Origin of the sequence: Hymenobacter sp. 15J16-1T3B (genome assembly GCF_020711235.1) — a bacterium.
Lineage (GTDB): Bacteria > Bacteroidota > Bacteroidia > Cytophagales > Hymenobacteraceae > Solirubrum.
Map to the genome: position 1 here is coordinate 1 of NZ_JAJFAV010000014.1, position 106,245 is coordinate 106,245.

The window sequence follows — 106,245 nt, forward strand, 5'->3', positions numbered from 1 at the left end:
GCCCAGCTCCAGCCCCCGCGGCCGCGCCGGCCGCTCCCGACGCCGCGGCCGTGGCGCCGCCCGGAGGGGCCAATGCCCCGGCCCCCGCAACGGCCACTGCAACGGACTCGCCCGCTGCGGTGGCCGTTCAAGCATCCGAGCCCAACGAAGCCACCGCAGCACCCGAGCACGACCCGGCCCCCACGCGCCCCGTCGAGGTGGCGGCTGCGCCGGTGGTGCCGGCCCGGCCGCGGCGCGAGCCGGCCGCCGAGGTGACGGCGGGGCAGCAGGTGTGGGCCAAGCTCGGCAACGGCCCGGCCCCAGTGAAGTACATCAACGCCGACGGCAACATCCTCATCCTGAAGGCCAATTTCGTGATGAGTCTGGCCAAGAACACCGGTAAGCAGCTATGGCTGACCAAGGTGGAGCGCACCAAGTCGGCGCACCTAATTGGCAACGGCCCGCTGATTGAGGTGGTGGCGGCCTCGGCCAACAACGAGTACCGGCAGTCCTACATCCTGAACTCGGAAACCGGCAAGGCCATCTACAGCCCACCGGCCGCCCGGCAGGTGGAAAACCGCATCGTGGACGCGGCCAACCTGGTGGTGTGGGAGGCCACCGATGCGGGCACCCGGGCCCTGCTGCTCGACAAAGCGACCGGCACGCGCCTGCACGAGCTGCCGGTGGCACCCGGTTGGGCCCGCGCCGCCCGCATTCTGCCCCTGCCCGAGGGCAAGGTGTGCGTGGTATCGGGGGCGGGCGTGACGGCGCTGGACCCGGCCGCCGGCAAGCTGCTCTACCACCTGCCGCTCAAGCGTTCGGCCAAGGTCGATGAGCTGCTGCCGCCCACCGAACCCACCTTCGACGTGCTTGAGACGGGTACGCCCGGGCAGGTGTGCGTGCTCAAGGATGGCTACCTGAGCGGGGTGAACATCCGCACCGGGCAGCTGACCGGGGAGCGGGAGCTGCCCGGGGCCTTCGTGCTCTACCGCGAAGCCGGCGCCGAGCAGCTGGTCGTGGGCAAGTCGGGCAAAAAGGACAAGGACCTGCTGCTGGCCGTGTACGACAAGCGCAGCTGCCAGGAAGTGCGCGCCGCCACGCTCGACATCAGCAACGCCGGGGCTCTGCAGCCCCACGGCAACGACCTGTTCGTGGTAGGCGGCTCAGCAGTGAAATTGGTGGACCTGGCCACGCTCAAGCTCAAGGCTGATAAAACCTTCAAGACCAGCCTCGACAACGTGCAGCTGTTTGCCAATGACCAGGGCATCGGGCTGCTCAGCGCCGGCGGGGTGGAGTACTTTAATCCGCAGACCTACGCGGCCACCGGCAAAACCCGCTATTACGACCCGGCCGGGCGCGTGAAGCACAAGGCCGGCGACGACACGTACTTCTGGGCCAACGGCTACCTGGGCCGCGTGAACTTGAAAAAAGGCGAAGAAACCCTGCTGCTTAAGGACAAGCTGCCGCTGAAGCTGCTGGACAACGAGGCTCCGCAACTGGAGCTGCTGCCCGACGGGCTGGCGGTGGTTACGGCGCAGTCGGTAACCAAGGTGGATTTCAGCGGGCGCATCGTCTACAACCACTATTTCACGCCGCCGGTGGTGGTAGCCGGCGCCATTGCCGGGCACGCGGCCGCGCAGGTGGCCGATGCCGCCGCCAAGGCCAAAGCCTCGGCCGCGAAGCAGTCGTGGGTGGCGGCCCAGCACGCGTTTGAGGCCGGCAGCAGCGAAGCCGTGTACAGCGGGCCGCGCACTTTTCACACCGAGCTGCAGCACCACATCGTGCTGACCAAGGCCGACAAAGACGAAGTCGGCCGCTTCAAGCTGCTCAAGATCAACAAGGCTACCGGCAAGGTGGAAGGGCAGGTAGAAGTGGAAAACCGCACCCCCGACTACATTTTCGACCCTGTCGACAGCGTGGTGTACTTGTTCGACGTGGATTCGGTGCGGGCGTACAAAATCTAGCGCCCGGGCCGGCGGCACTTGAACTGCCGCCGGGGCTGCAGGGCCGCGGCGGCTACTGACGCCACGCCGGCCATACTAAAACCTGGCGGCCAGCAGTTGTGCTGCTGCCGCGGGATAGGCCGGCGGCACTGGCAGTTGGCGTTATGAGCACCGGTTTCTTATCCATTATTCTGCTGATGGCCGGCCTGCGCAGCTGCGCGGCCCAGCCCGCGGCGCCGAAAGCCCCCGCCGCTTTTTCCGCGCCGGCGTACCAGGCCACGCTGCGCTCCTTTGCCGCGCGCCGCGCCCGGCTGGCCGCCGAGTACCGCCGCGCCGCCGCGGCACCCGAGCGCGCCCAGTGCCTGCAGCGGGCGCGGGAGTTGTTCCTTACCTCCCTCGACAGCGCCATCTTTCCGGCCTGGGAAGGCACGCCCTGGGCATTTTACGGGCAGAGCTGGGCGCCCCAGCGCGGCACCATTGCCTGCGGCTACTTCGTGACGACCACCCTGCACGACGCGGGCCTGCGCCTGCAGCGCAGCCTGCTGGCCAAGCAGGCCTCGGAGGTCATCATCAAGAACCTCACCGATGAAGGCCACATCCACCGGTACCGCGGGCTGGACCAGCGCGAGTTCGTGCGGCAGGTACAAGGGCTGGGGCCTGGCCTCTACGTGCTCGGGCTCGATTTCCACGCGGGCTTTCTGCGCGTGCACGACAACGGCAGCGTGCAAATGGTGCATTCCTCGTACCTGGGCCCGGCCACCGTGGTGCGCGAAGCTGCCGACGCCGCCGAGGCCTTGGCGTCGGAGTACCGGGTGGTGGGCAAGGTGTCGGCCGACGACCGGCTGCTGCGGGCCTGGCTGCTGCAGCAGCCACTGGCGGTGCGCGGGGCCACGGTGCGAAAGTAGGCACGCCGGCAGGGTACGAGCCACTTACGAGGGCGAGAGTAGCCGAGGCTTGTGCAAAAAGGGGGGAACAAACGCGGTACGTAGCTTTTTTGGGCGAAGGGCAGTGCAAGCAGCGGGGCCAGCCAGTACATTGGCGGCAAATAAGTTGTACACCCCTTTTTTCAATCAGCCTCCGTTTGATGAAGCAACTTTACCCGTTTACCCGGCTGGTAGCACCCACTACCGGCCGCGCCTGGCGCCGCCGCGCCGCCGCCCTGCTCACCGGCTGCCTGCTGCTGGGCGCCCCCCGGGCCGAGGCCCAGATCGAGCCGGCCGCGCAGTACACCAAGCTGACCATGGCCCAGTTTATGGCCTGGACGCCCACCGGCCCCACGGCCGTGCCGGCCAACGTGAGCCAGGTGCCGCTGGTGCCGCGTCAAAACTCACTGCCCGCCCAGCTCAACCCCGCGCAGAGCTTCAGCCAGAAGGTGAACTACATCCCCGACGGCATGGCCAACTTCGCCGGCTACCTGAACGAGCAGAATCACTTCAACCTCTACAACTTCACCCATTGGCAGTACATCGACGTGCTGACTTGGTTTGACGGGACGGTGGGCATTCCGACGCGGCCCTGGGTGGAAACCGCCCACCGCAACGGGGTGAAAGTTATCGGCACGGTGTTTACCAACGCCGCCGACGTGGCCGCCCTCATCCAGAAAGACGCTAGCGGCAACTACCTCGGGGCGCAGAAGCTGGTAGCCATGGCCAACTACTACGGTTTCGACGGCTGGTTTTTCAACCAGGAAAACACCGTGCCGGCCGCCACGGCCCTGGAGTTGCGCGCCCTGCTGCAGCAACTGCAGGCCATCAAGCCCGCCGGCATGGAAATTCACTGGTACGACGCCATGCGCCCCAACGGGGTGCTCAGCTACCAGAACGCGCTGAACGCCAATAACGCGGCCATGCTGCAGGACGGCACCGCGCGCGTGAGCGACGCCATGTTCACGAACTACTTCTGGTCGGGCGCCACCAACATCAACACCTCGGTGACGACGGCCAATGCCCTCGGCCGCAGCCCCTTCGACGTGTACATGGGCGCCGACATCTGGCCCGGGCGCAACCCGCAGGGCCTGTTTGCGCGCACCACCTGGCTCGACAACTACTTCACCAACGGCGACCTGACCCAGCCGAAGGTGTCGCTGGGCCTGTTTGCCACCAACCTGACCTACAACGGCGGCTTCAACAACTTCAACAATACCCCGAGCGACTACGCCAACTTCTACCGCACCGAGCAGCGCATCTTCGCCGGCGACGACTACGACGTGACCACCGCCGACGCCAGCGGCTGGAAGGGCCTGGGCTACTACCTGCCGGTGCGCAGCGTCATCAACACCCTGCCTTTCGAAACCAACTTCTCGGTGGGGCAGGGCAAGATTTTCGCCAACAACGGCGCCGTGGTGCAGCGCGAGTGGACCGACATGGGCAAGCAAAGCCTGCTGCCCTCGTGGCAGTGGGCCAAAACCGGCGCCGCACCGGTCACCGTGGGCTTCGACTTCGACGACGCTTACTACGGGGGCAACTCCCTGAAGCTGGCCGGCAGCCTGAGCGGCAGCGACGAGGCCACCGTGAAGCTGTACCAAACCAAGCTGCCCATCACCGCCACCACCAGCTTCGAGCTGACTTACAAGGCCGGCGCCGCCGGGGCCACCAACACCAACCTGCTGCTCTACTTCAGCGACAACCTCGCCGCCCCGGTGGCCCTGAGCCTGGGCACGGCCAGCACCGCGCAGTGGACCACTCGCACCTTCCCGCTGGCGGCTTACGCCGGGCGCGAGCTGGCCATCATCGGGGTGCAGGCCACGGCTACGGCCGCCGTACCCGCTTACCGCCTGAACCTGGGCAAGTTCAGCCTCTACAACGGCACGCTGGTGACGCGCCCGGTGGCCGGCTTTGCCGCCAGCGCCACCCGGGTGGTAACCGGAGAGCCGGTGACCTTTGCCAACTCTTCCACCAACGCCACAGCCTACCGCTGGACGCTGCCGGGCGCCACGCCCGCCAGCAGCACCGCCATTCACCCGGTGGTGAGCTACGCCGCGCCCGGCACCTACTCAGTGAAGCTGCGCGCCGAAAGCGGCGCCACCCGCGACTCGCTCACCCGCACCGACTACGTGACCGTGGTGCCCGCCGCCACGCCCGGCGGCAACACCGCCCTGCTCTACGACGGAGTGGGCAAGTTCGTCGACGCGGGCACCATCAACCTCAGCGGCTCGGCTCTGAGCCTGGAGTGCTGGGTGAAAGTCAACGCCTTTAAGACCGGCGCACCCTACATTTCCAGCCTGATGGGCACCGAGGACGGCGGCAGCGCGGCCATGCTGCGCCTGGGCGACGCCGGCTTGGCAGCCAACCGGGTGCAGTTCGTGCTGAACGGCACCAACCTGGCATCCGCCACCGCCCTGGCGGCCAACACTTGGTACCACATTGCCGGTGTGTACGACGGGGCAACGATGAAAATCTACCTCAACGGGGTGCTGGATGCGTCGGGTGCGGCGCCGGCTTCCATCACCTCGAATGCAGCCTTCGTGCTCGGCCGCAACTACGCTAACTCGCGCTGCCTCGACGGCTCCTTGGACGAGCTGCGGGTATGGAAGCGCGCCCTCTCGGCCGCCGAAGTGGCCGCCAACGCCTGCCAGGTGAGCAGCAGCGCCCCCGGCCTCGAAGCCTACTGGCCCTGCAACGAAGCCACTGGCGCGGTGGCCAACGACGTGAGCGGCCACGGCCACACCGGCACGCTTACCGGCATGGTGCTCAGCGACTGGACCAACACCGTGCCCACCCAGTGCGCCGGCGTAACGGCCACGGCCAGCCCGCGCAACGCGTCGGGGCTGCAGGTGCAGGTGCTCGGCAACCCGGCCAGCGGCAATCAGGCCGAGCTGGAAATCCGCGGGGCGCAGGGGCAAGCCGCGGTGGTGGAACTCGTCAACTCCCTGGGCGCGGTGGTGCGCACGTTCCGCGTGAGCCCGGCCGCCGGCGCCACCCAGCGCGTGGCCCTGACGGTGCCCGAGGCCGCCGGCGTGTACGTGGTGCGCGTGCGCACCGCCGGCGCCACGGCCGCCACGAAGTTGCTGAAACAGTAGCCGTCCGCTACCACGTTTATGAGCCCTACCCCAAGCCCGCTGGTGCACAACCGGCGGGCTTTTGGCGGTTGAACTGTGTAAGATGGGAAAATGAGTGGAGGTGGGCTGAAAAGCAGGGGGTAAAAATAAAATTCATGCTCTTTTTGCCCTGCAATGGGTGCGGCGAATAGGCTAAGCGTGTACATTAAGGCCAACATTTTTTTACCACCCCTTCTTTTCATCAACCCCGTTTCATTCATGCAACACGTGTACTCTTCTCTTGTGGCCACTTCCTTTGCCGGCACCACCCGCCGGGCTGTCACAGGAGCGCTGCTGGCTGGTTTGTTGGGCCTTAGCCTGGGCGCGGCTGCCCAAACGCCCGCTGCCCTGACGCTGAACGGTTCGTCGACCTACGTGCAGGCCAACTCCATCACCCTGAACGGCCCGCTGACCATCGAGGCCTGGGTGAAGGTCACCGCATTTAAGACCACTTCGCCGTTTATCTCCAGCGTGGCGGGCGTGGAAGACGGCAACAACGCGGCCATGCTCCGCTTCGGCGACGCCGGCATTGCCGCCAACAAGCTGCAGTTTGTGCTGACCATCGGCACGGCCCAGCAGAAGGTGACTTCGGTGGCCACGTTCAACACCAATACCTGGTACCACATTGCGGGCACCTACGACGGAACGAACATGCGCATCTACGTCAACGGGGTGCTCGACAACACGCTGAACGCCCCGAGCTCGGCCACGCTGCCGGTGGCGGGCACGGGCGTGTTCTACCTCGGCCGCAACTACGAAAACCTGCGCGTGCTCAACGGCGCCCTCGACGAGGTGCGGGTGTGGACGCGCGCCCTCTCGGCCGCCGAGCTGCTGGCCAGCCCCTGCTCGGTTAGCGCCACGGCCACCGGCCTGGAAGCCAACTGGAAGCTGAACGAAGGCAGCGGCGCCACCGCCGCCGACGCCACCTCGCACGCGCACACCGGTACGCTGGTGGGCACCACCACCACCATGTGGTCGACCACCGTGCCCGCTTCCTGCGCCACCACGGCCGCCCGCCCGGCCGCCGACGCTTCGGGCCTGCAGGTGCAGGTGCTCGGCAACCCGGCCAGCGGCAGCCAGGCCGAGCTGGAAATCCGCGGGGCGCAGGCCCAGCCAACCGTGGTGGAGGTGCTCAACACCCTCGGCGCCGTGGTGTCGCGGCAACAGCTGAAGCCCACCGCCGAGGCCCAGCGCAGCTCCCTGAACCTGCCCACCGCCGCCGGCCTCTACGTGGTGCGCGTGAGCACGCCCGCCGGTTCGGCCAGCGCCAAGCTGCTGAAGCAGTAAACGGCCCCCACTGCGGCCTCGGCTACCACGCGGCCCCGTCAGCTTCTGGCGGGGCCGCGTGCGTTACGGGCCTGCCTCAAAAAAATGTGCTTCGGCGTCTTGACTCGGCCCTTATGTCAGGGTCTACCTTCGCTGCGTCAACTCGTCCGCTCATGCCCAACGCCCTCAGCTGTCGACAACTAGCCACCCTGGCCGGGGTCAGCGTGCGCACGCTGCACCACTACGACCGGCTGGGGCTGCTGCGGCCCGCCGGCCGCACCGAGGCCCGCTACCGGCACTACGGCCCGGCCGAGCTGCTGCGACTGCAGCAGATCCTGTTCTACAAGGAGCTGGATTTCTCGCTGGCCGATATCCGCCGCATCCTCGAAGACCCGGACTACGACCTCGGGCAGGCGCTGCGCGGGCAGCGCCGCGCCCTGCAGGCCCGCCGCGACCGGCTCACGGTGCTGCTGAGCACGATTGACCGCACGCTTTCCCACCTCAACGGCCCCCCCGCCATGCTCACCAACGAAGAACTTTACGCCGGCTTCCCCAAAGACGAGGCCGAAGCCTACCGCCGCGAAGTCGTGGCCAAGTATGGCGCCGCCACCGTCGAGGCCTCAGACCGACACCTGCGCGAGCTGGGCCGGCCGGGCTTCGACGCGCTCATTGCCGAGCAGAAAGACCTGAACCGCCTGCTGGCGGCCCACGCCCAGGCCGACCCCCGCGGCCCGGTCGTGCAGGCGCTGGTGGCTCGGCACTTCGCCAACATCGTCGGGTTCTGGGGCCCCGCCGTGCCGGCCGAGCAGCGCCTGCCCACTTACCGTGGCTTGGCTCAGCTCTACCTCGACGACCCGCGCTACACGGCCGGGCAGCCGGCCTACGCCGCCCTGCTCAGCGAGGCCATGCGCTATTTCGTAGACCAGCAGCTGGCTGCGTAGGCAGCCCCGCGCCGCCACCGCCAACCGGCCGTAGTGGGCACGCCGTCGGTGGCGCTTTGACCAGCTATATTTCGCAATCTGCGGCCCGCCACGGCGGCCGGCCGCAGTAGTTATCTGCCATTATCGATGAAGAGAATTATCCTTCTCGCCGGGCTGCTCGCCGCCGCGCAGGCGGCCTCGGCCCAAACCCTGCGCTGGCGCCTTAAGGTTGGGGCAGGCGTTACGGTAGCTACCACCTCCGAACTAGCTCCCCGCGTGTTCTACCCGAGCACCAGCCCGTACCCGGTGTTCGACCTGGCTGATCCGTACGCTTACAAGGCGGTGCTGCAGCCGGGCGGCAGCGCGGGGCTGGCGGCCCACTGGCAATCGGCCACGCACTGGGGGCTGGGCGCCGAACTGCTGGCCTGCCACGAGCCGCTCCGGCTGGAGCGGCGGACGCTGCCCCTGCCGAACGAGCTAAACCACAACGACGACCCGCGCACCTACCGCTACCGCCTGCCCAAGCTGGCGCTGCCCGTGTACGTGAGCTACCGCGCCGGCCGGGCCTGGCAGCTGCGGGCCGGGGCGTCCCCCGCAGTGCCGCTGGGCCGGCAGGTACGCATTACCGGCGGGCAAGAGCCCCCCTTGGTCAACGGGCAGGTAGTGGCTACCCCGTTGGATATCAAGACGACGGATACCAACCTGCGTACCCTGAATTGGCGCCTGCTGCTGGGCGTACAGTACGAATTGACCCCGGTCGCGGCGCTGGAACTGAGCGTGCTGCCTGCCGTAACGGAGCTGACCGATACCGAGCAGCGGGCGGGGCTGCTGGTGCGCCGCCACCTGCGCCAGCACGCGCTGAGCCTGGGCGTGAGCTACGCGCTCGGCCGGCGGTAGCCGCCGTTAGCCGGCCGAGGCATCGGGCGCTTTGTCGGCGGCCCGGGCGGCCTGCTGCTCCCGCCACTCGTCTTCCAGAATGCCCATTTCCACCAAGCTCCAGTAGGCGTCGCCGTGGCGCACCACGTCGCGCAGCACGCCTTCCTGCTTGAAGCCCGCTTTCAGGTAGCATTTGAGGGCCGCTTCGTTGAAGTCGTACACGCCGAGGCTGATGCGGTGCAGCTGCAGCTCCTCGAAGCCGATGCGCAGCAGGGCCTGCACCATGCGCCGGCACACGCCCTTGCCGCGGGCGCACTCGCTGCCCACCAGCACCCGCGTCACTCGCGCCGACCGGTCGCGCTGGCTGATGCTGCCCAGGGAAATGTGGCCCACGGCCTCGCCGGTCTTGCTGTCGACGGCTTTGTAGACAAACACGTCGGGGTTCTGCAGGTCGTTGGCGCCTTCGATGTACCAGGCCAGGCTTTCTTGCGTCAGCGGGTAGGAAAACAGGGAGCCGGACCACTCCTGCATCAGCCGCTCGCTGTTGATCCACTCGATGAGCTGGTTGAAATCGGCCGGGGTGAAGCGTTCTAGGCGAATCATAGGAAAGGAGAGCAAAGCGCCAAAGGTACTACCTGTGCCTACGGCAAGCTGCGGCCGGTGTTCGGAGCAGGAACGCAGCCGGCCGGGCCGGCGCCCGGGCGCCACGGCGTTACTTTGCCGCATGCAAGCTGCCCACACCGTCCTGCTCGTTCGCCCTGCCCGCTTCGGCTACAACGCCGAAACGGCCCTGACCAACCATTTTCAACAGACGCTGACCGGCCTCGACGCGGGCGCGGCCCAGCGGCAGGCCCTGGCCGAGTTCGACGCCGCCGTGGCCGCGCTGCGGGCCGGCGGCATCGAGGTGCTGGTGTTCGACGACACGGCCGCGCCGGCCAAACCCGACGCGGTGTTTCCCAACAACTGGCTGAGCCTGCACGCCGACGGCCGCGCGCTGCTCTACCCCATGTGCGCCCCCAGCCGCCGCGCCGAGCGCCGCCCCGACATCCTGGCCGCGTTGGGCCGGCGGTTTCAGCTGCGCGACATCATCGACCTCTCGCACCACGAGGCCGCCGGCCGCTACCTGGAAGGCACCGGCAGCATCATCTTCGACCACGAGCAGCGCGTGGCCTACGCCGCCCTCTCGCCCCGCACCGACGCCGGGCTGTTCGCCGAAGTGTGCGCCTTGCTCGGCTACCGTCCCGTGGCCTTTCACGCCGTCGACGCGCAGGGCCAGGCCATTTACCACACCAACGTGATGATGTGCCTGGCCCCGGGCGTGGCCGTCGTGTGCCTAGCCAGCCTGCGCGAGGCGGCGGAGCGGGCGGCCGTGGTGGCCGCGCTCGAAGCCGGCGGCCGCAGCATTCTGGACATTACCCCGGCGCAGGTGGCGTGCTTTGCCGGCAACATGCTCGCCCTGCAGCCCGCCGAGGGGCGGCCGGTGATGGTGCTGTCGCAAAGCGCCCACGACGCGCTGATGCCGGCGCAGCACGCGCAGCTGGCGCGGCACTGCACGCTACTGCCCTTGCGCATTCCCACCATCGAAACACTCGGGGGCGGCAGCGCGCGTTGCATGCTGGCGGAGGTGTGGCTGCCGCTGGCCTGAGCCACAAGGACGCAAAAAAACCCGCCCGGCTGGTGAGCCGGGCGGGTTGGCATTGCCGCGCAGCCGGGGCCGCGGGCCAAGATTGGGGCTTACATGGAGAAGAACAGGGCGCTGGCCGCAGCCAGGCCCATGAGCAGGTACACCACCACGTTGTTGCGGCGAACTGCCCGGTTGTATTGGCCGTGCGAAAGCATGAGGGTAAGGGGTTGGGAGTCGCCGCAAGAAAAGCCGGAAGCTGACCGTCGGGGGCGCTGCGGCGGCGGTGAGGCCGGCGGCGGGCAGTATTGCTAGAACGGGAAACACGGGCCGCACGGCTACTTCCGGGCGTTACCAAAACGTTATCATTCTGACCATCAACCCCGCCACCGCGCTACTTGTTTGCCGGCGGCGGCGTGGGCGAGGACGCCGGGCGGCAACGCCCCGCAAAAAAGCACGCCCGGGGCGTACCCGGGCGTGCTGCGCAGAAGCGAATACCAAGCGGCCTAGCTGCTCACGGAAGCATTCAGCCCCAGCACCTCCCCGGTGTGGGTGCGGATGTCCTCCACCAGCTGCGGGTCGTCGTTGAGCGACTTGCCGAAGGAGGGAATCATCTGCCGGAATTTGGCCTGCCAGGCCGGCGTGGCCGACTGCTGCGGAAAGCACTTCTGAATCAGGCCCAGCATGATGCTCACGGCCGTGGAAGCGCCCGGCGAAGCGCCCAGCAGGGCCGCAATGGAGCCGTCGGCGGCGCTGACGACCTCGGTGCCGAACTCGAGCACGCCGCCTTCCTTCTTGTCCTTTTTGATGACCTGCACGCGCTGCCCGGCCAGTTCCAGCTCCCAGTCCTCGGCGCGGGCTGCGGGCAGGTATTCGCGCAGGGCCGCCAGCCGGTCTTCCGGCGACTGCCGCACCTGGTTGATGAGGTAACGGGTGAGCGGAATGTTTTTGAGGCCCGCAATAATCATCGGGCGCATGTTGCTGAGCTTGATGCTCAGCGGCAGGTCGAGGAAGGAGCCCTTTTTCAGGAATTTGGTGCTGAAGCCCGCATAAGGCCCGAACAGCAATTCCTTCTTGCCGTTGATGACGCGCGAATCGAGGTGGGGCACCGACATGGGCGGCGAGCCGACCGAGGCCTTGCCGTACACCTTGGCGTCGTGGCGGGCAATGACGTCGGGGTTCAGGCACTTGAGCCATTGCCCGCTGACGGGGAAGCCGCCGAAGCCCTGGCCCTCGGGTATACCCGAGGCAATGAGCAGGGGCAGGGAGCCGCCGCCCGCGCCGATGAACACGAAGGGCGCTTTGACTTTCAGCTTCTGGCCCGTGGCTCGCTCTTCGGCGCGTACTAGCCAGCGGCCGTCCTCCTTGCGCTTGATTTTCTCCACCTCGTGGTTGAAGTAGAACGACACGCCCGGCTTTTGCTGCAGCAGGTTGAACATGCCCCGGGTGAGGGAGCCGAAGTTCACGTCGGTGCCCAGGTCCATGCGGGTGGCGGCCACCGGCTGGCTGGGGTCGCGGCCTTCCATCACCAGCGGCATCCACTGCTGCAGTTCGGCCTTGTCGGTGCTGAACTGCATGCCCTGGAACAGCGGCGACTGGGTGAGAGCCGCGTGGCGTTTGCGCAGGTACTCCACATTGTCCTCGCCCCACACGAAGCTCAGGTGTGGCACGTGGTTGATGAAGCGGCTGAGCTCCTTCACCTGGTATTGCTCGGCCAGGAAGGTCCAGAACTGCTTCGATTGCTCGAATTGCTCGGCAATTTTGATGGCTTTGCTCGTGTCGATGCTGCCGTCGGGGCGCTCGGGGGTGTAGTTCAGCTCGCAGAACGCGGAGTGGCCAGTGCCGGCGTTGTTCCAGGCGTCGGAGCTTTCGGCGGCGGCCACGTCGAGGCGTTCCACCACGGCAATGCGCAGGTCGGGCTGCAATTCCTTGAGCATCATGCCCAGGGTGGCGCTCATGATGCCCGCCCCAATGAGGATGACGTCGGGCTGCAGCTCGGTATCGACCGAAGGATTGGGTGTAGTCATAAAGTCGGAAAAAGACTTTGGCAGTACGGGAAAGCGAAAAAAAGGTGGCTACCGCCCAGGTTAGCGGGCCGGCGGGCCGGGGCACATGACAACCGCGGGCGGCAGTGGTTCGCGGTGGCGCCGGGGTCGACCGGGCCGGGTGCCGACGCCGAATCAGCGCTGGTTCAGGCCGCGGGCTGGCCGGGCGGCGCGTGCTGGCAGTGGAGCCCGGCGCAGGCCGGGGGCGGCAGGAAGACACGCCGATTCAGGCCGGCGGAGCATGCTCCGGGCCGGGTGAACGGCAGCAAGTCGAGTAAAAAGCACACTTCGCCAAGGCTGAGCGCGGAAAATCAACAAAGCAACGCGGCGGTGGGAGGGGAGGCCGTCGTCTTGGCGCGGGTAGGGGCAGGGCTCAGCCGGGCAAAGATATCGGGAAACCGAATCTTGAGGCCACTATATTTAAGCAACGCACGGCCTTTCCCGCCCATGAACTCCCCCGTACTCGTCCCCGCCGCCCGTCGTGGGCTGGTGCCCAGCTTCGTACCAGCGGCCCTGAGGGCCGGGCTGGTGGCCGGCACCCTCGACATTCTCGCCGCCATTATCGTCTTCAGCGGGCTGCGCGGCAAGGCCACCGCCCTGCAGATTCTGCAATCGGTGGCCAGCGGGCTGCTGGGGCCGGCCGCGTACCAGGGCGGCTGGCCGGCGGGGTTGCTAGGCCTGGGGCTGCACTACTTCATTGCGCTGAGCTGGGCCACGTTGTTCGTGGCGCTGGCCCGCACCCGGCCCGCGCTGCGGCGGCACTGGGTGCTCAGCGGCGCGGTCTACGGCGCAGTGGTCTGGGCCCTGATGAACCTGGTGGTGGTGCCGCTGTCGCGGGTGCCACCGCGGCCGCTCACGCCGGTCAGCATTGCCCTAAACCTCACGATTCTGGTGCTGATGGTCGGCCTGCCCGTTGCCGGCCTGACGCGCCGCCTCCTCGGCAGCCGGTAAGCAACAAACCCGGCCGCCGGGCCGGGTTTAGGGAATATTGTTCGTAACTGGTCGTTCCGGAGGGTGGTTGTCGTGGCACGTCTGAGGCCATTTGTGAAGCCAAAAGCAACCCGCAGGGCGCCAGCTCAGCCGCAGGTCGGCGCTGCCAAGCCCGCGTTGGGGTGGGCTAATACCCCAGCGGCGTACCCAGGCCGGGCGCGTAGCCCGGCGCCGTGGCGCTCTGCGACACGCGCACCCCGCCCGACACGGAAAAATGCTCGGTGATGTGGTAATCGGCGCGCAGGTTCACGCCCTGGCCCAGGTTGCCGCCGAAGCCCGCGTAGGGATTTACCAGGTAGCCCGGCGTTTGGGGCGTGAGGTCCTTCCAGGCGCTGCCCGTGAGCGAGAGACGCGGGCTCAGGGCGTAGGTGCCGCCGCCGTAGAGCAGGTAGTGGTTGGTGCCCGCCCAGGCGCCGGGGCGCAGGCCCGCATCGGCGCTGGGGCGGTAGGCGGCGCCGGGCAGCGCGCGCAGGTAGGTCAGGCCGCCGAACAGCTGCAGGCGGTTGGTCAGCTGGTAGTTGGCCTGCGGGCTGAGGTAGGTGGCCGCGCCGTAGCGGCCCGCAAACATGGCGCCCGCGTTCAGGCTGTAGCTGACGCGCGCGGCCGGGCGCAGGCCCGGCGTCGGCGCCTCGGCCGGCGGGGCGGTTTGGGCCGAAACGGCGGTGGCGGACAGCACAAGCAGGGCGGCGGGGAGGAGCAGGCGCATGGGTCGGCGGGTGAAAAGGACCTTCGAGCAAGGTACGAAGACCGGGCCGGAAAGCTGCCTGGCTAACGGCAAGCGCGGCGGCATTGGTGCCAAGGCGCCGACAAATATTCGCCCGGGCGCTAACCAAACGGGCGGCTTGCCGGTATTACCGCCGTTTCGTCTTCCACTTATTCCCCTGCGCCTATGAACTTGTCCGGCAACACCATTCTCATCACCGGCGGCGCCTCGGGCATTGGCTTGGCCTTGGCCCAGCGCTTCGTGCAGGCCGGCAGCACCGTCATCGTGTGCGGCCGCCGCCTCGACAAGCTCCGCGAAGCCCAGGCCCAGCTGCCCGGCCTGCAGATCCGCGAGTGTGACCTGGCTTCGCCCGCCGAGCGCGTGGCCCTGCGCGACTGGGCCACCGCGCAGTTTCCGCAGCTGAACGTGCTCATCAACAACGCCGGGGTGCAGCGCCGCCTGCAGGTGGCTGACGAAGAGGAGTGGTTTGAGCGGCAGCAGGAAATTGCCATCAACTTCGACGCGCCGGTGCACCTCTCGGGCTTGTTCATTCCGCACCTGCGCCAGCAGGCCACGGCGGCCATTATCAACGTCACCTCGGGCCTGGCCTTCACGCCGCCCACGTTTGCCCCGATCTACGGCGCTACCAAGGCGGCGCTGCACTCCTTCACCGTTTCCCTGCGCCACCAGTTGCGCGCCACCAGCATTCAGGTGCTGGAAATCGTGCCGCCGGCCGTCAACACCGACTTAGGCGGCACGGGCCTGCACAACTTCGGCGTGCCCGTGGACGAATTCGCCGACTCGGTGCTGGCGCGCCTGGCCGCCGGCGAGCTGGAAGTCGGCTACGGCACCTCGGAGGAACGTCGCCTGGCCTCGCGCAGCGAGCTGGACGCGGCCACCGAAGCCATGAACGCCCGCTTCAGCTAGCAAGTAGCGCCAGTCGGGCCGTGTGGCTTTGTTGCGGCGGCCGCGCAGCCGGAACAGCTACACTGAAAGCTTTCACAGAAATGAAGAGGACGTAAGAGCCGGTTTGGGCAGGCGGTTCAAAAAACGTCTGTCATCCTGAGCTCGCGAAGGACCTTATCACGCCAGAACAAGTCGTTGTAACGATGGCCGTTCTGCGGTGGTAAGGTCCTTTGCATTAGGGCCAAAACAACTTCAATCAGCCCCAACCGGTCTTCCCAAAACGCACACCGCGCCGCCAGCCTTACTCCGCGGCGGCCGGGCCGGCCACCAGCCCGGCCTGGGGCTCGTCGACGACGGTGCGCGTGCGGGGCAGGCACTCGGGGTAGTGCTGCTGAATGAAGCCGACCAGCCGTTCGCGCACGTCGCAGCGCAGGTCGAAGGCGTGGCTGGAATTGGCGGCGCTGACCAGGATGCGCAGCTCCAGGGTGCGCTCCTTGGAATCGGTGACCTGCAGCACGCACGTGCGCTTGTCCCAGAGCGGATGAGCGGCCACCACGCGCTCCAGCTCCCGGCGCACCGCCTCGATGGGCAGGGTGTAATCGGCGTGGATGAACACGGAGCCCAGCAACTGCGAGGTGGTGCGCGTCCAGTTCTGGAAGGGCTTCTCGATGAAATAGTTGAGCGGCAGCACCAGGCGCCGCTCGTCCCAGATGCGCAGCACCACGTAGGTGAAGGTAATTTCCTCGACGCGGCCCCACTCGCCCTCCACCACCAGCACGTCGTCGAGGCGAATGGGTTGGGTGAAGGCAATCTGGAAGCCGGCCAGCAGGTTGCTGATGGAGCGCTGCGCCGCGAAGCCCACGATAACCGACACGATGCCGGCCGAGGTGAGCAGCCCGGTGCCGATTTTGCGCACCGTGGCGAAGCTCATCAGAATCAGCGCCACGGCCAGGAAGATGATGAGCGACACGGCCAGCTTGCGCACGAACTGCAGCTGGGTGAAGAGCTTGCGCACCCGTAGGTTGTCGGCCTCGCCCAGGCGGTAGTGCTGCTGCACCAGGTCCTCGACCACGTTGACGGTGCGCACCAGCCCCCAGGCAAAGGTGCTGATGAGCAGGGCCTCCACGATGCGCCGCAGCACCTCGAAGGGCTTGGGGCCCAGCGGCGCCAGCGGCAGCATAAACGACAGCGCCAGCACCGGCAAAAACCACGCGCTGGGCGCGCTCAGCCACCGCACCACCGACTGCGTGAGCAGGGGCGCGTCGTGGCGGCGGTTGTAGGTGCGCAGCAGCCCGAACAGCAGCCATTTCAGCAGCAGGCCCAGGGCCAAGCCGCCGAGCACCACGGCCGCGGTATCGAGGGCAAGCGAGAGTTGGTAAGGCAGGTCCAGGCCGAGGTCCGACGACGACATAGGCGGGCAGCAAGGGGCGAGGCGGCACCGCCGGTGGTGCCTGCTGCGTCTACCCCGGGCCCGCGGCAAAGGTTATCCGGCGGCGCTTCGTGCGGGTGTTGGTGGCGGTGTATTATGCTCACATCATTATGTGAATCAGCAGGCTAGCCGCCGGCGCTACCTTTGTGCCGAACCCGGCGGGCCACCCGGCCGCGCCGCGTTTTGCCCCCTCTACCGCTTGTGTGTCGTCTTGCCGTGCCGGGCTGCGTGCCGCCGCGGCCCTCATCTTTCTTGCCCAATGGCTTACCAGGGACAAACTATCGAAAACCCCTTTACGGGGCAAAGCCTGCATTTTTTGACCACGGCCCGGCAAACCGGCGGCGCTGCGTTGGTGCTGCAGTCGAGCTGGCGCGGGCGCGGCGCCGAGCCGCCGGCCCACTGCCACCCCGCTCAGGAAGAGCTGTTTGAGGTGTTGCAGGGCCAGCTCACGGTGCGCCTCGACGGGGAGCTGCGCCGCCTGCGCGCCGGCGACCAACTGCGCATCGGCCCCGGGCAGGTGCACTCGATGTGGAACGAGGAAGCGGAGCGCGCCACCGCCCGCTGGGTTACCCGCCCCGCCCTGCGCACCGAGGAGTTGCTCGAAACCACGTTTTCGTTGGCGCAGGCCGGCCTGGTCGGCGCCAGCGGGGCGCCGGGGCTGCTGCAGGCTTCGGTGCTGCTGCCCGCCTACGACCGGGAATTTCGCCTGGCCCGCCCGCCGCGCTGGGTGCAGCGCCTGGTGTTCGGCCTGCTGCGGCCGGTGGCCCGCCTCATCGGGCTGAAAGCCACGTACAGCACCGGCCCGGCGCTGCCCGAAGCCGTGGCGGCCGCGGGCGCGTAGGCGCAGCAGGACCCCGTGGCTCAGGTTGTAGCGCCCAAAATCAACGGAATGCGGGCCTGGCGCGGGCTACCCCAGCACGTGCTGGCTCTGGATGACGCGCCCGCCCAGCTCGTGCAGCTCGACTTTGGCCTGCTCGAAACCGTCGGGCGAAATGGCGCGGGTGGCGTCTTCGATCAGGAAGGTGCTGAAGCCCTGGCCGCGGGCATCCTTAGCGGAAAAAAACACGCAGTAATCGGCGGCGAGGCCGGCCAGGTATACCTCCGTCACGCCGCGGCCGCGCAGGTAGTCGGCCAAGCCAGTGCTGCGGCGGTGGCCGTTGTCGAAAAAGCCGCTGTAGCTGTCGATTTCGCGGGCCATGCCCTTGCGGAAGATGGCCTCGATGCGGTGCTGGTCGAGGGCGGGGTGCAGCTCGGCGCCGGCCGTGCCCTGCACGCAGTGGTCGGGCCAGAGCACCTGGGCCAGGCCGTAGAGCTCGATGCGGTCGAAGGGCTGCTTGCCGGGGTGGCTGCTGGCGAAGCTCAGGTGCCCGGCCGGGTGCCAGTCCTGGGTAGCCACCACCAGGTCGAAGTGCGGTTGCAGGCGGTTGACGAGCGGGATGATGTCGGCCCCACCGGGCACCGCCAGGGCGCCGCCGGGCACGAAATCGTTCTGAATATCAATCAGTAGCAGAGCTTTCATGGGGAGTCGGGTGAAGTAAATAGCACTAGGGCCGGGCAGGCCAGCGCGGCCGGGCGAAAGTACGCGGCCCGGAGCAAACCGAATCGGTCGGGGAAACACCGCGCTAGGCGTTTTCGCCGAAGGGAAACGTGCGCAGCAGCTCCCAGGGGCCGCCGCGGTAGGCCCACAGCTGCAGGCCGGTGCCGGTGGCCGCGAAGGGTTGAAATGTAGCCGTCAGCTCGGCCAGCAGGTGGCGCGCCTGCTCGGGCGTCACTTTGTTTTGCACCGTCACGTGCGGGCGCCGGCGCTGCTGGTCCTGGGGCGTGAGCTGGGCCTGCCAGTGCGTCTGCAGCTCGCGGTGCAGGGCCTCGGTGGGCGGGCTGAAGAGGGTATAGGCCACGCCCCGGCCCAGGGACTGCAGCCCCGACACGTGCAGCTCGATGGGCGCCTGCGTGCGGCAGCGCACGGCCAAGTAGGCTTCGATGTTGTCCAGCTCGGCGCCGGACAAGTGGTGAAACAGCGTGAGGTGGGCCGCCAGGTAGTTGCGCGCGGGCGGGAAGTGCCGCTGGCGCAGCGCGTCGAAAAAGGCTTGGGCTTCGGCGTCGAGCTGCAGGGTCAGGATCAGCGGGGCATCAAGGGACGGCATAGGCGGCGGAACTTGGGGGCGAAGGGTGGCCCTTGCCTATGCCTACCCGGCCGCGGCCCGGAATGTTGCGCCGGCTGCGCCGTACCTTGGCCGCCCCGGGCCCGCAGCAGCGCGGGCGTATTCTTACCACGCTATGCTCTTCGGCCGTCCGCAACCGTTCCGTACCACCCTGCGCGCCGCTTGGGGGCAGCCCAAAGCCGGGCACCGCAACTTCGCCCTCATTGCCCGCTACCACCGCATCGTGGCCGAAGCGGAGCCGGCTGCTCCGCCGCTCGACGAGGCCACCTGGCAGGATTTGAATTTGGACGAGGTCTTCACCGCCCTCGACCACACCCAGAGCCGCGTGGGCCAGCAGGTGCTCTACCACCGCCTGCGCACGCCGCGGCAGGAAGCGGCCGAAGTAGCCGGCTTCCAGGCCAGCGTTGCGGCCCTGGCCGCCGACGCCCCGGCCCGGGAGGCGGCCCAGCTGGCCCTGCACCGCCTCGCCCACTACGACGCCTACCACCTGGCCGACCTCTTCGCGCCCGCGCCGCCGGTGGTGCCCGGCTGGACGCGCGCCGCGCCCTGGCTGGCGCTGGTTTCGGCCGGCTTGCTGCTGGCCAGCGCGGTGGAGCCGGCGTTGTTGTTCGGGGTCGGGTTGGTCTTTATCGTCAACCTGCTGCTGCACTACCGCGGGCAGTACACCATCAACGCCCAGCTCAAGTCGCTGGAGCAGCTCGGCAACCTGTACCGGGCCGGCCGGGCGCTGGCCGCCGTGGCCCTGCCCGGGCTGGATGCCGCCGCGCTGCGCACCGATCTGGCCGCGCTCCGGCCGCTGGTCGGGCGGCTCGGCTTCGTGGCGCAGTGGAGCCAGGTGCCGACGGTTGAGCTGCTGATGCCCGTGTGGCTGTTGGGCCAGTACGTCAAAATTACCTTCCTGCTCGATTTGCTTTTGTTTCGGCGCAACGCGGCGGTGTTGCAGGCCCGCAAGGCCCCGCTGCGACGCCTCTACGAGGCCCTGGGCTACGTCGACAGCGCCCTGGCCGTGGCCTCCTGGCAGCAGACCGTGCCCTACCACTGCGCGCCCGACTTCGGGGCCCGGCCGCAGCAATTGGAGCTGCGCGAAGTGTACCACCCGCTGGTGCCCGGCTGCGTGCCCAACAGCCTCGCCGTGGACGGCCGCAGCGTGCTGCTGACGGGCTCGAATATGTCGGGCAAAACCACCTTCATGCGCACCGTGGGCGTGAATGTGGTGCTGGCCCAGGCCGTGGGCTGCAGCCTGGCCCGGGCCTACCGGGCGCCCTTGCTGCGGGTGCGCAGCAGCATAGCCGTGGCCGACAGCCTCACCGAAGGCAAAAGCTACTACTACCAAGAAGTGGAGGCCGTGCGCGCCCTGGTGCAGGCCGCCGACGCGCCCGGGCAGCTGTTTATCCTCGACGAACTGTTCAAGGGCACCAACACCGTGGAGCGCATTGCCGTGGCCTACGCCGTGCTCCAGCATCTAGGCCGCCACGCCACCGTGCTGGCCGCCACCCACGACGGGGAGCTGGCCCCGCTCTTGCGCAGCCGCTACGACCTCTACCACTTCACCGAAGCCGTAGCCGCCCACGACCTGGTCTTTGACTTCAAGCTCAAGCCCGGCCCGCTCACCACCCGCAACGCCATCCGGGTGCTGGCCCTGGCCGGCTACCCGCCCGACGTGGTGGCCGCCGCCCAGGCTACTGCCGCCCGCCTCGACCAACAGCAGGCTGCCCGGCCGCCGCTGACGCCAGCGTAAGGCGCTATTTGTTTTGGGGAGCTTCGTTGAGGACTTCCGCCAGCAGCTGCCAGCCGCCCGGGCCGTGCTGCCAGAGGTGCACGTAGCTGCCGCGGGCCGCCGCGCCGCCGCTGGTCTGAAAAGTGCCGTAGGTGTAGGCCAGCTCGCCCGAACGGGCCACCCGACCCCCGGCCGGCTGCAGCTGCCGCGGCGCCTCGGTGCCAAGCTGCTGCTGGATGGCCGCCGGCGTGAGCAGGGGCAATACGTTTTCGCGCAGCAGGCGGGCCTGCGGGTGCAGCCGCGCGGCGTAGGCGGCGGCCAGGCCCTGCGCGGCCACCGCAGCGGTCAGCTGCTCGTCGAGCTGGGCGGGGCGGGTGAGCACGGCCGCGCTGCCGCGCTTGGGCGCCTGCCCGGCGGCGGGGTAGAGCAGCGTGGCGGGCGGCTCGGGGCTGCCGACGGGGGCGGGGTGGCTGATGCCGTTGTCGAGCAGCCAGCGGTAGCGGCCGTCGGGCTGCCGGGCCCAGATGGTGAAAAACTGCCCGTAGGCCACGCGCTGGCCATCTGGCTGGGTGAGAAACCAAGGGCCGGTGCTGTAGCCCAACTCGCCCGAGGCGGCGGCGCCGGCGCAGGCCGGGCCCCAGTGCAGGGTTGGGTCGGTGGGGGTGGGGGCGGGGCGGCCGCCCCACACGCCGCGGGCCAGGGCGGGCTCGGCGCGGCTAAACACCACCGCCGAATCGGTCATGAAAGCCAGGAAAGCGGGCTTGGTACCCTCGGCCAGGGCCTGGGCGGCAAAAGCTCGCTCAGCGGCCACCACGGCCTTGGTCGCGGGCGACTGGGCCCGGGCGGAGGCGGCGGTAAGTCCGAAGGCGAGGAGGCCGACCAGCGTGCGGCGGGAAGCGGAGACGTGAAGCATAGCGGGGAGGTAAGACACCGGCAAGCTGGGCCCGGAAAGCCCGCCGCGCAACAACATGATGATGTGAACCGACGCGGAAAAAGGGGCACCGTTGCGCGCTGATTTCACGCTGAAATACTTGGTTTTAGCTGGTTTTGCGGGACCTTCCCCGGCCCGCTGGGTGTTGTGCTACAGATGACCGACCCGCTGCTATTGCCCGTGCTCAATACGCCGGCCTTCCCGGCCGAAACCCCGCGTACCCACGCCGCCAAGCTCTGGCTGCCCAAGCGCGTGCTCTTCACCCCCGACGCCCTCGACGAGCCCTTCGGCCAGCAAATCCTGGCGCGCGTGACGGCCCACGACCTGGAAGTGGAAATCCTGAAAAGCAACCGCCTCACCGGCCTGCGCGGCGTGGACGAGCGCGACACCTACCGCCGCGCCAAGAGCACCCTGGCCGTGGTGAAAGCCCCGCCGAGCGCCCTGCGCCTGCAGCCCACCCCGCCCTCGGCCGACTGGCAGATGAACCTGGCCGAAGGCTGCCCCGCCCATTGCCAGTACTGCTACCTGGCCGGCTCGCTCAGCGGCCCGCCGGTGGTCAAGGTCTTCGCCAACCTGCCCGCGCTGCTGCACAACACCGCTGCCTACGAGCAGCCCGGCCGCCTCACCTCCTTCGAAGTCAGCTGCTACACCGATGTGCTCGGGCTGGAGCACCTCACCGGCAGCTTGGCCGAGTGCATCCGCCACTTCGGCGCACGGGAAGGCGCGCGGCTGCGCTTCGTGTCGAAGTACGACCACGTCGGCAGCCTGCTCGCGCTGCCCCACCACGGCCGTACGCGCGCCCGCATCAGCCTCAATGCCGAGCCGGTGGCCCGCCGCCTCGAAGCCGGCACGGCTTCCGTGGAAGCGCGGCTGCAGGCGCTGCGGCAGCTGGCCCTGCCGCGCGAGCGGGGTGGGGGCGGCTACCCCGTTGGCGTGGTGCTGGCGCCCATCATGCCCTTTCCCGGCTGGCGCGAGGAGTACGGCCGCCTGCTCGACCGCCTGCAGGCCACCCTGGACTTCGACTGCGACCTGACCGTAGAGCTGATCAGCCACCGCTTCACGCCCGGCTCCAAGGAGCAGCTACTTGAGTGGTACCCCAACACTTCCCTGGACCTGGACGAGGCCACCCGCGCCGTGAAGCGCAACAAGTTCGGCGGCCTCAAATACGTGTACCAGCCCGCCGACATGCGCGAATTGAAGGAGTTCTTCTACCAGCAGTGGCAGCGCCGCTTCCCGCAGGCGCCGGTGCTTTACTGGACCTAACACCGAAAGCCACCCCGGCGGGGTGGCTTTTTCGTTACTTGGCCCCGATCATGCAAGCCATTATTTTCTGCGGTATCCAGGCCACCGGCAAGTCCACCTTTTACAAAGAGCGGCTGTTCAATTCTCACATCCGTATCAGCTTGGATTTGCTTCGGACCCGTAACCGCGAGCAGCGCCTGCTCGCGCTTTGCCTCGACACCCAGGCCCGTTTCGCCGTCGACAACACCAACCCCACGGCGGCCGAGCGGGCGCGCTACATCGAACCGGCCAAGGCGGCGGGCTACGAAATTGTGGGCTATTACTTTCAGTCGGTGCCCCGCGAGGCGCTGCTGCGCAACGCGCAGCGGCCGGCAGCCGAGCAAGTGCCCGCGGTGGGCATTTTCGGGGCGGCCGGGCGGCTAGAGCGGCCCCACCTGGCCGAGGGCTTCGACGCGCTCTACTACGTGCGCATCGGGCCGGAGGGCAGCTTCGTGGTGGAGCCTTGGCAGGCCGAGCCCCGGTAGCGGCCGCTACGTGGCGGTCCGCTATTTTGCGGTATGAAATCCGTCGTCGACAAACTGCAAATCAAGTCCGGTGCTGTGGTCGGCCTGCTGGGCCTGCCCGCCGACCTGCAACCCGCCCTGGCCGAGCTCTGGGAGCGGGCCACCGTGGAAGCCGCCCTGGCCCCGACGGTACCGGTCACCACCGTGCTGGCCTTCGTCACCAAGCTGCCGGAGGTGGAGGAGCTGGCCGCTCAACTGGGACACGCCCCCGGCGACGCAGCCGTGTGGGTGGCCTATCCCAAGGGCACGTCGAAAAAGTACCGCTGCGAGTTCAACCGCGACAATGGCTGGGCCGCGCTGGGGCAGGCTGGCTTCGAGCCCGTAAGCCAGGTGGCCATCGACGAGGATTGGTCGGCGCTGCGCTTCCGGCGGGTGGAGTTCATCAAGAGCATGACCCGCAAGGGCGCCATTTCGGCCGGTGGGCAAGCCCGAATTGCCCCGGAATAGCGGCTCGATAAAAGCCAATTGCTTGAATAGCGGCGGAGCGGGTCTCGAACCCAAATGCTGGGCTTTTCAGCAAAAAGTGGTGCGCTGGACTGCGGACGGCACGCATCCGGCGCTGCGCACAGTGCCTTGCCTCTGCCGAAATCCCAGCTTCGGGGGCTACAATGCCCGGAAGACGGGTTGGGCGCAGGTGTTCGGGCAGGGAAGCAAGCCGCGCGTGCTTCGGGCGTTGGGCCCAGGCGTGCTAGCCAAGCCGGAGCCCTAGTGGCGCGGCTGCCGGTTAGTGCCGAGGCCGGCGGAGCGTGTATTTTCGGCCCACCAACCGCCCACTTGCCCCGCTATGCTCCAGCCGTATTCCCTGCTTTTCTGCCACGCCGCTCAAGTGCTCACCCTCGCCGGCGGCCCCACCGATAAGCCGCTCACCGGCGCCGCCCACGCCGACTGGCGGATCATCGAGCACGGCTACGTGGCCTGCCTGGGCGACACCATTGCCGCCGTCGGGCCGATGGACGAGCTGGACGCGGCCCGCATCGGGCCCGACACGCGGGTCGTCGATGCCTCGGGTCGGGTGCTGATGCCCGGGCTGGTGGAGTGCCACACCCACCTCGTGTTCGGCGGCAACCGCGCCGATGAATTTCAGCGCAAGCTGCAGGGCGAGTCGTACCTCGACATCCTGGCCTCGGGCGGCGGCATTCTGAGCACCGTGCGCAAAACCCGCGCGGCCGCCGAGGAGGAGCTGCTGCAGAGCGCTCTGCACCACCTCGACGGCTTCCGGCGCTACGGCATCACCACCCTGGAAGCCAAAAGCGGCTACGGCCTCGACGCCGAAACCGAGCTGCGCCTGCTGCGCGTGGCCCAGCAGGCCGGCGCCCAACAGCCCGTGCGGGTGGTGCCCACCTTCCTCGGCGCCCACGTGCCCGGTCCCGAGTACAAGGGCCGCCCCGCCGACTACCTCGCCATGCTGGCCGCCGACGTGCTGCCCCAACTGGACCCGGCCGCGGTGCCCTTCGTGGACATTTTCTGCGAGGAAGGCGCCTTTTCGGTCGACGATTCGCGGCACTACCTGCAGCGGGCGCGGGAGCTGGGCTTTGGACTGAAAATCCACGCCGAGCAGCTCCACGACCTCGGCGGCTGCCTGATGGCGGCCGAGCTGGGCGCCGTCAGCGTCGACCACTGCGACTACCTCACGCCCGAAGGCGCCGCCCAAGTGGCCGCGGCCTCGCAGGGCCGCACCGTGGCCGTGCTGCTGCCGCTGGTGCCCTTGTATCTGCGCCAGGAAAAGTACGCCCCCGGCCGGCAGTTCATCGAGGCGGGCCTACCCGTAGCATTGAGCACTGACTTCAACCCCGGCTCCTGCCCGAGCAAAAACCTCTGGCTGGCCCTGCAGGTGGCCTGCCTGAAAATGGGCCTCACGCCCCGCGAGGCCCTGGCCGCCGTCACGCTGAACGCCGCCTGGGCCATCGGCCAGCAGGCGAACTGCGGCTCCCTGGCGCCCGGCAAGCGCGCCGACCTGCTTCTCCTGGGCGTGCCCGATTACCGGGAGCTGCCCTACTGGCTGGGCGAAAACCCCGTGGAGCAAGTCGTCATCGGCGGGCAGTTTGTGTAAACGCCCGCCGCGGGGCAGGAAAATCACTCGGTAATAAAAAGGCCGCCCGAAGCTCGGGCGGCCTTTCCGATAAGCACAATCATCTCGGATACAACGAGTCGGATAGAATAGGTAAAGGCTATTGAAGGCGAATGAGGGCGGCGGCTTGCTCGGGCGCGACGACTTCCAGGGTGGGGCGCAGCACGAGGCCCCGGCGCACGGTGGCCCGCTGCACGCCCAGCAGCAACTGCCCGTTCTGGCTGCGCAGCGTGAGCACGTTGAGCTCGGTGGAGGGCGGCACGCCGTACAGCTCCATCAGGCGGGTCTGGGTGTTCCACTTCATCAGGAAGGCGCCGCTGCGCTGCGTGGGCAGCAGAAACACCCGCGCGCTGGCGTCGCCGCCCACGTCGGCGCGCAACAGGGTGGTGTCGGCCGGGTTGCTGGTCCACAGCCGCCCCACGCTAAACCAGCCCAGCGAATCCGTCCACACCCGCCGCTGAAAATACCGCTCCCCGCTGGCGGTGCTGATGGTCCGCACCGGAACCGTGTCCTGGGACCAGGCAACGGTGACGCCGCCGCTGGCCGTGCCCACTCCCCGCCAAGCCAGTTGGTCGGAGGCGGAGCTGTTGGCGGGCGACAACGTGTTGACCGTCAGGAAACGGCCGGTGCGGAGTCGCAGCGCGCTGGAGCCCTGCCGGGCCGTGATGCGGATGTGCCCCCCCGCTTCCAGCGGACGAAAGAAGGAGGAACTGGGCAGGCTGTTGAGTACCATTTGCGGCGTGGTGCCCAGCACCTGCACGCGCAGCTCCACGGTGCCAGCTGCGGGCGTGCCCGAAGGCAGCACGAACGACCCGGCCGGCACCACGATGCTGGAGCCGTCGAGCAGCTTCACGGTTTGCGTCTGGTTGCTGTTGACTTCCACCACCTGCACCGGCGCGGCAAACAGCTTGTAGAACGCCGCCAGCGACGCCACGCCCGGTTCCACCGGGTCGCAAACGAGCAGGCCGTCCTCGGCTTTGTCGCAGCCCGCGAGCAAGGCCGCCCCCAGCAGCAGTGAAATCAGGAATGAGCGTTTCATATCAAGGCACGAAGCAGAGGTCGGGGAATCAGGGGCGGTGCACGTCGAACAGCCAGCCCACCTGCAGGCCGGCCGACAGCGTGCCGCGGGCGCCGTTGCGGGTCGGCGACGTGAGCAGGTACGTGGCGGCGGGGCGCACGAGCAGCACGGAGCGCAGGCCCAGGGCGTAATCGAGGCCGAGGCTGGCCGTGAAGGCCACGCTCACCGGGGCAAACGGGCCGGCGCCGGCGCGGCGCTGGGTTTTCTGCTGGCAGTTGCAGCCGTCGTCGGTGGTGATGTAGCTGCCGCGCAGCAGCCAGCTGGTCGTGGCGCCCAGCCCGAGCACGGGCTGCCAGCGCACAAAGGGCGTGCGCGGGTGCCACTCGGCCGCCAGTGGCAGCGTCAGGTACTGCTGGGCCAGCTGGTAGCGCTGCCGCTGCCGGCTCACCACCGAATCGAGCAGGCCGTAGCTGACTAGTTGCAGCGTGTCGGGGCCGGTGGGGTTGTCGCGCACAATCAGCTGCGTGGTGCGGCCCCAGTAAGCCTGGCGTTTCTCCACCGTCACGTTGGCCTCCTGGCGCTGCTGGGCGTAGCCCACGCCCCCGCGCAGGGCCAGGGTGCGGCTGAGCCGGTACCGGGCCGCTAGCTCCGCCGACACCCCGGGTAAATGGCGCAGCGGCAGTCGATTCGAGCTGTCCAAGCGGGGAGATTGGGCGGAAGGCAGCGCGGTGCCCAGTAGCAAGCCTAGGCTCAGGCGCGCGGGCCGCAGGCGCCGCAAGGAGTCGCGCGGACCGGCGGGCGGCGGTAGGGGCGTTGGCAAGCCTGCACCCGGCGCCAGCAGCAAGGACGAAGTCAGGCTGCCCAGCCCCGCCTCGTCTGCGCGCCAACGCGTTAGGCTCTGGGCTTGGCCAGCCGCAGTAGTTGCTAACTCCGGAGTAGCCCGCGTGGCCGTGCCTGCCGCGTCCGGCTCGGCGCTGGGCGCGGCAGGTGCAGTGGCGTTCATAGCGGGTTTAGCCGCTTTCTTTTTAACCGAACCTGCCCCCAGCGCGCCAAGCCCGGCGGTCTGGCCGCCGGGGCCCGGCAGGGCGGGGTTTACCGTCGAAGGCGTCGAAGGCTGCGCGGCATGGTCGGGGGGCGCTGAGTTCGACGCAGCAGTGGGAGGCGTATCCTGGCCCGCTGGCTGCGCCGCCGTCGGGGTGTTTAGACCGGTTGACGAGGCAGAACTGCCCGGCGGCCGGGCGGCCGCAGGTTGCGCGGTCGGGGCATCCGTAGCCGACGCTTTAGCCGGCACGCGAGGCGTCCGACGCCGGGCAGCCGCTACCACTACGAGGGCCGTCTTGCCCCGTTGCCGGCGCCGGGCGGCGGCTAGCCGGGGCCGCGCCGCTTCGCCCGACACCGCGGGGCTGGTGGTATCGGCGGGCGCGCTGCCGGCCAATCCCGGGTTTGCGTGTTGAATAGAGCCTCGGGGCGGAATGCGGGTGGGATGCCCCGAAGCTAGCCGCTCGGGCACGGCCGGGCCACCGCTGCGCGTCACGCCGGCCGCGGGAGTGGAGCCGGCAGCCGGGGAACTGGCTACGGTTGCAGCGGCCCCAGTCCGCGATGCTGTTGAAGAACCCAGTGCCGCGGTTTCGCCGGACTTACCGGCGGCCGCTGGGGCCGCCGGCCCCGCAGCGGGGCGGTTGGCTGAGGCAGCGGAGCCAGTAGCTGCTCGGCCCGGCCCTACGCGAGCAGTGGAGGGCGCTTCTGGACCGCGCTGGGCCTGCCACTGCCAAAGTAGGGCGGTCGGTACCAGCAGCAACAACAACGCCAGCAGCAACAAGCGGCGGCGCGGCGTGCGCCGCCACCACGGCTTGGGCGGTAGTGGGGGGAGCTTTTGCGCAATACCCGCCCACCCCCCGGCCGGGAGTGGCTCCTCGTAATCGTGCAGCCGATTACGCAGGGCGTCGTAGAACGGATCGGTTTCGGGCGCGCTCATGAGCATTGAATGCGTTGACGGGCCGTGAGGCGTGCTTCCAGCAGCTTGCGGGCCCGTGAGAGTTGGGATTTGCTGGTGCCTTCCGAGATGCCCAGCATTTCCGCTATTTCGGCGTGGGCGTAGCCCTCCACCGCGTACAGGTTCAGTACCATGCGGCAGCCCTCGGGGAGGGTGCCTACCAGGGCCAGCAGTTCCGTCATGGAAAGGTGGTCGAGGGCGTCGCCGTTGGTTTCCGCCACGGGCGGCGCATCGTCCCACGACACATGCAGGCCGGGTTCTTGGCGTTGCCGCCACGCGTGCAAGGCCGTGTTTACGGCGATGCGGCGGGCCCAGGCCTCGAAGGGACCTTGGCCGGTGAATTGATGAATTCGGGTGAAAATCTTGACAAACACGTTCTGCAGCACTTCCTCGGCTTCCTCGCGGTTCGGGCAGTAGCGCAGGCACACGCCGAACAAGCGGCCGCCCAGGCGCTCATACAGCGCCTGCTGGGCCGACGAGCGGCCCTGGCGGCACTGTTCCACTAGCTCGTCGATGGACACTGGGGGCATAGCAACGCGGAGCGGGGCAGTCCGTTCCGGTACGGAACTGCCGAGCCGGGCAGCTAAAAGTTCAGGGCCCGCGTGGGCTGATGACCCAAAAGCAGCGTTCGGGGTTGGAACGTGCGCTGAAAAAAATCGCATATCAGCGGCCCCGGGTAGCGCCGCCTGAGGCCGATGGCTGGGAATCAGGCAATTCGTGAAAAATAAAAAACAGTCAGGGGGCCGTTAGGGCGCCTGCCGCAGCAGGCGCACGGCTTGGGGAGCGTCGGGGAATCGGGCGAGGTAGAGGCCGGCGGGCAGGGCCGGGTCGGGGGTCCAGGTGAGCGAGGCGTCGGGGCCGGGGCCGGGGGGCACGGGCAGGCGGGCCACCACGCGGCCGAGGCGGTCGAGCACGAGCACGGCCGCGGCCGGCCGGGCCGGCCGCGCCAGCGTGAAGCGCACCGAGGCCCCGAACGGGTTCGGGTACGCCCACGCCGCCGCCGACTGCGCCCGGCTGCGGCTGGCCAGCGGCGAGCCGTACACCCGGAACACCAAGGTCTGCGTGTCGAAGCCCTTGATCGGGCAGGCGTTGTCGTCGGCTTGCACCGGCACGTAGTACAGCCCGTCGGGCAGCGTGGCGGGCGGCGCAAACGTCACCGTGAGGGCGCCGGGGCCGCTGGCTCGCTCGCTCAGCCCCGGGACGCTCTGCCGGTTAGCCGTCAGCGCAAGCACTTGCCCGGCGTTGTCGTCGGTTGCCGACACGGTAACGCTGACGGAACTGCCCGAGCGCACCGCCACGGCCTGAGTGGCCGGCTGCGGCGCCGGCTGGCCGGCCACCTGCACCGTGGCCGCAAAGCGCGGGTACACGTTCGGGCCGCAGTTGACCACCGTGAGCATCATCTCGCGGCGGGCCGTGCCAATGAGGCGGTAGCCGCTGCCGACGCGGCGGTATTCCTGCACCTGCACGGCCACCGCGTAGCGGTTGTCGCCGGTGCTGCGGGTGCCGTTCGGGTCGTACATGCCCGCGTTGAACGTCATGCCCCCGGTCGCTACGTTGAAGGCAAACGGCCGGGCCGTAGCCCGCAGCAGTGGGCAGGAATCGGCCGTGTCCAGGCGAGTGGCAATGGGGTAGGCGGGCGAAAATGCGGTGGGCTGCCCCGCGGCCGCCATCAGCACGCAGGCCGGCGTGCTGGATACGAGTAGCGGATTAGCCAGCGGCGTGGGCAGGTAAGTGGCCGCGACGCCGCAGCTGTTCAGCGGGGCCACCGACGAAAACACCAGCGAGTCGCCGTCGATGTCGAAAGCGCCGATGCTCACCCGGCTGTTCAGCTTCCAGCCGACGTAGTTGATGGGCAGCGAACCGAAATTGGGCGAGTTATTGGCGACGCCGTTGCGGTTGTCGAGCGTGGCCTCGAAGCGCATGTCGGTGTTGCCGACGATGTTGGCCAGTGGGCCGCGCACGTTTTGGTCCACGCTTAGCGTCCACTGGGCGGCGGGCAGGGTTAGCGTGCCCACGTAATTGTTTTCCTCGTAGTTGCCGGGATTGGGGCTGCCGCAAATGCTCGTGACGGCGCAATTCTGGGGCCCCGGAATGCCCTGGCCCTCGAGCACCAGCGTGGCGGTGCGGTCGAGCGGGTCGGGCGCCCCGGCGCAGCCGTTGACGCGGGCGTTGAGCGTGAAAGAGGCCGCCGCGGCAATGCCCGAACAGTCACGGAAGTGCCGCAGCGTGACGCGGTAGCGGTTGTTGCCCAGTGACTCGTAGCGCAGGTCGCCGCCCAGGTCGTGCGAGGCCCGGGCGGGTGCCGCCGACAGGCCCATCGCGGCCGCAAGCAGCAGGGCAGAAGGTAGAAAACGCGACATAACCAAGCGTTCTGAACGATGCTAACGGGTAAAGGCAGTTCGTAAGGGCGGTCCGGCCCGTCGGGGGCGGCCGGTAGGGAGCCGGCCGCCCGCCGCGGGGAACAGCGCACTAGCAATTAAAGAAAAGGGATAAGCGGGGTAATGGATTAATTCGTCAGGCGCAGCAGGCGCACGGCTTGGGGAGCGTCGGGGAATCGGGCGAGGTAGAGGCCGGCGGGCAGGGCCGGGTCGGGGGTCCAGGTGAGCGAGGCGTCGGGGCCGGGGCCGGGGGGCACGGGCAGGCGGGCCACCACGCGGCCGAGGCGGTCGAGCACGAGCACGGCCGCGGCCGGCCGGGCCGGCCGCGCCAGCGTGAAGCGCACCGAGGCCCCGAACGGGTTCGGGTACGCCGACACCACCGGCCGTTGCTGCGCGTTGGCGCTGCTCAGGGCGGTGTTCGTCACCCGAAAAGCCAGGGTCTGCACTTCAAAGCCTTTGATCGGGCAAGCGTCGTCGTCGGCGCGCACCGTCACGTAGTAAGTGCCTTCGGGCAGCGTAGCGGGCGGGGCAAACTCGATGGAAAGGGTCGTGGCGGAGTTCTGCACCACGCTCACGCCCGGCACACCCAGGTGGTTGGCGGAGAAGGTGATGTGCTGGCCGGCGTTGGCATCGGTGGCCGTCAGCACGACCGAGGTGGCCGCGCCGGCCCGCACCGAAATCGGCGTGGCAACCGCTACCGGCCCCGATTGGCCAAAGACCTGCATCGTGCTGGCGAAGCGCGGCAGCTGGTTTTGCCCGCAGTCGTACACGTTGACGAAAAGTTCGCGGCGGGCGCTGCCGACGTGTTGGTAGCTGCCGTTGAGGCGGCGAAACTCGTCTACCTTCACCGTCAGGGCGTACTTGTTGAGGCCCTGGCCCGGGGTGGTGTTAGCCGTGTAGGCAATCGGCGTAAAGCGCAGCCTGCCGGTGGCCGCGTCGAGCAGGAAATAGGGCGCGGCCGTGAACACCGGGCAGGCGCCCGTCAGCTGCGCCGAGGGCAGCGGGTACGTCGCCGACAGGGCCGTCGACGGCATGACGGCCGTGCAGCCCGGGCTGAGGGTGTAGGTGCCGCCGGCGGGCGTGCTGGTGTAGGGGCTGAGCATGTTGCAGCCTTCCAGCGGCGTGACCAGCGAAAACGCCAGCGAATCCCCGTCGGCGTCGTAGGCGCCCATGTTCAGCGAAATATCCCGCTGCCAAGCCACAAACACGGCCGGAGTGGAGCCAAAGTTGGGCGAGCTGTTGGTGAGCGTCGTGGTCGTGCCCCCGGCTTGCAGCTGGTTGTTGAGCACCGCCTCGAAGCGCAGCGTGCGGGTGATGACGTTGGAAAGGTTAGCCAGGGCTGGGCGGGCGTTTTCTTCCGCGCTCAGCACCCACTGCGCCGGCGCCAGCGTGACGGTGCCCGTGTAGGTATTCTCTTCGTAGTTATCGGGGCCGGCGCCGGTGCACACGCCGCTGGCGGTGGCGCAGTATTGGTTGCCGTAGATGGGCAAGCCCTGCTTGGTGAGCGTGGCGGTGAAGTTGCGCGAATCGGTGCTGGCGCAGGAGGTCGTGGCCGTGCCTATCCGGGCGTTAAGGGTCATCGACGACGGGGCGTCGACGCCGCTACAGTCGCGGAAAAAGCGGCAGGTGACCTTGTAGAGGTTGGGCCGCACCGGGCTGTACTGGTTGCCGATGTATTCGTAGCGCAGGTCGCCTCCCTGGGCGTGCGAGGCGCGGGCTTCGTAGCCGCCCAGGCCGAGCAAGGAGAGAACGGTCAGCGTCGTTTTGGGTAAAAAGTGCTTCATAGAGTGTTCGGTTGGGAAAGGGGAGGAAAGCACTAGTGGCCGCAAGGGCGAAGAATACACGGGGCGAAACTTTCCGGCGGACCCGGTCGGCTGGGGTTTCAGAGGGCATGACCCCGCGCACCGGAAACGGGTTGGAACTCCAGCAGAAAAAAATCAGCGGGCCGGCGCGTTTCGGCACCAGCAGCACGCTCAAGCCTGGGAACCAGCCCTGGAAATCGGCCCGTTGACTGCGTGTAAATAGTGTGTAAGCTATTGTAGTGCAGGTTTATAGCTGTGTGGGTAAAACAGAGGCGTCACGCCGAACGAAATTGTGTAGCTCCGCCTCGCCTGCTGCGGAAAAGCCAGCCTCGCCGCGGCGGCTGGTCACCGGCCGCCGGATTTTGTAGCTTCGTCCGCCGCCCCACCAGTCGTTGTTGCTTGCCATGCTGCTTTCCCTCTACCAAGTCGACGCGTTTACCGACCACGTGTTTGCCGGCAACCCCGCCGCCGTGTGCCCGCTGCACGAGTGGCTGCCCGCCGCGACTATGCAGGCCATTGCGGCCGAAAACAACCTGGCCGAAACGGCCTTTTTCGTGCCGCGCGCCGGCACCGACGCGGAGTACGAGCTGCGCTGGTTTACGCCGGCCGTCGAAGTGGACCTGTGCGGGCACGCCACGCTAGCCGCGGCCCACGTGCTGTTTCGCCACCTCGGCGCCACCGCCGCGGCCCTAACGTTTCACTCCCGCAGCGGCCCGCTGCACGTGGGCCAGCAGCCCGACGGCCGCCTCACCCTCGACTTTCCGGCCCAGCCCCCGCATCCGTTGCTGCAGCACCCCGACGGGCTCATCGACGGGCTGCGGGCTACGCCCCTGCGCATCCTCGGCGGCCCCGACCTGGTGGCTGTGTTCGATACCGAGGCCGAGGTGCGCGCCCTGCGCCCGAGCATGACGCACCTGGCCCGCGTCGAGTACCGCGGCGTGGTGGCCACCGCCCCGGCGACCCCGGGCAGCGGCCTCGACTTCGTCTCGCGCTGGTTTGGCCCCCGCGTGGGCGTGCCCGAAGACCCCGTCACCGGCTCGGCCCACACCCAGCTGGTGCCGTACTGGGCCGAGCGCCTGGGCAAAACCGAGTTGCGCGCCCGGCAGGTATCGGCGCGGGGCGGCGAGCTGTGGTGCGAGCTGCGCGGCGAGCGGGTGCTCATCAGCGGCTACGCCGTGACGTATCTGCGGGGGGAAATCGAGCTGCCGCTGTGAAAACCCGCCGGGACCCCATTCCGGGCCGCCGACGAGCCGGTTGCGCGCTACGCGGGGGTGCCGTAGCTTGCGAAGCTCGGTCCGTGCCGGCCGGGCGGCTCATTTCATCACTGGTGCGTTTATGATTACTCGCGTTGCCCGTCGCCTGTTCGGCGCTGCCCTGTGCCTCGCGCCGTTGCTGGGCCGGGCGCAGGCCCCGGAGCAGATACAAGCCCTGATCAAAGAAGGCATTGCCCTCTACGACGAGGGCCGGCTTAACCAAGCCGCGGCCAAGTACCAGGAGGCCCTCAAGCTCGACCCGGCCAGCACCTACGCCAAAACCGAGCTGGCCCTAACCTACGAAGGCCTCGACCGCCACGCCGACGCGGCCGCGCTCTGCAAAGAGGTGCTGGCGGCCCCGGGCTACCGGGCCGAGCCCAGCATCTACGTCACCTACGGCAACGCGCTCGACGGACTGAAGCAGCCCCGGGAAGCGGTGAAAACCTACGAGCAGGGGCTCAAGAAATTTCCCGCCAGCAACCAGCTCTACTTCAACCTGGGCATTGCGCTGTACGGGCAACACAAGGCCGCCGAGGCCGTGGAGGCGCTGCAGCAGGCCGTGCGCCTGAACCCGCGCCACGCCAGCGCCCACCTGTTTCTGGGCCTGGTGACGGCCGAAACCGGCAACCGCGTGCCGGCCATCCTGGAGCTGAGCCGCTACCTGGTGCTCGAGCCCCGGGGCGAGCGGGCCCGCCACTACCTGCCCCGCCTCGACCAGCTGCTGCGGGGCGGCGCCGAGAAAACCGGCGACAACAGCGTCACGCTCAACGTCAGCTCGCAGACGCTCAAAGCGGCCAACAGCGGCAAAGGGGCCGACAACTTCGCCCAAACCGACATGTTGCTCGCGATGATGGCCGCCCTGGACTACGACGACGACAACAAGGACAAGACCACCACGGAGCGCACCGCCGAAAAGCTCAACGATTTGATCGGCAATCTGTCGGCAAAGGGCAGCGGCAGCCACCGGGGCTTCGTGTGGGACTACTACGTGCCGTACTTCCAGGAAATGAAGCGCAAGGACTACGTGCCGGTGTTTGCGTACCTGATCCGCTCGGCCCAGAGCGAGGAGCCCGACGTGCAGCAGTGGCTGTTGGCGCACACGGTCCAGGTGGAGGTGTTTCAGGAGTGGTCGAAAACCTACCAGTGGCCTAAGTAACGCGGAGGGTCGTCGGCTTTGCGCGTTGGGGCCCCGCCGCGCTCCGGCCGCTTCCGAGCGGGGGAGAATGTTTGGGCTAATTCAGCGAGCCGAACCGGCCGGGGCCGCGGCACCAAGTAGCCAAATACCCCGCACAACCGGCCTGCCAGGCACGCGAAGCCGGTTTGGTACGTTACAGGGAGTGGCCGAAACGCAATGCCGGCCGCAAGAACCAATGGACATCATGAGCAAAGAAGCCGCGGCGCTGCCTCCCCGCCGCATCGTGCCGGCGCACCCCGCTGATTACCAGGCCGTGCACAACCTGCGGCGGGTCGACGACGACCGGATTCTGGCGGAACTCGACGGGCTGCTGGCTTGGACGCAGGACGGCACCTGGCCGGTGGCGCGGGGCGTGGGCGAGGTGCTGGCCCTGCATTTTCCCGTCATTCGGCCGGCCGTTTTGCAAATTTTGCGCGGAGCGGATGCGCGCTGGAAACACGCGTTTCTTGGTTTGGTCGTCGACCCCGTGCTGCGGGCGCAGGCCGATGCCGACGTGCTGCGCGAACTGCGCCGCTTGGCGCAGCACCCCACGCCGGCCGAACAAGCCGAGCACGTGGCGGAGCGGGCGCTAGCCCTGCTCGACGACCTGGGCCTCTAGCGGTGGAGTTAGGCGGCCGGTTTTTTGCGGGCGGCCACGGCCTTTTTGCCGGCTACCGGCGCCGCCAGCTTGTCGGGGTTGTCGGCCAGAAACTTGCCCCAGCTCTTGCCGCCGGCCTTCACGTTGTTGCCCTTCTGGTGGTGGTGGCACATGGCCACGGCCAGTGCGTCGGTGGCGTCGAAAAACTTCGGGGCATCCTCTGCGGGTAGCTTGAGCGTCTGGCGCAACATGCTGGCCACCTGTTCCTTGCTGGCAGCCCCCGAGCCCGTTACCGACTGCTTGACCTTCGTCGGGGCGTATTCCACGTACGGAATCTGGCGGGAGAGGCAGGCGGCAATGGCCACGCCCTGGGCCCGGCCCAGTTTGAGCATGCTTTGCACGTTGGCTCCGTAGAAGGGTGCTTCGATGGCCAGCTCATCGGGCAGGAACTCCTCGATGAGCTCGATCATGCGGTCGAAGATCTTCTTTAATTTTACTGCGTGATTGGACCCAAACGCCTTGAGATTGATGACGTCGTAGCGCAGCACCTGCACGCGTTGCCCGGTGACCTCAATCACGGCGTAGCCCATGATTTGGGTGCCCGGGTCGACGCCCATGATAATCTTGGGCAAATCGGGCAGGGAAGCGGAGGGGAGGAAAGCAGCCATTCACCCCAAAGTTACGCAACGAAACCCCGGCACGCTGCTAGTGCGGCCCGCCGGCGGCGCCTGCGCCCCTGGGTGGTGGCCGGCAAGCTGGCCGTTACGGCCCTCACACTCTGGCTGCTGTGGCAGTCGGTGGTGGCCGACCGGGCCACGGCCGCTGCCTGGCGCGGCCTGCTCACCGACGCGCAACGCGGCCCGGCCCTGGCGGCCCTGCTGCTGGTGCCCCTGAACTGGGCCCTCGAAGCGTGGAAGTGGTGGCGCCTGGCCCGGCACCTGGAGCCGGTGTCGTACGGGCGCAGCTTCCGGGCCGTGCTCACGGGCCTCACGCTGGGCTTCGTCACGCCCAACCGCGTGGGCGACTACGCCGGCCGCCTGCTTGAACTCAAAAACCGCCGCCCCGAAGCGCTGGGCGCCGTGTTTCTGGGCCGTTACTGCCAGCTGGTCATTACCCTGCTGGCCGGTTCGCTGGGCGTGCTCTACTTCGTGATGCGCTACCTGGGCGGGCAGTACCCGCTGGTGGCCGCCGGCCTGACGCTCACGGCCGCCGTGGGCAACGCCCTGGTGCTGCTGCCGCTCTACCGCAGCCGCCTGCTGCTGACGGCCGTGCTGCAATGGCGGCCCCTGCGGCGGTTTCAGCGCTACACGGCCAACCTGCCGCATTACCCCGCGCACGTGTTGCACCAGGTGCTGCTGCTCTCGGGCCTGCGCTACGCGGTGTTCACGGCGCAATTCGGACTGCTGCTCTGGGCCTACGGCGCCACGGCCCCGGTGGGGGCGGCGCTGGCCGCCATTGCGGGCACGTTTCTGCTCAAGTCCCTGGTGCCCTCGCTGAACGCGCTGACCGACGTGGGCGCCCGGGAGCTGTCGGCCACCCATTTGTTCGGGCTGCTCGGGCTGCCGGTGCTGCCGGTGTTGTCGGCCAGCCTGAGCTTGTGGGTGCTCAACATTGCCCTGCCCAGCGCCGCCGGCCTGCTGTTTGTGCTGCGGCTGAAGGTGCTGCGCCGCACCGGCCGCAAGCACCGCAACGCCGCCCGCGCATGAGCGGGGCCGCTTGGCTGGGCCTGCTGCTGACGCTGCCCGCGGTTCTCTACGCCGGGGTGTTTGCGCGCTACCGCCGGGCCTGGGGCCGGCTCCGGCTGGGCCAGCCGCTCGACGCCGCCCAACCGCTCCCGGCCGCCGGGCTGCAAGCGTCCGTTATCATTGCCGCCCGCAACGAAGCCTCCGCGCTGCCCGCGCTGCTGGCCGATTTGGGCCGCCAAACCTGGCTGGGCGCGGCGCCGCCCTTCGAAGTTATCGTGGTCGACGACCACAGTACCGACGCCACCGCCGATGTGGTGCGCGCCGCAACGGTGGGCAGCCCGTTTCCGCTCCGTCTGCTGACGCTGGCGGCGCTGCCGGGCCAGCCGACGGGCAAAAAAGCCGCCGTCGAAGCCGCCTTGGCCGTAGCGCAAGCTCCCTGGGTCATTTGCACCGATGCCGACTGTCGCGTATCGGAGGGCTGGCTGGCCCGCTACGCGCCTTACTTCGCCGCGCCCGGGGTGCAGCTGGTCAGCGGCCCGGTGCTGCTCACGGGCCGGGGGCTGCTGGCCGAATTGCAGGGCCTCGAGCTGGCGGCGCTGGTGGCTACCGGCGCGGCCAGCATAGCCCAGGCGGCGCCCACCATGTGCAACGGCGCCAACCTGGCTTACCGCCGCGCCGCCTTTGCCGAGGTGGGCGGCTTCCGCGGCAACGACCACCTGCCCAGCGGCGACGACGAGTTTCTGCTCCACAAGCTGGCGGCCCGCTACCCCCAGGGCATCCGCTTCGTGCACAGCCCGGACGCCACGGTGCGCACCGCGGCCCAGCCCACGCTCGGGGCTCTGCTGCAGCAACGGGTGCGCTGGGCCAGCAAGTGGCGGCACTACCAGCCCGGCGGCGCCTCGCGCGGGCTGGCCCTGCTCGTGCTCGGCGCCAACGTGAGCCTGTACCTGCTGGCGCTGCTGCTCGTCGCCCAGCCGGCAGCCTGGCCCTGGGCCGCGGCCGGCTGGGCGCTCAAGCTCGGCGCGGATGCGTGGTTTTTGACGCCGGTGCTCGGCTTTTTCGGGCGCCGCCGCTGGCTGCGGCTGGTGCCGCTGCTGCAGCTGCTGTACCCGCCTTACGCCCTGGCCGTGGGGCTACTGGGGCTGCGCGGCGGCTACCGCTGGAAGGGGCGGCAGGTGCGCGCCTAGTCGGGCCGCAGAAATCGACGAAAAAGCTTGGCTGACCACACGGCAGGGGCTACTTTTTGGCCGATTTCAACGTGCCCCAATTAGCCCCGTTTGCCATGTCCCGTAATGCCCTGACGCTGGTATTTCCAGTTGCCGTAGCGCTGCTCGTGTGCAGCCTTGTCGTCTTGTTTCTGACCGCCACCGGCCTGGAGCCGGGGCCTGCGGCCGAAGAACCCTACGCCGCGGCTACCGCCGATTCGGTGCGGGCCGCTACCACACCCGGCCAAGACTCGCTGTACCTGGCCTCATTAAATCTGTCGGCGGCTGACGCGGAGGCCGTGGCCGCTGGCGACGCCCTTTTCAAAGGCAACTGCGCCCAGTGCCACGCCATCAACGACGTGGTGGTCGGCCCGGCGCTGGCCGGCATCGACAAGCGCCGCCCGCTGCCGTGGATTATCAAGTGGGTGAAAAACTCCAGCCGGGTAATTGCCAGTGGCGACGAGTACGCCGTGAAAGTCTTCAACCAGTACCAGAAGCAGCAGATGCCCAGCTTCAACCTCACGGACGATGAAATCCGCAGCATCGTGAAGTACGTGAGCAGGCAGGAAGGGGCGCCCAACGTGGGTGTCGATGCGGTGGCGGTCAATTAGGCCCAGACTAGCCGCGGTTGCGCATTCCTGCCCCGCCGATGATACCTTTGTCCATCATCAGCCGAGCCCCCCGTGACCGACGCCGAATTCGATATCCTCGACGAGCTGTACTTCGTCGCTTCGTTTAACGACTTGCTGCAGCGCACCCAACTGCCCGCCGCCGAGCTGGAGCAGGGCCTGCGCAGCCTGCTGGAGCAGGGCTTGGTGCGCTGCTACTGGCCCGACCCCGACACCGAGCTGGCCTACGAGCCCACGTCCTTCGGCGCGCTGCGGCAGGACTGCTTTTTCCTCGCCTCCAAGGAAGGCCTGCTGCAGCACAACACGCGCTGATGGCGGCTCCCGTTCTACATCCGCCCGCCGCGGCGCCGGTGCGTACGCCCGGTTACTACGTGCGGCGGCGCCTGCTGCGCAACACGCCCGCCGTGGCCGGCGCTGCGTTCATCCTGCTCTGCAGCTTGGTAGCCGTGCTCGGCTACCTCATTCTGCCCGATCCTTCGCCCGACGCCAACAACAGCTTGGTGCAGCTGCAGAAGCAGCCGCCCGGCTTCCGCGCCACCATTCTGCACCTGCCGCTGGCCGATTCAGCCGGGGAGGCGCCGGGCCTGGGCGGGCGCTGGCTGGGCGGCGTGCCCGCCCGCACCGAGGAAGTGCCCATCGGCGGTTGGCAGGTGCAGGGCGACACGCTGGTGGTGCAGCCGTTTCAGGCCAAGGGCACCCTGCCCGAGCCCGCCCGCCGCTACGCCCTGAGCCGTGTGGCCGGCCACGCTGGACCTCCCGCCGCGCTGCGGGCCGAAATCGAGCGGGACCGAATCAGCCAGCGCACCTACTGGTTGGGCACCGACAAAGCCGGCCGCGACGAACTGAGCCGCCTGCTGCTGGGCACGCGCATTTCGCTGGGCATCGGGCTGGTGGCGGTGCTCATTTCGCTGGCCATCGGCGTGGCGGTGGGGGCAGTGGCTGGCTACACCGGCGGCTGGCTCGATTCACTTTTGCTGGGCGTAATGACCGTGGTGTGGAGCATTCCGGGTATCATGCTGGTAATTGCCATTTCGCTGGCCTTTGGCTCTAAAGGCGTGTGGACCAGCTTCGTCGCCGTGGGCCTGACCATGTGGGTGGACGTGGCGCGGGTGGTGCGCGGGCAACTGCTGAGCCTGCGCGAAAAAACCTTCGTGGAGGCCGGCCGCGTACTAGGCTTGCCGACGAGTCGCCTGCTGATCCGTCACCTGCTGCCCAACCTGCTCGGCCCGCTCATTGTCATTGCCACCAGCAACTTCGCCGCCGCCATCCTGCTCGAAGCCGGCCTGAGCTTCCTCGGGCTGGGCGTGCAGCCACCGGCCCCGTCCTGGGGCCTGATGGTCAACGAAGGGTTCCAACTGCTGGGCACCCAGGCCGGTTTGTGGCTTACGCTGCTGCCCGGTGCGGCCATTAGCCTGCTGGTGCTTAGCTTTAACCTGCTCGGCAACGGCCTGCGCGACGCTTACGACCCCAAAACTCCGCTACAGTAGGGTAGGAGGGCAAGAGGGTGTGGGAGTAGGAGGTGAAATTATTTCATCTCCCAACCCCCGACCCTTTTGCTACCTCACAAACTCTTGCCCTCCTACCCTCATACCCCGACCTCATGCCCGATACCCTGCGTCCCCTGTCCAAAGAGGAGTACCTGCTACTCAAGCTAAAGGAACGGGAACTAGCCGCGTTGCTGGAAATTACTCCGGTTATCAACGGCGAGCCGGATGACGATAACCTCTTCAAAATCTTTCAGTTCACCCTGCTGGGCCAGCTGGGCGTACGGCAGTTGGCCGTCTACACCGTGCAGGACGGCCAGTGGCGCTGCGCGGTTTCGTTCGGGCCGGGCATGCCCGACTTTCGCGGCGTGACGCTGCCCGAGCAGCTGCAGCGCTTCCCGCCGGAGCACCCTGTCGGCGTGGCCGATTTGGAGCTGGGGGCGCCCTGGCAGCACTTCGCCTCGGTGCTGCCCGTGCGGCAGAGCGAGCAAATGCTGGGCTTGGTGTTCATCGGGTTGGCCCACCAGAACTACACGGCCACCGTCGAGGCCCGGCGCGAGGCCGTATCGTTTATCGAGTCGCTGAGCCAGATGCTGCTCGGGGCCGTGTCGTCGCGGCGGCTGGTGCGCCAGCAGGTGCAGGCCGCGGCCGTGCGCAAGGAAATCGAAATTGCCCAGGAAGTGCAGGCTATGCTCTTCCCCAACAAGCTGCCCAACGACCAGCACGTGGCCGTGCACGCCACCTACGTGCCCCACACCGCCGTCGGCGGCGACTTCTACGACGTGGTGGCCATCGACCAGGAGCGGTTTCTCTTCTGCGTGGCCGACGTATCGGGCAAGGGCGTGGGCGCTTCGCTCTTGATGTCGAACTTCCAGGCCGGGCTGCGCACGCTGCTGCGCCAGCAGGCCGAACTCTCGACCGTCGTGAGCGAGCTGAACAACCTCATCTTCCGCAACTCCGGCGGCGACCGGTTTATCACGGCCTTCTTTGGGGTGTACAACCGCGCCACGCGCGAGCTGGAGTACGTCAATGCCGGCCATAACGACCCCTTGCTGCTGCCCGACGTGGGCCAGGGCCCCGCGCAGGTGCTCAAAACCGGCACCATCATGCTCGGGGTGATGGAGGAGCTGCCCATGCTGAAGGTGGGCCGCGTGCCCGTGCCCCCGCACAGCACCCTGCTCAACTACACCGACGGCCTGACTGAAGTGTTCAACGAAGCCGGCGACGAGTTCGGGGAAGAAGGCGTGCTGCAAACCATGCGGGAGCACCGCTACCTGCCCCTGCCCAAGCTGCACGACGAACTGCTGCGCCGCATCACCGCCTTCAACGTGAAGGGCACCCACTACGCCGACGACATTACCATCCTGACCTGCCGCTTCCGCTAAGCCGAAGCCGCGCTTCGCCGCCCGGGCGCCGCTGCCGCAGGAAAACCACTGCGCCGGCGGCGCCCGGGTGCATTAATACCATCTTCAGCCATGCAGGCCCCCGCCGATATTCAAGATGTTATTGCGCACATTCGCCACGCGCTGGACCACGCTTTTGCCCGCCTCGATGCCTGGTTTGACCACCCGGCGTCCGAACGGCAGTACCGGCCGCAAGCGGGCGGCTGGACCGTGGAAGAAGTGCTGGAGCACGTCGGGCTGACCAACCACTTCCTGCTCATTCTCATCGACAAGGGAGCCGCCAAAGCCCTGAAAAATCAGGCCGGCCTGGACCTGGCCACCGAGCTGCAGGGCTACCGGTTTGCCGATGCGCGCCTCGACGAAATCGGCCTGCACAAGTCGTTCGAGTGGATGCGGCCCGCCCACATGGAGCCCACGGGCGCCCAGCCGCTGGCCGCGGTGCGCCGGCAGCTGCACGAGCAGCTCCGGCATTGCCACCGGGTGCTCGATGCACTGCCCCACGGCGAAGGCGTGCGCTACCGCACCACCATGAGCGTGAACGGCTTAGGCAAAATCGACGTGTATCAGTACGTGTACTTTCTGGCCCGGCACGCCGAGCGCCACCTTGCGCAGCTGGCGCGCATCCGGGAAGAATACCGGGCGGCCACCCGGTAGCGCCGCCGCTTAAGCGGCGGGCTCCGCCGACGGTAGCGGCCGGTCGGGGGCAGCGGCCGGCTCGCCGAGCCACCGCTGGCACTTGATCAGCACGGCCAGGCTGATGAAGAAGAACGAACCGATTTTATCGACTTCGATCAACTCGTTGAGCGTGAGGTGAAAGATGATGACGATAAGCGACAAGGTGGCCGCCAGCACCACTCGGCGCAGGGCGGGCCAGCCGGCCGCGCGGTGGTAGAGGTTTTCGGCCGTAATCAGGGCCACGCAGAGCAGCACGGCAAACAGCACGAAGCCCGGCACGCCCTGCTCAGCCAGTTGCAGCAGGAAGTAGTTGTGGGTGGTGGAATGCTCCGGGTTGTCCGACACGTAGGTGCGGAAGCTCTTGACAGTGTAGCGCTTGTACTCCGGGTAGAACGTTGACGGGCCGCTGCCGGTGACGGGCTTGTCGGCCAGCATGCGGGCGGCGGCCACCCAGCGGTACACCCGCTCCATGCCCGATACGTCCTGCAGCTTGTAGGTCGCCTCCAGGTGCTTCTCGAAGTTGCCGCCGTTAAACACGGTTTTCTCGAAGTCCGGGGCGTAGAGCATGTAGTTGTTTTGCTGCACGAAGTAGGTCGCGCCGGCGCCTACCCCCAGCAGCGCGCCCAGCAGCACCCAGCGGGTAAAGCGCAGGCGCATAATCCAGTAGAAGCCGGCCGCAATCGGAATCGAGAGCATGGAGGCCCGGGTGTAGGAGAAAAACAAGCCGAACACCAGCACCCACACGGCCCACTGCCACCAGCGGCGCGCCCCGCTGCCGGGCGCCGCGTTTTGCCGGCCGTAAAAGGCGTAGGGCAGCAGCAGCGCCAGCACCGTGGCGTAGATAACGTGGTTGATGTAAAAAGGCTGAATGGCCCAGTTGATGCCGGCAAAGCTGAAGCCCACCGTGGCGTGGCGCACAGCCGTGTAGAGCACCGTGACGCAGGCCCCGCCCGCGTGGCAGGCGGCCACGCGCCACACGTCGGCCGGGCGGCGCAGCAGCATCAGGGTAATGAAGAGGAAGGGCCCCAGGTACCAGGTTTTGGCCAGCAGGTACTTCACCGATTTGGTGGTGTCCACCGAAAACAGCGTCGAGACGCCGGCCCAGAGCAGCATCAGGCCCAGGATGAGGACGATGGGGTGCAGCACCTCGCGGCGGGACAGCTCGATGCGCCCGCTGAGCAGGGCTATGCCCAGGCAGCCCAGCAGCAGCAGCATGAGCGGCTCCGAGGGCACGTCGAGGGTGAAGGTGCCAATTTTCAGCTCCTGCGAAAACGCCAGCGTGCTCAGCAGCAGGTAGTACAGCCAGCGCCAATCGATGATGAGCACGCCCACGCCGATGGCCACCAGCGCGGGCAGCACGCCCGCCAGCGGCGAGCGGGCCGCCACCCCGACCACCCCGCCCACCAGCAGCAGCAGCACGAAGGCCACGAACACCCGCTCCGGGGTGTCGCGGGGGCGCAGCCGGGTCAGCCAGGTATTCATAACAGCGGGAAGCGAAGAAAGCGGATAAAACGAACCGGGGCGACCCGCCGCACTAGGCGTGCTGCGGGGCTTGGGCCGGGGTGCGGAAGCGGCCCACGTTGCTGCGGTAAATTTCCAGCAGCGCAATGACCACCACCGAGAGGGCGAAGGTGATGACCATCGACGACACCACGATCAGCCAGCGGATGGGCTTGGATTTCTTGGCGGCCGGGTAGGCTTTCTGCACCACGTAGAGCGAAGAAATACGGCCTTTAATGGCCAGTTCGGCCGTTTCGTAGGCCGATTTGGCGCCCACCAAGCGGCTCTGCAGGTCGTTGAAGCGCGCGTACAGGGTGGTCATCGAATCCGTACCCTGCACGTAGTTCTCCAGGTTGATGACGTTGCCGCCGTCGGCATGGGTCAGCGCGTGCAGGGCCCGGCGCAGTTCGCGCACCTCGCCGGCGTTGCCAGCGGCTTCGGCCCGGCGCAGCGCCGTTTCGGTTTTGATGATTTCCATGCCCAGGTAGCGGGACTGTTGCTCCAGGCCGTAGATGCCGTAGCGGCGGCGGCCTTCGAGCAGGGCTTTGCGCGTGCGGTCGTACTCGCTCTGCAGGAAATCGTAACGGGTGCGGTAGAGCCCGAGCACGCGGCGGCGGTTTTCGAGCGTGAGTTGCTGGTTAAACGAGTCAATCACGCTCACCAGGGTGTTGGCCACGCGGGCGGCCAGCTGCTTGTCCTCGTCCTGAAACGTCAGCTCGATGGCGTCGCGGTCGGAGTGCATGATGGTCAGGTTGCCGCTGAACTCGTCCAGCGCAGCCTGTTCGGCCAGCTCCGCGTTGCCCGTCGTATCGATTTTGTAGTGCTGCTGCAGGCGAAATTTCTGGATGATGTGCTCGGCCACCGGCTGCGAGTTGCCGATGGTGATGACGCGGTCAATGTCCTCGGTGCGGCCGCTCAACTCCAGCTTGCCCCCTTCGATAACAATGCGGTCGGGGTCAGTGGTCTGCGGGTTGGTGGGATAAAAAACAGCCGTGGATTTGAAGATGTTGGGCAGCGTCAGGGCCACCACGATGCTGATGACGGCGGCCAGGCTTACGGCCCCGAGCACCAGGTATTTCCACCGGTTAACAATCGGCCAAAGGCCCAATAAAGAGTAAGGGCGTGCGGACATGTAGCGCAAAAAAGAAGAATCAGCCCGCCGCCGCGGCCAACTTGCCGGGGCGGACTTGGCAAAGCTACCACAAAAACCGGGTACGCGCCGCTTTTTGGTAGCTTTGCGGCCCACCTTCCTGCCTCGCCGCCATCAAACGCTTTTTCGGAAATATCAGCCTAGCCGTCCTGCTCAACCTGCTCGTGAAGCCGGGCTGGGTGCTGGCCGAGAACGTGGTGCAGGACCGCATCGGCAACGCGGCCTTCGGCACGTTTGCCGCCTTGCTGAACTTTACGCTGGTGCTGGCCTCGGTGTCGGACCTGGGCATTACTCAGCACACCACCAAGCGCGTGGCGGCCGAGCCGGGCTTTTTGCCGGAGTATTTTCCCACGGTGCTGCCCCTGCGCGGAGCGCTGAGCGTGGTGTTTCTGGTGGTGATGGTAGCCGGCGGCTGGCTGATGGGCTACCGCGGCCACACGCTCACGCTGCTGGCCCTGATCGGGGCGGGCCTGCTGCTGACGCAGTACGCGCAGTTTTTGCGCGGGGCCGTGCAGGCCCACCAGCACTTCCGCACCGATGCTTGGCTCTCGGTGCTCGAAAAAGCGCTGATGCTCGGGCTGGTGCTGGCCCTGCTGCCCGTCGGCATTACCCTGGACCGCTACGTGGGCATGCGCACGGCGGCGGCGGCCTTCACCTTCGTGCTGCTGTATGGGCTGGTCACGCGGTTGTTTGGGCGGGTGGCTTGGCGCCCGCGGCGCGCCCAGGCCGGCGAGCTGCTGCGCGGGTCGTTGCCCTTCGCGCTCATCACCCTGCTCTACGGCATGAACGAGCGCATCGACATGCTGATGATCGAGCGGCTGGCCTCGCCCCAGGAGGCGGGTTACTACGCCGGCGCCTACCGCTGGGTCGACGCGGTGATGATGTACCTCTGGACGGTGCTGCCGCTGTTCTTCGCCAAGTTTGCCCACTCCCTGCACAGCCGTGAGGAGCAGCGCGAGCTGCTCTGGTTCGGGCAGCGCGTGGCCACGGTGCCGCTGCTGTTCGTGGCCGCCTTCGTGCTGTTTCACGGCGAGCTGCTGTTTTTTCAGTTCAAGCACAGCACCCCCGCCGAGCTGGCCCGCATGACGCTGTGCGCCCAGCTGCTGTTCCTGAACGTGCTGGTGCACGCCTTTTTTGCCATTTACAGCACCTTGCTCACCAGCACCTCACACGAGCGGCCGGTAAGCTGGCTGGTGGCCCTGAGCATCGCCCTGAACATTGGGCTGAACGTGGTGCTGCTGCCGCGCTACGGGGCCGTGGCCGGGGCTCTGAACACGCTCGTCTGCGCCGTGGTGGTGTCGGGCGGCTACGTGTGGCTGGTGCGCCAGCGCGCCGGCGTGGCCGTGCCCTGGGGCCTGCTGGCCCGGCTAGGCCTGACCTTCGGCGGGCTCTGCGCCGCGTGGTACGGGCTGCAAACCTACGCCCAGCTGCCCTGGCTGGCCGAAAGCGTGGTGGCCGGGCTGCTCTTCGTGGGCCTGCTCTTCGGCACCGGCGTCGTCAGGGTAGGGGAGCTGCGCGCGGCCCTGAAGAGCAAGGGCTAAGCGGACCTGACCGCCAGCCTGGCCCGCCGGGCAACACGCAGACGCGGCTCCTGCGGCGCGCAATCAGCACATTAGCACATTCAAACCCATTAGCGAAGCGAAGCACATTTGGATATAGCCGTCAACACCCGCTTCCTGCTGCCCGGCGACCAGCTCGAGGGCATCGGGCGTTTCACCTACGAAACGCTGCGGCGCATGGTGCAGCAGCACCCCGAGCACACGTTTCACTTCTTGTTCGACCGGGCCTTCGACCCGCGCTACCTCTTTGCCCCAAACGTGGTGCCGCACGTGCTCAACCCGCCGGCCCGGCACCCGCTGCTGTTCGTGGCCTGGTTCGAGGGCGCGGTGGCCGCCTGGCTGCACCGCCACCGCCCGGCCGTGCTGCTGAGCACCGACGGCTTCACCACGCTCCGCACCGCGGTGCCGCGCGTGACGGTGGTACACGACCTGGCCTTCGAGCACTTTCCGCAGGACGTGAGCTGGCTGGTGCGCCAGTACTACCACTTCTTCTTCCCGCGCTTCGTGCGCGCCTCCCGCCGCTTGGTGGCCGTGTCGGAGGCCACCCGCCAGGACCTGGTGCAAACCTACGGCGTCGACCCCGGGCGCATCGACATCGTCTACAACGCGGCCGATGCGCACTTTCGGCCCCTGCCCGCCGCCGCGCAAACGGCCGTGCGCCGGCAATTCAGCGGCGGCCGGCCCTACATTTTGTTTGTGGGCGCCCTGCAGCCGCGCAAAAACCTGGTGAACCTGCTGCGGGCCTTCGACCAATTCAAAATCCAGACCGGCTCCGATACCCAGCTGCTCATCGTGGGCCGCAAGGCCTGGAAAGCCGGGCCCATTTTCGACGTGTACCAGCAGATGCAGCACCAAGGCGCGGTGCAGCTCACCGGCCGCGTCAGCGACGAAGACCTGGTGCGGCTCTACGCGGCGGCCCGGGCTTGCGCCTACGTGCCTTATTTCGAGGGCTTTGGCATTCCCATCGTGGAGGCGCAGCAAAGCGGCTGCCCGGTGCTCACCTCCGACCGCAGCTCCATGCCCGAGGTGGCCGGCCCCGGCGGCGCCCTGCTGGCCGACCCCTTTTCCGTCGACGAGCTGGCCGCCGCTCTCACCCAACTCGACACGGACGAGGCGTTGCGGACGCGGTTAATTGAGCAAGGTTTGGTAAACTCGCAACGCTTTGGCTGGGACGAAAGCGCCCGGCGGCTTTGGGCCAGCGTGGAAGCCGCGCTGCGGTAGGGGAGAAGTTAGCTTGTTAACGAGGTTTACTATTTAAGTAAGCGGGTTTAGCAATGGGCGTCAGAGGCTTTGCCAAGTCGGCCGCGGAAGGCAAGATGCGCCACTCCGGGCTGCGGCGTCAGTCTGACCGGGCGGGCTTACCTTCGCGCCGCCACCAATTTTCCCGCTCTTCATGCGCCTGCACCGCCTGCCCGACGTGATGCACCGCTGGCTGCCCGGCGCCGTCTGGCAGGGGCCGGCCGCTGCCGCGCCCACCGTCTACCTCACCTTCGACGACGGCCCCATTCCCGAAGAAACGCCCTGGGTGCTGGAGCAACTGGCCCGCTTCGACGCCAAGGCGCTGTTTTTCTGCGTGGGCGACAACGTGGAGCGTCACCCCGACGTGGCCCGGCAGGTGCTGGCCGCCGGCCAACAGCTCGGCAACCACACCCACCACCACCGCAGCGGCTGGAGCACCCCGCGCGCGGACTACCTGCAGGACGTGGCCCGCTGCCAGCAGGCCCTGGAGGCGCTGCAGCCCGGCGCCCCGCGCTTTTTCCGGCCGCCCTACGGCCGCATCACGCCCGGCCTGCACCGCACCCTGCAGCCCGAGTACCAAGTGGTGATGTGGGACCTGCTCACCTGCGACTACGACCGCGCCTACGCCCCCGAGCGCTGCCTGCGTGAAGCGCTGCACTACACCCGGCCCGGCGCGGTGGTCGTGTTTCACGACAGCCTCAAGGCCAGCCCCAACTTACGCTACGTGCTGCCACGCTACCTCGAAGCGCTGCGCGAACGGGGCTACCAATTTGGCGCGCTCTAGACCTATGCTGATCTGGGCATTGTGCGCGTTTTTTGCCGGCTGGTTTGCCGTGCTGCTGGGCTCCTGGCTGCTCTTTAGCCGGCGCCGGGTGCCGCGGGCCCGGCCGCTGCCCAGCTCGCCGCCCCGGGTGAGCATCCTCATTGCGGCCCGCAACGAAGAAGCCGCCATCGGCCGCTGCCTGCGCAGCGTGCGGGCCCTCGACTACCCGCCCGCGTGCCTGGAAGTGCTGCTCGGCGACGATGCCAGCACCGACCGCACCGCCGCCGTGGCCGCCGAGGTCATGCGGGGCTTTGCCGGCTCGTTTCGCATCCTGCCCATCACCGACACCCTGGGCCTGGCCCGCGGCAAGGCCAACGTACTAGCCCACCTGGCCCGGGCCGCCACCACGGACTTCTTCCTCATCACCGACGCCGACATCGAGCTGCCCCGCGGCTGGGTGCCGGGCCTGCTGGGCCACTGGCAGCCGGGCACGGGCACCGTCACCGGCCTGACCGTGGTGGGCGGCCCGCGCCTGTTCGACCGCCTGCAGGGCCTCGACTGGCTGATGTCGCTGGCGCTGGTGCAGATGGTGTCGGACCGCGGGCAGCCCGTGACGGCCATGGGCAACAACATGCTCATCAGCCGCGCCGCCTACGAGGCCGTGGGCGGCTACGAAACGCTGCCGTTTTCCGTCACGGAGGACTACGAGCTGTTTCGGGCCGTGCTGGCCCGGGGCTTCGGCTGGCGGAACGTGTTCGAGCCCGCGGTGCTGGCTGAGTCGCTGCCGATGGCCACCTGGCGCGGCTTGCTGCACCAGCGGCGGCGCTGGCTGCGCGGCGTGGAAGCCCTGCCGGCGCACATTCAGGCGGGCCTGATCTACTACGCCGGCTTCTACCCAGCCCTGGCCGTGGCCGGCTGGCACGGGGGCGCCGGGGCGGTGCTGGGCATTTGGGGCGCCAAAATGCTAGCCCAGGGCCTGCTGGCCGGCAGCGCCTTCCGCCACGCCGGCCGCCGCGCGCCCCTGCACCTGCTGCCGCTGTTCGAGCTCTACACCCTGGCCGTCACGGCTGGCCTGACGTGGTTTCGCCTGAGCGGCCGCGCCTTCGAGTGGAAAGGCCGGCGCTACCGGCAATGACGGTGGCATGGGTTGCGGGGCCGCGCGGCAATTCGCCGTGCAGCCCACTTTCGTAGCTTTGTCCCGTCCCCCATTGTCCCCAAACCCGTGAACCGGAGGAAAGCGTAAGCCAAATCCGGAAAACCTTCTACATCCGTGGTCCTGACCGATTCCCACGCCCACATCTACGCCGAGCAGTTCAAGCAGGACCGCGACGAAGCCCTGGACCGCGCCTACGCCGCCGGCGTGCGCACCATCCTGATGCCCAACATCGACCACACCAGCATCGACGTGATGCTGGAAACCGAGGCGCGCCACCCCCAGCACTGCTTTGCCATGATGGGCCTGCATCCCTGCCACGTGCTCAAGGACTTCGAGCAGGAGCTGTACCGCGTGGAAGACTGGCTCGCGAAGCGCCCGTTTGCGGCGGTGGGGGAGTGCGGCGTGGATCTGTACTGGGACAAAACCACCCTGGCCTGGCAGCAGGAGGCGCTGAAAGTGCAGCTCGACCTGGCCAAAAAGCACCAGCTGCCCATCGTGCTCCACACTCGCGACGCCTTCAACGAAACCGCCGAGCTGGTGGAAGCGGCTCAGGACGGCACGCTCACGGGCGTATTTCACTGCTTTTCGGGCAGCAAGGAGGAGGCCGAACGCGCCATCAAGCTGGGTTTTAAGCTCGGCATCGGCGGGGTGGCCACGTTCAAAAACGGCGGCCTCGACCAGGTGCTGCCCCACGTCGGGCTGGAGCACCTGCTGCTGGAAACCGACTGTCCGTATCTGGCCCCGGTGCCCCACCGCGGCAAGCGCAACGAGCCCAGCTTCCTGCCCCTGATTGCCCAGCGCGTGGCCGACCTGCTGCAGCGCGACGTGGCCGACATTGCCGAAGCCACCACCCGCAACGCGGCGGAGCTGTTCAAGTTGTGAAGGGTGAAATTGTGAAGAGCTCTTTGGCCTTCTTTTACTGAACTGTTTCGCTATCTGCTATTTCACAACTTCACCATTTTACAACCTCACCTTTTGGAGCCTCAGATCATCGTTGATTCTTCGGCCGCCGCGGCGCCGGGGCAGCAGCCGGCCTCGGTGCTGGTGATATACACCGGCGGCACGGTGGGCATGTCGGTGAACAAGCGCGGCGAGCTGGTGCCGATGGACTTCACCCAGATCCGCAAGCAGGTGCCCGAAATGCGTCACCTCGGCATGCAGGTCTCCGTGCTGAGCTTGCCCGAGCCCATCGACTCGAGCAACGTGACGCCCGCCGAGTGGCTGCTGCTGGCCGGCATCCTGCAGGAACACTACGCGCAGTACGACGGCTTTGTGGTGCTGCACGGCACCGACACCATGGCCTACTCGGCCGCCGCGCTGAGCTACCTACTCGAAAACCTGGGCAAGCCCGTCATCTTCACCGGGGCGCAGGTGCCCGTGGGCCGCATCCGCACCGATGCCCGCCGCAACCTCGTCACGGCCCTGGAAATTGCCGCCGCCCGCCACCCCCGCGCCGGCACCGTGCGCGTGCCCGAGGTGTGCGTGTTCTTCAACGACGTGCTCATCCGCGGCACCCGGGCCAAGAAGGTGGAAAGCCAGCGGTACTCGGCCTTCCGAAGCGAGAATTTTCCGCCCCTGGCCCACGCCGGCATCGAGCTGGAATTCCACGACAACCTGATGCGCCTGCTGCCCGGCGGGCCCCTGCGCGTGCACCCGCAGCTCGACGACCGCGTGGTGGTGCTCAAGCTCTTCCCGGGCATTACCGAGCGCACCGTGCGCGCCATCCTCGGCGCCGACGATTTGCGCGGCTGCGTGCTCGAAACCTACGGCTCGGGCAATGCGCCCACCAGCCCGTGGTTTCTCGCGTGCCTGCGCGAAGCCACCGCCCGCGGCGTGTTCGTGCTCAACGTCAGCCAGTGCGAGGAAGGCCGCGTCATTCAGGGCCGCTACGAAACCAGCGCCCACCTCACCGAACTCGGCGTCATTGGCGGCGAGGACATCACCACCGAAGCGGCCATCACCAAACTCATGTATGTGCTCGGCCTCGGCCACGACGCGGCCGCCACGCGCCGCCTGCTAATGAGTGACTTGCGCGGCGAAATCTCGCTGAACCCGGCCGCCGGCGCCGGCATCCGCTTGTAGCGGCTTGCGTATGTGCGAAATGCCGCGTTACTTTGCGCAGCTTTCCGCAACCTAGAGAGGTGTCCGAGTGGTCGAAGGAGCACGCCTGGAAAGTGTGTATGGCCCAAAAGGTCATCGTGGGTTCGAATCCCATCCTCTCTGCCCTTTGTTTAGCAGCCCCCGTCGATTCACCCGGCGGGGGTTTCTTTTTGCCCCTGAGCCCCCCTGAAAACGCGGTTTTTGCCCTGGTGGGGCACTGTGCGCGGCGGACCCGGCAGCGGCCCGGCAAAATAATTCGCGGCCCGGCACAATCCATTTCGGACTTCTTTCGTCTATTTGCTAACATCGTTAGTAAAATGCGAAAGCCATGAGACACTTTATGAAGGTACGCTTCGTGTACCGCCCTTCTGAGGGCAAAACCGCGGCCGGCTCCGGCGCCATCCTCTGCCGCATTACGGTGGACAAGCAGCGGCAGAAGTTCACCACGCCCGTCACCTGCCTGCGCCGCGACTGGGACGCCACCCGCCAAACGCTCAAGGGCAACGGCGTGAAGGCCCGGCAAGACAACGGGGTGCTTTCGAAGATCCGAACGGACATCGAGGGCATCTATTACCTGATGGAGCGCAACCACGAACTGGTGACGGCCGAGGGGTTGCTTGACGCCTACCTGAAACGCGACCAGCCCCGCGTCACCCTGGCGGCTGCAACCCTGCTCTGGCACGAACAGCGGCACCTACTCGTCGGCAAGACCATCACCAAGGCGTCCTACGACGGCTACCGCCGCAAGACCGCGTTGCTGCTGCAGTTCCTCGCGCACCACGGCATGCCCAAGGCCTTGCCCGACATGCTCACCGAGTCCGTGGCGGAACAGTTCGTCGTGTGGATGCGCAGCCACCAAGATCTGAGCCAGAACTACACCGGCAAAACCGTGCAGGTGGTCAAGCAGCTGCTCAAGTGGTGCAAGCGCTACAAGTACGCGGCCACCAACCCGCTCGAAGACTTCGCCCCCTCGTTTGAGCCCACCAAGGCCCCGCTGTTCCTAAGCCGGCAGGACGTGCAGCGCCTGCACACCCACGTCTTTGCGGCCGACGCGCTGCGCCGGGTGGCCGACGTGTTCCTGTTCCAGTGCTACACCGGCCTGGCGTACGCGGACCTCAAGCGCTTCGACGTGACCCGGGACGTGGGCCTGAACTTGAACGGGGAAGTCATGATCTACATGGGCCGGCAGAAGACCCAGCACAGCACCGGGCAGCAGGCCACCATCCCGTTGCTCAAGCCTGCCAAGGAACTGCTGCAGAAGTACGGCAACCAGTTGCCGGTGCCCACCAACCAGGTGTACAACCGGATGCTGAAGGAAGTCGCCACGGTGGCGGGGCTCGCCATCAAGCCCGAGCAGCTGACGACCCACATCGGCCGCAAGACCGCGGGCCGGCTCTGGTTGGATGCCGGGGTCAGCATTGCCGCCGTGTCGAAAGCCTTGGGCCACCGCACCATTGCCATGACCGAACAATACTACGTGCGCGCCGGGGAGGACCTGGTGTCGCGTGAATTCAACAAAGCCTTCGGCGACGCCGAAACCGACGCTGCCTAATACCACCCTAGCCTGCCTACACGCCTGTTCCGAACACCCTACTACCGCCGTTCCACACCGTTGACGCCCTGGCCCTGGCCGGGGTTTTCTGTGTTTGGGAGGTTCTGCGAGGGCTTATCTAGATCGATGACGCCCGCCTTGTCCAGTATGAACACCACGGCCAGCCCGAGCAAGAGCAGCACGCCGTACACCTTCAGTCGGGTAGCATCCCAATGGGCCATGTTAGCTCAGGAAATAATAAGAAAGGGATTATTATACTTTCACGACCTAAACTGCAATAAAAAGAAACGCCCCGCAACCAGGAAGGAAGCGGGGCGCGGCGGCTAGGCAGCTTCTAGGTAAGCAAGGTTCACCGACAGCTGAATAAACTGCGCCATGTCGAGCACGGCGGAGGTAAGCAGCGCGGGGTCGGTGATGTGTTTGAAGAAGACCGCCTGCCCGTCTGCCAAGTAGCAGCTTACGTCGTACTCTTCTTGCAGCCGGTGGCCGTGGTCGGCCGTGCTGGCTTCGTCGCCAACATAATAGGCGTCGGTTTCCAAGTAGTTGTTGTCATGCACCCACCACCCGCCTTCGTGGTGCGGCTTCACAAACACGCTGACGAACTTGCTGGTAAGCGTCGACAGCGGCAAGATCAGTTCGACCATCGGGCCATGCATCTTCACCTGGGACAACGCCGTGATGTCGGCCTGCCACATGGCTAGCAGGTGCTCGGGCAGATCGGCAACGGACTGGGCGGCACCGCGGGTATCGGGAGTAGTGGACATGGGGACTAGGCTATCGTTGCAAGTCGTCTTTGATGATGTGCCAGCCGGTGATCCAAAGCAGCGCCGGCCAGCCCAGTCCCGACAGCACGGCCTTCCATACGGGCAGGTCGCTAATGAGGCCCAACACAAGGATGGCCCCGGCAATGCCGCCGTACAACAGGCAGGCGAAAATCAGCAAGATCATATCACAGGGCCCGGTACGGGCGTTTGCGGTGAAGGCTTTTGAGGCGGCAATAGCTGGCGGAGTAGCCGAGGAAACGGAATTGCAGGAAGCCGGCACGGGAGTACACCGGCCACTCGCCGTAGAGGTCGAAGTATTCAAAGTCAGGCATGGACATGGGGACTAGGCGGGCTTTTCGGACACTTCGATTTTGCCAGTAAGCGGGCAGGTGAATATTTCCAGCGGGCGCTTGCACCCTTGGCACCTTACCGCTGTGAAAACGTTGCGGGCCGTGCGCCACCGCTTAAAGTCTGTGGCGTCCTGTGGGCAAGTGCAGGCCGGGCATTCGAAAGCGGAGCCCGACCCGGTGGTCAGCATGAAGCCACCGCCCTGTTTCAACTCGCCCGACTCGCTCACGGTGTCAGGGAACTTGCCCACCGCTACCGACTCCGTTACTTGATGCACTTCCGGCAGTTCGCGGCCATACTCATACACCGACTTGTAGCCAAAATAGTGGCACACCCGGGCGGCCTGCGCTTCGTAGTCGTTGCGGCGGGTACCCTTCTGCCAGAAGCCCATCTCCTTCAATTCATCGAAAGGAAAATGGTCAAGAATGAATGCTTTGAGGCGGTCTTTTTCGGCGGTATCCATGCTCTAATTACGCAATTAATTCACTGACAGTCAATATTTTGACTCATTATTTACCCACATTCTGCATGTGGATAAGTGCATAAAAACACCGCCCCCTCTCCGCCGCGTGCCGCGCTATGGGAGAGAGGGCGGGCCCGACCCGGTTGGTCAAGATCAGGGGAGCAGTTCCGCTTCGTCGTAGTGACGCCATGCCCGTACTACTGGACCGGCTAGGCAGAGCGTCCAGCACTCCCCCTCGGGCAAGTCCAGGAGCCGGTGAATACAGGTCGGCTCAATGACGTGGGACGACCCGGCCGGCCGCAGCACATCGGCAAACCCTCCGTTCTCATACACCCGCTCCCGGTAGGAGCCGGCTAGGACGTGGCTTTCAAACCGTACGGGGTGGTCATGGGCCCGCGGGTCGGGGTCCGGCCCGGTGAAGTGGTGCAGCATGGCCCATTGGTCGGTGCCCGGGATGGGGCCTAGCGTGTACTTGGTAAACACCGGGCTCAGGACGTCGATGCGGTAGATAGCATTGGGCACGAAGCCGAGTATCTGCCGAATGGTGGCCTCATGCCGGACAATGAGCTGACGGGCGGGGCCCTGTAGTTCCAGGAAGGTATTCATAGGAAATATCAGGACAGAAATCCGGGTTTAATCCGGGTTTTTTATGAGCACATAGACGCTCATAAGCGCTCATACAGTTTTAAAAAGGCCATTTGCGCAGTGCATAGGGCATTTGCCTATGAGAAATCCGGGTTTTATATGGGAATTATATGTGCGTCCTATTTTATCCCGAAAATTCCTGTATGGGCTAGCGGCGTTGGTGCTGGTACTGCCAGACGGGGCGGCGGCGTTTGGTCTTCATTTCCGGAGCCACAGGTAGAGGGGTTGAAACACCAGCCGGCGCAGCGCCACCGGCACCAGGGCCAGCCACCCGTAGGCAGGCCACGCGGCCACGAACAGCGCCGCATCGGCCGCCCACCAGCTCAGGGCGTTGGTGGCGTGCCAGGCGTCCGAAAAGCTCACCAGCCAGGACGTGGCGCCGAAGTAGGCCGGCCCTTGGTTGGGGTCTTCGTTCTTGTACTTGCGCTTCCAGCTGGTGGCGGAGTTCCACCAGGGCCCGAGTTTGGAGAGCTTGCCCACGCCGGGGGAGTGCGTCAGGGAGTCGTGGCAGGCGCGCAGGGCCCCGGCCAGTATCGACAAAGCAATCAGCAGCCCGAGCATCAGCCCCGCTTGTTCAGGTTGGGCTTGCGGCTGACGCTGTACACAATGCCCGCCAAAACGAGGGCGCCGGCAATAAAGGCGACTTCGTACCAGTCGGCTCCTTGGCCGATGAAGTGGTCATAGGCCGTGTAGAGGGCGGCCAGCAGGGCAATGCCCAGCAGGGCATAGACGGCGGCGCGGGCTTCGTTAGACAGATTGCTCATGGTGTTGGGGTTGGTAGTTAAAAGCTCACCCGGCTAAGCCAGCTGGCCATGAAGATTTCCTGGGTCGGGTTGCGCTCGGCAATGCGCACGTAGAACTCGCCTTGCAGCGCGTTGAGGACCTTCAGCACGTCCTGGGGGCGCTTGTGTTGGTTCAGGGCCGTGATGGTGGCCGCGCCTACCTTGCCGTCCGGCGTCACGTCCGGCGCGTACTGGCCCCGCTTGTTGGTCACGTTGATGGCCCGCTGCAGAAAGCCCGCCGCCCGGCCAACGCCCATGTTCACGGCCGTGTCGAACACCTCGTTGGCAATGGCTTGGTTGTTGGCCTGGTCGAGCTTGAAGGCGTCCCAGAACTGCTCTTTGTAGAAGTTGGCCGCCATGACCTTTAACTGCGCGCTGGCTTCGGCGGTGCCGGGGAACCCTGCCCGTTTCTTTAGGCCGTCGACTACGGCCCATCCAACCCACTTGGGGAAGTTGTTGCGGGACACGCCGAAGATGGTTTCTCCGCCGGTGTCGGCCGGGTTGTTGGCGTAGCCGCCCTCGTGTTGGGCGGTAATCTTGTAGGCGGTAGCGAAGTCGGCCATAGCTTATTTGAGAATGGTGTACAATCCGAGGGCCGCCGGCACCGCCACGCCCACGCCGATGATGAGGCCCCGCCGTTTGGCTTTGGCTTTCCACAGGGCCGCTTCGTTTAGGCTGACGAGCAAGGCGTTGTTGGCCTGCGCCGTTTGGGCCTGGGTGCGGGTCAGCTGCAGGGTCAGGGCCCGGGCTTCCTGCCGGCTCCCCGCCAGCATCTCCCGCACCAGGGGCAGGGCGCGCAGCGAGTCGAGGTTCTTAGCGGCCTGCGCGCGGGGCGTGCAAATCATCCCCGTAGGGGTTTGCGAGGCCGCGCTCAATGGCGCTATCAGGCCAAGCAGCAGCAGGGTCTTTCGCAATCTGTCCATACTTGAGTTGGGCTAGTTGTTGGCGGAATTGGCCGCGGCACAGCGCCAGCGAATCCCGGTAGGCGTCGCGCTGGGCAATCAGGTGGGCGGTGGGGTCGGGCTTGCGCTGGCAGCCAGGCAGCAGGTACAAGGCCAGCAGGCAGAGGCCGCAGACCACGGCCATAATCAGCAGGTTTCGGCGGGTGCGGGTCATGGCTGGGCAGATAGAGGCACGGTTTGCCCGGCCAGCGGGTGGGTACAATCACCCAAAAACTGTATATGTCCCTCACGCACGAATGAATGGCAGACGCCGCATGAAAACGGCGCGGGCTCGTCGGGATGCTCTCGGTTGTAATCACACCAGCACCGAGGGCTGCTGTATCCGGGTATATAATGGCCGCTTATGAATAGCAGGCTGGGGCTGAACGTTGGTTGCGTTAAGCTGCCATTCCAGCCCCAGGCCATACCATTGCCGTTAGGTTCCGCCGTGGTAACCAGGTGCGTTCCTCCGCAGCCGGGGCATTTGAAGGTGTAGCCACCGGGCTTTGCGGGGTGAGGTGTTAAGACAGGGGTCATTCGGTAGATTGCCCGGCGGGCGCGTTGGGGTTGGGGTTGACCGAAACCGGGCCGCCCGTTACGGTGGCTTGTTCGGCGGTGATCTGCGTATCGGCCGCGGGCGGCGGGCCTTCCAACTTGATCTTGGCCAGCGTGCCCAGCCCGAGCAGGGCGGCAATCAAGGCGCACAGCGTAGCCCAGATGTACTCGGGCGGCCACCCGGTCACGAGGATGCCGTTGATGACTTCGGGGCGCACCACGGCCCCGCGCCAGAGCAGCAGCAGGGCGGCCAGCACGAAGGAAAACGTGGTGAGCAGGCGGGGCGAAAACCGCTCGTTCTCCATCACGGAGCGCAAGAGCAGTTGCCAGAAGGTGCGGCGGGGCGGGGCGGGTTTGTGCATCAGCGGGTGCGGAAGAATTCCAAAAAGTTCTTGTTCAGGTCGCGCAGCTCCATCTTGACTTCCTCCAAGGCTTTGTTGGTGTTTTCCACCTGATTGCGCAGCAGGGCCACTTCTTGCAGGGCACGCTTGGCTTCCTGCACCTCGGCTTTGATGGCCTCTTGGTCGCGTGCGCAGCCTTCGGCAAACCGCTCGTGTTGTTGTTGAAAGCCCAGCATGCGGTCGTGGTACTTTTCAAGCGTGGCGTCTACCTTCTTTTTCCAATCCTCTTGCTCACGCTCGGATTTTTCCCGCGCTTGTTTCTGCTCTTTCGTTTCCGAGTACGAGCGGTTGAGGCGCGCCAGGAGGTAGCCGACACCCAGGGAGAGTAACGCCCCGATGAAGGGCACGATGTAAGACCAAATGCTCGACGTCTGCAGCAGCAGCGAAAGGGGAAAGATCACGGCGGGGCAATCATGGGGTGGAGAGAGGGGGATGATTGCAGGTAGGTGTGCGGAGGCAGGGAGGCGGGAGGCGGAGGCAGGTGTTAGACCGGGGATATTTGCACGAAATCAATGTCGGCCACAACGTTGCCGCCACCCACGGCCCGGATGCCGAAGCCCTGATCGGTGCCGCGGAAGACGAAATCGGCATAGCGGTAGCCGGGCGTGTCGTACACCTTGTCGAACATACCCGGCTCGTTGTCTGGGTTGATGAAGAAGTTCAGGCCGCTGCCGGCGTCCGCCGTCAGGCTCAACACGTTCATGTGCACCCGGTACGTCTGCCCTACTACCATCTGCGAGATGTATTGGTAGAAGAACCCGCCGCCTGTGTTGGCCATGTGCAGCACGCCACCCGACACCGTGAACCCCGTCGAGCCGTCTCCAAACCGGGTCCAGTTGGTTTCGCCGTTCGTGAAATCCGGGTTCAGCAGATAGCCGGTGGGCGCCGAGGTGGGGGCGCCGCCGAAGTCAGCTTTGACGAAATCGAACAGTCGTTCCCCGCCCAGCTTGCTGTACTGCGGGGCCGGGTGCACGCCGTCGCCCGCGGCAATTTCGGCCTGGGTCAGAATCGAATCGCCTGGAATCAGGCGCAGGCGCGGGTCTTGGGCCTTGATGTCGGCTAGAATTTGCCGCGTCTCCGCCACCTTGGTAGCGTCGCCCGGGAAGTCGAAGCAGGTAATCCAATAGAGCACCGACCCGGCCGGGAAGGTGTTGTAGAAGCGGGTCACGAAGTCGGCCGCGTACTCCTGGAAGGCGGCGGCCGACACGTTGCGCTGCCACCGGTCGTTGCGCTGGTGCTCCATAATCAGCGTAATCTTACCCGCGGAGGTGCTGCGCTTGTAGGCCAGCAGGCTTTCCATGATGGCCTGCCGCACGTTCATGTCGGTGGCCGCGCCGTACTCGATGTAGAGCGACATGCTGCCGCAAGTGCGCAGCGAAACGGCTACCGACGTGCCGAACTCGGCTAAGAAGCATTCGCGGAAGCGGCCCGCGAACCCGTCCAAGCCCGCGTTGGTGCTGTATTGCCCGGTGGTGATGCTGTCGCCGATGAGCAGTACATCGGCGTCCGGCACCGACGGCACCACGAATGTAACCGGGCTCGTGTCCTTCACGCCTACCCAAGTGGAAAACTGGTGCGTGCTCGGCTCCGAGTGAGCCGAATCGATCAGCTCGATCAGCGGTTTGCCACCGGGGCCGGCGCCTGTCAGGGGCAAACCCGGGAGCGTGACTTCCTGTAACCCGTTGCTGTCGGTAGGCGGCACGAAGCTGGCAAACGGCACGCCGTCGACCTTCACGTTCAGCACCCCGATGCTGTTGCCTTGCGCCGGGGCGGCGTCGGGCAGGTTTGACCAGTACTGCAGGGGGTAGCTGCTCTTGCCTCCGACGAAAGTGAAGGCGGCGAAGCTGTCGGTGCGCAGATGGTCTCCCTCGTCTTGGAAGAAGCCGGCGTAGTTGCGCTGTGCATTAGTGGGCTTATACAGCACCGGAATGGCGGCGGGGCCGTCGACCGCTGCCGTAGACGCCAGCCCCGCCGGCGTGCTGCCTGCGGCTTTGAGGCGAACAGACACCGAGCCGCCGGCCGTGCCGGGCAGCGTAAACGAAACCTTGCCGTTGGCGGTGACGGGGGAAGGAAGGGCGGAGTAGGCCATTACTGAGCAGTGAATTGGTATTCGTAATCCGCCGCGGCCTTCCCGCTGGCGAGGTCAAACGTGACGGTGCGGCCGCTGACGGCCAGTCCCGTAGGCGCCGCCGGCTGGGTGGGCGCGGGCGTGGTGGTGCCGCGCAGAATGTTCAAGGCATCGACCACCTCTTTGAGCTTGTCGCGCAAGCCGTTGATGATGGCCGGCGTGTAGATGGCGGCGTCGGGTTGGGCGTCGACAAAGGCTTGTAGCTCCGGTGTCAGCTCCGCCGGCACCCGGTCGGGGAAGTCGAAGTATTCGATGGGCTCCAACATGGCTTAGGGCGTCGGGGTGAATTGGTACTCGTAATCGGCCGCGCTCTTGCCCGCAGCCAGGTCGAATTCCGCCGTGCGCCCGGTCACGGTCAAGCCGGTCGGCGCGGGTGGGGGCGGCGAATACGTACCGCCCAGCAGGTAGGCGTTCAGCGCGGCTTGCGAGGTGAAGGCCGGGTGCGTGCTGTACTGGTTTTCGGCGATGGGTACAAAGTCTTCCCCGCCCCCGCGCTCGTCCGAGACGGTGCCGCCCTGCGGGGTGGTGTAGGTGTGCTGCCCTTGCACGGTCATGCCCGCGAAGAACGAGGGCGGCAGGATGCAGCCCGCCCCGATCGTGAGCGTGGCCCCGCTGGCGACTGTCGTCAGCCCCAACTCGCTGTTGTACACCCGGCAGGAGGTGGTGACCGTTTGGGCCGCGCTCAGCAAGCGGCTGTTGCGGATGGTGCCCTGCAGCACCACCGTGCCGCTGCCCCCGCCGCCGGAGATGTACACGCCCTGGGTTTCGCTGGTGGGCAGGCGCAGCGTGGCCCCAGCGAGTACCACGATGCCCGTTTGCAGGCCGACCAGCGCCGCGGCGTTGTCCAAGTAGACGTTGCTGCCGATGAACTGCCCATCGGCCACGAGCAGCGTGCATTCGTCCAAGCCCCCGAACGCCGCTGTGGCCCCGTCCGCCGCCGCGGCCAGGTCGCCGTAGCCCGCGGCTTCTTCCCCGGGCAGGGTGACGCGCACCGCGGCCACCCGCGAAAAGTCCAGTTTGCTGAACGAGTCGGTGGCGAGGTCGTAGTAGCCGGGGGTATTGGCGCCGGTGGGGTCTTCGACGGCGTACGAGCCGAGCGTCGTGGCCGAGGTGGCCTGCACAAATACGTCCGGCTCCCCGTTGTCGCGGAAGATGGTGTAGAACTTGCCGGTCTGCAGCCGCTCGTTGTCGGCCAGGTCTTTGATGGCGGCGTACCCGCCGCTCACCAGCGGGTTGTACCCCCGGCCCCCGATGGGTAATTCCTTCCAATTCAGGTCGGCGGCAAGTCCGGTCGGCACCGGGAAAAACCCCGCGCTGCGGGTCAGGTCGCGTTTGGCTTGGAAGCGGCGCCCTTCTGTGCCCAACGTAGCAATCACGTTGTCGCCTTGCTTGACGAGCACCACCCCGGGATCGGCCTGCAGGTCTTCGAAGACCTGAATCCCCGCGGTTTCCGAGGCCGCCCCGCCGGCGTTCAACTCCAAGCGGTTCAGGCGGGCAATCAGGCCGATGACGCTCGACTGCGGGATCTGGTCGTCCAGCTTGAAAAAGGCGCTGTCCGCGGCGTTGCGCAGCAGGGTCCCGACGTCGCGGAAGTCTATCGGCCACGCCGCAGGGGTTTCCAGCAGTTGGACGATGAGGCTGATGAACTGCGGGCGGGTGATCTGTGCCATAGTGCGTAGGGGCTGACACAAAGAACCCCGCCGCACCAAGGGGCCGAAAGCGGCACCGGTGCGGCGGGGTTGCTACAGGGCGAAGCGCTTAGTCTTCGTCGGGGCCCAAGGGGAAGACGTTGGCGCCCTGCTTGGGCTCGAACTGGCTGCGGAAGCGGATCTGCCCCGTCAGCGTGCGGGCGTCGTCCCGGCCGGTCGGAATGACCGAGTTGAGCTTCAGGCGGCCGTTGATGCCGTTCTGCCCGCCGCGCATGTACTTGCCGTCGAGCGTGACCGGCCACCAGTGCCCGCTGTAGCCGCCGCCGGCCTGGGTGAGGCGGGCGAATTCGACGTTGGTGGAGTTGGTTTCCAGAATGGTCACGTCGATGGTGCGGTCGGCGGGGCCGGCGCTGATCGTGTCGTTGCCGTACTGCAGCTCCGGGGCGTCGACGGCGGGCATGCCGCCCTCCGAGAGCTTGAAGACGATCATTTTCGTGTCGTCGTTGGCCGCCAAGCGGGTGGTGACCTCCGTCAGGGAAGGCGCCGCCGCGAAGGGCTGTTTGGAGAATACGACCCAGCCGAAGCCGCCGCGGCCGATGTCGGCCGACGAGGCGCAGTCGGCGAAGAGGACCGTGGGCGCCGGAAACGACGCGCAATCGGCGGGAATTGTCGGGTTGTCTACCGATGCCATGAGAAAAAGGGGTTAGGGGTTGATGACTGCAGAGCAGGAACCGCACGGCACGGTGCCGGTGGTGTTGTAGGCCACGAAGTAGTTGGTGGCTTCGTCCTCCGTGGCGGCGCGCACGTCGCTGGGGTCGTTGGTGTTGTACATCAGGCAGCGGAAACAGCCTTCGCTGGATCCGCTGGTGTAGTAGAGCGGGGCCCACTGGTCGGCCTGTTGGGTGTCGCAGACGCCGTTGGCGTTGGCGTAGGCTTGCTTGGTGGCGTCGAAGTAGGCCTGCGCTTGCTGGTCCGCGTCCGCCTGGCTGATGGCGCTGGTTTTGTAGCCGTCCGGCAAGGTGTAGGTCACCGCCGAACCAAACTGCCCGCTGGGGCAGTCGTTGCGCGTCACCGACTCGCTGATGCGCGCGGAGCGGAACACCGTGGGCAAGGGGCAGGCCGTCAGGTCGGTGTACCCGGCATCCACCCACCGCACGGTGCCGTAGGTGGGGCTGTTGGGGTTCATGTCCCGCTGTTGTTTCTCGACGCGGCCGGTGTTTGCCATGTAAGTAGATTATTCTTCGGAGCCCCCGGAGAAGGAATCCTGCGCGCAGCGGGTGCGGCCGGTGTCCTGCCAAGTGGCCGTGGTGTCTTGCTCGCAGCGGGTCAGGCCGGTGTCTTGCCAGTCTTCCGCCGTGTCGCTGGTGTCGCCGCAGCGCCACCCCCGCACCGCGTAGCCGTCTTCCGGCACCGGCACGGCCACGAGGGGCGCCGGGGCAGCGCAAGTGCCGGCGGCCGTGGTCACGACTTCCAGCGCCTCCACCGTCACCGTCACCGACGAGCGGCACCGGTCGGCGGCGTCGTAGCTGAGCGCCACTCGTTCGCCCCGCGTTTCGGGGAAATCGGAGAGCGTCACGTGCGCGTGCGACCGGATGCCGCTCAACGCCTCGCGCAGCCACGCCGGCAGCGGCGGTGTGGTAAAGGTGGCCGTGGACGCCACGGCCCGAAAGTCCAGCACGTCGCGCCCGAAAGCGTCTTTGCTGGTTTCGCTGTATTCCTTGGGCTCCCCGTGCCACACGGTGGCCCCGGGCATGTACAAGCGCTGGTGCAAGCCCGTGCCGTAGGGAACCGACCCGAGCGGGGTGTCGTGCCACCACTCCAGCACGGGCGCGGCCGACAAGTCCTCGTAGACCACGAAGACCGGCGAGACCACTTCGTTGTCCAGCCGCAGGCGTAGTCGACGCCCGCAGGGCAGGGCCAGGCCGTCGATCAGGTCGCCGTAGTAGAGCAGGTAGTCGGTGTTGCTGGCTGCGTCATAGTACAGCTCCACGGGCAGGTAGAGCGGCGCCCCCGGGGTAGCCGGGTCGACCACCAAGGCTTGCACCACCGCCTCAGTCTCGGCATCGATGACGTCGGCGCAGTCCAGCCGCCGGGTGGCGCTGTGGGGGCGGGCCCAGTGAAACGGCAACAGCCCGCCGGCCGGCGCCGCCACGGCGTACGGGCCGCCCCACGGCGCGGCGCAGCCGGGTGCTTCGGCGTCGGGCGGGTAGGCCACAGGCCCCAGGGGGAAGACGGAGAGGTTCACTTAGGCGAATTGATCTTGGTTGAACTGGCCGGTGTGGAATTGCTTGGGCGTGCCGGGCAGGCCGGTCGCAGGACCCAGTCCGGTTAAGGGGGGCAGCAGCGGGGTGACCTCCACTTGCCCGCTGGCCATGTTCCAGCGCGCTTGTTGCAGGGTGGCCACGCGGCTCAGGCTTGTGTGCACGGTCACGCCGTAGGGCAAGGCCGACAGGTCGCAGAGCGGCGCCACGAACGCGGCCTGCTTGCGTTGCGGGCGCAGGCCGGCGAAAACCACCGGTTCGCCGTTTACCGTGGCGGTGAGCTTCACCCGCCCGAAGCGGTGGTAACGCCGCACCAGCTGCGCCGCGGAGACCGGCCGGTTGCCTTGGCGCAGCAAGCCGCCGGGCCCCGGGGCCAAGACGACCAGCGCGTCATCGGGCAAGGCGTCGCCGCTGAGCACCATCCCGGCCACGTCCCCCGTCAGCTTGGTGACGGTGCGGGTGCTGGTGTTTTCGTCTTCGCGGGTGTTGGTTTCGGCGGGCTCGTACTCAATGGCGGCTTCGCGGAAGTTCACCGAGGCGCTTTCCTCGCTGATGGCGTTGGTGATGCTCAGCACTTCCTTGCGCGGCAACAGGGCCTGCAGGTACTCGTACTCGTTCGGGCCGCCCGCGGCGGGGCCGCCGGTCAGATCAACGGTGGTGTCCGGATCGGGCGCGAACAAGCTGCGGTGCTCAATGCGAAACTTGCCGTTGCCGTCGATGAACCACCCGCAATCGTACATGGTGCACAAATCCTCGACAAACTGCTTCAGGGTCAACTTGAGCTTGCGGGCTGGGTCGGAAACGTTGTAGCGCTTCACGTCCGAGGCAGCAGCTACCAGCAGGCCGGGCAGCTCGTTGGCCGCTGGGTTGGCACCGGTGGCGTAGCTCGTGGCGGCGCTGAAGTGCTGCGAGAGGTCCGCCGCAAGCGTAGGCGCCAAACGGGGCAGCGTGCCGCGCAGTACGTGGTTCAAGGCCTCCAGGAGCGGAATACCCCGGGTAAAGCGGAACCGACCAAACCGCCACCACAAGCTTTTGCAGTTGGTGCGGTTCACTTGTTCCCGCACGTTGAGGCACGTCGGACACTCGGGCTCGTTGTTGGCACCCTCCTCTCCCCCCAGGTTTACACCGTCTGGCCCGGTAACCTGAACATAGTCCGTGCCTGGGCTCGCGGCGCCACAGGGCAGCAGCAGTATTTCGGCGCCGTACTTACGGCTCCAGTCGTTGTAGTGAGTGATTTCGTAGGGTTTGAAGCCGGCAATCTGCGGAGGCTTCACGTAATGCGCCACCGGGGGCGTAACGGTGCGGTCGTCGCTGTATACCTCCCAGCCTGTAGCTGTCAGGTCGACGGGCAGATACGTTACCCCGTCGTCATCGAGCACCATTGGGACGTTGCGCTTCACCAAGCGAAACAGCAGCAGCATCCGTTCGCGGACCCCGCCGTGGGTCAGCGTGCCGGAAATCCACGAACTGCTGCGTAAGAATACCGCCCACCCGTCCGTGCCGGCCACGTCGCCCTCTTGCCCTTTGTCGATACGCCGGAACTCCAACGCGGTGCCGTCCGTGATGCCACCCGATTCGGCGTTGGTGTAAATACCCAGCTCGCGCAGGTTGGTGCTGCTGCTTACCCGGGCTCCGGTGTAGGCCAGAACGTTTACCGGCTTCTCCCACGCCTCCAACAGGGCTTGGTAGTCGTCGGCAGGCTTTAGACTCACCTTGCACACGCAATCCGCCACGTTCCACTTCACCTCGTTGAGAGTGAACTGCCCCACGCGCCGGCTAATCCAAGCTTTGCCATCCCAAGCTTCCGCTTCCAAATACACCGCCCCGCCCCGGTCGCTGCTGCGCTCAACGGCGTAGAGATAGGTGAAATCCTGCCCGCGAAACGTAGCCTCGCCTTCCAGTTTGTCGCGGGCGAAGAAGCGCGTCAGGTCCTCTTCCGCGGCCCGCACAAGGGTATCAACGCCTTCCGGCGTACACGGAAAGCGGGTGCCCAGCAGTACCAGAAACCAGCGGAGAGATGAAACGGCCACGGCTCAAAGCAAGCCGCGGCCGTTGGGGGCCGAAAGCTAGGCCGGACGGAAGGTAAGCGGGTAGTTCACCAACTGCTCGCTGCCGTTAGGGAAGCGGTATAACAGCTGGCCCGGGCGCAGGGCCATGACGTCCGGACGGCCGGCGGTGGTGGCAACGTGCTGTTTGATGGCCGCCAGCTCGGTTTGCATCCCGGCCATTTTCGCTTCCAACGGCCCCCAGGACTGTTGCTGCTGAAGTACAACGAGTTTCGCAGCTTCTGCTTGCATCTTGCCCGGCACGGAGTAATCGGGCAACAAGGCCCGTAAATGCGGGTGCGTCCAGTCAATGTCCTCGGGCCGGCCTTTCCACAGCGGCATCAGCAGCGGGTCGCCGTATTTGGCCGTGGGCTCGTGCGGCATGACGAACTCCTTGCCGTGCACCACGCCCCGTTCCTCGTGAATGCTGGCGCCACCGGTCGGGCCACCGGTGAAGAACCCGGCCCCGCTGGTGTTCGTCCCGCCGTTGTTGATGGCCTGCAGCGCTTTCAGCTTGCTGGCCACGAAGGCGCCGATCATGGTGCCGATCAGGCCAATGGCGATGCCGGTACCTAGTCCAGGAATAACGTTCAGGGGCGCTGTTACCTCAAAGATGGTCGCGGAGGCACTGGCCAGGCTCGACACCTGCAGCACCGTTTCCAGCAGCAAGCGGGCTTTGGCCGCTTTCTTTTGGTCTTCGATGGCTTCGGCCCGGGCGGCCTTCTCGACGTTGAGTTTGTCGCGGGTGGCCTGAATGTCGTTGGCAACCCCGGCTTTGGACAAGGCAATTTGCGTCTGCAGTTCGTTTTGCAGCTCGCTGATGTTGCGCGTGCGCAGCTCTACCCGGGCCTGGGCGTTGGCCAGCTCGGCTTGGTAGAGGTTGTCTAACTGGCCCTTGAACTGCGAAAAGGCTTGGTCGAGCAGTTGCCGGTTTTCGTCGCTGTCGTTTTCGCCAAGCACCAGCTTGTAGAAGAAGTCCTCGACCTTGTGCCGCTTCTTCTCCGCGTCGACGGCGTTCAGCCCGTTTTTCACCTGGGCCAGCCGGGCGGCAATGGACGCGCGCTGCAGCTCGGCTTCCTTGCCGGTTAAGAGCAAGGTGTTGTTCAAGCTCTTTTGCAAGAACTCCTGTTCAATCTTGAGCAGCGCTTCCCGTTCCGCGCGCTTGGCCTCGATGACGCTCACGCCCGTGCCGGCCCCGTAATTCTCGCCTACGGTGGTGGTCACGATGCTCGTTGCCAAATCCCTCCCCTGGGTGGCATCTTCCGAGGCTTCTTTGAAGCGCTGGGCCAATAAGTCACGTTGTTTGGCGGCTTCGATGGCCACGAGTAAATCCGCCTGCCCTTGGGCATCCCGGGCCTGCTTCTCGTAGTTGCGCTCGATGGCCTCGCGCTCTTTCTCCCGGCTGTCGGCTTGCAAGGCAAAGAGTTTGTCGGCGTGCTCCTGGGCCAGCTGCCGCAGCGTGCTGTAATACCGATCCGTTGCTGCCGCTTGGAGTTGAAACAGTTGCTCTTGCTGCACCCCGTCCACCACGCCATCGGCATTTGCACCCCGGCCGCCGGCTTTGCGCACGGCTTGCTCGCGCTCGATTAGCTTCTGCTTGATGACCTCGATTTGTCGGAGGTCGGCTTGAAATTGCTGCTCGGCTCGTACGCGCTGCTCGTCGGTGGCTTTGATCTGGGCTTGCTCCGCCAGGTTCGTAAGCGTGGCGCGCTCTTGGGCCAGAGCCCGCAGCGCCGCGCCGAGTTTGTCGGCGGTTTGCTTGGTGCGTTTTTCGACTTTGCCGAGCAGCCGGTCCAACTCCTTTTCGTCGGCGGCAATCTGTGCAACCAACGCTTTGCGCGAAGCTTCGAAGTCGGGACCAGCTTTGAGGTTGTTCAAGTCCTCCTGCTCGTTTTTGATCTTCTCGCGCAGGGCGGCAATAACGCCGAGGGTAGTTGCCTCTGCCTGTAAGGCGGCTTGGTTCTTTTTAAAGGCGGCTTCGTTGGCCCGATCCTGTTGTTTGAGTAGTTCTATCTGAGTTTTAATGCCAATGGCTTGCTGTTTGGCTGCCTCAGCACTGCCCCGCCCCACCGTCGCCCCTTCGCGCGCATTGGCGACATAATCGAATGCACTGCGGCTTTGGCGCCCCTGGTTGAGCTGTTCAAGCCTGATAGTAGCTTCAGATAGTTGCTTCTGAATATTTACGGATGCCTGACCATAGGCAAATGACAGCGCTTGGCTCGCGTCTTTCCCCGATGCTTTTGCTCGCTCTGCCACAAGGGCAAACCGCTTTTCAGCTTCTGTGGCAAACCGGTCCGATTCCTTAGCCGCTAGGTCTACTGCTTGCTGGTCGGAGCTTTTCAAAGAAGCGGTCAACTGCTCAGTTGCCGAGCGCAGCCCTTTGGTAAATACACTAAACGCAGGGCCAGCCTTCTCCGACAGTACCCTAAACAGTTCAGTGAATGAGTTGGCCAGCTTCGCGTTTTCGCCGGCCGCTTCTGCTGCCAGTGCTGCTGCCGTCCCCTGAACGCCCTCCAAGTCCCCAAGGCTGAATAAGTAGCCCGTAATGGCTTCTTTGGTCTTCGCTACTTCGGTAGTAACCCCGCGGTAGGTGAAGGCCACTTTGTCTCCGCTCTGCTTGGCCGTGATACCAAATTCTGCCAGGCGCTCATTTTGGCCGGCCACGGAATCAACCACGGCTTCGGCAAATTGGTCAATCGTTTTCCCCGAGGTAGCAGCAATGTCGCTGAGCTGCCTTAGTTGCTCCTTGGTTGGTCGAATACCCCGGTTGACCAGGTTGGCATAGCTTTCCTCCAGCTTGACGGCGTCGACCCCGGCTTCATTGGCGAAGCTATCCAGTAAACTGATCTGGCTGTTGGCCGCCCCACGGTCCCCGCCAAAGGCTGTGGTCAAGCGGGCCCGAATCCGGCCGAGGTCTTCGCCGGCTTCCACGATCTTTTCGCGGAACGCATTGATGCGGTCCAGGGCGAAGAAGGCGGCCCCAGCGGCCAAGCCCCGCTGAAAAATACCCACCAAGCCGCTGGCGGACTTGCCCGCGCCCTCCGTGGCCGAGGCCTGGGTTTTCGCGGATTGCGCTTGTGCTTTCGCCGCCGCCGCCGCGTCCTTGGAAGCAGCAGTGGCGAGCTTCGTCGCGTTGACCTCCTGCCGGCGGGCCTCACGCACCCGTTCAACGGCGGCTCTTTCCTCATCGATGGCCTTGCGAGTCAGCGCAATTTCGACGCGCACTTGCTCCTGGGCCCGGCGGTTCTTGTCCAGTTCGTTGCGCAGGCGCTGTTGCTCGACAACGTTGGTTGACTCCTTGCGGGCCTTCTTCAGTTCACGCTCCTGTGCCGTCAGTTCGCCAATGACACCCGACAACTCCCGTAACACGGTTTGCGCCTGGCGCTGCTCGGCTACTTGCTTGGCCAACGAGTCGGAATAGCGGGTAGCTGCAGCGGCAATGTCGGCATACGACTGCTTGGTCTTGGCCTGGGATTCATCGACGGCCTTTTCAAACAAGCCGAGCTTGTCTATGCCCGCCTGTAGTCCGTTTAGTAGCTCAGAGGCATCGAATTTGTATTTCTGGGTCAGGTCTTCGGCCATGCCCCGAAGGTCTATTGGGGAGCTTGGGGCCGAAAGCGGCTGGGAATATGTATTATGGCGGCCATGAAGATGATATATGGCCCATTATTGCTACTTGTTGCAGCCTGTAGCCCAAATGCTAAATATGAGACAGCCATTAAAGAACATATGGCTATGACACTGACTGATCCAGGTGCTTATGAGCCACTAGAGTTTGGGCCGCCTGCTATTGCCAGGAAGAAAGACCTATATAGCACAGATGACACCTCAAAAATTGGCGTCAAAATGTGGCATAGGTTCAGGGCCAAAAATGTATACGGAGGCGCAGTAATCAATACTCAATACTTCATCATTGAAGAATCGGGGATTGTCACAAGCATAGACGACTCAACGAAGGCGTACTAGGCAGACTAGCCTATTTGCTGGCCATCGCTTCCCTTTAATTCCCCATACGCCCCTGGAATGGGGCTTTTTGTTCTTGGCCTGGTCCCGTTATTGGGCCGCACTTTCTCTCCCTTGCCCTTGTTATGACCTTTATAGCGCGCACTCCTCCAGAAGCAATGCTTACGGTTACGATAAATAATACTACCCCGATAGAGCTACTGGATCTGAGTGACTCATTGCAAAGCCTTGGGCGGCAGTATGTGCGTTATCTAACAAAGCACAATATAAGGGTCCCCGATGAGGCCCGCCTGTATGTCCAGGAAATTCGCAAGGGCAGCGTTGTTGTTGAGCTTAGTGACTTGATGCTGCCAGCGGCAGTCTTATTTTCCAACCCCGAGCACTTTAACAATCTTGTAGATTTTTCGAAGAACCTGAGGGATATTTATCGGTATTTCACTGGCTTAGGCCCAAAGCCAAAGGAAGATCTGAAAGAGGCTGATTTGCGCAATTACAGCAATGTATTGCAGCCAGTCGCCAAGGATGCAGGGGCCAATATTGATTTCAGCGGGACTTTCCAGAATTCGCCCATCGTTGTCTTTAACCTCAATTCAATGGAGGCCAACGCTGCCCAAAACGGTATTGAGAGGGAAATTCAGCGGCTTCGAACGGTTGAGGTTGGCGGCTACCATCAAAAGGTGGTGTTCTATTGGCACACACTCAAGAATGAACAAAACAATGCTGCAGGGGACCGCGGCATTATTGAGTCATTGAGCCCAAGCCCTGTAAAAGTTGTATTTGCTCAAGAAGGGTTAAAGCAGACTATCGCTTTTATGGCCAATAAAAACCCAATGCTTGCTGGCTTTGTAGTTGACGTACACGTAGAGACGGTGCAGGGCAAGCCTGTTCTTTACAATATCGTCGCTTTCCACGACGTCGTATAGTCTACTTTGCGCTCATGGCCTTCACATGCCGCCGGCGTGCCTCTACCAAGTCGTAAAAGTCGCATACCTCCATGCGCAGCAGTTCTTGGTAGGCCACGGGATTACCTTCCGAGCAGGCGTAGAGCATGTCTTTCCAATACGCATCCAACCGGGCCAGTTCGGTGCGGGCGTGGGCTACCCCGCCGCTGTGTTGGTGGCTGGGGTGCCGGGCGTGCAGGCGGCGAGATACGACAAGACCAAGTCGTAGGCCCGCCGCGCAAAAAAAGGGGCCGGGATGCCCGCGGCCTCCCAGTCCGCCACCTTCGCGTGCATCAGCTCTTCGTTGTACTGGCTCGCGTCTTCCCCGTCGCGGTTGAAGAAGAGGGCGCACAACTCCGCGTGCAAGTTGCGGCCGGCGCCGTCGAGCTGCTGCGGGATGGCCGTCAGCAAGTTGTCCAAGATGATACCCGCGTCGACAATCTTGCTCTCGCGCTGGTTCAGGCACATATAGGCCTTCCCAATCTGCGCGTGCCACAAGCGGTAGTCGGTGCCGGCCATCAAGTAGACCTGCAGCTTCTGAAATTCCTGGTGCCGGCGCAGCGTCAGCAGTTCGTTCAGCCGGTAGGTGTTTCCGTTCGCGGTAAACTCCCGGGCGTCGGGGGCTAGTTGTTCAGCCATTTGTCAAGAAACGAGATCAACAGCAACGCCACGCAGGCGAAGCCGACATACACAAACCCGCTCAGCACCCACGCGGGCGCGAGCCGGCCGGCGGCGAAGTAGGCGCCGGCCATCCACACCACGTTGCAGCGAAAGCACCCCCACAGGGGCTTCCACCACCACGGCCAGTTCTCTTCACCGATGCCGTAGCGGCGCTCCATCCACCCCAGCAGGCGGCTGCGCAGCGGGCGCAGCAGCATCCCGTCCTCGACCAGCACCACCGACCAGCAGTAGGAGGCGGCCACGGCCAGCAGGGTCAGCACCCACAGCGAGGGCATCATGCGGCCGACAATAGTAGCCCGCCCACGAGCTGGTTCAGCACCACCACCGACAGGCTCTCGGTCGGTTGCTGGCAGCGCACGGGGTAGTACGTGCACGTCAGCACCAAGCCCAGGAGTTGATAGGGGGGATAGAGCAGCGGGCCGTCGTAGCCGCTGTAAGGCGTCCACAAGCGCGCGTCGGCCGGCAATTCCTGCAGCTTCACCCGCAGCGCGCCGAAGCTGCCCGCGGTTTGGCCGTTATTGGCCAGCAGGGCTTGTCGCACGGCCTGCATCAGTTCGCCGTCCGTCAACGGCTCCGCGGCCTTGGCTTGGTTCACCCAGGCCCGCAGGGTGAGCGTCGCCACCCGCGGGGCGGGGTAGTTGGCGCCGGGGCGGGGGCCGTCGACCACGCCGCCGTCTTCGAAGATGACCAGCCCCTTGCGGTTCTCGCGCGGGCGCAGGAACTCCACGGACTTGTCGCAGATGGCCTCGGGCAGTTTAGCCGGCACCGGGGCGCGGTGGCGCTCCACGCCTTGGTCGATCTTGGCGTCCCATTCGTAGGGCCGCACCAAGCCCGGCACCCGCAGCGCGTCGAGGAACGGCAGCGGGCGCAGGCGGGCGGCGAATACTTCGGCTAGCGCGTCTTGCATGGGTCAGTTCAGAAAGGGAATGAGAGCCGCCGTATCGCTGGCCTTAAAAAACCGGTCCCACCGATCCGACCAGCGCTTGAAGCTGCCGAGCACGAAGAAGCCGCCGCCCACGCTGCCCAAGGTGACGTAGACCTTCGGCTTGTTGGACTTCCAGGCAAGGCCCGACCCGTGCTCCGACTCGATTTTCACGACGTCTTCCCACAGAAAGGAACACTCGCACTGCAGCTCTTCGCCGGTGGTTTCATCTTGCCAGATGCGGACCGCGTTGGCCTTCCGGTAGTCACTCATTGCAGGTACTGGTTAAGGATTCGGTTCACTTCGTCGGCGGCCGATTGGGCGGCCAGCCTCTCTTCGCTGGGCAGGGGGCGCAGGAAATTCCCGAACCGGGCGGTGTTCCACTTGACTTTGTTGGCCGACTCCTGATCGGCTGCCAACAAGGAGGCCTCAAACACCCCGGCCTGTGCCGTGCCGTCCGCCCGCACCAACAGGGCCCGAAACATGCCCCCGGTGTAGGTGAGGTACACCGCATCGGCCGGAAGCCCTTGGGCGGCCCGAAACGCGGCCCAGGTGCCCTTGCCGCCCTTCTTGGCGTAGCTGCGGCCGGCCGCGTTCAGGGCTTTGTTGTAGAAGAAGAACCGGGGCACTTCCCGGCTGGAGTACACCCGCCCGATCAGGCCGTCCCGCTGAATCCGCAGGCGCACCAAGGCCAGCACGCCGGCGCCGTAGATTTCGGCGATGCGCGGGCCGTTGGCCAGCAGCGCGGCTTGGGCTTGCTGCAGCCGCGTGCGGAGTCCGGCGGCGTCCATCGGGCTAGTAGCTTTTGGCGGTGAACGGGCCGGTGTTCACGCAGACCGTGCACGGGTACGCCACCCGCCGCACCCCTTGGGCCGTGGTGAGGTAGTCCAGGTACTCGCGCAGCTTGCCGTCGTAGCGGTCGGCCAACACCTGCAGGGCGTCGGGCTCCAGTCCGGTTAGCCGGCCCGCGGCGCCGTCCGCCACTTCCCGGCCGATCAGGTCCGCCGCCGTGGCGTAGAGCACCGCGTAGCCAATCTGCAGTTGCAGGTCGGCATCAACGGGCGTGGTGGAGCCCGGCTTGTTCCCCGCTACGTAGCACAGCTGCTCGGGCGCGGTGCACACCGCCTCGCCGGTCAGGGCAATGCCCCCGGCCGCTTCTTTCATGTTGCGCAGGTAGCCCGAGAGCCGGCGGCCGGCCTCGCTACAGCCCCCGCAGAGGATCTTGTTTAGCCGCGGCCGGAAGCCGCTGGGCAACATGGCTTCGATGACGTGGTCCAACCCGTCGCAGGGCACCACCACATTAGCCAACGACACCGCCCCGCCCCCGGGAACGGCCAGCGCCACCGCCTGCCCGTCTACCGTGACCGATACGGGCTCCGTGGCGACTTCTGCGGTGAGCAGCTGCAGTGTGTTCAGCTTCAACCCCGCAAAGGGAATGTGGTGCGTTTTCAGCACCATTCGCAGGCTGCCAGCTTCGGGGCCGGTGCCGCTGAAGTCCGCCCCGCTGATGGGGCCGAACCAGGTGTGCCGCGGGGCCGTGCCCTCGCTCAGGCCCATTGCGAGCTTGGACCGCACTTGCCGCACGCCTTCCTCCCGGGCTTGTTGAAACCGCTCGTGCCACACCGCCCCATCGGAGCGGCACACGCTCAGGCCCGGCACTTGGGAGAGATACAAGCCCGTGGCGGAGTCGGTGATGAAGGCCGTACTGCCCACGGCCGGAAACGGGAGGCAGTCGGAAGCGGCGGGCGCAAGGCCAATGAGGGACGTGAGGCAGTCGGTCGGCATGGTTGCAGGGGTTGGCCCAAAGGACGCTCCCGCGCATAGCGGCCGAAAGAGAAAGGCCCGAAGCATTGCCCCGGGCCTTGTCCCACAACCAAAACGTAGCGTACTAGGCGGCCTTGTTCAGCAGCAGGATGCCCGGGCGGGTGGCGTCCACGCCGGCGGCCTTGTGGATACCGATGTGGGCCTTCAGCTTGCCGGTGTGCACCGTTACGGGGTGGTTGTTCACCATCACGCAGGTTTCCTCGAACACCACGTCGTAGATCATGTCCGTGATGTTGTTCGAGCGGAAGTTGGTCCAGATCTGGCCCTTGGCCGTTTCGCGCGGGGCGTTCGGCAGGAAGGACTTGTAGAACAGGCCCACGGCGCCGGTCTTGATCAGGAAGGTGTCCTCGGTGATGCCCGAGTCCAGGAAGCCTTCCAGGTCGAAGTACTCGCGGAAGAAGCGGGCGCGGGCGGCGTCGCCGGCCCCTTCGCCGTTGGCGCCGTCGAGTTGGGCGTTGAAGAAGTCCACGAACAGGCTGCCGCCGTCGACCATGTAGGGCGAGCCCATCTGGTTCAGGCGAGCCATCTTCATCAGCTCGCCCACAATCTTGCGGTTGTAGGAAGCGGAAGGCACGTCGATGACGCCGGCCGTTACCGTGCCCACGCCAGCGGCGGAACCGGTGCGCGGCGCGTCGTGCAGGGCCTTCAGGCGGATAATCGTCTGCGCGTTTACCCAGGTGTCCAGCTTGGCGGCTTTCACGGCCAGCAAGCGGGCCAGCTCTACTTGCGCGGCGCGTTGGATGGCTTCGGGGCTCCCGCCACCGGCGCCCAAACGGCGCAGGGTTTCTTCGCTCACCTGCAGGGTGATTTCCTTGCAGAGCGGGGCGTCGATGTCGACGGTGTCGCCGTCGCCCTCCGAGCCGGACAGCGCGCAGTCGTCCGAGCAGTCCTGCACGTCGCCGGTGTCGATACCCCACTGCACGGTGAGTTTGTCGATGGGCGACGCCTGCAACCGGGCTTGAATGTCGCCGGTGCGCTGGTTGGCCTGTACCGCGTTGGCGGTGATGACGTGGGCCGGGTCCGTCAGCAGCGCCTCCGGGTCGGTGTAGAGGGTGCGGGCGTTGGCCTTCACCTCGGTGATGTAGAGTTCAGAGAGAGCCATGAGGCAGGAAAGGGGTTACAGTGGGAGGAGGGCCCGCCTACTGACCCTTTTTGGACTCCCAATAAACCTGCACCTCTTTGAGGGCAGCGGGAGCAATGTTCGGGTCGTTGGCCAGGGCCATGTATTCTTTTTCGTCACTGGGGAGCTTGCCTTTGAAGTGCTCCAACTGCGGCTGAATGCCGCCGCTGAAGCTGCTCTGGTCGTGGCCCGCGCTCTGCCGGTCTTTCGATACCGGCAGGTCGTAGTAGCTCGTCACCGTCCCACGCACCACGTCTTCGAACTTCACGGCGTGGCCGTGCTCGTCGGTTTGGTAGGTGCCGTCCTCTTTCAGCGGAATCAGCTGCCCGTCTTTCACCTCGTACTGACCGGCCTTGAGCTGGTCGAGCAGGATGCGCCGCTGGTTGGCGGCTACGGTCGGGTTCTGGCTGAACACCGGGTTGAGTTCGGCAATGAGGCGGGCGGCTTCGGCCTCGACTTTGCTGTTGGTTTGCTCGCGGCGGAAGGTCTTCACCTGCTCTTCCAAGGCCTTTTCGGCTTCGGTTTTGGCGACCGTCTTGATCTGCTCTTTCTCCACCGTGTGCTGGTTGATGAGCTTCTTGACGGCCGGCAGGCTCAGTACGTCTTCGTCCGTGAGCACCTTGCCAGCCTTCTCGCGGGCTTGCTGCTCCAGGTAATCAAACCCCGCAGTCAGGTTGTCGAACGAAGCGTCGGGCACGCCCTTGGCGGCTAGCAGCTTCTCCACATCCTTTTTCAGCTTCAACTCTGCGCGCTTGTACCCGCTCGTGTCGATGTTGGTGATGTGGGCCTTGATGGCTTCGGCCAGCTCGGCTGCGGTTTCATCGGACTTCGCGGCGTCCGCTACCTCCTCTTTGCTCTTCTTCAGAACCGGGGCGAGAACCCCTGCAAGGCGAATCAGTTCTTCCATGATGGTGGCCTAAGCCATTGGAATGCACCCCGGCAACCCCGGCCGGGTTCGGGGCAAGGCTATTCGCTGGCCTGTGCGTCAGCTTTAGGCGTCTTAGAGCCGCGTCCCGCGGGAGCACCGGCGGTAGGTTCTTCCGTCAGAGGCTGCGGTTTTTCGACGGCCTTCACCTCCTTCACGGAGTAGAGGTCTTCGAAGCGTTGGCGGCCGGTGAAAGTGCTTTTCAGGGCCTCCAGCTGCTTAGCGTCGAGCGTATCGACGTGCTTGCTAGCCGTGTGCGTTACTTTGTACTGCATGGCTTTAGTCCTTCAGCGGTTGGGGTTTGTCGGTGGCTTTATTCCAGCCCTTCATGCCCTGGGTGCCGGCCACCTTCACGGTCTCGTCGGTGAAGTAGCGTTCCACGCCCTCGCCGTTCACGTAGAGCGTGCCGGGGGCTTTGGCCGGCCCTTCCGTCGATAGCACCACGCCTTGCGAACGGCTGGCCAGTTCGGCTTTGGTGGCTTCGTGGGCCTGTTGCTCGGCGGCCAACGCTTCCTGCGCCCGGCTCAGGTCCTCTTGGGACTTGCCATAGGCTTCGACGTGTTGGTCGGACCGCTCGCGTTCGGCGGCCAGCTCCTTTTCCAGCTCTGCCACCTTGGCTTCGAGCTTTTCTTCTTTGGTTTGTGCCATTGCTTCGGGTGCTTAGTGGCTGCTAGTGGACTCAAAGGACCACGCGCCACCGACCACCCGAAAGGCGTATCTTCACCTTCTATGCGTCACACACCCATGCGCCGCCGCGCCCTCCGCTACCGCTACCCCAAACCCGCCGTGCACGTCGACTATACCCCGTCCGGCAAGCTCGTGCTTGACCTGAATGGGGTACTGGCCCAATTGGAACTGCGCGAAATGCTGCAAGAACTTAAGTTGAAGGGGAATATTTAGATAGTTATATTGGCCTCCTCACATCTAAAAACTTGTTATGCCATTTCAGACAGGAGACGTTGTACAGCTAAAATCAGGAGGCCCAATCATGACGGTAACACTGCCAGCTGCTGAATCACGAGACGGGCGCGTCTGGTGCACTTGGTTTGTCGAGGGGAAAAAGGAGACTAGCGGCTTCCCTGATGCAGCTTTAAAGTCCGCGGAAGAAAGCCGTGACCCCGTTTTGTAACAAAGGGCCGTCAGATGACGGCCCTTTCTCTTATTCCACATACAAGCGCCCTTGTCCATCCTCTTTCAACTCCGGCCGCAGCGTGATGGCTATCCGATTGGGCACGGCATTGAGCGAGTGCCGGCAGTTGTAGCCGCCTAACTGGGTCCACGGGTCGTAGGGGTCGGGCTTGCCGTCGAACTTCAGGTCGGCCCACCCGTCAATCTCCGCCGCTAGCCACACCTTGCCGTTGCGGGTTTTGCAGAACGGGCGGCTGCTGGCAATCAATCCCCCTTGGTAGAGGTAGGCGCTGAACCCGAGCCGTTCCGCGGCCTGAGCCTGCAGCAGCCGGTCCGCCTGGCTGAAGGTATCGGCCGAACGGGCATACAAGCGCTGGTACACGCTCTGCACCGCCGGGGTGGTGGCGGTGGCCGGTTGCCCGGTGATGAGCAGCTTCAGCCCGGCCCGGTAGTCGGTGATGCCCATGCCCGAGAAGTGCGCCTGGTACGCAAACGTCGTTAGCTCCCGTTCGGCGGCCGTATCGGCTACGAGGCTGGCCAGAAATCCGCGTTCGACCAAGCCTCCTTGCGCGTCGATGCCGAACCACTGCCGAAGCGTGCTCGTCATCGGGGCCCGCAGGGCGGCGTAGTTGGCGGCAACGCCCAGCGCCTCGAAATACGTCTGCTGCAGCGCGGGAAGCTCCAGCAGCTGCTCGGCATACCGGAGCACGAACGGCAGGTGCACGTTGCGGGCGAAGTCCAGCAGGATAGCCCGCAGCGCGTCCGGGTTGTCCAGCAGTTCGGCAATGCGCTCCAGCAGGGCTTCGTACAACTCCTGCCCCATTTCCGCAATCAGCCGCTCGCGTTCCTGCTGGAAGGCGTCGAGGGCGTTGAGGCGGGCGCGGGCGACTTGTTCGGGCGTCACTTACTTTTCTTCGTCGGCTTCTTCTTCCCGCCCGGCTTCTTGGGCATGGGCATTCCTTTGGGCATCTTCTTCATGTTACATGGCCATTGCTGGCGTTTTAGCTGATTTGGTGGCCGGGCTCATGCCCATCAACTCGTCGGCAGTGTACCACTTGTGAATACGGCCATCGGGTAACTTGACCGCGTAGGTATTGCCCTGAACCTGGGCGACGGTCATCGTCAGCCCTTCGTGTTCGGGCATGTGGGCCATGCCTGGTTTGACCATGACGGATTCCCCCACAGAAAACGCACTCGCCGTGCCCCGCGTCAGGCTACGGGTGGCGAAGATGGAGCCGGTAGCCCCGGCGTTCAGCTCGTTTACCTTCTCGTCGGCCTTGGCCAGCACCAGCGGGCTTTGCTGGCTTACCGGCAGGTCGTAGAAGGCGCTGCCGTGCTCGACTTCCAGTTCCGAGAAAATGGAGTCGGCGTGCGTGTGCAGCACCCGGTCGCGTACGGTCATGTAGCCGGCGCCCGCGTAGGCGGCAAACTGCGTTTCGCTCAGGCCGATGAAGGTGATGTACTTGCTCTTGACCTTGTAGCGCTTCAGGGCTTCGGGGTCATCCGCATACAGCAGCTCGGCCAGCTGGTGTTGAATCTGCTCGATGACGAACGGGGCCGCCTGGGCTTTCACGGCGGCGGCCATTTCTTCGTACAGGTCGGCTTTGGTCTTAATCACCAAATCCGCCGGGTAGCGAAACTCCACGTCGAGCCCCTGGGCGACGTCAGCGTACGCAGCTGCTACGGAGACGATGTGCCGATACAGCCGGGCGTTGTTCTCGGCAAAGGGCGCCAGGGCCGTGTTCATCTGCTCCCGCTCGGCCATGCGCTCGGTAGCGGTCTGGGTGACGCCCGTACGGCGCAGCACATCGGAAGTAAAGATGGCGTGCAGGCTCTGGGCCTTGAGGTCGGCGATGTACTCCGTCTGCAGCTTGGGGATGTCCACCGGCGGCGTGTTGAAGGCCACCAGCTTGGACAAATCCATCATGTCGGCCCGCTCCGGCCGGGGCGGGAGGGGCAGCGAGAGCACGTCGGCGGCGCTGGTCTGAATGTCGAGGTACTTGCCCTGGCAGACGCCGCACACGTCCCCCTCGGCGTTGCGGCCGTGGTTACACCCGCCCCGTTGCGGGTCGCCTTGGCAGACGTTCACGTACTGCGCCTTGTGCGGGTGCGCTACTTGGGCGAAGGTAATGTCGGCCTCGGAGCCGATCTTCAGCGACTTGCGCAGCAGCGGCACGGCGGGCTCAAACGGGCTGACGCAGGTACGGCCGTCCGTGACTTCGTCGGGCTTGTAGCCGATGCGGATGGCGGGCACCCGGCCGGCGTTGTGCTGCAGGATGCGCAGCTGCCACGTGTTACGGCCGCCGTCATCCGTCAGCGTGCCGACTACCTGGCTGCCCTCGGGCATGGTAAGAATGTTGACGTTATCCGCCCCGCGCAGCACCGGCCAGTAATCGAGGGCTACGTTGTCGAGGTACACCGTGTAGCGAAAGCCCTGCAGGTTCCCGCGCGAAACGGGCACGCGCACCGTGAGCATGACGCACCCGCCCGCTTCGAACTGGAAGTCTACCGCGTGCTCGCACGGCACAACGACCGGGTACGGCCGGGGCCGCTCGCGGCGGAAGTCAAACGGCTTGAACTCGGTAAGCAGCCACGCGTTCGGGTCGGTGAAGGCCTTGGTCTGGCACAGCGTCTCGCTCAGGTAGTCTTCCACTTCCCCCAGGGCGTAGAAGCCTTTGAGGGTCTGGGTGAGCACCTGCAGCCGCCGTTGCGCCTCAGCATCCGACACGCCCTCGTACGCCAGCCGCTTCACCACGCCCGAACCGCGCAGGCGGGCCACTTGGTAGAACGGGGTGCGCATGGTCGACCACCACGAAGGGGTGACGAACTCGGTGAAGCGCAGGCGCTGCTTAAACTCAGGCTCGGTCTCCCGGCTTTCGTATTGCCGCAACTCATTTTCCAGCCCTACGCCGGTCGCCAGGCGCCCGTACAGCGTCGCCAGGTCAACGGTACGCTGGTAGTCAGGGTGCGTGAGCCCGCCGATGATCAGCGGTTCGACGCGGGCGCGGGCTTCGTCAGGAGTCATTGGGCAGCGGGGTAATGGCTGCCTCAAAGGTGCCCGAGGGGCAAGGGGGCCGAAAGGCTACGGCCGACGCCAAGCCCGGTATGCCAAGTAGGAAGATGCTACTGACATGAATCCGAGAACGAGCGTGCCGATAACACCTAATACTGTCTCCATCCTTCAATATAGGAAATGTCCTACGTTTTTGGGCATCAGCCCGGTAATATTCGGTACTTGTCGGGATATCAGTGCAATTACCGCCCAGCCTTGAACGCCTCGTACTGCGCCTGCAGAATGGCCGTCAGCAGATAGTCTACGTCATCCGAACAGTGCCCCAGGTGCTCGTACGCTACTCCTAATTCCTTGTCCATCGTACGGGCCTTGTGCTTGCCGTCGACGCCGGTCTGCACTTGCTCCAGATCGACAATGGTCTTGCCCATGCTGGGGTCGAATACCACTTCCACATTGGGCAGTCCGCCGGCAAACACCCAGTTGATGAAGTCCCGGCGCCGCATCACTTCGGGGTTGCGCCGGTGCCAGCGGTCGGAGGCGTTGTTAAGCGCCGGCAGCAACTCGGCTTCGATGTCGTTGAACAGCGTGTCGCGTTCGGCCCGGCCGGGTTGGCGGCTGCGCATGGAGGCGTCCCCGGTGATAAACAGGTCGGAGGACTGCCAGCCGTTCACCTTGCGGTCGATCAGGAATTGCTTGGCTGTGGGCCGCACGCCGTTGTTGGGCGGGCCCAGGGTGTATTCTTTGAAAAACTGAATGCGCAGCTTCTCGCCTTCGCGGATGGGCTGGCAACAGAGCATGGCCGAATAGGGCAACGCGTTGGCGTCCCAGCCGGTGAAGATGGGCCGGCCGAGTACGTACGGGCAGGGCTGGACGTGCTTGCTGCGGCTGAAGGCATGGTAAAACTCGTTCCCGGTCTGCTTGGTAGCCCAGAGGCCCAGGGCCCACACCCGATGCCGGTAGGGGTCTGTAGCGGCGTAGGATTCGTAGGTTGCTGCCCGGTCAGGTGGGCACCACGGATTATCCCGGTAAGTGGTATGAATGACACGGTAGGGCTGCTCGATCAGCTGCCCATTCACGTCCACGGCTAGCTGACCGCTGAAGGAAGTCCCGTTGGGGTTGCCTGTTCGGTCAAAGAACTTCTGCCACAACCAGAACTCGCGGTAGTCGCCCTCGTGGTCTGGGTTGAAGGTGTACACCTCTTGAATAACGGCGCCCGGGTGTGAGCTGCGCAACGAAGTGCTGACGTAGTTGGCTTCTTCCTCACTGATTTGGTTGGCTTCTTCATACCAAGCGTGCGTAGGATCGGATACCGATTTGAGGCGTGCTGGGTCATCGAGGCCGCGGCAAATGAAGCTATTGCCGTTAAGCGTGCACTTGATCATCAAGGGCGCCGCGCGAAACTCGAAGTACGGTAGCAGCCCTTCCCGCTCCGCCACCTTGCGAAGGGTGGCCACTTGGCTTTCTCCGATGGTGTTGAACACCTTGCGGATCAGAATGCACTTGAAGTAGGGCAGCGACAGACACGCCAGCAGCAGGTGCAGCGCGGTAAAGTCGGATTTAGTCCCGTCACGCCCTCCCCACAGCAGGAAGAACCGCACCCGCGTCAGCAGGTGCGGGTAGAACGCCGGGCTGCAGGCCCCCTCCTGTACATCAATGCTCAGCATCTTCCGCCTGCTGGCCCGCCGCCTTGCCGCCGATGGTGATGTGCACCTCGCCGTTTTTCTGCTTGTTGTGCTTCTCGAACAATCCAACGTGCTTGCCGATCAGCTCCAGGGCCTTATTCGCCCCGATGGCGTCGAACTCAAAAATACCCTCCCCAGTCACCGGGTCTTTAGCTTGCTGTAGGCCGGCCATTGTCATTACAAGCTTAGGCCCGGGCGTTGCGCAGCGTTCCGCTACCATCACCAACCGGGTCAGCACCCAGTCAGCGTCTACCTGTACGCGTTCTGCCCGGGCTTGCATCTGCTCGTGCACACGCGCGGCAACCATAGCATTTGATAACAGCCGGGAAGCTTGCTCTTGGGCCGATTCCTTGGCATAACCCGCACGGATAGCCGCCTGCGTACCATTGAGGTCCTTCAGGTATTCCAGGCAGAATAGTTCTTGTTTGGGCGTGAGTGCCATACAATCCGAAAGGTCTTAGCGTAGCCGGCGGGCCGAAAGGCTCAGGGCCACAAGGTCATCTGCCGGCCGTCGTTGAGTGGGTTGTGCGCGCGGCGCCGGCGGGCGCTGCGCAGCTTGGGTTGGGTGGGCTTCGGCTTCACCGGGGGCAGGCGGAAGAGGTAGCCCGGGTGGAGCTTGCCGTAGTTCTCGGAGCTGATCTTGCCCAGGCCGGCGGCTTTGGCGTGGCCGTCGTCCTTCGGGGCGGTGTTGGGCTGCTCGCGCTGCAGCAGGGTGCGTTCCAGCTTCAGCACGGCGAAGACGCAGCCGACGAAATCCCCGGCCAGCAGCAGGGCTTCGATGGCCGGCTGTTCCTCCCACGTCAGCTTCTCGATCAGTTCGGGCACTTCGTACTGCAGGCGGTCTTCGGCGGCGGCCAGCTGCTTGGCGGTGCGCTTGTCCGGAAAGCACTGCAGCAGCAGGGCGTCGAGGTCGGCGGCGAACAGCTGGCGTTTGTAGGCCTTCAAGATGCGCTGCTCGCGGGCGTAAGCGCTGGCCGGGGTCGGGGCTTGCTGGGCGTCGGCCAGGGAGCCGGCGCGGGCGGTGGTGGTTGGGGAAGAGAGGGCTAGCACGGCTTTGCGGTGGCGTTTCGTGGGGCTACACGAAGAAACGCCGGGCCGAAAGCGGTTGGAGAATTCCGGGTCTGCTAAACTTACCCGGCCGGGGCCAGGGCGTACCGGCCGGGCTCCCCGACGACCGGGGTGAAGAGGTAGCGGCCGGCGGGCGGGCAGTCGCCGGCGGCGCGCAGGCGAATGTGCCCGTTGCTTTCGACGGTTCGGTAGAGGTGGCAGTCGCCGGCGGCCACCTGCCAGAGCTTCGGGGTGTAGCCCGGCCGGGCCGGCGGCGGGGCGTAGAAGCAGAGCCCGTCCGCGTCCGGGCCGAATAGCTCCAGTGCGGCGCTGTTTGGGATAACCCGCCCGTCCTCGTACACCGTCAGCATGGGCACCGACCGCGGCAACTTCGCCGGCGCTCTGCTTACTCCGTCGTGTACCCGAGCCGGAACAGCTGTAGGGTGGTAGGAAGGAGCGGCTTGAAAGCGGTTTTGGGGAGTGGGCTTATTGTTGGGGTTCAGCATGCTCGATCAGGATGGAGGTGTCGAAAGGCGGCAGGCTACCCATGCGGAGAACCGGGCCGAACAACCGCATGAATTCCCATGCTTGAAAACGCGTGTATCCGTCGCTATCGGCTTTGGAAGCATAATCCTCTAAGGGTTTGCTGTATTGTCCCAGCGGGCCGCAAAAGATTTTATCGTCTTCGGCTTTCCAATGGGCAAGGCCCTCTTGCTTAAGCTTGACGCGGATGTGGTCGTTGATATTGAACGGGATAAGAGTCATGGTCTATCTGTTCACTGCTGAGGGAGAGAAAAAGGGGCTGCTTAGTAGCCGTTTCGCGGGTCAAGCAGGTTGGCCGGCGGGCTCGGGCGCTTGACGGGCTGAACACTTACGCGGATGCGGACGTCCGCCGAACCATAAGCCCGGTCAGGCTGGGTGACCGTTACCGACACGGGGGCAGTTGGTTCTAACCCTTCCTTGAGCAGGTGCAGGCGGATGATTTCGTTCAGGTCTTTTTCGTCGTAGGTGAGGGTCTGGGTAGGCATATCGGAAGCGGGTTTACTGCTGAGAGAGAATACCGGCGGCGAGGGCCGGAGAAATGGAAATGATGGTCTTTTGGTGGGCCGGCCCCGGGGTGCGCAGTTGGCGGTAGTGGCGTTCCACAATGACGGCCGGCGAGTCGTCGGGCAGCACCCCGCAGTTCACCAAGGCGTCGATTAGCAGCTTGCCGGTACTGACCAAGTTGTCGTAGTCCATCTCGGGTCCGGTGCTGTAGCGGGTGAGGACCAACCGAACCGGGCCCGAGAGCTTGGGCAGGCGGGCGGCACTGACGACCCATTCGTACTCGCTCAGCAACTTTTGGCGGCGGCTCCAGTGCATGCGGAGCAAGCCGCCGGGCCCGTTGTTGCCGGGCACCTTCCCGGTGAACGTGACGAATACAGGCCCTTGGTTCAACGCTACCGGCGCGGGGGTGTCAGTGGTAGGCTTGGGGGCTGTTCGTGGAACCTGCGCGTTGTTAGGGGCACGCGGCGGGCTTTTGCCTTTGCCGCCGTGCAAGGCTTGGTATTCAGCGGCGGTCATAAGTCCTGGAACTGGTGTTCTTCAACAGGTGCCGCACTCAGGTCGAGCGCATACTCATCGGGCCATTGTTCATAGCGCGGCTTGCCTTCGTCGGTCCAAATGGTGTCCCGGTAGGCATGGTCTCGCCACATCAGGCCGATGATGCCCGGCGCGGGGTTGGTGGTGGTGGCTGCGATGTAGTACAGCTCTTTGACCTTGTGGCCTCCTTTGGTCTTGGTAATGCCGTCAAGCTTGCGGTAAGGGCGGGTCTGGCTCATGGTTATTCTTCCGTAGGGGTTGGAGGGGTGGCAGGATCGTAGTCTGGGATGGGTAATCCCTCTTTGCGCGCCCAGCGCCGAATGATTCGTGGCGCCTCGCCATCATCCACGGTAGCGTAGATTTGGCTGATTAGGGTCCACAATTGAGCTAGCTGTTTATCCTGAGCAACTATTTTCATAGTCAATTGCTGTCCTTGGTGGGCAGACTCTCTCAGTACCAAGTCTCGCTCAACGCGTAAGTCGCGGACTTCACTGTCAAGCCTGCGGGCCGCTGCAGCACTAGCTTGAAACTTCTCTTCGGCTTCGTCCCGTTCCTGTAGGGCGGTAGCCAGCTCGGAGCGGAGGCGGGAGATTTGTGCCTGCAACGCGTCGCCATCACCGATGAGGGCCAGAAGATTGTAGTGGGCGGCGGCGTTTATTCGGCGTGCAGCTGCGGTATTGTACTCGGGCTCAGATGCATCTGCGCGAAGTTTGCGCCGCAGGGTATCCCGTCTGTCTTTGATGGATTCTAATTGCCCATCAGTCAGGGCTTCGGCCTCCTGGTGGCCGGTGGGCTGGGGGTGTGGGGTGTCGGGCATGGCTCAATCGTGGGTTTCTTGGGCGTTTTTAATATGCCAGTCGTGATAGGCACCCGTCAGGCCGGTTTGCGCGGCCCGCATGCCCGCCACGTACATGCGGCTCAGGGCTTGGCTGACTTGCAGCTGCTGCCAGCTAAAAGACTTGTCGCGTTGCAAGGGGGCTTGCTGGGCTTGCTGCATGGCAGATTCGGCCTCTTGCACAATGGCTCGGTGTTCAGCAGATGCGGGCATGGCGGCGGGCTCTGTTCTGTCTAGGGGGTGTGGGGAGGGGGCTATTGGATGTTTCGCGGATCTGCTGGGTCCGCCTGCCAATTGCGGCGCAGTTGTTCTTCGCTGATGTATTCCACTTCCTCATCAGGGAAGTCCACCGCCTGAACCGCGTAGGGGTAAAGGGCGCCTGTCCACACGTTTACCCAATACTGGTGCCCGTGCTGGCACCAGTTGGGGCGTGATTCTCCGAGGTAGGTTGCGAAAACAGGATTGGGCATGGCTGTATCTCTGTGGTTCTTGGTAGTGGGGAGAGGGGGAGGCTAGGAGGCCAGCCAGACGTGCCATTTGCGGCAGTGCGGGCAGGCCAGCACGGTGTATTCCGTGGGCTGGTAGAAGCTGTAGGCCGAGCGGGCGTCGGCTTCGGTGCGGTATTGGGCCTTGTTGTGGCACGGCAGGGCGCAGGAACGGGTGAGGGAAGTCATCAGTATGGGGGCTCAGTGGTGGCAAAACGGGCATCTGTGGCCGGCGCCTCGTTCGGAAACTCTTGTGAGGCGGCGGTAATTGGTTTCAGCATCATGCCCGCGTAATCGGCTTCATTGCAGCGCGGCGGGTTCACCTTGTCGAGCGGGTTACGGGCTCCGGTTGGAGCGAAGTAGCGGAAGCTCTCGGGGTTGTAGTCGAGCATCACGACGCCGGGCTTGCCGACCAGCCCCCATTGCTTGATTTTGTGCACATGCAGCTCCGTAGCTGAGTCGGGAAAGTTGGGCCGGTGCACGGCCAGCACGTTGTCGGACTTGTTGTTGAACATCTTGCCGCCCGAAATCATGTGCGCTTTGGGCACCTTCAGCTCCCCGGTTTGCCGGTCGGTTACTTCGCCGGCGGGGTGGGCGGTTTCGATAAAGCAGACTTTGCGTTTCAGGGCCCACTTCTTGATGCGGGTCAGCACCTTGCTGATGTAGAGGTCTTCCCGGCCGCCGGTTTCGATCTGGTGCTCCAGCTGGTTCCAGGGGTCGAGCATCACCCCGTCCAACCCAACCGACTCATACAGGAAGTCGAAGTAGGCCAGCAACAGGTCGGGCGTCATCAGCTCGTCTTCCTGGGGGTTGACGACGAAGAAGTATTCGTTGACCCACACCAACCCGCGTTCCAGGTCTTGCACCGACATGCGGCGGTCCTGGTCTTTGGCGTTGGCCGAGGCGCCGATGTAGGCTTGGATGATCTTGACGAAAAACAGTTCGGCCGGCATATTCTCGGGCACGAACAGGCAAAAGCGCCACCCGTCGAAATAGGCCTTGAACACCATCAGCTGAATCATCAGCTCAGATTTGCCGTGGTTGGGGTAGCCGGTGACGGTGGTCAGTTCCCCGCGTTTCCACGTCCAATGCTTGTCGATATCCGGGAAGTGGGTGGTTTCGCCGTTGCCGGTGCCGAAGTTGTAGTGGTCGTAAATGGCCTTCCGGCTTTGTTCGGCCGTCAGGATGCTGAGCGGGTTGAGCACGAGCGGGCCGCCGGTGGCCGGGTGGGTGCGCAGCGGGCGGGGTTCTTGCGCCGGCGCCCCTTGCTTGTTGACTTTGAAGGGGTTCACGGCTTAACGGTGGTTTTGAGGCTGGGGAATTGCTCGTAGATGCGCAGCAGCACGTTGCTGAGCAGCTCGAACATGGCTTGTAAGCGGGTAGACTCGCCTTTCCACCAGTCCCGGTCAAGCTTCAGCTGGTAGATGCGCTCGTACTCCTTGTGCACGAACTCCTCGGCGCGTTGCTGGCTGGCCTTCAGTTCCAGCACGTATTCGTCCGCGTGTTGGAAGTAGTGCTTCAGGCCGTTCAGCAACTGGGCATCTTCGGCGTAGCGGGCGCGCTCGGCGGGCGACATGCTCAGGTGGTCGACCAACTCCGGCGCGTCTACGCGGGCTTGCAGTTTCGCCAGCAAAGGCGAGAGCAGCTCGGCGGAACGCTCGGCCTGTACTTCCAGGGTCTGCAGGTCTTTCATGACTTGGCGGTGCTGTGGGGTTGAAGGGTCGTCAGGGCTGCGGCAACACTCATGCCCCCGTTGGCGGGGCGGTTGGGCTGGCTGCTGTGGCGGAAGGTGGCCGCCGGGGCGTAGCGCAGGTCCTCGGTGAAGCGCTTCAGGCGGGCGGTTTCGGGGTCCGGGGTGGCCGGGCGAATCGGCACGATTGCGGCTTCTGGGTCGGGCTTCTTGGCGTAGTCCTCGGCTTCGTAATGCGCCTCGTTCAGAAACGTGGTGGCGTAGGGCAGGTACTGCTTGCCGTTCGCCGTGGCCTTCAGGCGGTAGGCCTCGAGCCCGTCAAGAATGAGTTGGCGAGTCTGGGCCGATAGCTTGAGCCAGTAGCCCGCGGCTTTCTTCTTGCTGCCCCGCTTCTCGCATGGTCCGTGGTAGGCCAGCCAGAAGGCTTGAAAGGCCAGCGCCGGAAACTCGTCTGCGATGTTGTCGCCTTTGGCTTTGCTTTTAGCGGGCAATGCCACCCCCTTCCCTTCGTCCGCCGGAGCCGGCGCAGCCGATCCGGCAAAGGATTGTTCTTCTGTAATTGAAGATGTAATTGAAGGGGTTGGAATTTGCTTAACCCCGGTGGTTGGCGTTTGCTTGGGATTTTGGTTAAGCAAATTCGGATTGCCGCCTTTTTTGCCCGCTTCGGTACGTACTTGCCGCAGCTTTTCGTCCTTCACCATGCGCCGGCAGTAGATGGCCCCGTCGCCTTCACGTCGGGAGGCTACCCCGAAGGTTAGCAGGGTGGTTAGGATTTGGTTGAAGGTTTGGTTATCCAAACCGAGGCGGCGCGCAATGACGCCTTCCGGCATCGGCTGCCCGTTGACCAGCAGCACCCCGCGCTCGTCGGAGTCGTGCATCATGAGCAGCATTTCAAACCAGGCGCCGCGCTGCATCAGGTCGAGCGCCTGCACTCCCTGGTCTTTGTGCCAGTCGCCAGGGTAGAATTGTAAGGCGGGGAGCTTCATGCTTCGGGTACTAGGTCAGGGTACTTGATGTGCAGCAGCTGGTACTGCTCGGGGCTGAGGGCCTTGATGGCGGCCAGCTTGCGGGCCCACACGTCCGGGCTGAGGGCCGCGAACCGGCGCTTGTCGTGCTCGAAGCAGTAGTGGCAAGGCCAGCACAACAGGAATATGTTGGCCGGGGTGTTGGCGAACTGGGGCCACTTCTTCTGCGTCAGGGCGTGCGAGTGGCTGAGCCGTTCGCGCCGGCCGCAGGACTCGCACCATTGGACTTGCTCGGCAACCTGCTGGTAAGCTTTCCCCTGGGCTCTCTTTGCCTTCGCGTGCTTCGGGCTGACCCGGCGCAGGCCCTGGGTTCGTTTCTTCAGGGGGTGGGTTCTAGTGAGAGGCATCCGCGCCTCCTTCCTCTGGCTTGCTGAACACACCGAACATCGGCGGCTGACCTGTAGGAGCATGAAGTGGGCCGCCCTCGTAAGGTGGCAGGTTCGGGGCAGGCCAAGGATCGGGCTGGTTGGCCAGTTCCAGCAGCACATCGGCGTGGCAGGGGCTATCCAGCGGGCAGAAACAGGCCAGATGCTTGCCCCGCAGCTCGGCAGCTATTTGTTCCAGGGAGGGTCGGAAAACCCATGCCAGCTCATCGGGCCGGTATTCCCCTTTGAGCCATGCGCGGTATGCCGAAACGGCCCCGGCAACACCTCCTTCTTTGGGGCGAATGGGATTGCCCCACTTACCAGGGCGGCACACGCTGACCACCGGGCGGCCGTCAGGGGATTGAGCTTGCAGGTTAAAGCCCGTGGTACGCTTGCGCTGAATGCGAATCGGCTTGTTCATGTCTGCCAAGAGAGAAGCCACCCACCGCCGCACGTCACTGCGGGAAGGCGGGAGACGGGGTGAGGGTTAGGCCGCAGCGAACAGAGGTGCCTTGCGGGCTAGGTTCGCTGCCGACCAATGATATTGTTCGGGGTTGATCTCGCAGCCGACGTAGAGCCGGCCGGTGTTCTCGCAGGCGTGGGCTGCAGGGGCGTCGCCCGCGAAGGGCTCTAAAACCACCTCGCCCGGGTTGGAATAGGTGAGTACCAGCTCCGTAATCAACCCCAGGGGCTTCGCAGTCGGGTTGAAGTGCAAAGCCGTCGTTCCGACGCTTGGGTAATACATGACCGTGGTCGGATGGCGCAGGCCGTTGTCGGTGTAGACGTTGCCCTTGTCTGCCGAGTAGTGCGCTGCAGCATTGGGCTTGCGGCGGGTGCTCTTATTCGGTCCCTGGTGCGCTACCAACTGCGGATTGTAGCTGGCGGCTTTGATGTTGGGCGAGAAAATTACCAGGTCTTCGTGTGCGCACAGCGGGCGCCAGTTGGCATCCATCTGGCGCGTGGCCCGGCTTTTCACCCACACACGGCGGTAACGGTACCACTCGCGGTTGCTCAGGATCAGGTCGAGGGTGAACGATTCGGCCGCAAAGCAGACCACAACGCCGGTCGGCACTAGTACCCGCCGAACCTCTGCCCACCAAGCCGCCCAGTTTACTGGCTGCTTATCAAAAGCTAGGTTGGTGTTCTCATAGGGACTATCACACACGATCAGGTGCACCGAAGCGGCCGGCATCGTGCGCATGTGGGCAATGCAGTCGGTGAGGTGGAGGCCGAAGTTCATGCTGTGAAGATAAAGCAATTACTTTGTATACACAAAGTATCCACGAAATGTTTTTGTGCGTACATTTGGTATACATTCGCGCCCTCACCACATGGTCTTAGTATTGCCACGTCCGAAAAAGGAGCTGACCTTCAACCTCCGCATGACTGCCGAGCTAAAGGCAAAGGCGGCGCATGTGGCAGACTCGCGTTACATGAGTCTGGCCGGCTTCATTGATAGCCTGCTGAGGGAAGCCGTGGCCGATTACGAGGCCAAACACGGCCCGATAAGCCTACCGGCGGCTCCCCCCAAAGAGTAGCCAGGCTAGGGAGTGGGAGCCTAGTAGGCTTTGCCGTGGCGAACCGGACGGGTGGCGTTGTAAGCCAGCTTCAGGTCGATGTGCGTGGCCAGGTCAATGCCGCGGGCTGCACAGAGCAGTTCCAGCTTCAGCAGGGCGCCGGACAGGGCCATTGCCGACCGCGTTTTGCTGCCGCAGTTGACCTTGATAATGTCCTCCACAATCGGCAGCATGGCTTCACCTAGGTTGGTCGGCACGCTTTCAGGGTCGCAGAACTTTAACAAGCTGCTCCGCTCGTTCTCCCAGTACGCTACCTCAATACCGAAGCCCCCAGCGTAGTCACAGAGGCGGATGTAGGTGTCGGCTAGCTCGTCCTCTACCGTGTCTTTTACCGTGGTTTCGAACAGCGCTCGGGCGCCGTCCGTTGGGTGGGGCATGCCGGCCAACATCGGCGCGAAGTGCACCGCGTTGCAGGTAACGCGGCGCCCCTTCCGGTCTGCCTCTTGGGCCTCGCCTAGTTCGCCGATGGCCAGCATCAGCATTTGGCCCGGATTGGGCAGTACGTCCCAAAAGCCTTTTGCTTTGGCTGCTTCGTGGCAGCGGGGAATCAGGGTAGTCAGGTCAATGGCTGTCATCGGGCTAGCGGCGGTTGAGTTCGGCGGTGGCGTTGGCCAGGAGGATGCGGGTGCGGGCGTCGCCGCCGGCTTCGTTGCTGGTGAGTCGCTGTTGCAGCTGCTGCAGTTCCTTGGTAGGCACCATTTGCAGGTTGCGGTTGTGGTAGTCGACCAGGGTATTGCGCAGCACGGCGGGCGTGGCCGTGCGGCCCTCATAGCGCACATCCCGAATGGTCTTCACGCGGGCGGGTTGTTGGCGGTAGTTGTTCATGACTCAGGCGGCTACAGAGGTGGATTCGGTTTCTTCTTCGATGCGGGCTACCCCGCTTTGGATCAGCTGCATCATGCTCACGAAGCGCACCGGGTCGGATGAACTCAGCAGCGCGTCGAGCAGCTCCCAGATCAGCGCCCGGAAGGATTCCAGGTAATGCTTGGTGGCTTCCTTGTCGGATAGCTGCCCCTGGCTGTCTTTGATCTTGAGCAGCGGGGTCAGCAGGTCCACGAAGTAGTTGAAGTTGTTTAGGGTGGCCTGCTTCAGCTGGCTGACCCGCATCTTGTCGGCGCGGGTCAGCTCGTCGACGTACCATTCCGCGTGCAGGTACTGCGTGTTCAGCAGCAGGGCGTGCAGCATGATGTTGCGGTGCAGCGGGGGCAGGCTGCCCGGGCTCATCAAGGCGGGCTTGGGCTTGCTCAGCAGCTTCAGGCCGGCTTCGTTCTCTCCCAGGGCAAAGGCTTTGTCGAGCAAGTGGCGTTTGGCCGGGGTGAGCAGGGCTTTCAATTCATCAAGGCTATTCATGGCGTCTCTCTCAGGTAGTAGGGGTGGGTGACTGGCAGGCGGTGCAATGCCCGGTGCACGGAGCCTTTCGGGCGGCTTGGCTGACTTGGCCGAACATGACCACCAGCGGAATGAAGGCATCCGAATGGCGGCCGACTTCCTTGATGTCGGCCTTCACGTCGGCACGGGTGGCCAGGAGTTCAGCTTTGGGGCACGGCCTTGGCGTTGCGGCCTCGCTCGACAATGATGGTTGCATAGTTTTCCAGGGCTTCTTCGGCTTGTTCTTCGGTGCGCTTGGGCCAGAGGTAGACGGCCCGGCTTTTCTCGTAAGTCTCCCAATAGGGGCTGCTGAGCAGGTTCACCAGACGGGCGCTCTGCTCTTCGGTCGGCTGATTCATCGGATAAGGCTTGGGGCGGCCCGCCCGTAGACGGGCCGCTTAGGATTAGCGAGAGGCTTCGTTTTGCGCCTCGTGGGCGTGCCACCCCAGCCCGGCCGGTTTGGCGTTGCGGTGCTGGGTGTGCAAGCGCTTGGAGCAGGAGGCGGCCCCGAGTGCGATGAGCAGGCCCAGGAAAGGCAGGGAGCGGCGCAGCAGATGGGCGGCTTTGTAGAGCAAGGGCAGCAAGTCCACTTGTTCGCCGACCACCATGAAGGGAATCAGCAGGATCAGGCCCACGGCCATACGGGCAACCTTCAGGCGGAAGGCCGGCCAAGTAGCGGCTAGCATGCTACTTCCTCCTTTCCGTCTTGCTGGTTGGCTGGGGTGGTAGAGGGGGCGGCGGGAAGGGGCTGCCAGTGCGTAGGCTGCCATGCCTTCATGAACTGCAACCCTTTCGGCGCATCGGGCAGGAACAGGGCCATATCAACCCGGTATCCTGAGCCAGTGCAGTTACCCCACACGATGTAGTCGCCTTCGGTTTCGGGCAGGCGTTCGGCAACAGCTATCCACCCCTCTCCACCACTTACTACCTGTGGGGGTGTGGCCGGGGCAGCGGATGAAAGCAGCTTGCTACGAAGCGCACGCAACTCATCCTTCACCCTCTTTTGGTCGCGCTCTGTGATGTAATCGGTTTCTTCCCCATCGTTACCCCACCAGTCTAGGATGTTACTCACATCATTGGCAAGGCCAGCGGCCCCTCCACCACCAGAAGCCTGTTCCAGCACCCGGGTGAGGGCTTGGTACACGTCCCCGCTCGGGGCGGACGCCGGCAGGCCGAGCATCTGCCGGATGTCGGCGGGTTCGGGGGAAGCCGCAGCCAGGTCTTTTTTTAGGTCGACAATAATTTCATCTAGCAAATCCATGTAGCGAACCAGCGCTGGCAGGTGGGCTAATACAGCGACGCGTTGCTTTTCGGATGGACTTGATATGGCTACAAATTCTCTAACGGCTTCCTCTGCCAATACTTGATCCACCAGGTCTTTGCCTAACTCGTCAGGCGTTTGACTCCCCCCTCCTACAGTAGAGACAGCAGAGGCGGCGCCAACCTTTCGCATGGCTGTTAAGTAGCCGCAGCGGAAGCCAAACTTGGTATCGCCTTCCTGTTTGCGGTCTACCCATTCAGACTTTTCAAATTGCGTGTCGGCCAATTCGTCGGCCTCAGCTATCAGCCGTCGACGCTCATCGGTTGAGAACGGCTCGTTAATAGTGTACTCGTGATGGATGGTTGACATGGGTAAGAGAGGTAGGGCAAGGCCGATCACGGGGCAGTCCCAGCGGCTTCTTGCGGGGTTTCAGGTTCACTTGTAGAGCTTCTTGAGGGTGGCGACCAAGGCACTGAGCCGGGCGCGGATGAACAGCTGGTCGGGCACGAGCTGTTTGGTGGCGGCGGTGGCGCTCATACCCGTAGCTGGCTGATGGCGTGGCGGTCGGCCGCGTCCGCCCGTTGCTTTTCGCGCAAGGCCGTATTGCGGGCGTGCTGCAAGGAGTCCAGCAGGGCGCCGGCGGCTTTCCAGCCCTCGGTCGTGAGGTGGCCGGCGTTCAGGAGTTCGGCCCGCAGGTCCCGGGCGGCCAAGTAGGCGGCCTCGGCTGTGGCGAAGGTTTCGGCAGGGGTCGGCATGGCGTCAGGCGGCTTGCTCGGGTAGTTCGTGGTGCAGTTCGTTCGGGTCGACCGGGAAGCCGCCGCGCATGACCTTGGCCCGGGTTTCGTCCCGGCTGGCCTTGTCGCGTGCGGCCCATGCGGCGGCGCAGGCGGCCAGCAGCTTGACGGGGCAGCCCAGCAGCCGGGCCTCCATCATCTTTTGTTCGGCCTCTTCTTTGGTCAGGTAGCCCCAGAAGTGGGCGCTGCGGTACTCGCTTTCCAGTTGGGCCAGCCCGGCGGCTTCCCAGCCTTCCGCCGCAAAGCGGTCCAGGTGTACCAGGTCCGGGTGCGTGCGCAGGGCGGCCGTGGTCAGGCTGTTGAGCCGCTGCACGTCGGCCACCGAGGGCCGCAGGCAGCCGAGGTAGGCGACCATGCGCGGCGTCAAGTAGTCCTTGAACTTGGTGCGCAGGTCGTTGAGCAGGGTGTAGGCGGGGTGGCTCATGGCAGCGGAGGGGCTAGGGATTGATGCGGCGGAACTCGATTACCCAGACCCAGGGGTTGGCCTGCCAAGCCTGCGTCTCACTCTCCCCATAGATGCTGTCCCACCCTTGCGAAAAGGCCGTTACAGCCATCGAATGGCAAAGACCAGCCTTATCATAGTGGCAGTCGGGAAATACATATCCCGTACTGCCAGGGCGCCCGTTCATATTGGGGCAAATCTTGAGGCCCTCGGCAACCGCGTCGGCTTCGCTCATATCCTGCAGCCGCTCCACCCGCACCGACACTATTTCTAATAGGATGCGGGAGGCCCGGCGCGGCATGTGGATAGAGGGCTTCCACTTCATGCCGCAATCGGCCATGCCTTGTTCGTCGCCGGTGTTGGCCTTGTAAACCCACGTTGGGCCCCAGGTGTCGCCGTCTTCGCGGCCGGTGGGCTGGCCCTCGACTTCGGCAGTCAGGTTGGCCCACGTCTCGCGCACATACAGGCGGTCACCGGGTTGGCCGTAGGGGCAAAGGTTTGATGCCTCGATAAAGCCCTGCTGTGTCCAAACCGGATTTGCATTGAAGAACGATTCAACGGTGCTAGCCTCGTCCTGCATCCGCTTGGGGATAAGGTGGTCAAGTTTGACAGCGCGCCGCGTCTGCGTCTTCTGCCCGCTCAGGATAGCGCGCACCATTGCCCCGGCAAACAGGATGGGGCGTTCCTTTACTTGAATGCTCGTTTCCATCGTCGTATCTTCAGAGTACAGGGTGTAGCCCGGCTAGGCGTTCAGTTCAAAGTGGGTGTCCAGCGTCTGGCCCGAGTGGTTGACCTGCGGGTACATCTGCACCACGGCGCAGGTGCGCTGCGTTTCCACGGCCGGCCCGAAGAGCAGGGCCCAGAACTCTTCCTGCAGCGTCAGGTAGTTGCTCACCAAGCGGCGGTAGAGCACCGGGCGGTGGGTGGCCGGAATCAAGTCGACTTGCGAGGTGTTCAGCACGGCTTCGGCCAACGGCAGCTCGGCAAGGTTGACGGGGGTGACGGGTTGGGCAGGGATGTTGTACATTGCGGTCAGGTTGAGTTGGTTTGAAAGGTCTTCTCGGTCAGTGTGGGCGGCCCCGGCGTAGCAGCGTCGGGGCCGCTCCGTGTTATTCGTCGTAGAGGGCGCTGTTTTTCACCCGGCTTATGGTGTTTTCGATCTTACTCAGTCGCTCCTCAAGCGCATGCAGATAGTCGCAGGCTGCATCCGGCAGGCTTTCGCCCCAGCGCTGCCGTTGGTTGGCGCGGCGTTTTCGTAGTTCTTGGTCCCACTTGGCGTCCCAATAGGCCCGCTTTTGCTCGTGAAAAGCCTTAAGCTCCTCGTAATGAGCCTCGAAGCCTTCGGTGTCCTCGATGTCCCAGCACGGGTCGCTGGCCCAGCTGTCTTTTAGGTTTTCAATTTCTTCGGGGGTGCGCTGCTGCGCGGCTTCGGTGCTCATGATCTCAGTAGTAGGGAAGAGGTGAAAGGGGCTAGTCCATCAGGTAGAAGTGGCAAGCGTCGTAGCCCGCGGCCTTGAGGTGTTTGGCAATGGCCTCGCAGGCGGCGTAGCGCTTATCGGCTTGGCCGGCGCTGCTAGGGTTCAGCATGTAGCCAGAGCCGAGCCACCCGTAGTTGCCCTTTTCGCTGTGCACCCCGGCTTCGGCCAAGGCGGCTACTACTTTGGCTTCGCGTTGACGCGGAATGCTCAGGTGCACCCCGTCGAGATTGCAGCTGCCACCATCGGAAACCGAATCGGCGGCTTGCTGACCAGCCAGCATGGCGGCGGTAACGTCAGCAGTCAGTTTGGCGAAATCGAATTGGGCGGCGACGGCTGGGGCGGTAGACATGGGGGTGTGGGGTGAGGTGGTTGAGTGATTCAAATTTATACCGAAGTTTCGGTAATGTCAATACGTCGTTAACAAAACTTCGTATAAACTGGGCAAAAAAATTTTAGAAGGGTGTGTCGCCAGTAGGCGGCGTTGGCGGCTGCTCAATGTAGTGGCACCCCAATTCGCCAGCTGTGCGCAACCGAATAATCTGATCTACCAGGTAGGGGCCCAAGCCCACTTGTATCGTTCGGCCGGTGTGATAGTCTTCAAATACCACGTTTACCCCGCCGCCGTTCTCTATCTGTACTTCGGCGTCGTCCATGCCGAAAAAGATAATCGGCTCTTTCTCTTCGTAATCAATGACAACGGACAGCATCACGCAGCGAGTTGAGAGGGTTTGAAGCCTAGTTTCATCATGCCGGCAAACACCTGTTTCGCCTGGACCGTAACCGCTGCAGCCTGCTCAATGTCGGCGCCGCAGCGTACCATTTGGTCAGCCAGCGACATAGCGCAAGCGGTTTCCGGCTCTGTGTTGCGCAGCACCTCCTTTGCCGATACCCGCATCTTGGAAGGCAGGCCCGCCGCCTTGGCGGCCTTTACGATTTCGTTCGGCCGCTTGCCGGTGTGCAGCTGGCAGTTCTTGCGGTTGTATTCAATCACCGACCCAACGCCGCCAATCATGTATTGGTGGTTGTTGACGCTCTTGGAGTTGGCCACCTGTACGCCGCGCTGGGTGTGCTCTAAGAGGTTAATGACCGGGGCGTCGTTGCTCATAGACCGCAGCTGCATCTCCATGCTATTGAACTGCTCTATGTAGCCCTGTTTGAACTGTGCGGCCCGTTTGCCGGTGAACCCCATCACCAAGAAGGCAAACCCATCCTTCGACATGATAACGGAGCGTTGCGTTTTGCCGCGGCCATCGGTATAAGTTGACGGCGCAAAATTGCGCCGCGAGAATTCAGCGTCGCATTCCAGGTTATCGATAGCGCGCAGTACGCTCTTGTGGCTTTTGCCGAATCCCTTGGCTACTAGCAATGAGTCGGTGGCGGGATTACCCTTCTTGGTGGCGAAAACGATCTGATCCATTACGCTGCGACTTTAACGTTTGCGATTTCTTCGAGCACTTCGAGTACCTCATCATCATAGCAGCGGATGGGGTTGCGCAGCACGTTGTACACGCGCTCGGCATCAATATCGGGCCGCTTAGAGGTCACCAGTAGGGCAGCGTACCGCTTCAAGCGGGGCCTGACCTGCTCAATACGGTACCGAAATACCGCTTTCTCTTCAGGGGTTTTGCTGGATTTTGCCATGAATTAACGTGGTATTGTTTGTTGTCTGCCAAAACTTCGGTATTGTTGCATCGTATTACCGAACCTTCGGCAGTAAATCTAACGAAGCTTTACGATAATACCAAAACTTCGGACAGCACACCAACGACTTTTTGCTATGGAACACATCGGCAGTCGTATCAAAGCGTTTCGGGAGGAATTGGGGCTTACCCAGACGGATTTATTTCGGTCCACTGGCATTAAGCAAACCACCCTTTCAAGCATTGAGACCGGCACAGAACCCAAAGCGGGCGTCATCGGCGCCTTGCTCGCTGCTTACCCAAACCTCAATCCTGACTGGCTGCTAACGGGCTCCGGCTCCATGCTCCGAGACGGCAAGGGATTGACCCCGGTAGCGAAGCCCGAGCCGGCGGCCGTGGTGCATCCCATCGGCAACACGGTGCAATACCTGCCGATGGCCAGCCAGCCCGGCGCCGATACCATGCTGGTGCAAGCCCTGCAGTCGGCGTTGGACGCGGCCACCAAGCGGGCGGAGAAAGCCGAGCAAGAGTCCGACCGCTGGTACTGGCTCTACATGCAGAAGATCATTCCGTTCCTGGAGCCCGAGCCCGAGCAAGAAGACCAGCACAGCGACCCGGAGCCCGAGAAGAGCTACGACCAATTAAAAAAGGAGTACGTCGATAACTGCATCGCAGCGGGTATCAACCCCGACACCGGCAAGAAGTGGAGCGGCTTCAACCGCAGCAACGACGGCAACGTGGCCGTGCTGCGCGACGAAGCGACCGTGCTCGACTTCCCGACCGGCCGCCGGGTGGAGGACCTGGTTATCGGCGTAGACTACTCGGACAGCGACGCCGCCTAAGGCCCCGAAAAAGGCCCGGCACTCCGCTGTTCGTGTGGCAAGCTGCTAAACACGAGCTAGTTAGGAAATGTGATACAATCCCATCCTCTCTGCTAAAAAGCCCGTTCCTGATGCAGGAACGGGCTTTTTGTTTTGCTCGGGGACGCTCTTCAGGACAAAGCGGGCTATTAGCTAGGAAAGACAGTAGAAGTCTATAGCCAGTAGGGGCAGTCGGTACACTCCCACGAAGCCACTCACGCTGGCGTACCGGCCTGGGAAAAGTGACCTGGTTATCGGCGAGCAGCTGAGTTCAGCTAGGTTGGGCGTTTTGTATTCACGCACACGCAGCTACCCCTGACGCCTGTATTTGCCTTGGCGGGCATAGGCTCTACTTGCTGAACGGACGACCGGGGCTTACAATAGTTAGGAGGTGCAAATAGCCTTGCTCATTCACTGCTTGATCAATATCTGCCGATAGGAGGGCGGTGATAAGCTGCTTCTGAGAAGCAGAGTCGCTACGGGATACAGGCTTTCCGTGGATTTCGAAATGTCATTTCTGCAGTGAAACGAAGGAATGCTCGAACTCAGAGTATTAGTGGCGATAAGCTCCTGCGAGGGTGTCTACCTAATCCAGAGGTAGAGTTTTAGCATGGTTTGAACTCGGTTTCAATGTCGTTGTGTGTTTGGTGAATGAGGGTAGGGGCACCGTCGCTCGTAGATGACGGGAAGCAGCACGAAAACTAAGGCATGAGCCAATCCAAATTGGCTGTGCTATTTCAGTGGTATCAATGATATATGTCACTGCTAATAAGTAACATATATCATTGATTTTGGGCTGGTGGGAATGGATTTTAGGATAGATCTTCCTGGTTTTTCTCATGAATTACCCAATCGATGTATGGCAGCCGGCCAACAAGGCCGCACCGGCCGCTGTCGATACCTCGCAACTGGCCGCGGGCGGGACATCGACGGCCGCAACGGGCCGGCCCGCGCAACTTCGCGTGCCGGATGGGGGATGCCCGCGGGCCATCCTCGATGGCTGGAAACGAGACCCGCGCCTGAGCGCAGAAACGCCCGGCGTGCAAGTGCAAAACGGGGTGGCCATGCTCACCGGCGCCGTGGATACCCCGCGGGCCCGGCAAGCGGCTGAACCAGATGCCCGCAGCGCCCTGGGGGCTGCCTCGTCAACAACTGCCTGCGCGTATGGCCCCGGCGGATGCCCGAGGACGAAGAACTGCACCAAGCCTTGGGCTGCGCGCAGACTCGCGCCCCCTCCCTGGCCGGTTCCGCTGTGGACTGGGTGGTCGACCACGGCTGGGCCATTCTGCGCGGCCAAGCCCCAGCCACTTCGCCCCGCAGCGGCTGGAAGAGCTGGCGGGCAGCAGGACCGGTGTGTTGTGCGTCATCAATCGGCAGCGCATGCTGTCGGCAGCGAATTACCTGCCAGCAGCCCTTAGCGCCGGCCCGCATGGCCTGCCGGGCTGGCCGTCTGGCCCTGTATAACCCTTTCCGAGTAGCCTTTTTCGCTTGCACCATGATCCAGAACGTTGGCTCCTACGACCGGGTGATTCGCATTGTCCTGGCCGCCGTCGTTGCTGCCAGCTTGCTCACGCTCGGCGCCCGCAGCTTCAGCGGGCCCGAAATGCTGGCTTGGCTGCTCCTTCCGCTGGTACTGCTGATTACCGGCGTTACCGGCTACTGCCCACTGTACGGCTTGCTGGGCATCAGCACGCACCGTCCGTGGCAGCGTTAGGGCCCCCGTAATCCTTTTTGGCTTACCGCTGATTGAGGGCCGTTTTCCTTATGTCCGCTTCGCCATGAGTTCCGTTTCTCCCACCCGGCCGCGCCGCCCGCCCTCACCGACCGCGACATCACCGCCGCTGTGGAGCGGCTGTTCACCCACCAGCGCGGCGTCTCGTCCGCCTTTATCAACGTTGTTACCCACTAGGGCATCGTCTGACCACCAGCTCGGCCACGACCGGGCCGAGAAAGTCGCTAAAATGCAGCCGGCAACGCGTACGTGACGGGTTCTTCGGCTACGGCGGGCGGGGCATCGTCTGATTACGCCACCCTGCGCTAGACCGGTGCACGAATGACTGCCGCCCCGCCGCCGATTTTGCACCAACGGCAGCCCGCGCAGCGGCAACCTACTCCGCAGTGGGCGCCCTGGCTGCGTTTTCCACCCCAGCGGACGACGTGGCTGAACGGCGCTATACTCTGCCCGCCGCGGCTACCGCCAAACTGCGCATCTACAACCAAACGGGCCAGCTGATCAGCACGCAGGCCCTGACACGCGGGGTGGGCGCCGGTAGCCAAACGGTCCTGCAGCTACCCACCAAGCAGCTGCACGATGGCGTTTACCCGTGCCAGTTACGCAGCGCCGCTGGCCGGCAATCCTTGCGCCTACTCGTGCAGCACTAATCAGTTGCCGTTACGGGCCCTTGTCGTTGCCCATCAGGGGCGTTTCACCGGTTTTGCTACCTCTTATGAACACTCCGACAACCCAGCCTCAGCCGGCCCCGGCAGCCACCAAGCAGCTCCCGGCCCTGACCTTGCTGGTGCTGACCAGCTTCTTCCCCGAAAGCCGCCGGGCCCTGCGGCTGGCGGCCGAGTTGGCTCAGCCGCTCGGGGCCCGCCTGGTGCTGGTGCACGTCGACCAGTTGGCCCTGCTCAACGCGGATGTGCGCGGCCCGGAATGGCCCGAGCAGACGGCCGAGCTGCGCGAAGCATTGCAGGCCCTGGCCGATGAGCAGCCCGTTGCCGCCGACCTGGCCATCGTCAACGACTTGCTGCCCGATGCCGTCGACGAGCTGCTGACCCAGTACCATCCGGCCCTGTTTGTGCTAGGCCGTCCCGCCGCGGCTGGGGCTGACTTCGACATTGGCGCGGCCGTGCTCGAAATTCTGCGCAACGCCCGGGTGCCGCTGCTGCTGGTGCCCGAGTCGTACGCCGGGCCGGCTGCCCCGCGCCGCGTGGCCGTAGCCGCCGATGACGAGCCGTTCAGCCTAGACCGCGGGGCTGAACCGGCCCGGCAGTTGCTGCGGCAGCTGCCGCCAGCGCAGGCCACGGTGGTTACCGTGGTGCCCATGCAGGTCGACGAGAGCTGCGCCGCCGCCCTACGCCATGTGCGCCTGAGCAATTTGCTGCCCGATGCCGTGCCCGTCACCGCGGAGGGGTTCTACGCCCAGCACCCCGCCGACGGGCTCCTGCCCGCCCTGGCCGCCACCCAGGCCGACTGGCTGCTGATGCTGGCCCGCCGGCGCAGCCTGCTCGGCGAGCTGTTTCACCGCAGCGTCACCGGCCGCCTGCTGGGCCTGAGCCCGGTACCCGTGCTGGTGGTGCCTGCCGACCGCTGAGCTGGCCAACTTGGTCGGCTCTAGGCTTCATAGGTTCTTGGCTAACTATTCATTGCCACGTCATGCAAACGTCCTTTGCCTTCGCGGGCTTGCTGGTCATCCTGCCGGCCTGCATCCACGACTCCGCGGCCGACCACGGTGCCGCGGCGGCCAATCTGAACGTAAACCCGGAAGAAATCAGCCACCCGGCCGCCGCGGTGCAACTCCGGCCGCTGAAGGGGTTTCATACCAACATCGAGCGGGCTACGCGCGCCAACCGCCATTTTCGACAGGTGCTCTACACCGGCCGGCACTTGCAGCTGGTGCTCATGAGCCTGAAGCCCGGCGAGGAAATCGGCAGCGAAGTGCACCAAACCCACGACCAGTTTTTCCGCTTCGAAGCCGGTGCGGGGGAGTGCGTGGTCAACGGCCACCGCTACCCCGTGGCCGCCGGCGACGTGGTCATAGCCCCCGCCGGCTCGACGCACAACGTCATCAACACCGACGCCGCCCGCGCCTTGCAACTCTACACGCTGTACGCTCCGCCCCAGCACCAGGACGGCATCGTGCGCACTACCAAACTGGAAGCCACTGAGCGCCCGGCGCCCTTTAAAGGTCACGTTACCGAGTGACGCCCGCGCCGGTCTGCGGACGCCTAGCCGGGCGGCGCAGTAATCGGCGCCAACGCACGCCGCGGCCCGGCCAGGCGCCAACATCCTACTCCTTTTTTAGCCTCAATAGTCATGAAACCGTTGATTTCGGGCACCTTCATTGCCCTGACTCTGAGCGCCCTTGCCTGTCAGCAACGGCACCCCGACCACCTGCTGGAAGCCCGGGCGGTACCCGCCGCCGTCCGGCAAAGCCTGACGCGTCATTTCGCCAAAGCTTCCGACGTCATCTGGAAAAAACGCATCATCAACTACGAGGCCGGCTTCTGGGACGGCGGCACGCGGACCCTCGCCTGGTTTTCGCCGAAAGGGGTACTGGTTAAGACCCAATGGGCGGTGGTGCCCGGTGCGCTGCCCGGGCCCGTGCGCCACACGCTGGCCACGGAATACCACGGCTACCGGGTGCTTGACGCCTCGGAAACAAAGAGCGCCCGAACGGGCGAAGTGACCTACCGCACCGAGCTGGAGCGGGCCGGGAAAACGAAGACAGTCGAGTTGGAAGAGAACGGCTCGGTCATTCGGCTGTAGGGCGCGGCCACGAACGATTGATTGGCCCAGCCGCAATACCCGGCCCCTGCGGACCGCAGCACCACGTCCTGCCACTGCCGGTTGCTGCTCATCTACAATCAACACCCTGCAAACCATGGCCGTCCAGCTTAACCAAGCCGCCGTCCGCTACGCCCAGCAGCTCATCAAAGAGGGCAAGTTCAAGAACGACTCGGGCCACTGGCGGGAGCACAACCCCGACACGGCCGCCGAAAACAAGTACCTCGCCAAGCACGAAATCGAGGAGTACGCCAAGTGGCACCTGGGCGAGGACACCTCCCTGGGCGAGGACGCCAAAGGCCGCTACAAATTCCCCTTCGGCGACTTCAACACCGTGCACCGCGACGGGCTGCTGGCGGCCAAGGAGCGCGCCGCCCAGCAAGGCTACCACGACATCGAACGGGCCGCCGACGAACTGGAACAGGCGCTGGAAAAGCAGGTCAGCAAGTAATGCGAACCAGGCCAGATTAGCCCGGCAAGCAGGCCGGAGCCGTTAGGCCGCACGGACAGCAATAAAAAAGAACGTCATGCTGAGCTTCAGGATGTCTGCTCTGATTACCATTCACAGCCCCCGGGCGCATGCACCTAGCAGCCCCGGCCTGCTCCGCATAAACGGGCTAGAACCGGCACTTTCAGGCTCCCAATGGCGCGGCCGCCGCCCGGATGATGCGGCCGTCTTCCATTTCGATGATGCGGTGGGTGCGGGCGGCAAAGTCCGGGTCGTGGGTGACGATGAGCAGGGCCTGGTGGTAGGTTTCGGCCAGCTCCCGGAAGATGTCGAACACCACTTCCCCGTTCTTCTTGTCGAGGTTGCCGGTGGGCTCGTCGCCCATGATGAGGAGCGGGTCGTTGATGAGGGCGCGGGCAATGGCCACGCGCTGCTTTTGCCCGCCCGAGAGCTGGTAGGGCATTTTCCGGGCCTCGTCGGCAATGCCCAGGATGCGCAGCTTCTCGTAGGCGCGGTGCTCCAGCTCCGCGGCCGACAGCCGGCCGAGCTTCTGGCCGGGCAGCATCACGTTGCGCAGCACCGAAAACTCGTTGAGCAAGTAGTGAAACTGGAAGACGAAGCCGATTTTCTCGTTGCGCACCCGCGCCAGCTCGGCTTCGGGGCGGCCGCCCATCACCGTCCCGTCGAGCGTGAGCGTGCCCTCGTAGGCGGTGTCCATGGTGGAAAGGATGTAGAGCAGCGTGGATTTGCCGCAGCCCGACTTGCCGACCACCGAGGCAAACTCGCCGCGGCCCAGGGCAAAGCTGATGTCGCGCAGCACCTGCACCCGCACCGGATCGGCGAAGTATTTGGTGATGCCGCGGGCTTCCAGAACGGGCGTTTCCATGCTACTTGCCGCGAATGATGACGACCGGGTCGATGCGGCTGGCCTTGCGGGCCGGGAAGTAGCCGGCCAGGAAGGTGGTCAGCAGCGCAAAACTGCCCGCAATGGCGTAAAACAGCGGGTTGTAGTCGATGGGGTAGGTGTGCACGGCGGGCAGGGAGGCGGGGTTGAACGGCAGCCGCCCGATCAGCAGCGACAGGCCCAGGCCGCCGAGCAAGCCCAGCCCCCCGCCGAATACCCCGATGGACAAGGCCAACAGGATGAACACCCGCCGCACGTCGCGGCCCGCAAAGCCGACGGCCTTGAGAATGGCAATGGTGTCCATCTTCTCGTAAATCATCATGTTCAGGATGTTATAGATGCCGAAGCCGGCCACCGTCAGCAGCGTAATGCCCACCGCGTAGGAAATCAGGGTGCGGATAAACGTGCCGGTTTCAAACTCCGCGTTGGCCGTCTGGATGTCCATGGCTTGCACCTCGTACAGCTGCCGGTACTGGCGGGCCACGGCCGGGGCCTGGGTCAGGTCGCGGAGCTTCACCTGCAGGTCGGTGACGTAGGTGCTGGATTCGCCGAGCAGCTTCTGGGCGGTGGCCAGGGAGGTGTAGCTCTGCACCTTGTCGATGTCGAGCAGGCCCGACTGGAACAGCCCGACCACCTTGAGCTGCACCCGCTCGCCCCGGGTGGTGGTCAGCTGCACCACGTCGCCCACCTCCACCAGCATCAGGTCGGCGGCGCCCTTGCCGAGCACGATGCTGTTGGGCACCGTTTGCAGATCGAGGTAGCGGCCGGCTACCACGTAGTCGCGGAAGGCGAACAGGGCCGCCTCCTGCTCCACCGCAATGCCGCTGACGGTGCCGTTCAGGGTGAGCGTGCCCACGTTATAGAACACCTGGGTTTGCACCTTCGGGGCCACGCCCAGCACCCGTGGGTCGTGGCGGATGGCGGCCATGATGGCGGCGCAGTTGCGGATGCGCGGCAGCTCGTAGCGGGGCTTGATGGAGCGGATAAAATTGTGCTGCCCGCGCCCCCAGGTGGCGCGGTCGATGGGCTGCCGGGCGGCGG

Annotated in this window: 127 protein-coding genes and 1 tRNA gene (1 of these 128 only partly in view); 44 read left to right on the forward strand and 84 right to left on the reverse strand. The window is 65.0% G+C overall.

Annotated elements, in window-relative coordinates; all coding sequences use genetic code 11:
* From LJ737_RS20355 to LJ737_RS20380, 6 genes are all read left to right on the forward strand, one after another.
* The coding region (locus tag LJ737_RS20355) for an outer membrane protein assembly factor BamB family protein (protein WP_227768595.1) at positions 1-1,943 on the forward strand (1,943 nt) is incomplete at its 5' end.
* Between the two features lie 143 nt (positions 1,944-2,086).
* Positions 2,087-2,827 (forward strand): hypothetical protein, encoded by a 741-nt coding sequence (locus LJ737_RS20360; protein ID WP_227768596.1) that lies wholly within the window; start codon positions 2,087-2,089, stop codon positions 2,825-2,827.
* 179 nt (positions 2,828-3,006) lie between these two features.
* Positions 3,007-5,940: an endo-beta-N-acetylglucosaminidase gene (locus tag LJ737_RS20365; protein ID WP_227768597.1), complete on the forward strand. Its 2,934-nt coding sequence runs from the start codon at positions 3,007-3,009 to the stop codon at positions 5,938-5,940.
* 237 nt (positions 5,941-6,177) lie between these two features.
* Complete coding sequence (locus LJ737_RS20370; RefSeq protein WP_227768598.1) at positions 6,178-7,245, forward strand: LamG-like jellyroll fold domain-containing protein; 1,068 nt, start codon at positions 6,178-6,180, stop codon at positions 7,243-7,245.
* A 152-nt stretch (positions 7,246-7,397) separates the two neighbouring features.
* Positions 7,398-8,165 (forward strand): MerR family transcriptional regulator, encoded by a 768-nt coding sequence (locus LJ737_RS20375; protein ID WP_227768599.1) that lies wholly within the window; start codon positions 7,398-7,400, stop codon positions 8,163-8,165.
* A 126-nt stretch (positions 8,166-8,291) separates the two neighbouring features.
* Positions 8,292-9,041 (forward strand): outer membrane beta-barrel protein, encoded by a 750-nt coding sequence (locus LJ737_RS20380; protein ID WP_227768600.1) that lies wholly within the window; start codon positions 8,292-8,294, stop codon positions 9,039-9,041.
* A gap of 6 nt (positions 9,042-9,047) precedes the next feature.
* On the opposite strand, the gene LJ737_RS20385 is transcribed toward LJ737_RS20380, so the two are convergent.
* Positions 9,048-9,623, reverse strand: coding sequence for a GNAT family N-acetyltransferase (locus LJ737_RS20385; RefSeq protein ID WP_227768601.1), 576 nt, complete (start codon positions 9,621-9,623; stop codon positions 9,048-9,050).
* 121 nt (positions 9,624-9,744) lie between these two features.
* Between LJ737_RS20385 and ctlX the strand changes: the two genes are divergently transcribed.
* Positions 9,745-10,665, forward strand: coding sequence for a citrulline utilization hydrolase CtlX (ctlX, locus tag LJ737_RS20390; RefSeq protein ID WP_227768602.1), 921 nt, complete (start codon positions 9,745-9,747; stop codon positions 10,663-10,665).
* Positions 10,666-11,147: 482 nt separating this feature from the next.
* On the opposite strand, the gene LJ737_RS20395 is transcribed toward ctlX, so the two are convergent.
* On the reverse strand, positions 11,148-12,668 hold the full coding sequence (locus tag LJ737_RS20395; RefSeq protein WP_227768603.1) for a malate:quinone oxidoreductase: 1,521 nt from the start codon (positions 12,666-12,668) through the stop codon (positions 11,148-11,150).
* A 465-nt stretch (positions 12,669-13,133) separates the two neighbouring features.
* Here LJ737_RS20395 and LJ737_RS20400 point away from each other — a divergent pair, with 465 nt between their 5' ends.
* On the forward strand, positions 13,134-13,637 hold the full coding sequence (locus tag LJ737_RS20400) for a hypothetical protein (RefSeq protein WP_227768604.1): 504 nt from the start codon (positions 13,134-13,136) through the stop codon (positions 13,635-13,637).
* Positions 13,638-13,803: 166 nt separating this feature from the next.
* Here LJ737_RS20400 and LJ737_RS20405 read toward each other — a convergent pair whose 3' ends face one another.
* A complete protein-coding gene (locus tag LJ737_RS20405) occupies positions 13,804-14,382 on the reverse strand; it encodes a hypothetical protein (protein WP_227768605.1) in 579 nt (192 codons plus the stop codon).
* 183 nt (positions 14,383-14,565) lie between these two features.
* On the opposite strand from LJ737_RS20405, the gene LJ737_RS20410 reads away from it, so the two are divergent.
* A complete protein-coding gene (locus tag LJ737_RS20410; RefSeq protein ID WP_227768606.1) occupies positions 14,566-15,306 on the forward strand; it encodes an SDR family oxidoreductase in 741 nt (246 codons plus the stop codon).
* A 280-nt stretch (positions 15,307-15,586) separates the two neighbouring features.
* Here the strand turns inward: LJ737_RS20410 and LJ737_RS20415 are convergent, their stop codons facing one another.
* Entirely contained in the window at positions 15,587-16,696 is a 1,110-nt protein-coding gene (locus tag LJ737_RS20415) for a mechanosensitive ion channel family protein (RefSeq protein ID WP_227768607.1), read from the reverse strand.
* A gap of 277 nt (positions 16,697-16,973) precedes the next feature.
* On the opposite strand from LJ737_RS20415, the gene LJ737_RS20420 reads away from it, so the two are divergent.
* A complete protein-coding gene (locus tag LJ737_RS20420) occupies positions 16,974-17,555 on the forward strand; it encodes a cupin domain-containing protein (RefSeq protein WP_227768608.1) in 582 nt (193 codons plus the stop codon).
* A 66-nt stretch (positions 17,556-17,621) separates the two neighbouring features.
* On the opposite strand, the gene pncA is transcribed toward LJ737_RS20420, so the two are convergent.
* Positions 17,622-18,233 (reverse strand): bifunctional nicotinamidase/pyrazinamidase, encoded by a 612-nt coding sequence (gene pncA, locus LJ737_RS20425; RefSeq protein ID WP_227768609.1) that lies wholly within the window; start codon positions 18,231-18,233, stop codon positions 17,622-17,624.
* 103 nt (positions 18,234-18,336) lie between these two features.
* On the reverse strand, positions 18,337-18,858 hold the full coding sequence (locus tag LJ737_RS20430; protein ID WP_227768610.1) for a 2'-5' RNA ligase family protein: 522 nt from the start codon (positions 18,856-18,858) through the stop codon (positions 18,337-18,339).
* 133 nt (positions 18,859-18,991) lie between these two features.
* On the opposite strand from LJ737_RS20430, the gene LJ737_RS20435 reads away from it, so the two are divergent.
* The gene (locus LJ737_RS20435) at positions 18,992-20,614 is read left to right on the forward strand and encodes a MutS-related protein (protein WP_227768611.1); all 1,623 of its coding nucleotides are present in this window, start codon (positions 18,992-18,994) and stop codon (positions 20,612-20,614) included.
* Between the two features lie 4 nt (positions 20,615-20,618).
* Here LJ737_RS20435 and LJ737_RS20440 read toward each other — a convergent pair whose 3' ends face one another.
* Positions 20,619-21,506: a DUF4440 domain-containing protein gene (locus LJ737_RS20440; RefSeq protein WP_227768612.1), complete on the reverse strand. Its 888-nt coding sequence runs from the start codon at positions 21,504-21,506 to the stop codon at positions 20,619-20,621.
* 174 nt (positions 21,507-21,680) lie between these two features.
* Here LJ737_RS20440 and LJ737_RS20445 point away from each other — a divergent pair, with 174 nt between their 5' ends.
* From LJ737_RS20445 to hutI, 4 genes are all read left to right on the forward strand, one after another.
* Complete coding sequence (locus LJ737_RS20445; protein WP_227768613.1) at positions 21,681-22,787, forward strand: spore photoproduct lyase family protein; 1,107 nt, start codon at positions 21,681-21,683, stop codon at positions 22,785-22,787.
* Positions 22,788-22,837: 50 nt separating this feature from the next.
* Positions 22,838-23,290: an AAA family ATPase gene (locus LJ737_RS20450; RefSeq protein WP_227768614.1), complete on the forward strand. Its 453-nt coding sequence runs from the start codon at positions 22,838-22,840 to the stop codon at positions 23,288-23,290.
* Between the two features lie 33 nt (positions 23,291-23,323).
* Complete coding sequence (locus tag LJ737_RS20455) at positions 23,324-23,776, forward strand: hypothetical protein (protein ID WP_227768615.1); 453 nt, start codon at positions 23,324-23,326, stop codon at positions 23,774-23,776.
* A 337-nt stretch (positions 23,777-24,113) separates the two neighbouring features.
* Positions 24,114-25,379 (forward strand): imidazolonepropionase, encoded by a 1,266-nt coding sequence (gene hutI, locus LJ737_RS20460; protein ID WP_227768616.1) that lies wholly within the window; start codon positions 24,114-24,116, stop codon positions 25,377-25,379.
* Between the two features lie 118 nt (positions 25,380-25,497).
* On the opposite strand, the gene LJ737_RS20465 is transcribed toward hutI, so the two are convergent.
* The 5 genes from LJ737_RS20465 to LJ737_RS20485 all read right to left on the reverse strand — a co-directional run bounded on the left by LJ737_RS20465 (position 25,498) and on the right by LJ737_RS20485 (position 32,570).
* Positions 25,498-26,436 (reverse strand): hypothetical protein, encoded by a 939-nt coding sequence (locus LJ737_RS20465; protein WP_227768617.1) that lies wholly within the window; start codon positions 26,434-26,436, stop codon positions 25,498-25,500.
* Positions 26,437-26,464: 28 nt separating this feature from the next.
* Positions 26,465-27,418 carry an outer membrane beta-barrel protein gene (locus LJ737_RS20470; protein WP_227768618.1) on the reverse strand — a complete coding sequence of 318 codons (954 nt, stop codon included), beginning with the start codon at positions 27,416-27,418 and terminating at the stop codon, positions 26,465-26,467.
* A 968-nt stretch (positions 27,419-28,386) separates the two neighbouring features.
* Positions 28,387-28,938 carry an RNA polymerase sigma factor gene (locus LJ737_RS20475; protein ID WP_227768619.1) on the reverse strand — a complete coding sequence of 184 codons (552 nt, stop codon included), beginning with the start codon at positions 28,936-28,938 and terminating at the stop codon, positions 28,387-28,389.
* Between the two features lie 216 nt (positions 28,939-29,154).
* Positions 29,155-30,768: a hypothetical protein gene (locus LJ737_RS20480; RefSeq protein ID WP_227768620.1), complete on the reverse strand. Its 1,614-nt coding sequence runs from the start codon at positions 30,766-30,768 to the stop codon at positions 29,155-29,157.
* A 146-nt stretch (positions 30,769-30,914) separates the two neighbouring features.
* Positions 30,915-32,570 carry a hypothetical protein gene (locus tag LJ737_RS20485; RefSeq protein WP_227768621.1) on the reverse strand — a complete coding sequence of 552 codons (1,656 nt, stop codon included), beginning with the start codon at positions 32,568-32,570 and terminating at the stop codon, positions 30,915-30,917.
* Between the two features lie 422 nt (positions 32,571-32,992).
* Here LJ737_RS20485 and LJ737_RS20490 point away from each other — a divergent pair, with 422 nt between their 5' ends.
* The 3 genes from LJ737_RS20490 to LJ737_RS20500 all read left to right on the forward strand — a co-directional run bounded on the left by LJ737_RS20490 (position 32,993) and on the right by LJ737_RS20500 (position 35,634).
* The gene (locus LJ737_RS20490) at positions 32,993-33,802 is read left to right on the forward strand and encodes a PhzF family phenazine biosynthesis protein (protein ID WP_227768622.1); all 810 of its coding nucleotides are present in this window, start codon (positions 32,993-32,995) and stop codon (positions 33,800-33,802) included.
* A 121-nt stretch (positions 33,803-33,923) separates the two neighbouring features.
* Positions 33,924-34,997, forward strand: a complete 1,074-nt coding sequence (locus tag LJ737_RS20495) for a tetratricopeptide repeat protein (protein WP_227768623.1) — start codon at positions 33,924-33,926, stop codon at positions 34,995-34,997.
* A gap of 223 nt (positions 34,998-35,220) precedes the next feature.
* A complete protein-coding gene (locus tag LJ737_RS20500) occupies positions 35,221-35,634 on the forward strand; it encodes a DUF5071 domain-containing protein (protein WP_227768624.1) in 414 nt (137 codons plus the stop codon).
* Positions 35,635-35,642: 8 nt separating this feature from the next.
* Here the strand turns inward: LJ737_RS20500 and ruvC are convergent, their stop codons facing one another.
* Positions 35,643-36,281 carry a crossover junction endodeoxyribonuclease RuvC gene (gene ruvC / locus LJ737_RS20505; protein WP_227768625.1) on the reverse strand — a complete coding sequence of 213 codons (639 nt, stop codon included), beginning with the start codon at positions 36,279-36,281 and terminating at the stop codon, positions 35,643-35,645.
* Positions 36,282-36,356: 75 nt separating this feature from the next.
* Between ruvC and LJ737_RS20510 the strand changes: the two genes are divergently transcribed.
* The 7 genes from LJ737_RS20510 (at position 36,357) to LJ737_RS20540 (ending at position 42,673) form a co-directional block, all read left to right on the forward strand.
* A complete protein-coding gene (locus LJ737_RS20510; RefSeq protein ID WP_227768626.1) occupies positions 36,357-37,319 on the forward strand; it encodes a lysylphosphatidylglycerol synthase domain-containing protein in 963 nt (320 codons plus the stop codon).
* A complete protein-coding gene (locus tag LJ737_RS20515; RefSeq protein WP_227768627.1) occupies positions 37,316-38,485 on the forward strand; it encodes a glycosyltransferase in 1,170 nt (389 codons plus the stop codon). Before LJ737_RS20510 ends, LJ737_RS20515 begins: the two co-directional genes overlap by 4 nt.
* 95 nt (positions 38,486-38,580) lie before the next feature.
* Positions 38,581-39,114, forward strand: a complete 534-nt coding sequence (locus tag LJ737_RS20520) for a c-type cytochrome (RefSeq protein ID WP_227768628.1) — start codon at positions 38,581-38,583, stop codon at positions 39,112-39,114.
* Between the two features lie 72 nt (positions 39,115-39,186).
* Positions 39,187-39,444: a hypothetical protein gene (locus LJ737_RS20525; protein ID WP_227768629.1), complete on the forward strand. Its 258-nt coding sequence runs from the start codon at positions 39,187-39,189 to the stop codon at positions 39,442-39,444.
* Entirely contained in the window at positions 39,444-40,619 is a 1,176-nt protein-coding gene (locus LJ737_RS20530) for an ABC transporter permease (protein WP_227768630.1), read from the forward strand. Before LJ737_RS20525 ends, LJ737_RS20530 begins: the two co-directional genes overlap by 1 nt.
* A gap of 113 nt (positions 40,620-40,732) precedes the next feature.
* Positions 40,733-42,001 (forward strand): PP2C family protein-serine/threonine phosphatase, encoded by a 1,269-nt coding sequence (locus tag LJ737_RS20535; RefSeq protein WP_227768631.1) that lies wholly within the window; start codon positions 40,733-40,735, stop codon positions 41,999-42,001.
* A 90-nt stretch (positions 42,002-42,091) separates the two neighbouring features.
* Positions 42,092-42,673 carry a DinB family protein gene (locus LJ737_RS20540; protein WP_227768632.1) on the forward strand — a complete coding sequence of 194 codons (582 nt, stop codon included), beginning with the start codon at positions 42,092-42,094 and terminating at the stop codon, positions 42,671-42,673.
* 9 nt (positions 42,674-42,682) lie between these two features.
* On the opposite strand, the gene LJ737_RS20545 is transcribed toward LJ737_RS20540, so the two are convergent.
* Positions 42,683-44,176, reverse strand: coding sequence for an O-antigen ligase family protein (locus LJ737_RS20545; RefSeq protein WP_227768633.1), 1,494 nt, complete (start codon positions 44,174-44,176; stop codon positions 42,683-42,685).
* 52 nt (positions 44,177-44,228) lie between these two features.
* Complete coding sequence (locus LJ737_RS20550) at positions 44,229-45,326, reverse strand: GumC domain-containing protein (RefSeq protein ID WP_227768634.1); 1,098 nt, start codon at positions 45,324-45,326, stop codon at positions 44,229-44,231.
* A 182-nt stretch (positions 45,327-45,508) separates the two neighbouring features.
* Between LJ737_RS20550 and LJ737_RS20555 the strand changes: the two genes are divergently transcribed.
* The 8 genes from LJ737_RS20555 to LJ737_RS20590 all read left to right on the forward strand — a co-directional run bounded on the left by LJ737_RS20555 (position 45,509) and on the right by LJ737_RS20590 (position 53,713).
* Positions 45,509-46,885 carry an oligosaccharide flippase family protein gene (locus tag LJ737_RS20555; RefSeq protein WP_227768635.1) on the forward strand — a complete coding sequence of 459 codons (1,377 nt, stop codon included), beginning with the start codon at positions 45,509-45,511 and terminating at the stop codon, positions 46,883-46,885.
* Between the two features lie 108 nt (positions 46,886-46,993).
* A complete protein-coding gene (locus LJ737_RS20560; RefSeq protein ID WP_227768636.1) occupies positions 46,994-48,124 on the forward strand; it encodes a glycosyltransferase family 4 protein in 1,131 nt (376 codons plus the stop codon).
* A 172-nt stretch (positions 48,125-48,296) separates the two neighbouring features.
* Positions 48,297-48,926, forward strand: coding sequence for a polysaccharide deacetylase family protein (locus LJ737_RS20565; protein WP_227768637.1), 630 nt, complete (start codon positions 48,297-48,299; stop codon positions 48,924-48,926).
* A 4-nt stretch (positions 48,927-48,930) separates the two neighbouring features.
* A complete protein-coding gene (locus LJ737_RS20570; protein WP_227768638.1) occupies positions 48,931-50,040 on the forward strand; it encodes a glycosyltransferase in 1,110 nt (369 codons plus the stop codon).
* A 135-nt stretch (positions 50,041-50,175) separates the two neighbouring features.
* On the forward strand, positions 50,176-50,943 hold the full coding sequence (locus LJ737_RS20575; protein ID WP_227768639.1) for a TatD family hydrolase: 768 nt from the start codon (positions 50,176-50,178) through the stop codon (positions 50,941-50,943).
* Between the two features lie 93 nt (positions 50,944-51,036).
* Positions 51,037-52,143: an asparaginase gene (locus LJ737_RS20580; RefSeq protein WP_227768640.1), complete on the forward strand. Its 1,107-nt coding sequence runs from the start codon at positions 51,037-51,039 to the stop codon at positions 52,141-52,143.
* Between the two features lie 53 nt (positions 52,144-52,196).
* Positions 52,197-52,284, forward strand: a tRNA-Ser gene (locus tag LJ737_RS20585).
* A gap of 217 nt (positions 52,285-52,501) precedes the next feature.
* Positions 52,502-53,713: a site-specific integrase gene (locus LJ737_RS20590; RefSeq protein WP_227768641.1), complete on the forward strand. Its 1,212-nt coding sequence runs from the start codon at positions 52,502-52,504 to the stop codon at positions 53,711-53,713.
* 41 nt (positions 53,714-53,754) lie between these two features.
* On the opposite strand, the gene LJ737_RS20595 is transcribed toward LJ737_RS20590, so the two are convergent.
* The 22 genes from LJ737_RS20595 to LJ737_RS20700 all read right to left on the reverse strand — a co-directional run bounded on the left by LJ737_RS20595 (position 53,755) and on the right by LJ737_RS20700 (position 70,277).
* Complete coding sequence (locus tag LJ737_RS20595) at positions 53,755-53,934, reverse strand: hypothetical protein (RefSeq protein ID WP_227768642.1); 180 nt, start codon at positions 53,932-53,934, stop codon at positions 53,755-53,757.
* Positions 53,935-54,036: 102 nt separating this feature from the next.
* A complete protein-coding gene (locus LJ737_RS20600; RefSeq protein WP_227768643.1) occupies positions 54,037-54,477 on the reverse strand; it encodes a hypothetical protein in 441 nt (146 codons plus the stop codon).
* Positions 54,478-54,487: 10 nt separating this feature from the next.
* Positions 54,488-54,661 (reverse strand): hypothetical protein, encoded by a 174-nt coding sequence (locus LJ737_RS20605; RefSeq protein WP_227768644.1) that lies wholly within the window; start codon positions 54,659-54,661, stop codon positions 54,488-54,490.
* A 1-nt stretch (position 54,662) separates the two neighbouring features.
* Positions 54,663-54,809: a hypothetical protein gene (locus LJ737_RS20610; protein WP_227768645.1), complete on the reverse strand. Its 147-nt coding sequence runs from the start codon at positions 54,807-54,809 to the stop codon at positions 54,663-54,665.
* A gap of 11 nt (positions 54,810-54,820) precedes the next feature.
* Positions 54,821-55,288 carry a hypothetical protein gene (locus LJ737_RS20615; protein WP_227768646.1) on the reverse strand — a complete coding sequence of 156 codons (468 nt, stop codon included), beginning with the start codon at positions 55,286-55,288 and terminating at the stop codon, positions 54,821-54,823.
* A gap of 153 nt (positions 55,289-55,441) precedes the next feature.
* On the reverse strand, positions 55,442-55,894 hold the full coding sequence (locus LJ737_RS20620; RefSeq protein ID WP_227768647.1) for a hypothetical protein: 453 nt from the start codon (positions 55,892-55,894) through the stop codon (positions 55,442-55,444).
* 237 nt (positions 55,895-56,131) lie between these two features.
* Positions 56,132-56,473 carry a hypothetical protein gene (locus LJ737_RS20625; protein WP_227768648.1) on the reverse strand — a complete coding sequence of 114 codons (342 nt, stop codon included), beginning with the start codon at positions 56,471-56,473 and terminating at the stop codon, positions 56,132-56,134.
* 20 nt (positions 56,474-56,493) lie between these two features.
* On the reverse strand, positions 56,494-56,697 hold the full coding sequence (locus tag LJ737_RS20630; RefSeq protein WP_227768649.1) for a hypothetical protein: 204 nt from the start codon (positions 56,695-56,697) through the stop codon (positions 56,494-56,496).
* A 17-nt stretch (positions 56,698-56,714) separates the two neighbouring features.
* Positions 56,715-57,278: a glycoside hydrolase family 108 protein gene (locus tag LJ737_RS20635; RefSeq protein ID WP_227768650.1), complete on the reverse strand. Its 564-nt coding sequence runs from the start codon at positions 57,276-57,278 to the stop codon at positions 56,715-56,717.
* 3 nt (positions 57,279-57,281) lie between these two features.
* Entirely contained in the window at positions 57,282-57,560 is a 279-nt protein-coding gene (locus LJ737_RS20640) for a hypothetical protein (protein WP_227768651.1), read from the reverse strand.
* Positions 57,529-57,831, reverse strand: coding sequence for a hypothetical protein (locus LJ737_RS20645; protein WP_227768652.1), 303 nt, complete (start codon positions 57,829-57,831; stop codon positions 57,529-57,531). The genes LJ737_RS20640 and LJ737_RS20645 overlap by 32 nt, the downstream gene beginning before the upstream one ends.
* The gene (locus LJ737_RS20650) at positions 57,828-58,193 is read right to left on the reverse strand and encodes a ubiquitination-like system serine protease family protein (protein ID WP_227768653.1); all 366 of its coding nucleotides are present in this window, start codon (positions 58,191-58,193) and stop codon (positions 57,828-57,830) included. The genes LJ737_RS20645 and LJ737_RS20650 overlap by 4 nt, the downstream gene beginning before the upstream one ends.
* Positions 58,190-58,573 (reverse strand): hypothetical protein, encoded by a 384-nt coding sequence (locus LJ737_RS20655; protein ID WP_227768654.1) that lies wholly within the window; start codon positions 58,571-58,573, stop codon positions 58,190-58,192. The genes LJ737_RS20650 and LJ737_RS20655 overlap by 4 nt, the downstream gene beginning before the upstream one ends.
* On the reverse strand, positions 58,573-59,013 hold the full coding sequence (locus tag LJ737_RS20660) for a hypothetical protein (protein ID WP_227768655.1): 441 nt from the start codon (positions 59,011-59,013) through the stop codon (positions 58,573-58,575). Before LJ737_RS20660 ends, LJ737_RS20655 begins: the two co-directional genes overlap by 1 nt.
* 83 nt (positions 59,014-59,096) lie before the next feature.
* Positions 59,097-60,701: an SGNH/GDSL hydrolase family protein gene (locus LJ737_RS20665; protein WP_227768656.1), complete on the reverse strand. Its 1,605-nt coding sequence runs from the start codon at positions 60,699-60,701 to the stop codon at positions 59,097-59,099.
* Positions 60,701-61,006, reverse strand: coding sequence for a hypothetical protein (locus LJ737_RS20670; RefSeq protein WP_227768657.1), 306 nt, complete (start codon positions 61,004-61,006; stop codon positions 60,701-60,703). Before LJ737_RS20670 ends, LJ737_RS20665 begins: the two co-directional genes overlap by 1 nt.
* Before the next feature lie 3 nt (positions 61,007-61,009).
* The gene (locus LJ737_RS20675; RefSeq protein WP_227768658.1) at positions 61,010-62,410 is read right to left on the reverse strand and encodes a hypothetical protein; all 1,401 of its coding nucleotides are present in this window, start codon (positions 62,408-62,410) and stop codon (positions 61,010-61,012) included.
* Positions 62,411-62,498: 88 nt separating this feature from the next.
* A complete protein-coding gene (locus LJ737_RS20680) occupies positions 62,499-63,080 on the reverse strand; it encodes a hypothetical protein (protein WP_227768659.1) in 582 nt (193 codons plus the stop codon).
* A gap of 12 nt (positions 63,081-63,092) precedes the next feature.
* Positions 63,093-63,614 (reverse strand): DUF5977 domain-containing protein, encoded by a 522-nt coding sequence (locus LJ737_RS20685; RefSeq protein WP_227768660.1) that lies wholly within the window; start codon positions 63,612-63,614, stop codon positions 63,093-63,095.
* A gap of 9 nt (positions 63,615-63,623) precedes the next feature.
* Entirely contained in the window at positions 63,624-64,634 is a 1,011-nt protein-coding gene (locus LJ737_RS20690) for a hypothetical protein (protein WP_227768661.1), read from the reverse strand.
* Complete coding sequence (locus LJ737_RS20695; RefSeq protein WP_227768662.1) at positions 64,635-66,680, reverse strand: hypothetical protein; 2,046 nt, start codon at positions 66,678-66,680, stop codon at positions 64,635-64,637.
* 36 nt (positions 66,681-66,716) lie between these two features.
* Entirely contained in the window at positions 66,717-70,277 is a 3,561-nt protein-coding gene (locus tag LJ737_RS20700; protein ID WP_227768663.1) for a coiled-coil domain-containing protein, read from the reverse strand.
* 506 nt (positions 70,278-70,783) lie between these two features.
* Between LJ737_RS20700 and LJ737_RS20705 the strand changes: the two genes are divergently transcribed.
* Positions 70,784-71,581 (forward strand): hypothetical protein, encoded by a 798-nt coding sequence (locus tag LJ737_RS20705; RefSeq protein WP_227768664.1) that lies wholly within the window; start codon positions 70,784-70,786, stop codon positions 71,579-71,581.
* A 174-nt stretch (positions 71,582-71,755) separates the two neighbouring features.
* Here LJ737_RS20705 and LJ737_RS20710 read toward each other — a convergent pair whose 3' ends face one another.
* The 10 genes from LJ737_RS20710 to LJ737_RS20755 all read right to left on the reverse strand — a co-directional run bounded on the left by LJ737_RS20710 (position 71,756) and on the right by LJ737_RS20755 (position 77,719).
* On the reverse strand, positions 71,756-72,238 hold the full coding sequence (locus LJ737_RS20710; protein ID WP_227768665.1) for a hypothetical protein: 483 nt from the start codon (positions 72,236-72,238) through the stop codon (positions 71,756-71,758).
* Positions 72,223-72,558: a hypothetical protein gene (locus LJ737_RS20715; RefSeq protein ID WP_227768666.1), complete on the reverse strand. Its 336-nt coding sequence runs from the start codon at positions 72,556-72,558 to the stop codon at positions 72,223-72,225. The genes LJ737_RS20710 and LJ737_RS20715 overlap by 16 nt, the downstream gene beginning before the upstream one ends.
* Complete coding sequence (locus tag LJ737_RS20720) at positions 72,555-73,187, reverse strand: hypothetical protein (protein ID WP_227768667.1); 633 nt, start codon at positions 73,185-73,187, stop codon at positions 72,555-72,557. The genes LJ737_RS20715 and LJ737_RS20720 overlap by 4 nt, the downstream gene beginning before the upstream one ends.
* Before the next feature lie 3 nt (positions 73,188-73,190).
* Positions 73,191-73,475, reverse strand: a complete 285-nt coding sequence (locus LJ737_RS20725) for a hypothetical protein (RefSeq protein ID WP_227768668.1) — start codon at positions 73,473-73,475, stop codon at positions 73,191-73,193.
* On the reverse strand, positions 73,472-73,993 hold the full coding sequence (locus LJ737_RS20730; RefSeq protein WP_227768669.1) for a hypothetical protein: 522 nt from the start codon (positions 73,991-73,993) through the stop codon (positions 73,472-73,474). The genes LJ737_RS20725 and LJ737_RS20730 overlap by 4 nt, the downstream gene beginning before the upstream one ends.
* 4 nt (positions 73,994-73,997) lie before the next feature.
* Positions 73,998-74,987 (reverse strand): hypothetical protein, encoded by a 990-nt coding sequence (locus LJ737_RS20735; RefSeq protein WP_227768670.1) that lies wholly within the window; start codon positions 74,985-74,987, stop codon positions 73,998-74,000.
* Between the two features lie 103 nt (positions 74,988-75,090).
* Positions 75,091-76,128, reverse strand: a complete 1,038-nt coding sequence (locus tag LJ737_RS20740) for a hypothetical protein (RefSeq protein WP_227768671.1) — start codon at positions 76,126-76,128, stop codon at positions 75,091-75,093.
* Between the two features lie 37 nt (positions 76,129-76,165).
* Positions 76,166-77,053, reverse strand: a complete 888-nt coding sequence (locus LJ737_RS20745) for a hypothetical protein (RefSeq protein ID WP_227768672.1) — start codon at positions 77,051-77,053, stop codon at positions 76,166-76,168.
* 59 nt (positions 77,054-77,112) lie between these two features.
* Positions 77,113-77,346 (reverse strand): hypothetical protein, encoded by a 234-nt coding sequence (locus tag LJ737_RS20750; protein ID WP_227768673.1) that lies wholly within the window; start codon positions 77,344-77,346, stop codon positions 77,113-77,115.
* Positions 77,347-77,350: 4 nt separating this feature from the next.
* Positions 77,351-77,719, reverse strand: a complete 369-nt coding sequence (locus LJ737_RS20755) for a hypothetical protein (protein ID WP_227768674.1) — start codon at positions 77,717-77,719, stop codon at positions 77,351-77,353.
* An 81-nt stretch (positions 77,720-77,800) separates the two neighbouring features.
* On the opposite strand from LJ737_RS20755, the gene LJ737_RS20760 reads away from it, so the two are divergent.
* Together LJ737_RS20760 and LJ737_RS27280 are read left to right on the forward strand one after the other, a co-directional pair.
* Positions 77,801-77,971 carry a hypothetical protein gene (locus LJ737_RS20760; RefSeq protein ID WP_227768675.1) on the forward strand — a complete coding sequence of 57 codons (171 nt, stop codon included), beginning with the start codon at positions 77,801-77,803 and terminating at the stop codon, positions 77,969-77,971.
* Between the two features lie 37 nt (positions 77,972-78,008).
* Entirely contained in the window at positions 78,009-78,200 is a 192-nt protein-coding gene (locus LJ737_RS27280) for a YodC family protein (protein WP_227768676.1), read from the forward strand.
* 30 nt (positions 78,201-78,230) lie between these two features.
* Here LJ737_RS27280 and LJ737_RS20770 read toward each other — a convergent pair whose 3' ends face one another.
* From LJ737_RS20770 to LJ737_RS20865, 20 genes are all read right to left on the reverse strand, one after another.
* Positions 78,231-79,103: a hypothetical protein gene (locus LJ737_RS20770; RefSeq protein WP_227768677.1), complete on the reverse strand. Its 873-nt coding sequence runs from the start codon at positions 79,101-79,103 to the stop codon at positions 78,231-78,233.
* Positions 79,104-79,178: 75 nt separating this feature from the next.
* Positions 79,179-81,224 carry a hypothetical protein gene (locus LJ737_RS20775; RefSeq protein ID WP_227768678.1) on the reverse strand — a complete coding sequence of 682 codons (2,046 nt, stop codon included), beginning with the start codon at positions 81,222-81,224 and terminating at the stop codon, positions 79,179-79,181.
* Between the two features lie 230 nt (positions 81,225-81,454).
* Positions 81,455-82,876: a phage terminase large subunit gene (locus tag LJ737_RS20780; RefSeq protein WP_227768679.1), complete on the reverse strand. Its 1,422-nt coding sequence runs from the start codon at positions 82,874-82,876 to the stop codon at positions 81,455-81,457.
* Positions 82,863-83,336, reverse strand: coding sequence for a terminase small subunit (locus LJ737_RS20785; protein WP_227768680.1), 474 nt, complete (start codon positions 83,334-83,336; stop codon positions 82,863-82,865). Before LJ737_RS20785 ends, LJ737_RS20780 begins: the two co-directional genes overlap by 14 nt.
* Positions 83,337-83,377: 41 nt before the next feature.
* Positions 83,378-83,944 (reverse strand): hypothetical protein, encoded by a 567-nt coding sequence (locus LJ737_RS20790; protein ID WP_227768681.1) that lies wholly within the window; start codon positions 83,942-83,944, stop codon positions 83,378-83,380.
* Positions 83,945-84,024: 80 nt separating this feature from the next.
* Positions 84,025-84,318 (reverse strand): hypothetical protein, encoded by a 294-nt coding sequence (locus LJ737_RS20795; protein ID WP_227768682.1) that lies wholly within the window; start codon positions 84,316-84,318, stop codon positions 84,025-84,027.
* A 109-nt stretch (positions 84,319-84,427) separates the two neighbouring features.
* Positions 84,428-84,706 carry a hypothetical protein gene (locus tag LJ737_RS20800; protein ID WP_227768683.1) on the reverse strand — a complete coding sequence of 93 codons (279 nt, stop codon included), beginning with the start codon at positions 84,704-84,706 and terminating at the stop codon, positions 84,428-84,430.
* A 41-nt stretch (positions 84,707-84,747) separates the two neighbouring features.
* Complete coding sequence (locus tag LJ737_RS20805) at positions 84,748-84,969, reverse strand: hypothetical protein (protein ID WP_227768684.1); 222 nt, start codon at positions 84,967-84,969, stop codon at positions 84,748-84,750.
* Between the two features lie 13 nt (positions 84,970-84,982).
* On the reverse strand, positions 84,983-85,504 hold the full coding sequence (locus tag LJ737_RS20810) for a RusA family crossover junction endodeoxyribonuclease (RefSeq protein WP_227768685.1): 522 nt from the start codon (positions 85,502-85,504) through the stop codon (positions 84,983-84,985).
* Complete coding sequence (locus tag LJ737_RS20815) at positions 85,501-85,761, reverse strand: hypothetical protein (RefSeq protein WP_227768686.1); 261 nt, start codon at positions 85,759-85,761, stop codon at positions 85,501-85,503. The genes LJ737_RS20810 and LJ737_RS20815 overlap by 4 nt, the downstream gene beginning before the upstream one ends.
* 2 nt (positions 85,762-85,763) lie before the next feature.
* Complete coding sequence (locus tag LJ737_RS20820; RefSeq protein WP_227768687.1) at positions 85,764-86,339, reverse strand: hypothetical protein; 576 nt, start codon at positions 86,337-86,339, stop codon at positions 85,764-85,766.
* Positions 86,340-86,342: 3 nt separating this feature from the next.
* Positions 86,343-86,570, reverse strand: coding sequence for a hypothetical protein (locus tag LJ737_RS20825; protein ID WP_227768688.1), 228 nt, complete (start codon positions 86,568-86,570; stop codon positions 86,343-86,345).
* Positions 86,571-86,611: 41 nt separating this feature from the next.
* Positions 86,612-86,827 carry a hypothetical protein gene (locus LJ737_RS20830; protein WP_227768689.1) on the reverse strand — a complete coding sequence of 72 codons (216 nt, stop codon included), beginning with the start codon at positions 86,825-86,827 and terminating at the stop codon, positions 86,612-86,614.
* A 42-nt stretch (positions 86,828-86,869) separates the two neighbouring features.
* Complete coding sequence (locus LJ737_RS20835; protein WP_227768690.1) at positions 86,870-87,031, reverse strand: DsbA family protein; 162 nt, start codon at positions 87,029-87,031, stop codon at positions 86,870-86,872.
* Positions 87,031-88,134, reverse strand: coding sequence for a hypothetical protein (locus LJ737_RS20840; protein WP_227768691.1), 1,104 nt, complete (start codon positions 88,132-88,134; stop codon positions 87,031-87,033). The genes LJ737_RS20835 and LJ737_RS20840 overlap by 1 nt, the downstream gene beginning before the upstream one ends.
* Complete coding sequence (locus LJ737_RS20845) at positions 88,131-88,535, reverse strand: hypothetical protein (protein ID WP_227768692.1); 405 nt, start codon at positions 88,533-88,535, stop codon at positions 88,131-88,133. Before LJ737_RS20845 ends, LJ737_RS20840 begins: the two co-directional genes overlap by 4 nt.
* The gene (locus tag LJ737_RS20850; protein WP_227768693.1) at positions 88,532-89,518 is read right to left on the reverse strand and encodes an LvrA C-terminal domain-related protein; all 987 of its coding nucleotides are present in this window, start codon (positions 89,516-89,518) and stop codon (positions 88,532-88,534) included. The genes LJ737_RS20845 and LJ737_RS20850 overlap by 4 nt, the downstream gene beginning before the upstream one ends.
* Positions 89,515-89,676: a hypothetical protein gene (locus LJ737_RS20855; RefSeq protein ID WP_227768694.1), complete on the reverse strand. Its 162-nt coding sequence runs from the start codon at positions 89,674-89,676 to the stop codon at positions 89,515-89,517. Before LJ737_RS20855 ends, LJ737_RS20850 begins: the two co-directional genes overlap by 4 nt.
* 214 nt (positions 89,677-89,890) lie before the next feature.
* Positions 89,891-90,343 (reverse strand): DUF4326 domain-containing protein, encoded by a 453-nt coding sequence (locus LJ737_RS20860; protein WP_227768695.1) that lies wholly within the window; start codon positions 90,341-90,343, stop codon positions 89,891-89,893.
* Positions 90,344-90,409: 66 nt separating this feature from the next.
* Entirely contained in the window at positions 90,410-91,162 is a 753-nt protein-coding gene (locus LJ737_RS20865) for a DNA-methyltransferase (protein WP_227768696.1), read from the reverse strand.
* A 91-nt stretch (positions 91,163-91,253) separates the two neighbouring features.
* Between LJ737_RS20865 and LJ737_RS20870 the strand changes: the two genes are divergently transcribed.
* Complete coding sequence (locus tag LJ737_RS20870; RefSeq protein ID WP_227768697.1) at positions 91,254-91,460, forward strand: hypothetical protein; 207 nt, start codon at positions 91,254-91,256, stop codon at positions 91,458-91,460.
* Positions 91,461-91,480: 20 nt separating this feature from the next.
* Here the strand turns inward: LJ737_RS20870 and LJ737_RS20875 are convergent, their stop codons facing one another.
* From LJ737_RS20875 to LJ737_RS20945, 15 genes are all read right to left on the reverse strand, one after another.
* Positions 91,481-92,074 (reverse strand): nucleoside triphosphate pyrophosphohydrolase family protein, encoded by a 594-nt coding sequence (locus tag LJ737_RS20875; protein ID WP_227768698.1) that lies wholly within the window; start codon positions 92,072-92,074, stop codon positions 91,481-91,483.
* 4 nt (positions 92,075-92,078) lie between these two features.
* The gene (locus LJ737_RS20880) at positions 92,079-92,324 is read right to left on the reverse strand and encodes a hypothetical protein (RefSeq protein WP_227768699.1); all 246 of its coding nucleotides are present in this window, start codon (positions 92,322-92,324) and stop codon (positions 92,079-92,081) included.
* Positions 92,325-92,327: 3 nt separating this feature from the next.
* Entirely contained in the window at positions 92,328-92,849 is a 522-nt protein-coding gene (locus LJ737_RS20885) for a hypothetical protein (protein WP_227768700.1), read from the reverse strand.
* Positions 92,850-93,028: 179 nt separating this feature from the next.
* Positions 93,029-93,226: a hypothetical protein gene (locus tag LJ737_RS20890; protein WP_227768701.1), complete on the reverse strand. Its 198-nt coding sequence runs from the start codon at positions 93,224-93,226 to the stop codon at positions 93,029-93,031.
* A gap of 45 nt (positions 93,227-93,271) precedes the next feature.
* Positions 93,272-93,553, reverse strand: coding sequence for a hypothetical protein (locus LJ737_RS20895; RefSeq protein WP_227768702.1), 282 nt, complete (start codon positions 93,551-93,553; stop codon positions 93,272-93,274).
* Entirely contained in the window at positions 93,547-94,497 is a 951-nt protein-coding gene (locus LJ737_RS20900; protein WP_227768703.1) for a DUF551 domain-containing protein, read from the reverse strand. The genes LJ737_RS20895 and LJ737_RS20900 overlap by 7 nt, the downstream gene beginning before the upstream one ends.
* A gap of 164 nt (positions 94,498-94,661) precedes the next feature.
* Positions 94,662-94,883 carry a hypothetical protein gene (locus LJ737_RS20905; protein ID WP_227768704.1) on the reverse strand — a complete coding sequence of 74 codons (222 nt, stop codon included), beginning with the start codon at positions 94,881-94,883 and terminating at the stop codon, positions 94,662-94,664.
* Between the two features lie 4 nt (positions 94,884-94,887).
* The gene (locus tag LJ737_RS20910) at positions 94,888-95,346 is read right to left on the reverse strand and encodes a hypothetical protein (protein ID WP_227768705.1); all 459 of its coding nucleotides are present in this window, start codon (positions 95,344-95,346) and stop codon (positions 94,888-94,890) included.
* 13 nt (positions 95,347-95,359) lie between these two features.
* Positions 95,360-96,073: a hypothetical protein gene (locus LJ737_RS20915; protein ID WP_227768706.1), complete on the reverse strand. Its 714-nt coding sequence runs from the start codon at positions 96,071-96,073 to the stop codon at positions 95,360-95,362.
* A gap of 33 nt (positions 96,074-96,106) precedes the next feature.
* Positions 96,107-96,391, reverse strand: coding sequence for a hypothetical protein (locus LJ737_RS20920; protein ID WP_227768707.1), 285 nt, complete (start codon positions 96,389-96,391; stop codon positions 96,107-96,109).
* Between the two features lie 82 nt (positions 96,392-96,473).
* Entirely contained in the window at positions 96,474-96,803 is a 330-nt protein-coding gene (locus LJ737_RS20925; RefSeq protein WP_227768708.1) for a hypothetical protein, read from the reverse strand.
* Positions 96,804-96,834: 31 nt separating this feature from the next.
* Positions 96,835-97,191: a hypothetical protein gene (locus tag LJ737_RS20930; protein ID WP_227768709.1), complete on the reverse strand. Its 357-nt coding sequence runs from the start codon at positions 97,189-97,191 to the stop codon at positions 96,835-96,837.
* Positions 97,192-97,294: 103 nt separating this feature from the next.
* The gene (locus LJ737_RS20935) at positions 97,295-97,549 is read right to left on the reverse strand and encodes a hypothetical protein (RefSeq protein ID WP_227768710.1); all 255 of its coding nucleotides are present in this window, start codon (positions 97,547-97,549) and stop codon (positions 97,295-97,297) included.
* Complete coding sequence (locus tag LJ737_RS20940) at positions 97,549-98,259, reverse strand: Rha family transcriptional regulator (protein ID WP_227768711.1); 711 nt, start codon at positions 98,257-98,259, stop codon at positions 97,549-97,551. Before LJ737_RS20940 ends, LJ737_RS20935 begins: the two co-directional genes overlap by 1 nt.
* On the reverse strand, positions 98,259-98,483 hold the full coding sequence (locus LJ737_RS20945) for a hypothetical protein (protein ID WP_227768712.1): 225 nt from the start codon (positions 98,481-98,483) through the stop codon (positions 98,259-98,261). The genes LJ737_RS20940 and LJ737_RS20945 overlap by 1 nt, the downstream gene beginning before the upstream one ends.
* A 136-nt stretch (positions 98,484-98,619) precedes the next feature.
* Between LJ737_RS20945 and LJ737_RS20950 the strand changes: the two genes are divergently transcribed.
* From LJ737_RS20950 to LJ737_RS20980, 7 genes are all read left to right on the forward strand, one after another.
* A complete protein-coding gene (locus LJ737_RS20950) occupies positions 98,620-99,324 on the forward strand; it encodes a helix-turn-helix domain-containing protein (RefSeq protein ID WP_227768713.1) in 705 nt (234 codons plus the stop codon).
* A 1,513-nt stretch (positions 99,325-100,837) separates the two neighbouring features.
* The gene (locus LJ737_RS20955; RefSeq protein WP_227768714.1) at positions 100,838-101,056 is read left to right on the forward strand and encodes a YgaP family membrane protein; all 219 of its coding nucleotides are present in this window, start codon (positions 100,838-100,840) and stop codon (positions 101,054-101,056) included.
* A gap of 404 nt (positions 101,057-101,460) precedes the next feature.
* The gene (locus LJ737_RS20960) at positions 101,461-101,724 is read left to right on the forward strand and encodes a T9SS type A sorting domain-containing protein (RefSeq protein ID WP_227768715.1); all 264 of its coding nucleotides are present in this window, start codon (positions 101,461-101,463) and stop codon (positions 101,722-101,724) included.
* Positions 101,725-101,789: 65 nt separating this feature from the next.
* Positions 101,790-102,659 carry a universal stress protein gene (locus LJ737_RS20965; protein WP_227768716.1) on the forward strand — a complete coding sequence of 290 codons (870 nt, stop codon included), beginning with the start codon at positions 101,790-101,792 and terminating at the stop codon, positions 102,657-102,659.
* A 62-nt stretch (positions 102,660-102,721) separates the two neighbouring features.
* Positions 102,722-103,270 carry a cupin domain-containing protein gene (locus LJ737_RS20970; protein WP_227768717.1) on the forward strand — a complete coding sequence of 183 codons (549 nt, stop codon included), beginning with the start codon at positions 102,722-102,724 and terminating at the stop codon, positions 103,268-103,270.
* 111 nt (positions 103,271-103,381) lie between these two features.
* Positions 103,382-103,834, forward strand: coding sequence for a hypothetical protein (locus tag LJ737_RS20975; protein WP_227768718.1), 453 nt, complete (start codon positions 103,382-103,384; stop codon positions 103,832-103,834).
* A 115-nt stretch (positions 103,835-103,949) separates the two neighbouring features.
* Positions 103,950-104,303: a hypothetical protein gene (locus LJ737_RS20980; protein ID WP_227768719.1), complete on the forward strand. Its 354-nt coding sequence runs from the start codon at positions 103,950-103,952 to the stop codon at positions 104,301-104,303.
* A gap of 181 nt (positions 104,304-104,484) precedes the next feature.
* On the opposite strand, the gene LJ737_RS20985 is transcribed toward LJ737_RS20980, so the two are convergent.
* Together LJ737_RS20985 and LJ737_RS20990 are read right to left on the reverse strand one after the other, a co-directional pair.
* Positions 104,485-105,186 (reverse strand): ABC transporter ATP-binding protein, encoded by a 702-nt coding sequence (locus LJ737_RS20985; RefSeq protein WP_227768720.1) that lies wholly within the window; start codon positions 105,184-105,186, stop codon positions 104,485-104,487.
* Position 105,187: 1 nt separating this feature from the next.
* A protein-coding gene (locus LJ737_RS20990; protein WP_227768721.1) for an ABC transporter permease crosses the window boundary here: on the reverse strand, positions 105,188-106,245 show its 3' portion. It continues 202 nt past the right edge of the window; only the last 1,058 of its 1,260 coding nucleotides appear in the window; its start codon lies beyond the right edge, outside the window; it ends in the stop codon at positions 105,188-105,190.

What these genes read in the sequence shown, in the direction of transcription:
- LJ737_RS20395 (WP_227768603.1), bottom strand. Translation starts at nt 12,668, where the DNA reads ATGACTACACCCAATCCTTCGGTCGATACCGAGCTGCAGCCCGACGTC.
- LJ737_RS20420 (WP_227768608.1), top strand. Translation starts at nt 16,974, where the DNA reads ATGGCTTACCAGGGACAAACTATCGAAAACCCCTTTACGGGGCAAAGC.
- LJ737_RS20450 (WP_227768614.1), top strand. Translation starts at nt 22,838, where the DNA reads ATGCAAGCCATTATTTTCTGCGGTATCCAGGCCACCGGCAAGTCCACC.
- LJ737_RS20805 (WP_227768684.1), bottom strand. Translation starts at nt 84,969, where the DNA reads ATGCCTACCCAGACCCTCACCTACGACGAAAAAGACCTGAACGAAATC.
- LJ737_RS20515 (WP_227768627.1), top strand. Translation starts at nt 37,316, where the DNA reads ATGAGCGGGGCCGCTTGGCTGGGCCTGCTGCTGACGCTGCCCGCGGTT.
- LJ737_RS20745 (WP_227768672.1), bottom strand. Translation starts at nt 77,053, where the DNA reads ATGGAAGAACTGATTCGCCTTGCAGGGGTTCTCGCCCCGGTTCTGAAG.
- LJ737_RS20685 (WP_227768660.1), bottom strand. Translation starts at nt 63,614, where the DNA reads ATGGCAAACACCGGCCGCGTCGAGAAACAACAGCGGGACATGAACCCC.
- LJ737_RS20965 (WP_227768716.1), top strand. Translation starts at nt 101,790, where the DNA reads ATGAACACTCCGACAACCCAGCCTCAGCCGGCCCCGGCAGCCACCAAG.
- LJ737_RS20385 (WP_227768601.1), bottom strand. Translation starts at nt 9,623, where the DNA reads ATGATTCGCCTAGAACGCTTCACCCCGGCCGATTTCAACCAGCTCATC.
- LJ737_RS27280 (WP_227768676.1), top strand. Translation starts at nt 78,009, where the DNA reads ATGCCATTTCAGACAGGAGACGTTGTACAGCTAAAATCAGGAGGCCCA.
- LJ737_RS20670 (WP_227768657.1), bottom strand. Translation starts at nt 61,006, where the DNA reads ATGTTGGAGCCCATCGAATACTTCGACTTCCCCGACCGGGTGCCGGCG.
- LJ737_RS20890 (WP_227768701.1), bottom strand. Translation starts at nt 93,226, where the DNA reads ATGAATCAGCCGACCGAAGAGCAGAGCGCCCGTCTGGTGAACCTGCTC.
- LJ737_RS20640 (WP_227768651.1), bottom strand. Translation starts at nt 57,560, where the DNA reads ATGATTTGCACGCCCCGCGCGCAGGCCGCTAAGAACCTCGACTCGCTG.
- LJ737_RS20940 (WP_227768711.1), bottom strand. Translation starts at nt 98,259, where the DNA reads ATGGATCAGATCGTTTTCGCCACCAAGAAGGGTAATCCCGCCACCGAC.
- LJ737_RS20880 (WP_227768699.1), bottom strand. Translation starts at nt 92,324, where the DNA reads ATGAACAACTACCGCCAACAACCCGCCCGCGTGAAGACCATTCGGGAT.
- LJ737_RS20360 (WP_227768596.1), top strand. Translation starts at nt 2,087, where the DNA reads ATGAGCACCGGTTTCTTATCCATTATTCTGCTGATGGCCGGCCTGCGC.
- LJ737_RS20895 (WP_227768702.1), bottom strand. Translation starts at nt 93,553, where the DNA reads ATGCTAGCCGCTACTTGGCCGGCCTTCCGCCTGAAGGTTGCCCGTATG.
- hutI (WP_227768616.1), top strand. Translation starts at nt 24,114, where the DNA reads ATGCTCCAGCCGTATTCCCTGCTTTTCTGCCACGCCGCTCAAGTGCTC.
- LJ737_RS20635 (WP_227768650.1), bottom strand. Translation starts at nt 57,278, where the DNA reads ATGGCCGACTTCGCTACCGCCTACAAGATTACCGCCCAACACGAGGGC.
- LJ737_RS20955 (WP_227768714.1), top strand. Translation starts at nt 100,838, where the DNA reads ATGATCCAGAACGTTGGCTCCTACGACCGGGTGATTCGCATTGTCCTG.
- LJ737_RS20810 (WP_227768685.1), bottom strand. Translation starts at nt 85,504, where the DNA reads ATGACCGCCGCTGAATACCAAGCCTTGCACGGCGGCAAAGGCAAAAGC.
- LJ737_RS20930 (WP_227768709.1), bottom strand. Translation starts at nt 97,191, where the DNA reads ATGTCTACCGCCCCAGCCGTCGCCGCCCAATTCGATTTCGCCAAACTG.
- LJ737_RS20735 (WP_227768670.1), bottom strand. Translation starts at nt 74,987, where the DNA reads ATGCCGACCGACTGCCTCACGTCCCTCATTGGCCTTGCGCCCGCCGCT.
- LJ737_RS20440 (WP_227768612.1), bottom strand. Translation starts at nt 21,506, where the DNA reads ATGCTTCACGTCTCCGCTTCCCGCCGCACGCTGGTCGGCCTCCTCGCC.
- LJ737_RS20985 (WP_227768720.1), bottom strand. Translation starts at nt 105,186, where the DNA reads ATGGAAACGCCCGTTCTGGAAGCCCGCGGCATCACCAAATACTTCGCC.
- LJ737_RS20430 (WP_227768610.1), bottom strand. Translation starts at nt 18,858, where the DNA reads ATGCCGTCCCTTGATGCCCCGCTGATCCTGACCCTGCAGCTCGACGCC.
- ctlX (WP_227768602.1), top strand. Translation starts at nt 9,745, where the DNA reads ATGCAAGCTGCCCACACCGTCCTGCTCGTTCGCCCTGCCCGCTTCGGC.
- LJ737_RS20850 (WP_227768693.1), bottom strand. Translation starts at nt 89,518, where the DNA reads ATGAAGCTCCCCGCCTTACAATTCTACCCTGGCGACTGGCACAAAGAC.
- LJ737_RS20825 (WP_227768688.1), bottom strand. Translation starts at nt 86,570, where the DNA reads ATGCCCGCATCTGCTGAACACCGAGCCATTGTGCAAGAGGCCGAATCT.
- LJ737_RS20535 (WP_227768631.1), top strand. Translation starts at nt 40,733, where the DNA reads ATGCCCGATACCCTGCGTCCCCTGTCCAAAGAGGAGTACCTGCTACTC.
- LJ737_RS20645 (WP_227768652.1), bottom strand. Translation starts at nt 57,831, where the DNA reads ATGACCCGCACCCGCCGAAACCTGCTGATTATGGCCGTGGTCTGCGGC.
- LJ737_RS20755 (WP_227768674.1), bottom strand. Translation starts at nt 77,719, where the DNA reads ATGGCACAAACCAAAGAAGAAAAGCTCGAAGCCAAGGTGGCAGAGCTG.
- LJ737_RS20760 (WP_227768675.1), top strand. Translation starts at nt 77,801, where the DNA reads ATGCGTCACACACCCATGCGCCGCCGCGCCCTCCGCTACCGCTACCCC.
- LJ737_RS20610 (WP_227768645.1), bottom strand. Translation starts at nt 54,809, where the DNA reads ATGCCTGACTTTGAATACTTCGACCTCTACGGCGAGTGGCCGGTGTAC.
- LJ737_RS20405 (WP_227768605.1), bottom strand. Translation starts at nt 14,382, where the DNA reads ATGCGCCTGCTCCTCCCCGCCGCCCTGCTTGTGCTGTCCGCCACCGCC.
- LJ737_RS20970 (WP_227768717.1), top strand. Translation starts at nt 102,722, where the DNA reads ATGCAAACGTCCTTTGCCTTCGCGGGCTTGCTGGTCATCCTGCCGGCC.
- LJ737_RS20600 (WP_227768643.1), bottom strand. Translation starts at nt 54,477, where the DNA reads ATGTCCACTACTCCCGATACCCGCGGTGCCGCCCAGTCCGTTGCCGAT.
- LJ737_RS20400 (WP_227768604.1), top strand. Translation starts at nt 13,134, where the DNA reads ATGAACTCCCCCGTACTCGTCCCCGCCGCCCGTCGTGGGCTGGTGCCC.
- LJ737_RS20680 (WP_227768659.1), bottom strand. Translation starts at nt 63,080, where the DNA reads ATGGCATCGGTAGACAACCCGACAATTCCCGCCGATTGCGCGTCGTTT.
- LJ737_RS20705 (WP_227768664.1), top strand. Translation starts at nt 70,784, where the DNA reads ATGACCTTTATAGCGCGCACTCCTCCAGAAGCAATGCTTACGGTTACG.
- LJ737_RS20700 (WP_227768663.1), bottom strand. Translation starts at nt 70,277, where the DNA reads ATGGCCGAAGACCTGACCCAGAAATACAAATTCGATGCCTCTGAGCTA.
- LJ737_RS20365 (WP_227768597.1), top strand. Translation starts at nt 3,007, where the DNA reads ATGAAGCAACTTTACCCGTTTACCCGGCTGGTAGCACCCACTACCGGC.
- LJ737_RS20885 (WP_227768700.1), bottom strand. Translation starts at nt 92,849, where the DNA reads ATGAATAGCCTTGATGAATTGAAAGCCCTGCTCACCCCGGCCAAACGC.
- LJ737_RS20935 (WP_227768710.1), bottom strand. Translation starts at nt 97,549, where the DNA reads ATGCTGTCCGTTGTCATTGATTACGAAGAGAAAGAGCCGATTATCTTT.
- LJ737_RS20530 (WP_227768630.1), top strand. Translation starts at nt 39,444, where the DNA reads ATGGCGGCTCCCGTTCTACATCCGCCCGCCGCGGCGCCGGTGCGTACG.
- LJ737_RS20905 (WP_227768704.1), bottom strand. Translation starts at nt 94,883, where the DNA reads ATGCCGACCCCTGCCGAAACCTTCGCCACAGCCGAGGCCGCCTACTTG.
- LJ737_RS20490 (WP_227768622.1), top strand. Translation starts at nt 32,993, where the DNA reads ATGCTGCTTTCCCTCTACCAAGTCGACGCGTTTACCGACCACGTGTTT.
- LJ737_RS20410 (WP_227768606.1), top strand. Translation starts at nt 14,566, where the DNA reads ATGAACTTGTCCGGCAACACCATTCTCATCACCGGCGGCGCCTCGGGC.
- LJ737_RS20725 (WP_227768668.1), bottom strand. Translation starts at nt 73,475, where the DNA reads ATGAGTGACTACCGGAAGGCCAACGCGGTCCGCATCTGGCAAGATGAA.
- LJ737_RS20715 (WP_227768666.1), bottom strand. Translation starts at nt 72,558, where the DNA reads ATGATGCCCTCGCTGTGGGTGCTGACCCTGCTGGCCGTGGCCGCCTCC.
- LJ737_RS20650 (WP_227768653.1), bottom strand. Translation starts at nt 58,193, where the DNA reads ATGACCCCTGTCTTAACACCTCACCCCGCAAAGCCCGGTGGCTACACC.
- LJ737_RS20380 (WP_227768600.1), top strand. Translation starts at nt 8,292, where the DNA reads ATGAAGAGAATTATCCTTCTCGCCGGGCTGCTCGCCGCCGCGCAGGCG.
- LJ737_RS20665 (WP_227768656.1), bottom strand. Translation starts at nt 60,701, where the DNA reads ATGGCCTACTCCGCCCTTCCTTCCCCCGTCACCGCCAACGGCAAGGTT.
- LJ737_RS20730 (WP_227768669.1), bottom strand. Translation starts at nt 73,993, where the DNA reads ATGGACGCCGCCGGACTCCGCACGCGGCTGCAGCAAGCCCAAGCCGCG.
- LJ737_RS20570 (WP_227768638.1), top strand. Translation starts at nt 48,931, where the DNA reads ATGCTGATCTGGGCATTGTGCGCGTTTTTTGCCGGCTGGTTTGCCGTG.
- ruvC (WP_227768625.1), bottom strand. Translation starts at nt 36,281, where the DNA reads ATGGCTGCTTTCCTCCCCTCCGCTTCCCTGCCCGATTTGCCCAAGATT.
- LJ737_RS20545 (WP_227768633.1), bottom strand. Translation starts at nt 44,176, where the DNA reads ATGAATACCTGGCTGACCCGGCTGCGCCCCCGCGACACCCCGGAGCGG.
- LJ737_RS20595 (WP_227768642.1), bottom strand. Translation starts at nt 53,934, where the DNA reads ATGGCCCATTGGGATGCTACCCGACTGAAGGTGTACGGCGTGCTGCTC.
- LJ737_RS20470 (WP_227768618.1), bottom strand. Translation starts at nt 27,418, where the DNA reads ATGAACGCCACTGCACCTGCCGCGCCCAGCGCCGAGCCGGACGCGGCA.
- LJ737_RS20605 (WP_227768644.1), bottom strand. Translation starts at nt 54,661, where the DNA reads ATGATCTTGCTGATTTTCGCCTGCCTGTTGTACGGCGGCATTGCCGGG.
- LJ737_RS20550 (WP_227768634.1), bottom strand. Translation starts at nt 45,326, where the DNA reads ATGTCCGCACGCCCTTACTCTTTATTGGGCCTTTGGCCGATTGTTAAC.
- LJ737_RS20780 (WP_227768679.1), bottom strand. Translation starts at nt 82,876, where the DNA reads ATGCTGAGCATTGATGTACAGGAGGGGGCCTGCAGCCCGGCGTTCTAC.
- LJ737_RS20845 (WP_227768692.1), bottom strand. Translation starts at nt 88,535, where the DNA reads ATGAAAGACCTGCAGACCCTGGAAGTACAGGCCGAGCGTTCCGCCGAG.
- LJ737_RS20975 (WP_227768718.1), top strand. Translation starts at nt 103,382, where the DNA reads ATGAAACCGTTGATTTCGGGCACCTTCATTGCCCTGACTCTGAGCGCC.
- LJ737_RS20720 (WP_227768667.1), bottom strand. Translation starts at nt 73,187, where the DNA reads ATGCAAGACGCGCTAGCCGAAGTATTCGCCGCCCGCCTGCGCCCGCTG.
- LJ737_RS20435 (WP_227768611.1), top strand. Translation starts at nt 18,992, where the DNA reads ATGCTCTTCGGCCGTCCGCAACCGTTCCGTACCACCCTGCGCGCCGCT.
- LJ737_RS20800 (WP_227768683.1), bottom strand. Translation starts at nt 84,706, where the DNA reads ATGACTCTTATCCCGTTCAATATCAACGACCACATCCGCGTCAAGCTT.
- LJ737_RS20500 (WP_227768624.1), top strand. Translation starts at nt 35,221, where the DNA reads ATGAGCAAAGAAGCCGCGGCGCTGCCTCCCCGCCGCATCGTGCCGGCG.
- LJ737_RS20675 (WP_227768658.1), bottom strand. Translation starts at nt 62,410, where the DNA reads ATGGCACAGATCACCCGCCCGCAGTTCATCAGCCTCATCGTCCAACTG.
- pncA (WP_227768609.1), bottom strand. Translation starts at nt 18,233, where the DNA reads ATGAAAGCTCTGCTACTGATTGATATTCAGAACGATTTCGTGCCCGGC.
- LJ737_RS20465 (WP_227768617.1), bottom strand. Translation starts at nt 26,436, where the DNA reads ATGAAACGCTCATTCCTGATTTCACTGCTGCTGGGGGCGGCCTTGCTC.
- LJ737_RS20370 (WP_227768598.1), top strand. Translation starts at nt 6,178, where the DNA reads ATGCAACACGTGTACTCTTCTCTTGTGGCCACTTCCTTTGCCGGCACC.
- LJ737_RS20900 (WP_227768703.1), bottom strand. Translation starts at nt 94,497, where the DNA reads ATGTCAACCATCCATCACGAGTACACTATTAACGAGCCGTTCTCAACC.
- LJ737_RS20630 (WP_227768649.1), bottom strand. Translation starts at nt 56,697, where the DNA reads ATGAGCAATCTGTCTAACGAAGCCCGCGCCGCCGTCTATGCCCTGCTG.
- LJ737_RS20945 (WP_227768712.1), bottom strand. Translation starts at nt 98,483, where the DNA reads ATGGCAAAATCCAGCAAAACCCCTGAAGAGAAAGCGGTATTTCGGTAC.
- LJ737_RS20375 (WP_227768599.1), top strand. Translation starts at nt 7,398, where the DNA reads ATGCCCAACGCCCTCAGCTGTCGACAACTAGCCACCCTGGCCGGGGTC.
- LJ737_RS20830 (WP_227768689.1), bottom strand. Translation starts at nt 86,827, where the DNA reads ATGCCCAATCCTGTTTTCGCAACCTACCTCGGAGAATCACGCCCCAAC.
- LJ737_RS20950 (WP_227768713.1), top strand. Translation starts at nt 98,620, where the DNA reads ATGGAACACATCGGCAGTCGTATCAAAGCGTTTCGGGAGGAATTGGGG.
- LJ737_RS20540 (WP_227768632.1), top strand. Translation starts at nt 42,092, where the DNA reads ATGCAGGCCCCCGCCGATATTCAAGATGTTATTGCGCACATTCGCCAC.
- LJ737_RS20565 (WP_227768637.1), top strand. Translation starts at nt 48,297, where the DNA reads ATGCGCCTGCACCGCCTGCCCGACGTGATGCACCGCTGGCTGCCCGGC.
- LJ737_RS20775 (WP_227768678.1), bottom strand. Translation starts at nt 81,224, where the DNA reads ATGACTCCTGACGAAGCCCGCGCCCGCGTCGAACCGCTGATCATCGGC.
- LJ737_RS20815 (WP_227768686.1), bottom strand. Translation starts at nt 85,761, where the DNA reads ATGAGCCAGACCCGCCCTTACCGCAAGCTTGACGGCATTACCAAGACC.
- LJ737_RS20520 (WP_227768628.1), top strand. Translation starts at nt 38,581, where the DNA reads ATGTCCCGTAATGCCCTGACGCTGGTATTTCCAGTTGCCGTAGCGCTG.
- LJ737_RS20915 (WP_227768706.1), bottom strand. Translation starts at nt 96,073, where the DNA reads ATGGAAACGAGCATTCAAGTAAAGGAACGCCCCATCCTGTTTGCCGGG.
- LJ737_RS20980 (WP_227768719.1), top strand. Translation starts at nt 103,950, where the DNA reads ATGGCCGTCCAGCTTAACCAAGCCGCCGTCCGCTACGCCCAGCAGCTC.
- LJ737_RS20785 (WP_227768680.1), bottom strand. Translation starts at nt 83,336, where the DNA reads ATGGCACTCACGCCCAAACAAGAACTATTCTGCCTGGAATACCTGAAG.
- LJ737_RS20865 (WP_227768696.1), bottom strand. Translation starts at nt 91,162, where the DNA reads ATGAACTTCGGCCTCCACCTCACCGACTGCATTGCCCACATGCGCACG.
- LJ737_RS20415 (WP_227768607.1), bottom strand. Translation starts at nt 16,696, where the DNA reads ATGTCGTCGTCGGACCTCGGCCTGGACCTGCCTTACCAACTCTCGCTT.
- LJ737_RS20495 (WP_227768623.1), top strand. Translation starts at nt 33,924, where the DNA reads ATGATTACTCGCGTTGCCCGTCGCCTGTTCGGCGCTGCCCTGTGCCTC.
- LJ737_RS20920 (WP_227768707.1), bottom strand. Translation starts at nt 96,391, where the DNA reads ATGTACAACATCCCTGCCCAACCCGTCACCCCCGTCAACCTTGCCGAG.
- LJ737_RS20820 (WP_227768687.1), bottom strand. Translation starts at nt 86,339, where the DNA reads ATGCCCGACACCCCACACCCCCAGCCCACCGGCCACCAGGAGGCCGAA.
- LJ737_RS20875 (WP_227768698.1), bottom strand. Translation starts at nt 92,074, where the DNA reads ATGACAGCCATTGACCTGACTACCCTGATTCCCCGCTGCCACGAAGCA.
- LJ737_RS20835 (WP_227768690.1), bottom strand. Translation starts at nt 87,031, where the DNA reads ATGACTTCCCTCACCCGTTCCTGCGCCCTGCCGTGCCACAACAAGGCC.
- LJ737_RS20710 (WP_227768665.1), bottom strand. Translation starts at nt 72,238, where the DNA reads ATGGCTGAACAACTAGCCCCCGACGCCCGGGAGTTTACCGCGAACGGA.
- LJ737_RS20480 (WP_227768620.1), bottom strand. Translation starts at nt 30,768, where the DNA reads ATGTCGCGTTTTCTACCTTCTGCCCTGCTGCTTGCGGCCGCGATGGGC.
- LJ737_RS20655 (WP_227768654.1), bottom strand. Translation starts at nt 58,573, where the DNA reads ATGCACAAACCCGCCCCGCCCCGCCGCACCTTCTGGCAACTGCTCTTG.
- LJ737_RS20615 (WP_227768646.1), bottom strand. Translation starts at nt 55,288, where the DNA reads ATGGATACCGCCGAAAAAGACCGCCTCAAAGCATTCATTCTTGACCAT.
- LJ737_RS20445 (WP_227768613.1), top strand. Translation starts at nt 21,681, where the DNA reads ATGACCGACCCGCTGCTATTGCCCGTGCTCAATACGCCGGCCTTCCCG.
- LJ737_RS20475 (WP_227768619.1), bottom strand. Translation starts at nt 28,938, where the DNA reads ATGCCCCCAGTGTCCATCGACGAGCTAGTGGAACAGTGCCGCCAGGGC.
- LJ737_RS20590 (WP_227768641.1), top strand. Translation starts at nt 52,502, where the DNA reads ATGAAGGTACGCTTCGTGTACCGCCCTTCTGAGGGCAAAACCGCGGCC.
- LJ737_RS20750 (WP_227768673.1), bottom strand. Translation starts at nt 77,346, where the DNA reads ATGCAGTACAAAGTAACGCACACGGCTAGCAAGCACGTCGATACGCTC.
- LJ737_RS20910 (WP_227768705.1), bottom strand. Translation starts at nt 95,346, where the DNA reads ATGAGCCACCCCGCCTACACCCTGCTCAACGACCTGCGCACCAAGTTC.
- LJ737_RS20455 (WP_227768615.1), top strand. Translation starts at nt 23,324, where the DNA reads ATGAAATCCGTCGTCGACAAACTGCAAATCAAGTCCGGTGCTGTGGTC.
- LJ737_RS20620 (WP_227768647.1), bottom strand. Translation starts at nt 55,894, where the DNA reads ATGAATACCTTCCTGGAACTACAGGGCCCCGCCCGTCAGCTCATTGTC.
- LJ737_RS20485 (WP_227768621.1), bottom strand. Translation starts at nt 32,570, where the DNA reads ATGAAGCACTTTTTACCCAAAACGACGCTGACCGTTCTCTCCTTGCTC.
- LJ737_RS20870 (WP_227768697.1), top strand. Translation starts at nt 91,254, where the DNA reads ATGGTCTTAGTATTGCCACGTCCGAAAAAGGAGCTGACCTTCAACCTC.
- LJ737_RS20925 (WP_227768708.1), bottom strand. Translation starts at nt 96,803, where the DNA reads ATGAGCACCGAAGCCGCGCAGCAGCGCACCCCCGAAGAAATTGAAAAC.
- LJ737_RS20740 (WP_227768671.1), bottom strand. Translation starts at nt 76,128, where the DNA reads ATGGCTCTCTCTGAACTCTACATCACCGAGGTGAAGGCCAACGCCCGC.
- LJ737_RS20860 (WP_227768695.1), bottom strand. Translation starts at nt 90,343, where the DNA reads ATGAACAAGCCGATTCGCATTCAGCGCAAGCGTACCACGGGCTTTAAC.